At 70.2% G+C, this 111,833-nt stretch carries 111 protein-coding genes, 1 pseudogene and 1 riboswitch (1 of these 113 only partly in view); of the genes and pseudogenes, 41 read left to right on the forward strand and 71 right to left on the reverse strand.

The annotated features are described in order from the left end of the window. Nucleotides 1-660, reverse strand: a 660-nt coding sequence (locus MCAG_RS03655; protein ID WP_036372205.1) for an acyltransferase domain-containing protein, incomplete at its 3' end; no start/stop codon positions are given. Between the two features lie 198 nt (nucleotides 661-858). On the opposite strand from MCAG_RS03655, the gene MCAG_RS03660 reads away from it, so the two are divergent. After that, a complete protein-coding gene (locus tag MCAG_RS03660) occupies nucleotides 859-1,896 on the forward strand; it encodes an endo-1,4-beta-xylanase (RefSeq protein WP_007071624.1) in 1,038 nt (345 codons plus the stop codon). 12 nt (nucleotides 1,897-1,908) lie between these two features. On the opposite strand, the gene MCAG_RS03665 is transcribed toward MCAG_RS03660, so the two are convergent. The 5 genes from MCAG_RS03665 to MCAG_RS03685 form a co-directional block, all read right to left on the reverse strand. Next, nucleotides 1,909-2,670: an META domain-containing protein gene (locus MCAG_RS03665; RefSeq protein WP_007071625.1), complete on the reverse strand. Its 762-nt coding sequence runs from the start codon at nucleotides 2,668-2,670 to the stop codon at nucleotides 1,909-1,911. 57 nt (nucleotides 2,671-2,727) lie between these two features. Then, entirely contained in the window at nucleotides 2,728-3,870 is a 1,143-nt protein-coding gene (locus MCAG_RS03670) for a CdaR family transcriptional regulator (RefSeq protein WP_007071626.1), read from the reverse strand. Next, a complete protein-coding gene (locus MCAG_RS03675) occupies nucleotides 3,857-4,645 on the reverse strand; it encodes an ABC transporter permease subunit (protein ID WP_007071627.1) in 789 nt (262 codons plus the stop codon). The genes MCAG_RS03670 and MCAG_RS03675 overlap by 14 nt, the downstream gene beginning before the upstream one ends. After that, the gene (locus tag MCAG_RS03680) at nucleotides 4,623-5,552 is read right to left on the reverse strand and encodes an ABC transporter ATP-binding protein (protein WP_036372211.1); all 930 of its coding nucleotides are present in this window, start codon (nucleotides 5,550-5,552) and stop codon (nucleotides 4,623-4,625) included. Before MCAG_RS03680 ends, MCAG_RS03675 begins: the two co-directional genes overlap by 23 nt. 175 nt (nucleotides 5,553-5,727) lie before the next feature. After that, the gene (locus MCAG_RS03685; protein WP_083802177.1) at nucleotides 5,728-6,546 is read right to left on the reverse strand and encodes an IclR family transcriptional regulator; all 819 of its coding nucleotides are present in this window, start codon (nucleotides 6,544-6,546) and stop codon (nucleotides 5,728-5,730) included. A gap of 135 nt (nucleotides 6,547-6,681) precedes the next feature. Between MCAG_RS03685 and MCAG_RS33370 the strand changes: the two genes are divergently transcribed. Genes MCAG_RS33370 through dmpG form a run of 3 tightly spaced genes read left to right on the forward strand, consistent with a single transcriptional unit; the run spans nucleotide 6,682 to nucleotide 8,839 of the window. Then, nucleotides 6,682-6,879: a hypothetical protein gene (locus tag MCAG_RS33370; RefSeq protein WP_036372214.1), complete on the forward strand. Its 198-nt coding sequence runs from the start codon at nucleotides 6,682-6,684 to the stop codon at nucleotides 6,877-6,879. A gap of 5 nt (nucleotides 6,880-6,884) precedes the next feature. Then, on the forward strand, nucleotides 6,885-7,820 hold the full coding sequence (locus tag MCAG_RS03695; RefSeq protein ID WP_007071630.1) for an acetaldehyde dehydrogenase (acetylating): 936 nt from the start codon (nucleotides 6,885-6,887) through the stop codon (nucleotides 7,818-7,820). After that, complete coding sequence (dmpG, locus tag MCAG_RS03700) at nucleotides 7,817-8,839, forward strand: 4-hydroxy-2-oxovalerate aldolase (protein ID WP_007071631.1); 1,023 nt, start codon at nucleotides 7,817-7,819, stop codon at nucleotides 8,837-8,839. The genes MCAG_RS03695 and dmpG overlap by 4 nt, the downstream gene beginning before the upstream one ends. A 28-nt stretch (nucleotides 8,840-8,867) precedes the next feature. On the opposite strand, the gene MCAG_RS03705 is transcribed toward dmpG, so the two are convergent. The 5 genes from MCAG_RS03705 to MCAG_RS03725 form a co-directional block, all read right to left on the reverse strand. Beyond that, the gene (locus tag MCAG_RS03705; RefSeq protein ID WP_007071632.1) at nucleotides 8,868-9,653 is read right to left on the reverse strand and encodes an RICIN domain-containing protein; all 786 of its coding nucleotides are present in this window, start codon (nucleotides 9,651-9,653) and stop codon (nucleotides 8,868-8,870) included. Next, a complete protein-coding gene (locus MCAG_RS03710; RefSeq protein WP_007071633.1) occupies nucleotides 9,650-10,159 on the reverse strand; it encodes a sigma-70 family RNA polymerase sigma factor in 510 nt (169 codons plus the stop codon). Before MCAG_RS03710 ends, MCAG_RS03705 begins: the two co-directional genes overlap by 4 nt. Before the next feature lie 101 nt (nucleotides 10,160-10,260). Beyond that, on the reverse strand, nucleotides 10,261-10,893 hold the full coding sequence (locus tag MCAG_RS03715; protein WP_232290064.1) for a hypothetical protein: 633 nt from the start codon (nucleotides 10,891-10,893) through the stop codon (nucleotides 10,261-10,263). Between the two features lie 670 nt (nucleotides 10,894-11,563). Further along, nucleotides 11,564-13,084 (reverse strand): non-reducing end alpha-L-arabinofuranosidase family hydrolase, encoded by a 1,521-nt coding sequence (locus tag MCAG_RS03720; protein ID WP_083802178.1) that lies wholly within the window; start codon nucleotides 13,082-13,084, stop codon nucleotides 11,564-11,566. 628 nt (nucleotides 13,085-13,712) lie between these two features. Further along, entirely contained in the window at nucleotides 13,713-14,537 is an 825-nt protein-coding gene (locus MCAG_RS03725; protein WP_007071636.1) for a PIG-L family deacetylase, read from the reverse strand. Between the two features lie 72 nt (nucleotides 14,538-14,609). Here MCAG_RS03725 and MCAG_RS03730 point away from each other — a divergent pair, with 72 nt between their 5' ends. After that, nucleotides 14,610-15,323, forward strand: a complete 714-nt coding sequence (locus MCAG_RS03730) for a hypothetical protein (protein ID WP_036372217.1) — start codon at nucleotides 14,610-14,612, stop codon at nucleotides 15,321-15,323. A gap of 30 nt (nucleotides 15,324-15,353) precedes the next feature. On the opposite strand, the gene MCAG_RS03735 is transcribed toward MCAG_RS03730, so the two are convergent. The 10 genes and pseudogenes from MCAG_RS03735 to MCAG_RS03780 form a co-directional block, all read right to left on the reverse strand. Next, the gene (locus tag MCAG_RS03735) at nucleotides 15,354-16,517 is read right to left on the reverse strand and encodes a Gfo/Idh/MocA family protein (RefSeq protein ID WP_232290065.1); all 1,164 of its coding nucleotides are present in this window, start codon (nucleotides 16,515-16,517) and stop codon (nucleotides 15,354-15,356) included. Further along, complete coding sequence (locus tag MCAG_RS03740; protein ID WP_007071638.1) at nucleotides 16,457-17,164, reverse strand: ThuA domain-containing protein; 708 nt, start codon at nucleotides 17,162-17,164, stop codon at nucleotides 16,457-16,459. Before MCAG_RS03740 ends, MCAG_RS03735 begins: the two co-directional genes overlap by 61 nt. Nucleotides 17,165-17,216: 52 nt before the next feature. After that, nucleotides 17,217-17,957: pseudogene (locus MCAG_RS03745) on the reverse strand (IclR family transcriptional regulator C-terminal domain-containing protein); the annotation flags it as partial. A gap of 39 nt (nucleotides 17,958-17,996) precedes the next feature. Further along, on the reverse strand, nucleotides 17,997-18,377 hold the full coding sequence (pcaC, locus tag MCAG_RS03750) for a 4-carboxymuconolactone decarboxylase (RefSeq protein WP_036372223.1): 381 nt from the start codon (nucleotides 18,375-18,377) through the stop codon (nucleotides 17,997-17,999). Further along, nucleotides 18,374-19,153: a 3-oxoadipate enol-lactonase gene (pcaD, locus tag MCAG_RS03755; RefSeq protein WP_036372226.1), complete on the reverse strand. Its 780-nt coding sequence runs from the start codon at nucleotides 19,151-19,153 to the stop codon at nucleotides 18,374-18,376. Before pcaD ends, pcaC begins: the two co-directional genes overlap by 4 nt. After that, nucleotides 19,150-20,490, reverse strand: coding sequence for a 3-carboxy-cis,cis-muconate cycloisomerase (pcaB, locus tag MCAG_RS03760; RefSeq protein ID WP_232290066.1), 1,341 nt, complete (start codon nucleotides 20,488-20,490; stop codon nucleotides 19,150-19,152). The genes pcaD and pcaB overlap by 4 nt, the downstream gene beginning before the upstream one ends. Further along, entirely contained in the window at nucleotides 20,465-21,037 is a 573-nt protein-coding gene (gene pcaG, locus MCAG_RS03765; RefSeq protein ID WP_007071642.1) for a protocatechuate 3,4-dioxygenase subunit alpha, read from the reverse strand. Before pcaG ends, pcaB begins: the two co-directional genes overlap by 26 nt. Next, nucleotides 21,030-21,779, reverse strand: coding sequence for a protocatechuate 3,4-dioxygenase subunit beta (pcaH, locus tag MCAG_RS03770; protein ID WP_036372228.1), 750 nt, complete (start codon nucleotides 21,777-21,779; stop codon nucleotides 21,030-21,032). Before pcaH ends, pcaG begins: the two co-directional genes overlap by 8 nt. Before the next feature lie 112 nt (nucleotides 21,780-21,891). Beyond that, a complete protein-coding gene (locus tag MCAG_RS03775) occupies nucleotides 21,892-22,680 on the reverse strand; it encodes a 3-oxoadipate--succinyl-CoA transferase (protein ID WP_036372231.1) in 789 nt (262 codons plus the stop codon). A gap of 53 nt (nucleotides 22,681-22,733) precedes the next feature. Then, the gene (locus tag MCAG_RS03780) at nucleotides 22,734-23,552 is read right to left on the reverse strand and encodes a CoA transferase subunit A (protein ID WP_007071645.1); all 819 of its coding nucleotides are present in this window, start codon (nucleotides 23,550-23,552) and stop codon (nucleotides 22,734-22,736) included. 376 nt (nucleotides 23,553-23,928) lie between these two features. Here MCAG_RS03780 and MCAG_RS03785 point away from each other — a divergent pair, with 376 nt between their 5' ends. From MCAG_RS03785 to MCAG_RS03810, 6 genes are all read left to right on the forward strand, one after another. After that, nucleotides 23,929-25,101, forward strand: a complete 1,173-nt coding sequence (locus MCAG_RS03785; protein ID WP_036376239.1) for a 4-hydroxybenzoate 3-monooxygenase — start codon at nucleotides 23,929-23,931, stop codon at nucleotides 25,099-25,101. A 288-nt stretch (nucleotides 25,102-25,389) separates the two neighbouring features. Continuing rightward, nucleotides 25,390-26,352: an ABC transporter substrate-binding protein gene (locus tag MCAG_RS03790; RefSeq protein WP_232290068.1), complete on the forward strand. Its 963-nt coding sequence runs from the start codon at nucleotides 25,390-25,392 to the stop codon at nucleotides 26,350-26,352. A 71-nt stretch (nucleotides 26,353-26,423) separates the two neighbouring features. Beyond that, nucleotides 26,424-27,224, forward strand: a complete 801-nt coding sequence (locus tag MCAG_RS03795) for an ABC transporter permease (RefSeq protein WP_085986101.1) — start codon at nucleotides 26,424-26,426, stop codon at nucleotides 27,222-27,224. Further along, entirely contained in the window at nucleotides 27,221-28,045 is an 825-nt protein-coding gene (locus tag MCAG_RS03800; RefSeq protein ID WP_050777846.1) for an ABC transporter permease, read from the forward strand. The genes MCAG_RS03795 and MCAG_RS03800 overlap by 4 nt, the downstream gene beginning before the upstream one ends. After that, nucleotides 28,038-28,850: an ABC transporter ATP-binding protein gene (locus MCAG_RS03805; protein WP_007071648.1), complete on the forward strand. Its 813-nt coding sequence runs from the start codon at nucleotides 28,038-28,040 to the stop codon at nucleotides 28,848-28,850. Before MCAG_RS03800 ends, MCAG_RS03805 begins: the two co-directional genes overlap by 8 nt. 38 nt (nucleotides 28,851-28,888) lie before the next feature. Next, nucleotides 28,889-29,776: a PaaX family transcriptional regulator C-terminal domain-containing protein gene (locus tag MCAG_RS03810; RefSeq protein ID WP_157547852.1), complete on the forward strand. Its 888-nt coding sequence runs from the start codon at nucleotides 28,889-28,891 to the stop codon at nucleotides 29,774-29,776. Here MCAG_RS03810 and MCAG_RS03815 read toward each other — a convergent pair. Genes MCAG_RS03815 through MCAG_RS03830 form a run of 4 tightly spaced genes read right to left on the reverse strand, consistent with a single transcriptional unit; the run spans nucleotide 29,700 to nucleotide 33,588 of the window. Next, nucleotides 29,700-31,226 (reverse strand): long-chain fatty acid--CoA ligase, encoded by a 1,527-nt coding sequence (locus MCAG_RS03815; protein ID WP_036376245.1) that lies wholly within the window; start codon nucleotides 31,224-31,226, stop codon nucleotides 29,700-29,702. The two genes, MCAG_RS03810 and MCAG_RS03815, sit on opposite strands and share 77 nt — an antisense overlap. Nucleotides 31,227-31,285: 59 nt before the next feature. Continuing rightward, nucleotides 31,286-31,738 carry a MaoC family dehydratase gene (locus MCAG_RS03820; RefSeq protein WP_007071651.1) on the reverse strand — a complete coding sequence of 151 codons (453 nt, stop codon included), beginning with the start codon at nucleotides 31,736-31,738 and terminating at the stop codon, nucleotides 31,286-31,288. A 17-nt stretch (nucleotides 31,739-31,755) separates the two neighbouring features. Continuing rightward, complete coding sequence (locus MCAG_RS03825) at nucleotides 31,756-32,637, reverse strand: 4-hydroxyphenyl-beta-ketoacyl-CoA hydrolase (protein ID WP_007071652.1); 882 nt, start codon at nucleotides 32,635-32,637, stop codon at nucleotides 31,756-31,758. Nucleotides 32,638-32,661: 24 nt separating this feature from the next. After that, nucleotides 32,662-33,588, reverse strand: coding sequence for an SDR family NAD(P)-dependent oxidoreductase (locus tag MCAG_RS03830; RefSeq protein ID WP_007071653.1), 927 nt, complete (start codon nucleotides 33,586-33,588; stop codon nucleotides 32,662-32,664). An 83-nt stretch (nucleotides 33,589-33,671) separates the two neighbouring features. On the opposite strand from MCAG_RS03830, the gene MCAG_RS03835 reads away from it, so the two are divergent. Next, complete coding sequence (locus MCAG_RS03835) at nucleotides 33,672-34,151, forward strand: MarR family winged helix-turn-helix transcriptional regulator (protein WP_007071654.1); 480 nt, start codon at nucleotides 33,672-33,674, stop codon at nucleotides 34,149-34,151. A gap of 107 nt (nucleotides 34,152-34,258) precedes the next feature. Here MCAG_RS03835 and MCAG_RS03840 read toward each other — a convergent pair whose 3' ends face one another. The 5 genes from MCAG_RS03840 to MCAG_RS03860 form a co-directional block, all read right to left on the reverse strand. Further along, entirely contained in the window at nucleotides 34,259-34,999 is a 741-nt protein-coding gene (locus MCAG_RS03840) for an IclR family transcriptional regulator (RefSeq protein WP_007071655.1), read from the reverse strand. 30 nt (nucleotides 35,000-35,029) lie between these two features. Further along, the gene (locus tag MCAG_RS03845) at nucleotides 35,030-35,983 is read right to left on the reverse strand and encodes a PDR/VanB family oxidoreductase (RefSeq protein ID WP_232290069.1); all 954 of its coding nucleotides are present in this window, start codon (nucleotides 35,981-35,983) and stop codon (nucleotides 35,030-35,032) included. Continuing rightward, a complete protein-coding gene (locus tag MCAG_RS03850) occupies nucleotides 35,980-36,198 on the reverse strand; it encodes a hypothetical protein (protein ID WP_036372242.1) in 219 nt (72 codons plus the stop codon). Before MCAG_RS03850 ends, MCAG_RS03845 begins: the two co-directional genes overlap by 4 nt. Continuing rightward, on the reverse strand, nucleotides 36,195-37,238 hold the full coding sequence (locus MCAG_RS03855) for an aromatic ring-hydroxylating dioxygenase subunit alpha (RefSeq protein ID WP_007071657.1): 1,044 nt from the start codon (nucleotides 37,236-37,238) through the stop codon (nucleotides 36,195-36,197). The genes MCAG_RS03850 and MCAG_RS03855 overlap by 4 nt, the downstream gene beginning before the upstream one ends. Nucleotides 37,239-37,526: 288 nt before the next feature. Beyond that, a complete protein-coding gene (locus MCAG_RS03860; RefSeq protein ID WP_036372244.1) occupies nucleotides 37,527-38,123 on the reverse strand; it encodes a helix-turn-helix domain-containing protein in 597 nt (198 codons plus the stop codon). 97 nt (nucleotides 38,124-38,220) lie between these two features. On the opposite strand from MCAG_RS03860, the gene MCAG_RS03865 reads away from it, so the two are divergent. Both MCAG_RS03865 and MCAG_RS03870 read left to right on the forward strand, forming a co-directional pair. Next, the gene (locus tag MCAG_RS03865; protein WP_036372247.1) at nucleotides 38,221-38,877 is read left to right on the forward strand and encodes a bifunctional 2-polyprenyl-6-hydroxyphenol methylase/3-demethylubiquinol 3-O-methyltransferase UbiG; all 657 of its coding nucleotides are present in this window, start codon (nucleotides 38,221-38,223) and stop codon (nucleotides 38,875-38,877) included. Nucleotides 38,878-38,949: 72 nt separating this feature from the next. Next, nucleotides 38,950-40,509: an MFS transporter gene (locus MCAG_RS03870; protein WP_007071660.1), complete on the forward strand. Its 1,560-nt coding sequence runs from the start codon at nucleotides 38,950-38,952 to the stop codon at nucleotides 40,507-40,509. 199 nt (nucleotides 40,510-40,708) lie between these two features. Here MCAG_RS03870 and MCAG_RS03875 read toward each other — a convergent pair whose 3' ends face one another. Beyond that, nucleotides 40,709-42,127, reverse strand: a complete 1,419-nt coding sequence (locus MCAG_RS03875; RefSeq protein WP_157547854.1) for an endo-1,4-beta-xylanase — start codon at nucleotides 42,125-42,127, stop codon at nucleotides 40,709-40,711. Between the two features lie 541 nt (nucleotides 42,128-42,668). Next, the gene (locus MCAG_RS03880) at nucleotides 42,669-43,478 is read right to left on the reverse strand and encodes a hypothetical protein (RefSeq protein WP_036372251.1); all 810 of its coding nucleotides are present in this window, start codon (nucleotides 43,476-43,478) and stop codon (nucleotides 42,669-42,671) included. A gap of 23 nt (nucleotides 43,479-43,501) precedes the next feature. On the opposite strand from MCAG_RS03880, the gene MCAG_RS03885 reads away from it, so the two are divergent. After that, complete coding sequence (locus tag MCAG_RS03885; protein ID WP_036372254.1) at nucleotides 43,502-43,969, forward strand: OsmC family protein; 468 nt, start codon at nucleotides 43,502-43,504, stop codon at nucleotides 43,967-43,969. 57 nt (nucleotides 43,970-44,026) lie between these two features. On the opposite strand, the gene MCAG_RS03890 is transcribed toward MCAG_RS03885, so the two are convergent. The 4 genes from MCAG_RS03890 to MCAG_RS03905 all read right to left on the reverse strand — a co-directional run bounded on the left by MCAG_RS03890 (nucleotide 44,027) and on the right by MCAG_RS03905 (nucleotide 47,158). Beyond that, entirely contained in the window at nucleotides 44,027-44,755 is a 729-nt protein-coding gene (locus MCAG_RS03890) for a trans-aconitate 2-methyltransferase (protein WP_036372257.1), read from the reverse strand. A gap of 11 nt (nucleotides 44,756-44,766) precedes the next feature. Continuing rightward, nucleotides 44,767-46,005 carry a GTP-binding protein gene (locus MCAG_RS03895; RefSeq protein ID WP_036372260.1) on the reverse strand — a complete coding sequence of 413 codons (1,239 nt, stop codon included), beginning with the start codon at nucleotides 46,003-46,005 and terminating at the stop codon, nucleotides 44,767-44,769. Further along, a complete protein-coding gene (gene rpmF, locus MCAG_RS03900) occupies nucleotides 46,002-46,181 on the reverse strand; it encodes a 50S ribosomal protein L32 (protein ID WP_036372263.1) in 180 nt (59 codons plus the stop codon). The genes MCAG_RS03895 and rpmF overlap by 4 nt, the downstream gene beginning before the upstream one ends. A 215-nt stretch (nucleotides 46,182-46,396) precedes the next feature. Next, nucleotides 46,397-47,158: a trans-aconitate 2-methyltransferase gene (locus tag MCAG_RS03905; RefSeq protein ID WP_157547856.1), complete on the reverse strand. Its 762-nt coding sequence runs from the start codon at nucleotides 47,156-47,158 to the stop codon at nucleotides 46,397-46,399. Between the two features lie 363 nt (nucleotides 47,159-47,521). Here MCAG_RS03905 and MCAG_RS03910 point away from each other — a divergent pair, with 363 nt between their 5' ends. Next, nucleotides 47,522-47,968: a hypothetical protein gene (locus tag MCAG_RS03910; RefSeq protein WP_036372266.1), complete on the forward strand. Its 447-nt coding sequence runs from the start codon at nucleotides 47,522-47,524 to the stop codon at nucleotides 47,966-47,968. 101 nt (nucleotides 47,969-48,069) lie between these two features. On the opposite strand, the gene MCAG_RS03915 is transcribed toward MCAG_RS03910, so the two are convergent. The 10 genes from MCAG_RS03915 to MCAG_RS03960 all read right to left on the reverse strand — a co-directional run bounded on the left by MCAG_RS03915 (nucleotide 48,070) and on the right by MCAG_RS03960 (nucleotide 59,231). After that, nucleotides 48,070-48,813: an ABC transporter ATP-binding protein gene (locus tag MCAG_RS03915; RefSeq protein WP_157547858.1), complete on the reverse strand. Its 744-nt coding sequence runs from the start codon at nucleotides 48,811-48,813 to the stop codon at nucleotides 48,070-48,072. Nucleotides 48,814-48,857: 44 nt separating this feature from the next. Further along, complete coding sequence (locus tag MCAG_RS03920; RefSeq protein WP_157547860.1) at nucleotides 48,858-49,871, reverse strand: iron ABC transporter permease; 1,014 nt, start codon at nucleotides 49,869-49,871, stop codon at nucleotides 48,858-48,860. A gap of 89 nt (nucleotides 49,872-49,960) precedes the next feature. Beyond that, nucleotides 49,961-51,133 (reverse strand): ABC transporter substrate-binding protein, encoded by a 1,173-nt coding sequence (locus MCAG_RS03925; protein ID WP_050777847.1) that lies wholly within the window; start codon nucleotides 51,131-51,133, stop codon nucleotides 49,961-49,963. A gap of 41 nt (nucleotides 51,134-51,174) precedes the next feature. After that, a complete protein-coding gene (locus MCAG_RS03930) occupies nucleotides 51,175-52,464 on the reverse strand; it encodes an MFS transporter (RefSeq protein WP_036372269.1) in 1,290 nt (429 codons plus the stop codon). Next, on the reverse strand, nucleotides 52,461-52,673 hold the full coding sequence (locus MCAG_RS03935; RefSeq protein ID WP_007071670.1) for a hypothetical protein: 213 nt from the start codon (nucleotides 52,671-52,673) through the stop codon (nucleotides 52,461-52,463). Before MCAG_RS03935 ends, MCAG_RS03930 begins: the two co-directional genes overlap by 4 nt. Beyond that, on the reverse strand, nucleotides 52,670-53,959 hold the full coding sequence (locus MCAG_RS03940) for an ATP-grasp domain-containing protein (RefSeq protein WP_007071671.1): 1,290 nt from the start codon (nucleotides 53,957-53,959) through the stop codon (nucleotides 52,670-52,672). Before MCAG_RS03940 ends, MCAG_RS03935 begins: the two co-directional genes overlap by 4 nt. 9 nt (nucleotides 53,960-53,968) lie before the next feature. Then, the gene (locus MCAG_RS03945; RefSeq protein ID WP_083802179.1) at nucleotides 53,969-55,288 is read right to left on the reverse strand and encodes an aminotransferase class V-fold PLP-dependent enzyme; all 1,320 of its coding nucleotides are present in this window, start codon (nucleotides 55,286-55,288) and stop codon (nucleotides 53,969-53,971) included. After that, nucleotides 55,288-56,634 (reverse strand): pyridoxal-phosphate dependent enzyme, encoded by a 1,347-nt coding sequence (locus tag MCAG_RS03950; RefSeq protein ID WP_007071673.1) that lies wholly within the window; start codon nucleotides 56,632-56,634, stop codon nucleotides 55,288-55,290. The genes MCAG_RS03945 and MCAG_RS03950 overlap by 1 nt, the downstream gene beginning before the upstream one ends. Further along, nucleotides 56,631-58,139 carry a diaminopimelate decarboxylase gene (locus MCAG_RS03955; protein ID WP_007071674.1) on the reverse strand — a complete coding sequence of 503 codons (1,509 nt, stop codon included), beginning with the start codon at nucleotides 58,137-58,139 and terminating at the stop codon, nucleotides 56,631-56,633. Before MCAG_RS03955 ends, MCAG_RS03950 begins: the two co-directional genes overlap by 4 nt. A 159-nt stretch (nucleotides 58,140-58,298) precedes the next feature. Beyond that, a complete protein-coding gene (locus MCAG_RS03960; RefSeq protein WP_232290347.1) occupies nucleotides 58,299-59,231 on the reverse strand; it encodes an ATP-binding protein in 933 nt (310 codons plus the stop codon). Here MCAG_RS03960 and MCAG_RS34390 point away from each other — a divergent pair. After that, a complete protein-coding gene (locus tag MCAG_RS34390; protein WP_232290434.1) occupies nucleotides 59,115-59,426 on the forward strand; it encodes a hypothetical protein in 312 nt (103 codons plus the stop codon). The two genes, MCAG_RS03960 and MCAG_RS34390, sit on opposite strands and share 117 nt — an antisense overlap. Nucleotides 59,427-59,809: 383 nt before the next feature. Here MCAG_RS34390 and MCAG_RS03965 read toward each other — a convergent pair whose 3' ends face one another. Beyond that, on the reverse strand, nucleotides 59,810-60,166 hold the full coding sequence (locus MCAG_RS03965; protein WP_007071676.1) for a hypothetical protein: 357 nt from the start codon (nucleotides 60,164-60,166) through the stop codon (nucleotides 59,810-59,812). A gap of 202 nt (nucleotides 60,167-60,368) precedes the next feature. Beyond that, nucleotides 60,369-61,415 carry an aldo/keto reductase gene (locus tag MCAG_RS03970; RefSeq protein ID WP_007071678.1) on the reverse strand — a complete coding sequence of 349 codons (1,047 nt, stop codon included), beginning with the start codon at nucleotides 61,413-61,415 and terminating at the stop codon, nucleotides 60,369-60,371. A gap of 92 nt (nucleotides 61,416-61,507) precedes the next feature. Between MCAG_RS03970 and MCAG_RS03975 the strand changes: the two genes are divergently transcribed. Beyond that, complete coding sequence (locus MCAG_RS03975; protein WP_007071679.1) at nucleotides 61,508-62,119, forward strand: TetR/AcrR family transcriptional regulator; 612 nt, start codon at nucleotides 61,508-61,510, stop codon at nucleotides 62,117-62,119. A gap of 158 nt (nucleotides 62,120-62,277) precedes the next feature. Here MCAG_RS03975 and MCAG_RS03980 read toward each other — a convergent pair whose 3' ends face one another. Beyond that, nucleotides 62,278-62,838: a GNAT family N-acetyltransferase gene (locus tag MCAG_RS03980; RefSeq protein ID WP_036372277.1), complete on the reverse strand. Its 561-nt coding sequence runs from the start codon at nucleotides 62,836-62,838 to the stop codon at nucleotides 62,278-62,280. Between the two features lie 1,571 nt (nucleotides 62,839-64,409). Between MCAG_RS03980 and MCAG_RS03985 the strand changes: the two genes are divergently transcribed. From MCAG_RS03985 to MCAG_RS03995, 3 genes are all read left to right on the forward strand, one after another. Beyond that, nucleotides 64,410-65,045, forward strand: a complete 636-nt coding sequence (locus MCAG_RS03985) for a YceI family protein (RefSeq protein WP_007071682.1) — start codon at nucleotides 64,410-64,412, stop codon at nucleotides 65,043-65,045. 203 nt (nucleotides 65,046-65,248) lie between these two features. Beyond that, nucleotides 65,249-65,785 carry an SDR family NAD(P)-dependent oxidoreductase gene (locus MCAG_RS03990; protein WP_157547862.1) on the forward strand — a complete coding sequence of 179 codons (537 nt, stop codon included), beginning with the start codon at nucleotides 65,249-65,251 and terminating at the stop codon, nucleotides 65,783-65,785. A 270-nt stretch (nucleotides 65,786-66,055) separates the two neighbouring features. Further along, complete coding sequence (locus tag MCAG_RS03995; RefSeq protein WP_007071684.1) at nucleotides 66,056-66,451, forward strand: VOC family protein; 396 nt, start codon at nucleotides 66,056-66,058, stop codon at nucleotides 66,449-66,451. Nucleotides 66,452-66,475: 24 nt separating this feature from the next. Here the strand turns inward: MCAG_RS03995 and MCAG_RS04000 are convergent, their stop codons facing one another. Further along, nucleotides 66,476-69,028, reverse strand: a complete 2,553-nt coding sequence (locus MCAG_RS04000; protein ID WP_007071685.1) for an ABC transporter permease — start codon at nucleotides 69,026-69,028, stop codon at nucleotides 66,476-66,478. 2 nt (nucleotides 69,029-69,030) lie between these two features. Then, nucleotides 69,031-69,837: an ABC transporter ATP-binding protein gene (locus tag MCAG_RS04005; RefSeq protein ID WP_007071686.1), complete on the reverse strand. Its 807-nt coding sequence runs from the start codon at nucleotides 69,835-69,837 to the stop codon at nucleotides 69,031-69,033. A gap of 128 nt (nucleotides 69,838-69,965) precedes the next feature. Here MCAG_RS04005 and MCAG_RS04010 point away from each other — a divergent pair, with 128 nt between their 5' ends. Beyond that, complete coding sequence (locus MCAG_RS04010) at nucleotides 69,966-71,246, forward strand: sensor domain-containing protein (RefSeq protein WP_232290071.1); 1,281 nt, start codon at nucleotides 69,966-69,968, stop codon at nucleotides 71,244-71,246. Then, nucleotides 71,234-71,881 carry a response regulator transcription factor gene (locus MCAG_RS04015; protein WP_007071688.1) on the forward strand — a complete coding sequence of 216 codons (648 nt, stop codon included), beginning with the start codon at nucleotides 71,234-71,236 and terminating at the stop codon, nucleotides 71,879-71,881. Before MCAG_RS04010 ends, MCAG_RS04015 begins: the two co-directional genes overlap by 13 nt. A 58-nt stretch (nucleotides 71,882-71,939) precedes the next feature. Here MCAG_RS04015 and MCAG_RS04020 read toward each other — a convergent pair whose 3' ends face one another. Further along, nucleotides 71,940-72,392, reverse strand: a complete 453-nt coding sequence (locus MCAG_RS04020) for a VOC family protein (RefSeq protein WP_007071689.1) — start codon at nucleotides 72,390-72,392, stop codon at nucleotides 71,940-71,942. 21 nt (nucleotides 72,393-72,413) lie between these two features. Between MCAG_RS04020 and MCAG_RS04025 the strand changes: the two genes are divergently transcribed. Next, nucleotides 72,414-73,016: an ABATE domain-containing protein gene (locus MCAG_RS04025; protein WP_007071690.1), complete on the forward strand. Its 603-nt coding sequence runs from the start codon at nucleotides 72,414-72,416 to the stop codon at nucleotides 73,014-73,016. A gap of 244 nt (nucleotides 73,017-73,260) precedes the next feature. Here the strand turns inward: MCAG_RS04025 and MCAG_RS04030 are convergent, their stop codons facing one another. The 5 genes from MCAG_RS04030 to MCAG_RS04050 form a co-directional block, all read right to left on the reverse strand. Beyond that, on the reverse strand, nucleotides 73,261-74,238 hold the full coding sequence (locus MCAG_RS04030; RefSeq protein ID WP_036376259.1) for a VOC family protein: 978 nt from the start codon (nucleotides 74,236-74,238) through the stop codon (nucleotides 73,261-73,263). 5 nt (nucleotides 74,239-74,243) lie between these two features. Next, on the reverse strand, nucleotides 74,244-74,963 hold the full coding sequence (locus tag MCAG_RS04035) for a TetR/AcrR family transcriptional regulator (RefSeq protein WP_007071692.1): 720 nt from the start codon (nucleotides 74,961-74,963) through the stop codon (nucleotides 74,244-74,246). Nucleotides 74,964-75,187: 224 nt separating this feature from the next. Further along, nucleotides 75,188-75,337 carry a hypothetical protein gene (locus MCAG_RS32145; protein ID WP_157547864.1) on the reverse strand — a complete coding sequence of 50 codons (150 nt, stop codon included), beginning with the start codon at nucleotides 75,335-75,337 and terminating at the stop codon, nucleotides 75,188-75,190. Nucleotides 75,338-75,482: 145 nt separating this feature from the next. Further along, nucleotides 75,483-76,364 carry a hypothetical protein gene (locus MCAG_RS04045; RefSeq protein ID WP_007071693.1) on the reverse strand — a complete coding sequence of 294 codons (882 nt, stop codon included), beginning with the start codon at nucleotides 76,362-76,364 and terminating at the stop codon, nucleotides 75,483-75,485. Between the two features lie 10 nt (nucleotides 76,365-76,374). Continuing rightward, complete coding sequence (locus MCAG_RS04050; RefSeq protein WP_007071695.1) at nucleotides 76,375-77,094, reverse strand: helix-turn-helix domain-containing protein; 720 nt, start codon at nucleotides 77,092-77,094, stop codon at nucleotides 76,375-76,377. A gap of 75 nt (nucleotides 77,095-77,169) precedes the next feature. On the opposite strand from MCAG_RS04050, the gene MCAG_RS04055 reads away from it, so the two are divergent. Continuing rightward, nucleotides 77,170-77,751 (forward strand): NAD(P)/FAD-dependent oxidoreductase, encoded by a 582-nt coding sequence (locus tag MCAG_RS04055; RefSeq protein WP_050777848.1) that lies wholly within the window; start codon nucleotides 77,170-77,172, stop codon nucleotides 77,749-77,751. Nucleotides 77,752-77,901: 150 nt separating this feature from the next. Here MCAG_RS04055 and MCAG_RS04060 read toward each other — a convergent pair whose 3' ends face one another. Next, nucleotides 77,902-78,489, reverse strand: coding sequence for a GIY-YIG nuclease family protein (locus MCAG_RS04060; protein WP_232290072.1), 588 nt, complete (start codon nucleotides 78,487-78,489; stop codon nucleotides 77,902-77,904). Between the two features lie 323 nt (nucleotides 78,490-78,812). On the opposite strand from MCAG_RS04060, the gene MCAG_RS04065 reads away from it, so the two are divergent. From MCAG_RS04065 to MCAG_RS04075, 3 genes are all read left to right on the forward strand, one after another. Further along, entirely contained in the window at nucleotides 78,813-79,124 is a 312-nt protein-coding gene (locus MCAG_RS04065) for a transposase (protein WP_007071078.1), read from the forward strand. Further along, nucleotides 79,121-80,047 carry an IS3 family transposase gene (locus MCAG_RS04070; RefSeq protein WP_007071079.1) on the forward strand — a complete coding sequence of 309 codons (927 nt, stop codon included), beginning with the start codon at nucleotides 79,121-79,123 and terminating at the stop codon, nucleotides 80,045-80,047. The genes MCAG_RS04065 and MCAG_RS04070 overlap by 4 nt, the downstream gene beginning before the upstream one ends. A 266-nt stretch (nucleotides 80,048-80,313) precedes the next feature. Then, nucleotides 80,314-81,510, forward strand: coding sequence for a low temperature requirement protein A (locus tag MCAG_RS04075; protein WP_007071697.1), 1,197 nt, complete (start codon nucleotides 80,314-80,316; stop codon nucleotides 81,508-81,510). A 424-nt stretch (nucleotides 81,511-81,934) separates the two neighbouring features. On the opposite strand, the gene MCAG_RS04080 is transcribed toward MCAG_RS04075, so the two are convergent. Continuing rightward, nucleotides 81,935-82,813, reverse strand: a complete 879-nt coding sequence (locus tag MCAG_RS04080) for an MBL fold metallo-hydrolase (RefSeq protein ID WP_007071698.1) — start codon at nucleotides 82,811-82,813, stop codon at nucleotides 81,935-81,937. A gap of 10 nt (nucleotides 82,814-82,823) precedes the next feature. Next, nucleotides 82,824-82,891: riboswitch (guanidine-III (ykkC-III) riboswitch) on the reverse strand. 807 nt (nucleotides 82,892-83,698) lie between these two features. Between MCAG_RS04080 and MCAG_RS30325 the strand changes: the two genes are divergently transcribed. The 8 genes from MCAG_RS30325 to istB all read left to right on the forward strand — a co-directional run bounded on the left by MCAG_RS30325 (nucleotide 83,699) and on the right by istB (nucleotide 91,213). Continuing rightward, the gene (locus tag MCAG_RS30325) at nucleotides 83,699-84,253 is read left to right on the forward strand and encodes a papain-like cysteine protease family protein (RefSeq protein WP_007071700.1); all 555 of its coding nucleotides are present in this window, start codon (nucleotides 83,699-83,701) and stop codon (nucleotides 84,251-84,253) included. A 23-nt stretch (nucleotides 84,254-84,276) separates the two neighbouring features. Further along, the gene (locus MCAG_RS04085; RefSeq protein ID WP_198141492.1) at nucleotides 84,277-84,864 is read left to right on the forward strand and encodes a hypothetical protein; all 588 of its coding nucleotides are present in this window, start codon (nucleotides 84,277-84,279) and stop codon (nucleotides 84,862-84,864) included. A 423-nt stretch (nucleotides 84,865-85,287) separates the two neighbouring features. Beyond that, nucleotides 85,288-85,971: a hypothetical protein gene (locus MCAG_RS04090; protein ID WP_232290073.1), complete on the forward strand. Its 684-nt coding sequence runs from the start codon at nucleotides 85,288-85,290 to the stop codon at nucleotides 85,969-85,971. 186 nt (nucleotides 85,972-86,157) lie between these two features. Then, a complete protein-coding gene (locus MCAG_RS04095; RefSeq protein ID WP_007071703.1) occupies nucleotides 86,158-86,631 on the forward strand; it encodes a hypothetical protein in 474 nt (157 codons plus the stop codon). Between the two features lie 390 nt (nucleotides 86,632-87,021). Next, the gene (locus MCAG_RS04105) at nucleotides 87,022-87,240 is read left to right on the forward strand and encodes a hypothetical protein (RefSeq protein WP_036372293.1); all 219 of its coding nucleotides are present in this window, start codon (nucleotides 87,022-87,024) and stop codon (nucleotides 87,238-87,240) included. Between the two features lie 243 nt (nucleotides 87,241-87,483). Further along, complete coding sequence (locus MCAG_RS04110) at nucleotides 87,484-88,368, forward strand: fructosamine kinase family protein (RefSeq protein ID WP_007071705.1); 885 nt, start codon at nucleotides 87,484-87,486, stop codon at nucleotides 88,366-88,368. 830 nt (nucleotides 88,369-89,198) lie between these two features. Next, the gene (gene istA, locus MCAG_RS04120) at nucleotides 89,199-90,425 is read left to right on the forward strand and encodes an IS21 family transposase (protein ID WP_007071708.1); all 1,227 of its coding nucleotides are present in this window, start codon (nucleotides 89,199-89,201) and stop codon (nucleotides 90,423-90,425) included. Next, nucleotides 90,425-91,213, forward strand: coding sequence for an IS21-like element helper ATPase IstB (gene istB / locus MCAG_RS04125; RefSeq protein ID WP_036372296.1), 789 nt, complete (start codon nucleotides 90,425-90,427; stop codon nucleotides 91,211-91,213). The genes istA and istB overlap by 1 nt, the downstream gene beginning before the upstream one ends. Before the next feature lie 139 nt (nucleotides 91,214-91,352). On the opposite strand, the gene MCAG_RS04130 is transcribed toward istB, so the two are convergent. Together MCAG_RS04130 and MCAG_RS04135 are read right to left on the reverse strand one after the other, a co-directional pair. Then, a complete protein-coding gene (locus MCAG_RS04130; RefSeq protein ID WP_007071710.1) occupies nucleotides 91,353-92,009 on the reverse strand; it encodes a response regulator transcription factor in 657 nt (218 codons plus the stop codon). Further along, nucleotides 92,006-93,154, reverse strand: a complete 1,149-nt coding sequence (locus MCAG_RS04135; protein WP_036372299.1) for a HAMP domain-containing sensor histidine kinase — start codon at nucleotides 93,152-93,154, stop codon at nucleotides 92,006-92,008. Before MCAG_RS04135 ends, MCAG_RS04130 begins: the two co-directional genes overlap by 4 nt. Nucleotides 93,155-93,240: 86 nt before the next feature. Here MCAG_RS04135 and MCAG_RS04140 point away from each other — a divergent pair, with 86 nt between their 5' ends. Next, nucleotides 93,241-94,728, forward strand: a complete 1,488-nt coding sequence (locus MCAG_RS04140) for a hypothetical protein (protein WP_007071712.1) — start codon at nucleotides 93,241-93,243, stop codon at nucleotides 94,726-94,728. Nucleotides 94,729-95,311: 583 nt separating this feature from the next. Here the strand turns inward: MCAG_RS04140 and MCAG_RS04145 are convergent. The 7 genes from MCAG_RS04145 to MCAG_RS04175 form a co-directional block, all read right to left on the reverse strand. Then, entirely contained in the window at nucleotides 95,312-97,147 is a 1,836-nt protein-coding gene (locus MCAG_RS04145) for an adenosylcobalamin-dependent ribonucleoside-diphosphate reductase (protein WP_007071714.1), read from the reverse strand. 320 nt (nucleotides 97,148-97,467) lie between these two features. Beyond that, the gene (locus tag MCAG_RS04150; RefSeq protein ID WP_369751298.1) at nucleotides 97,468-98,589 is read right to left on the reverse strand and encodes a hypothetical protein; all 1,122 of its coding nucleotides are present in this window, start codon (nucleotides 98,587-98,589) and stop codon (nucleotides 97,468-97,470) included. A 288-nt stretch (nucleotides 98,590-98,877) separates the two neighbouring features. Continuing rightward, complete coding sequence (locus tag MCAG_RS29480; protein WP_050777849.1) at nucleotides 98,878-99,543, reverse strand: hypothetical protein; 666 nt, start codon at nucleotides 99,541-99,543, stop codon at nucleotides 98,878-98,880. A gap of 904 nt (nucleotides 99,544-100,447) precedes the next feature. Further along, nucleotides 100,448-101,029: a hypothetical protein gene (locus MCAG_RS04160; protein WP_007071718.1), complete on the reverse strand. Its 582-nt coding sequence runs from the start codon at nucleotides 101,027-101,029 to the stop codon at nucleotides 100,448-100,450. 414 nt (nucleotides 101,030-101,443) lie between these two features. Beyond that, nucleotides 101,444-102,982 (reverse strand): alpha/beta hydrolase, encoded by a 1,539-nt coding sequence (locus tag MCAG_RS04165; RefSeq protein WP_007071719.1) that lies wholly within the window; start codon nucleotides 102,980-102,982, stop codon nucleotides 101,444-101,446. Nucleotides 102,983-103,018: 36 nt separating this feature from the next. Then, nucleotides 103,019-103,822 (reverse strand): ABC transporter protein, encoded by an 804-nt coding sequence (locus MCAG_RS04170; RefSeq protein WP_007071720.1) that lies wholly within the window; start codon nucleotides 103,820-103,822, stop codon nucleotides 103,019-103,021. Then, on the reverse strand, nucleotides 103,819-104,739 hold the full coding sequence (locus MCAG_RS04175; protein WP_007071721.1) for an ATP-binding cassette domain-containing protein: 921 nt from the start codon (nucleotides 104,737-104,739) through the stop codon (nucleotides 103,819-103,821). Before MCAG_RS04175 ends, MCAG_RS04170 begins: the two co-directional genes overlap by 4 nt. A 159-nt stretch (nucleotides 104,740-104,898) precedes the next feature. Between MCAG_RS04175 and MCAG_RS04180 the strand changes: the two genes are divergently transcribed. Together MCAG_RS04180 and MCAG_RS04185 are read left to right on the forward strand one after the other, a co-directional pair. Beyond that, nucleotides 104,899-106,191, forward strand: a complete 1,293-nt coding sequence (locus MCAG_RS04180; protein WP_036376283.1) for a sensor histidine kinase — start codon at nucleotides 104,899-104,901, stop codon at nucleotides 106,189-106,191. Beyond that, nucleotides 106,182-106,820 carry a response regulator transcription factor gene (locus tag MCAG_RS04185; RefSeq protein ID WP_007071723.1) on the forward strand — a complete coding sequence of 213 codons (639 nt, stop codon included), beginning with the start codon at nucleotides 106,182-106,184 and terminating at the stop codon, nucleotides 106,818-106,820. Before MCAG_RS04180 ends, MCAG_RS04185 begins: the two co-directional genes overlap by 10 nt. 106 nt (nucleotides 106,821-106,926) lie before the next feature. Here MCAG_RS04185 and MCAG_RS04190 read toward each other — a convergent pair whose 3' ends face one another. Next, the gene (locus MCAG_RS04190; RefSeq protein ID WP_007071724.1) at nucleotides 106,927-107,862 is read right to left on the reverse strand and encodes an AraC family transcriptional regulator; all 936 of its coding nucleotides are present in this window, start codon (nucleotides 107,860-107,862) and stop codon (nucleotides 106,927-106,929) included. Nucleotides 107,863-107,951: 89 nt separating this feature from the next. On the opposite strand from MCAG_RS04190, the gene MCAG_RS04195 reads away from it, so the two are divergent. Then, a complete protein-coding gene (locus tag MCAG_RS04195; RefSeq protein ID WP_007071725.1) occupies nucleotides 107,952-108,881 on the forward strand; it encodes an NADP-dependent oxidoreductase in 930 nt (309 codons plus the stop codon). 115 nt (nucleotides 108,882-108,996) lie between these two features. Here the strand turns inward: MCAG_RS04195 and MCAG_RS04200 are convergent, their stop codons facing one another. Further along, on the reverse strand, nucleotides 108,997-109,695 hold the full coding sequence (locus tag MCAG_RS04200) for a hypothetical protein (RefSeq protein WP_157547866.1): 699 nt from the start codon (nucleotides 109,693-109,695) through the stop codon (nucleotides 108,997-108,999). A 352-nt stretch (nucleotides 109,696-110,047) separates the two neighbouring features. Here MCAG_RS04200 and MCAG_RS04205 point away from each other — a divergent pair, with 352 nt between their 5' ends. Continuing rightward, the gene (locus MCAG_RS04205) at nucleotides 110,048-111,361 is read left to right on the forward strand and encodes an alpha/beta fold hydrolase (protein WP_050777850.1); all 1,314 of its coding nucleotides are present in this window, start codon (nucleotides 110,048-110,050) and stop codon (nucleotides 111,359-111,361) included. 184 nt (nucleotides 111,362-111,545) lie between these two features. Here MCAG_RS04205 and MCAG_RS04210 read toward each other — a convergent pair whose 3' ends face one another. Further along, on the reverse strand, nucleotides 111,546-111,833 hold the 3' portion of the coding sequence (locus MCAG_RS04210) for a DUF3618 domain-containing protein (protein ID WP_007071728.1). The gene runs 333 nt beyond the window's last position; the window shows 288 of its 621 coding nt (coding positions 334-621); the start codon falls outside the window, past its right edge; it ends in the stop codon at nucleotides 111,546-111,548.

A 111,833-nucleotide genomic window follows, 5' to 3' on the forward strand; every position in this document is an offset into this window, starting at 1 on the left:
CTCGTCGGGAAAGTGGCGCGGGAAGAACGCGCGGGCCTCGTCGAGCGACGCCGCGACCGCCTCCGGGGTCATCGGCCCCGAGTCGGGGATGTGCAGGTCGATGGCGCCGCCGCCACGGTGGTGCTGTAGCCGGCCCAGCTCGTAGATGCCGCCGCGCGCGTGCAGCGTCAGCCAGCTCTGCATGACCGGCCAGCCCTCGCGATGCATCCGTCGGTCGATCGCGAGGTTGCGGCCGAGGTCCGCGAGGGTCACCCATGACACGGCTTCGGCGATGCCGTGCTCGCGGTGGTAGCCCGTGACGACGCCGACCAGGGCCAGGTACGCGTACACGTAGAGATGCCGCCAGGCGGGGCCCCGTTCGCGCGGCAGCGCCGGCCCGGGTGACAACCAGCCGTAACCGCCGAGATCGGCGCGGACCAGGGCGATCGAGCGGTCGAGCAGCCAGCGCAGCTCCGGAGGCCACAGCGGGGAGCCGGGGTCGGGCCAGCCCGCCATGATCTCGGCGGCGTCGTCGGGCCGCACCGCGAGCCGGTCGAGGAGCGCGGGCGCGTCGGCCTTGGCGGGCAGCGGAGCCGACGGCAGGTCGCCGGCGAGCCGGTGCACGCGCTCGACGTCCTCGACGGGCACCCCGAGCCGGGCCGCGGTGTCGTTCAGATCCACGGGCACGACGCTACCGGCGGGTGGGTTCGCCGCAACAGGCCCGGCAGCCACGCCGCCGACGCCGGGAGATCGGGTTGCCGCAGGACGCGCACGATGTCGGCCGTGCACGCCCAAGGCGCCCCGAGTGGCACCGGACGGCCGACTATAGATTGATGTTTCTCGATACAATCAGGCCCCCTGTTCCGTCAGGAGGCTCTCATGCGGCACCACACCCACCAGCCCACCCGAGCCCTCGCGCTCGTCCTCGCCCTGACCCTCGGCCCGGCGATCGGTCCGGTCAGCGCGGCCCGAGCCGACCACACCGCCCGAGCCGGCCACACCGCGGCGAACACCCTCCGCGACAGCTTCGCGGCCCGGGGCCAACACATCGGCGCCGCCACGCTGGGAAACAAGCTCGGCGATCCCGCGTACACCGGCATCCTCGACCGGGAGTTCAACTCCGTCACGCCGGAAACCGAGCTGGAGTGGGACTCGGTCGAACCGCTCCAGGGACAGTTCGTCTTCACCCGTGCCGACCAGATCGTCGCGCACGCCAGGGCCAACGACATGGCGGTGCGCGGACGCAGCCTGATCGCGCCGTCGGGCGTCCACTCCGCCTGGTTCGCCAACCTGCGGAGCGCGACGAGCGTACGCGCGGCGATGAACCACCACATCACCAGCGTGCTGACCCACTACCGGGGGCAGATCCGCTCGTGGGGGGTGGTCACCGAGGCGTTCACCGAGACCGGCGCGGTGCGCCGCTCGCACTTCGAGACGTACCTGGGCCGCGACTTCATCGAGACGGCTTTCCGGACCGCGCGGGCCGCTGATCCCACCGCCACCCTCTGCTACAGCGACTTCACGATCGACGACTTCGACAAACCCAAGACCCAGGCCGTGTACGCGATGGTCCGGGACTTCAAGGCCCGCGGCGTGCCGATCGACTGCGTCGGTTTCCAGAGCCACTTCACCGCCACCTACCCGATGCCGGCCAACTACCAGCGCACGCTCGCCGAGTTCGCGGCGCTCGGCGTGGAGGTACAGGTCAGCGAGCTGGACGTGGCCGGCTCCGGCTACCCGCAGGCCGAGATCTACCGCAGGGTGGTGGTTGCCTGCCTCGCGACCTTGCGGTGCTCGGGGCTCACGGTCTGGGGCGTCCGGGACATCGACTCCTGGCGCAGCGGCGACACCCCGGTGCTGTTCGACGCGGCAGGCAACCCGAAGCCCGCCTACCACGCGGTGCTGTGCCCGATCTGACCGGCAAGCGGGTCAGAACGCGGCGCGCAGGTGCAACCTGTTGCCGTCGGCGTCGGCCAGCTCGAGCTGGTCGACGTCGAGGGCGAAGGCCACCTCGCCGTCCAGGACGTCGAAGAGGGCGATCTCCAGCCTGATGTCCGCCTCCGGGCACCTGCGTTTCGTGACACCCAGGCCGGTCACGAGGACGGTTCCCTCGCCCACCTCGGCCCCGCCGCCCAGCCAGTTGCAGGAGAGCCCGCCGGTCACCTCGCCACCGTGGAACACCAGGTGCGCGTGCACACCGGCGGGCACCGGTGCGGCACCCGGCCGGGAGGTCGACTCCAACAGCCAGTACGTGTCCGGCAGCGGCCGGTCGACTTCCGGCACGGCCACCAGCCGGATCTGCGTACCGTCGACCCGCAGCAGCAGTTCGTCACCGTCGCGGGTCCAGCCCGGGCCAGCGCCGAGGAACTGGCCCAGCCAGGTGTCCTGGGCACGCTGGTCAGGGCTGTACGGGAGATCGGTGGCGCGCTGGCCGGTGACGACCAGGCGGGCGCCCTCGACGCCGACCTGGCCGGAGATGAGGTTCCCACCGGCGTGGGCGCGCAGGCTGCCGTCGGCGATCCGCAGCCGAACCACCGTGCCGGGCAGCAGCGGGCGGGGCTGGCCGCCCTGGGTCACCGCCACCGACTGGAACGTGCGGCCCTCCTCGATCCCGGACCCGCCGCCGGGCAGCACTGCGGCGGCGCTGGCCGCCAACAGCCCCATTACAACGATGTTCGTCAATGTCGTCATGGCTCCATGATGCCTCGGACAGCGCCGTTGCGCCGGGCGGCAGCCCTTGCGCCGGGCCTACCCTGCTGCCCCCTCGGGCCAGCCGAGCAGCCGGGCGCCGAGCACGGCGGCGTGGAGCGTGAAACGTTGGGTGGGTTCGTTGGGGTGGTAGCCGGTCAGGTGGTGGATGCGGTCGAGGCGGTAGGTGACCGCGCGTACGGAGAGATGCATCTGCCGCGCGGTGGCGGTGTGGTTGCCCTGGTTGTCGAAGAGCACGGTGAGGGTGTCCAGGTAGGGCTGGGCTCCCCCGCGGGCGCCGGTGAGCGGGCCGAGGACGGTGGTGACCAAATCGGTGATGGCGTCTCGGTCGCGCAGTAGGACGGGGAAGACCAGCAGGTCGGCGGCGTTGAGCACGGGTGCGGTGAAGCCGAGTTTGCCAGCGTGGTCAAGGGCGTTGCGGGCCTCGTCGAGCGAGGCGACGAGGCCGTGCACGCCGGGGTGGGGGCGACCGACGGCCACCTGCCAGCCGTCGGGGCCGAGCTCGGTGAGGAGCAGGTGCGCCAGTTCCGCCCCGATGCCCCGTAGGCCCCCGGCGCTGATGCACACCAGGTCACCGTCGCGCAGGGTGGTGAGGGTGTTTCCCTCGCCGAACCGGGCAGCGAGCGCCACGTCGACGCGGTGGACGATGTCGGCGGTGAGGCGGGGCGCCCGGGCGGCCAGGACGGTGTGGGTGGCCGACAGGCGGATGCCGTAGCGGTGGGCGCGTTCGGCCAGCCTGCCGGGTTCCGCCCGGCCGGTGAGCAGGTCGTTGACGAATGCGGCCCGTTCGGTGCGGTGTCGAACCAGGTCGGCACGGGCTCGCTCGAGGTACCCGTCGAGGGCTGCCACCAACGCCGAATGCGCGGCGTCCAGGAGTGTCGCCGCGCGGGCGTGGACGGCGGTCGGGGTGTCGACGGGTTCGGGGGGCGACGTGCTCCAGCAGCGGCCGACGGCTCCGAACACGCCGTTGACGAGGTCGTGGGGATACAGGTCCTCGTCGGCGGCGCGGGCGCCCAGCCGGGCGGCAGCCTCGCCTCGCTGGTCGCCGGCCGGGGCACGCAGGAGTTCTTCGCAGCCTTGGGTCAGCCAGGCGCGATCGGCTCCGGGCTGTTCCTGCGGGGCGTGGTGGCGGCCGTGCCACGGGGGTCGACGGCCACCACCGGCTGCTTCAGACACCGACATCGCGGCGGTCGAACAGGAACACCCCGATGGCCGCGGTCACGGCGCCGACAGCCACGAGGGTGAGCAGTTGGGCCGGATGCCAGCCGGTGCGCAGCGGGTCGGTGCCGATGAAGTAGTGAAACGGCGAGAGCCAGCGCAGCCACTGCCAACCGTCGGACATGCCGCCGATGGCGTTGGCCAGGTAGGTGGTCACGGCGAGCACACCGGTGACCGCCATAACGGTGCCACGCGCTCCGGAGGCCGCGCCGGCGAGGAAGGTGATACCGGTGAAGCACCAGACCAGGGCGATCAGGCCGACTCCGGCTGCCGCGACATGGGACAGCGAAATGGCCATGCCCACGCGGGGGACAACGATCATCAGGAGAATCAGCGGAATGGCCGCGACGACCGTGATGGCGCTACCGGTCGCCGCGAGGCGCTGGGCGGCGAAGGCCACCCGCGACAACGGGTTGGCCAGCAGCAGCTCCATGCTCCCGTCCTCCTCCGGCCGGGCGATCGTGCGTGCGGTCAGCGTGATCGCGCACATGAGGACCAGCAGCGGCCCGGTCAGGCTGAAGATCGTCGCCTGTAGGTAGCCGGCTGGCGAGAGCATGTCGGCGATGCCGAGGAAGTCCAGCATTCCCTGAGGCAGGGCGGCCTGCTTCAGCTCCGCGGCGCCCTGGAACTGGCTGTAGAAGGAGGTGTAGATGACGGTGAAGAGGGCCACGCCGGTGGCCCAACCGATCAGCGCACGGCGGTCGTCGCGCCAGGTCTTACGCACCAGTGCGGGAAACATCGCCGGCTCCTTCTTCGCAGTGGTAGTAGAACGACAGGAACGTCTCTTCCAGGTCGGGCTCGGCCGACAGCATGTCCACGACGTCGTGCCGCGCCGCGGCCTTGATCAGGGGGTCGAGGCGACCATCCACCGTGCACCTGAGCACCGGCCCGGACACCACCACGTCACCGACCCCGGGCAGGACGGTGAACTCCGCCGGATCCACGGGATCACCGAAGTGGATCTCCACCGACCGGACGGCCCGCTTGCCGAGGGACTCCACCCGCTCGACCGCGGCCAGCCTGCCGTCGCGGACGATGGCGACCCGGTCGGCGGCGTGCTGCACCTCGGCGAGGACGTGGCTGGACATGAACACGGTCTGGCCGGCGTCCCGCGCCTCGCGGACCATGGCCAGGAACTCCTGCTGCATGAGCGGGTCCAAGCCGCTGGTCGGTTCGTCCAGGATCAGCAGGGCCGGTTGGTGCATGAACGCCTGCACCAAACCGACCTTCTGCTTGTTGCCCTTGCTCATGGTGCGTACCGGGCGGGACAGGTCCAGGTCGAGCCGCTCGGCCAGGTCGGTCACCCGCGACCACGCCACCCCACCCCGGGCATCGGCGAAAAAGCGCAGCAGGTCCTCGGCCTTCTCCCGACCGGGAAACGCCAGTTCGCCGGGGAGGTAGCCGATCTGCCGGTGCAGGACGGCCTTGTCCCGACGCGGGTCGAGCCCGAGCACGGTCGCACGCCCCCTCGTCGGCCGCAGGAAGTCCAGCAGCAGCCGGATGGTGGTCGTCTTCCCGGCGCCGTTGGGGCCGAGGAAGCCCATCACCTCCCCGGCGCGGACCTCGACGGTGAGACCCTCGATGCCGCGGCGTCGGCCGTAGAACTTCGTCAAGTCCTCGGCGAGCAGGGCGATGTCGCTTGTCATGGCCACATCGTGACGCTCACGCCGGCCCACCATCCAGAGCGGCACCCGGCCGAGTTCGGGCAGTATGCCCTGCCGAAACCCGGCAATCGCGGCCCCCGCCCGTCGACCGGGCCCCGGTCACCGAACGGGGCGGGCCTCGTGCCGATGAGCCAGGACAACGACCAGCTGTGCCCACTCAGTGGTTGTCGGGTGCCCGGGACAGGACGCGGGAAAGGGCGAGACTGGCGGTACGTACCGCCGGGGCGAGTCGCGCCGGCTGCAGCTGGTGCGCCGGCACCGAGATGGAGAGCGCGGCGACGATCTGGCCGTGCACCAGGACGGGTGAGGCCACGCAGGAGAGCCGTGGCGCCGCCTCCTGCCGGTCGTAGCCGACCCCGGAGTATCGGATCTGGGCCAGCTCGTCGGCGAGCCGCCCGGGGTCGGTGACCGAATGCGCGGTCAGTCGGGGCAGGGGCTGCGCCAGCACCTCGTCGATGAGGCCCTGCCCGGCGTACGCGAGCAGCACCTTGCCGACGCCGGTGCAGGTCAGGGGCAGGCGACCGCCCACCCGCGACGGCGTGTCGATGCCCGCGTGTCCGCGGATCTTGTCGGCGTAGATCACGTCGAGGCCGTCCCGAACGCCGAGGTGGATGGTCTCGTGGGTGGCCTCGTAGAGATCCTGCATGAACGGCAGCGCGGCCTCACGCAGTCGCAGCTTGACCGGCACGAGTTCGCCCAGCTCGAACAGCCCGATTCCGAGCAGGAACCCCGCCGGGGCGCGTTGCAGCAGCCCCAACGCGGTGAGTTGCTCGGCCAACCGGTGCACGGTGGCCTTCGGCAGGCCCGTACGCCGGGACAGCTCGGTCAGGCGCAGGGCCCCCTCCGACGGACGGAACGCGCGCAGCAGCCGCACGCCCCGGTCGAGAACGTTGCCGCGCGTGGGGCCCGGTCGGCCCGGCGGCACGGTCGTCGAGCGGTCGGCGTCAGCGTTTCCTGCACCGTTGTTCCGCTGCATGGAACACAAGGTTGCCAGCCGGCGGGCGCGGCGTCTACACCTGGTGACGTGACTCCCGGACTCCGGCTCGCTCCTCGACGACGTGGCCGTCCCGCCCAACGGAACGGTCGCGCCGGGCCGCCTCCCCATGCGGAGGTGGCGCTCGTCCCCGGCGCGGAACTGGACGGCCCACCGGAGTCGGTAACGGAGCTGCGGGAGACCGCCGCGGGTGTCGGTCAGATCGTGCTCAGCGGCGCCCTCGATCCGATGGTCCCGGTGGCACCCGGCGACCCGGTCGCCGCCGAGCCCTCCGGGCTGGGCGCGGTAGCCGTTCCGTTCCAGGCCAAGGAGTAGGAGACATGCCCAAGACGAAGGTCGCCATCATCGGCTCCGGGAACATCGGCACCGATCTGATGATCAAGATTCTGCGTGGGTCGGAGGCGATGGAGGTGGGTGCCTTCGTCGGCATCGACCCGAACTCCGACGGCCTGGCGCGGGCGGCGCGGCTCGGCGTGCCGGTCGTCTCGACCGGGGTGCGGGGGCTCGTCGACCACCCCGACTTCGGCGACATCCGGATCGTGTTCGACGCGACGTCGGCGCACGCCCACCTGGCCAACGACGCCGCCCTGCGGGCGGCCGACCTCACGCTCGTCGACCTGACACCGGCGGCCCTCGGCCCGTACGTGGTCCCGCCGGTCAACCTCGACGAGCACCTCGGCGCACGAAACCTCAACATGGTGACCTGCGGCGGCCAGGCGACCATCCCGATGGTCGCGGCGATCTCCTCGGTCGCCACCACGCACTACGCCGAGATCGTCGCGTCGATCTCGTCGCGCTCGGCCGGGCCCGGCACCCGGGCGAACATCGACGAGTTCACCGAGACCACCTCGCGGGCGATCGAGCAGGTCGGCAAGGTCCGGCGCGGCAAGGCGATCATCGTGTTGAATCCCGCCGAACCGCCGCTGGTCATGCGCAACACGGTGTTCTGCGTCGTCGACGACTGCGACCGCGACGCGGTCACGGCGGCCGTGCTTGCCATGGCCGAGCAGGTCAGGGCGTACGTGCCCGGGTACCGGCTCAAGCAGGACGTCCAGTTCCGGAGAATCACCGCGACCAGCCCGGAGTCCGATCTCGTCCCGCACGCCCCACCCGGGGACCGCTGGGTGGTGAGCGTGTTCCTGGAGGTGGAGGGGGCGGGGCACTACCTGCCCACGTACGCGGGCAACCTGGACATCATGACCTCCGCCGCGCGGCAGGTCGGCGAGCGACTGGCGACGGCGGTGACGGCCCGATGAGCACGGGGATCTACGTACAGGACGTCACCCTCCGCGACGGCATGCACGCCGTCCGGCACCGCTACACCCTCGACCACGTCCGGACCATCGCCGCGGCGCTGGACGCCGCCGGCGTGACCGCGATCGAGATCTCGCACGGCGACGGGCTGGCCGGCAGCAGCCTCAACTACGGCCCCGGGGCACACACCGACTGGGAGTGGATCGGGGCCGCCGCCGAGGTGGTGAAGCGGGCCACCCTCACCGGCCTCCTGCTGCCTGGCATCGGCACCGTGCACGAGCTGAGGAGGGCCTGGGACCACGGCATCCGCTCGATCCGCATCGCCACCCACTGCACCGAGGCCGACATCGCCAACCAGCACATCGCCGCCGCGCGGGAACTGGGCATGGACGTCTCGGGCTTCCTGATGATGTCGCACATGGCGCCGCCGAAGGTGCTCGCCGAGCAGGCGAGGATCATGGAGGCGGCGGGCGCGCACTGCGTCTACGTCACCGATTCCGGTGGCCGGTTGACCATGGACGGCGTCCGGGAACGCGTGCGCGCGTACCGCGACGTGCTCGCACCGGAGACCCAGATCGGCATCCACGCCCACCACAACCTGGGTCTCGGCGTGGCCAACTCGGTCGTCGCCGTGGAGGAGGGGGTGTGCCGGGTCGACGCGTCCCTGGCCGGCCAGGGCGCCGGCGCCGGGAACTGCCCGATCGAGGCGTTCGTCGCCGTCGCCGACCTCAACGGCTGGGCACACGGCTGCGATCTGTTCGCGCTCATGGACGCGGCCGACGACATCGTCCGTCCCCTGCAGGACCGCCCGGTACGCGTCGACCGCGAGACGCTGACCCTGGGGTACGCCGGCGTCTACTCCAGCTTCCTGCGCCACGCCGAGACCGCCGCCGCCGAGTACGGCCTCGACACCCGCAGCATCCTCGTCGAGGTGGGTCGCCGGCAGTTGGTCGGCGGCCAGGAGGACATGATCGTCGACATCGCGCTCGACCTGCGACGGCAACGGCCCGCGCAGTCGTAGCGCCGGAACCCATCCTCACCTCAGCCGCTCAGCTTGGCGCGGGTCCGTTGTCGACCAGCCGGAACCGGGCGGTCACGACCGCGTCGCCGGCCTCCTCGAGGATCAGCCCGCGGGTCCGTGAGTTCTGCAGGTACGCCGAGTGGCTGCTGATCGCGTACGCCGACCCGCCGTCGCGGACGACGGTGAACTGCTGCCTCGGTTCGTCCTGCGCGCAGGGGGCCGCCTCGACCCGCAGCGGCTGGCTGCCCGACGACCGGACCTCCCAGCAGGTGTCGGTCAGGCCGGCGCCGGGCTCGGCGGTGCGGATCTGGTACGTGTCGGGCCCCTGGGGCGCAAACACGAACAGCTGGCGTCCCTCGTCGCCGTCGACCTCCGCCAGCCGGCCGTCGTCGAGCAACGACAGCCCGCCTGCCGAAGCCGCCACCCGCACGACGGTGACCTGACGCCGCCCGGACAGCAGCGGATCGCCGCTCGGAGGGCCGGCGGACGGGCTGGACGATCCGGTGGGCGGATTGGACGTGCCGCCGGTCAAGCCGGGTGATGGGCGCGTTGGCCCGGGTGACGCGACCAGGCCGGAGGTCGGGCCCGCCGGGCCGACCGGGATGGTGTGCGGCGTACCGCCGACGCGGGCCAGCGCGACACCCGCGCCGAGCGCGACGACAGCGAGGGCAGCAAGCGAGACCGAGGCCGCCCGTCGACGCCGGCGTCGGGCATCGCCGCGTCGCCGGACGTCGGCGGCGGAAGGGATTCTCCCCTGCCCGCCCTGCCCCGCCAGCGCCCGCAGGGCGTCGCCGAGTTGGTTGTCAGAACTCATGACCGCGCCCTTTCGTCCACGCCGTGGTAATCCGATTCGGTCAGGCGCGCGGCGAGGGCCCGACGGCCCCGGGCCAACCGCGTCTTGACGGTGTTCTCGTTGGTGCCGACCTCCGCCGCGATCTCGGCCACGCTCAGCCCGACCAGGTGGTGCAGCACCACGGCTCGGCGTTGCTCGGTGGAGATGTGCCGCAGCGCGGCCACGATCGCGACATGGTCGACCGAAATGGCGTCGACGCGCTGTTCGGTCGCCTCCTGGCGGTGGGCACGCATCCGGTTGACGGTCTTGCGCCACGCACTCACCGCCACCCGGTACGCCACCCGGCGTACCCACGCCTCCGGGCTGTCGAGTCCCCGCACCGCGGCCCAGCGGTCCCATGCCCGGGCGTACGCCTCCGCCACCGCGTCCTCGGCCTCGGCCCGGTTGCCGACCATCGCGTACAGATGTCCCAGCACCCGGTGGGCGGACGCGGAGTAGAAGGCGTCGAACTCCGCAGCGTCACGCATCGGTCAAAGTCTCCACCCGACTCCGTCGATTCTGAGAATTGCGTTCTTCAGCGCAACGCCGACGGCCCGGCCGGGATCTGCCGGCCGGGCCCTCGACGGGGTCACCTGCGGCGCGGGGCCGGTCCGGCGTCGTTGAACCGGAAGCTGCTGACCGGCGGGGCGTCGCCCAGTTCCTCCAGGATCAGCCCGGAACGCGCGGAGTCGCGCAGGTACGCCCACCGGTTGCTGATCAGATACTCGCGGGGACCTCCGGCGGGAACGGCCGCGACCACGAACCGCTGAGCCGGGTCGTCCGCCCGGCAGGCGGCGCCGCGCACGAACAACGGCTGGCTGTCTCCCGGGTTGTGCGCCTGCCAGCAGACGGGCTTCCCGGTGCCGCCGCCGTAGTAGGCCTTGATCAGGTATTCCCCCGAGCCCAGTGGGGTCGGCACGAACACCTGCCGGCCACGGTCGTCGTCCACCTCGGTCAGCCGCCCGCCGTCGAGCAGCGACAGCCCCGACTCGAACGAACCCACCCGTACGATCGTGATCCGGCGCTTGCCCGACAGGACCGGGTCCGCGCTCGACTTCGCCGGGTGGTCATCCGCCGCCGTGGCACCGGACGACCGCACCTCGGCCACCGGCGCCGTCTCGCCCGCCGCGGCTTCACCTGCGGACGCCGACGGCACTCCGTAGACCACCGCGGCGGCACCGATCAGCGCCACCAGACCCGCCCCAGTCAGCCACCTACGCACCAACACAATTCCTCCCAGCCGCTCGACGTCGATGCCGAGGCCAGCAGCCTTGCCGGCTGGCGGTCCTCGGTCGACTCATCCTCATGACGCACGAGGTGGGCAGGTGGTTTCAGCACATCGCGACTCATTCGACGGCCATCCCGGCTCAACTCTTCTCCCCACATCAGCGGCGGGCCACCAATGCCGGCTCGAAGACGAGTTCGACCGGCTCCGCGGGACGCGCGTGTCGATCAGCCGGTGACGCGTCGGCCGTCGCGGGCCACGATCCTGCCGCCGATCATGACGATCCGTACCCGGGTCAGACCGCCGACAGCCCGCACCACGGCCCCCTGCCGTCCACACCCCAGGCGGACCCGGTCCGGGGCCAGCGAGTAGCCCTGGTAGCGCTTGTAGCCGTTGACGGTCGCGTGGTGAACGCCGCCGCCGCGCCGGCACGGCGCAGGAGACCCTCCAGGTAGGCCCGGCCGGCGACCGACAGGGGACCTACGTCGTCCGCCGTGGTGGCCCGCTGGTTCACGCGCCGACCACAAGCTCGTCGGCAGGCCCCGCGAGGCGGGACCTGCCGATCGATAGTGTTGAACGATGTGCTGAGCTGCGGGGCTTGGACTGACGTCGGGCCAGGCCGTTTCGCGAATGTCGCGACACCCGGGCTGGCCCTACGTCACGCCTTCTAGCGTCGCAGGGTCAGCAGGCCCGGTCGGTACGGCCAGTGGCCGTAGTCGCCGCCGGAGTTGGGGGAACGCCCCTGGTAGAGCAGTTGGAGGTTGCAGGGGTCGACGGTCATGGTCTGGTCGGCGCTGGTACGCAGCAGTTCACCGTGGCTGATGTCGTTGGTCCAGGTGGCGCCGCTGTTGGCCTTGCCGGCGAAGGGGTTGCTCTCCGTCGCGGCCTGCGGGGTCCACGAGCCGTCCAGGCTGGTGGCCGTGAACGAGCGGAAGTAGCGGCCCTGCGCGCCGCGCGCCTCGACGATCATCAGGTACCGGTTCTGGCCCTGGAGCTTGTAGACCTGAGGCGCCTCGAACAGGTTGTCCGCCGTGTCACTCATGATGGTGGTGTACGACGAGCCGAAGCTGCCCGGGAAGTTCCCGATGGGCATGCTGGCCCGGTAGATCTTGCCGTTGTCCCCGGCGAAGAACAGGTACATGTTCCGGTCGTCACCGATGACGGCCTGGTCGATGGGGCCCGTGCTGGAGCCGGTGATGCTGCCGGAGAACAGCGTCTGCGGCGCGGACCACCCGTTGGGGTTGGTGGGGTCGTTCGACGTGCGGTAGGAGAACGCGGGCCCGCCCCACTGGTAGGCGAGCACCCAGATGCCCTTCGGGGCGTGGTAGAACAGCGACGGCGCGACCGCGCGGGAGGACATCGCGTTCTGGCTGGCCGTGGCCATCTCCGACCAGTTCGTGAACAGACCGAAGTTCATCGACCCCCAGGTCGTCCCGGTGTCGTGGGTCGTCGCGTACACCAGCTGCTTGCCGTTGTAGGGAGCGACCGTGAAGTCCTTGAGCGACACCCAGCCCGGCTTCGGTTGCGCCAGCACACCCGTGGACGACCACCGGTACGTCGACGGAAGGTTGCACGAGCCCGGCGGCGGGGTCGTGGGATTGGTTCCACCGACCCGGACCAACTGCCACTGCTGGTTCGTGCCGTTCCAGTCGGCGTACTGGACGATGTTGGCACCGTCGGTGGTAGCGGCACCCTGGACCTCGATGGCCTTACCGCTGTTGCGGTTGATCAGCTGAATGTAGCCGTCGATGTCCTGGATGCTGAACTGCTGGTTGGCGGCGTTGAGGTCGGTCCACTGCACGATCGACCCACCGTCGGCGGTCGACCAGTTGTGGACGTCGAGGACCTTCCCGGACAGCCTCGACTTCAGCCGGTAGTAGCCGCCGCCGGAGTCGACGAACTGCCACTGCTGCTGAGTCCCGTCGTTACGGGTCCACTGGGTGATCCGGGCTCCATCGCTGGTGGCCAGGTTGTACACGTCGAGCGCTTTGCCGCTGTTGCGGTTGACCAGCACATACGAGGCACTGGTGTCGATAGTGGCCGCAGCGGCCTCCGTCGCGGTGGCCGCGACCACGATGCCGCCGCCCAGAGCCGTCAAGATCGCGGTGGCGGCCGGCAGCAGCCATCGGCGACGCCGGCGGGCGGGATGGCGAGGAGCCGGGGCAGGGTTGTCACCCGGGAGATGCATGGGGGTGCTCCTTATAAGGACGGGTGGAGGTTCTCAGGGAGTGGTCCCTGCGAGGTGCAGTGCGGTGAGGGTGATGGGTGGTGGTGGATGGTGGTGGTGCCGCCGAGGGCCTCGGTGGCATAGACGACAGGCCTGATGTCGACCCCGGCTCTGTTGACCCCGGCTCGCCGGGCTATGTGAGCGTTAACATAACTAGGCTCACGTCGGGCACTTTTCACAGCAGGCAAGGTGAGGTGGTGAATAATATTCAGGTTCGGCGATGTTACCAAAACGTTTCGGGGGGATCAAGGGGCTCCTCGCCCGCCGCCCGGGACGCGCTGCCGGGCAGGCCGGGGCCGACGTGCCAACTCGACCCGCTTCCACACCGAGTCGGCAGGGGAACCAGTCGCCACCCGCCGTGATCAGCGACTCGCGGGACGGCCGCCTCGCCCGCTTCTCAAGCCCTTCGCCGCGAAGCGCGAGGCGGAAACGCCAACATCAAGGGCTGGCCAGGGCCCAGTTTCCTTCCGGCCGCCGTCCCGCCAAAGCACAACGAGCGGTCCATCGGATGCTCGCGAACACGGCCCGCGACGGCCCTCGCTGGTGGAGCTTTCTCATCGACGGCGGCGCGGAGGCCGGGCGCGCTCGGTCAGCGCAGCCCGGCGAACAGGTCGTCCTCGGGTGTCGGCGCATCGGTGATGTCGCGGACCCGGACGAAGGTCTCCACGCCCATCAGCTCGGTGAACCGTTCCCGGCCAAGTTGGAGGAAGAAGATGCTCTCGGCCTGGCTGGCGTGCGTAGCCAACGATTCGAACTTCTGCGCGCCGTAGCCTCTCGTGTCCACCCAGGTGGTGACCTCCTCGTCGGGCAGGCCGAGCTGCGGCATCTCCTGCCCGCCCGGCTCGGGAAACTCGACGCCGATCTCCTGCATGACGCGGCCCAACTCCTGGAACGCGCTGTGCGGCACGGTGGTCCAGTACACCTTTGCGGGAATGTTCGTCTGCTCGACGGCGGCCATGGTGATGCGGTGCGCCTGGATGTGGTCCGGATGGCCGTAGAAGCCGTTCTCGTCGTACGTGACGACGACGTCGGGCCGATACCGCCGGATCAACTCGGCCAGCCGGTCGGCCGCCTCCGCCACCGGCGTGTTCCAGAACGCGGTGGGCGCGTCGTTGGTCGCCCAGCCCATCATGCCCGAGTCGGCATAGTCGAGCGTCTCCAGGTGCGTGACCCGCAACGCCTCGCAACTGGCCGCCAACTCGGCCCGGCGCATCGCTGCCACGGCCTGCGGATCGTGCCCCGGGGCGCCCGGCTTGACCCCGCCGGGCCCGTCGCCGCACCCACCGTCCGTGCAGGTCACGAGCACCGTCGTGATCCCCTCCGCCGCGTACCGGGCGAGGATGCCGCCGGTGCTGATCGCCTCGTCGTCGGGGTGCGCGTGCACCACCATCAAGGTCAGAGATCGCTCAGCCACCCCACCACAATACGGGGACGTTCGGCCCACTAGCATTGCCGCGGTCCTGGACGGCTGCTGAAACGAGGCGAGATGCGTTGGCTGCGGCAGTTGCTGAGTAGCAGGCGGGTCCAACTCGATCCGGGGCGGCAGCAGGCGCTGCTGCGGGACCTCCGGCACCGGTACGGCGCGGACTCGCGGGCCCGGTTTCCCGAACAGGTCGAGGCGATAACCCGGATGCTGAACGACGACGACGGCCTGGTGGTGGCGGCCCGGATCGTGAGCGAGACCGCCGACGAGGCCCACGCGGACCTACAGGCCCAGGCTCACGACGTACACCGACGCACGGGCCGGCGACTCCTGGTGCACCGCCGAAACTACCGGCCGCTGTGGAAGGAGGCCGGACCGGCGCTGCGGTGGCCGCTGTTCGCGCTGCCGAGCGGCCTGCACCCCTACGCGCAGCTGACCGCAGCCGTCGCGGTGGTCGGCAGCCGGGCGTCCAGGCTCGGCCGGGCGACCGACCCGTACCCGCTCCTGACCCGCGTGTTCGAGGTGCTCGACCTCACCACCGCCGGCTGGGAGTACGGCCGGGTGCGGGTGGACACCGATGCCGCCGCCCTGGCCGATCGACTGATCTCGGCCGCCGGGCAGATCCTCGCGACCGTCGACGACCCGCCCCGGCTGCCGCCACCGGTGCGCGAGCTGATGCGCCGCAACAACACTCTCGACGTTCACGATCCGACCGGTCCAACGGTGGTCAGCGCGATCAATCTGGGCGCGAGAATGCGGGAGTCTTTCCTGGTCTGAGCCACCGCGGCGGGCCTGACCAACGTCCCGTCACGGACGACGGACCTTCCGGGTACCGTGGTGTGCCTTCCACTCCTCGACCGGGGTGAGCGGGACGAGCTCGGGCCGCTCCACCACCGTGGTCAGCTCGATCCGCCGGCCCTCGGCTGCCGCACGGAGCAGGGTGGTCATCGTGTCGAGCACGTGCAGCCCGACGTCGCCGCCCGCGCGCGGGGGACGCTGACCGTCGCCGGTGACGTCGTCGATCAGACCGATACCCCGGGAACCGTCCACGTAGCCCGCCCGCGGTGCGACAACGCGCCATCCGTTGCCGCCGAGCGCGAACAGGCGAACCTCACCGTCGAAGTAGTTCGGATCGGGTACGGCGAGTGTCCCGGTCTCCCCGTGTACCTCGATCGGCGCGGCCGTCGTCGCGACGCCGTCGAAGGTCGTCGTGATGGTGGAGAGGGCGCCGCTGGCGTGCTCGAGCACGCCGGTCACGTGGGTGTCCACCTGCACCGGGATCCGGTGGCCCAGGCGCGGGCCCGAGCCGATGACGCGCTCGGCGCGCAGCCGGCTGGCGGATCCGCTCACCGCACGCACCGGCCCGAGCAGGTGGATGAGCGCCGAGATGTAGTACGGCCCCATGTCCAGCAACGGGCCACCGCCCGGGGCGTAGTAGAAGTCGGGGTGGGGATGCCAGCGCTCGTGCCCTGGGGTGACCATGACGGCCGAGGCGGACAGCGGACGCCCGATCAGCCCACCGTCGATCGCCGCCCGCGCCGTCTGCGTACCCGTACCCAGGACGGTGTCCGGCGCGCACCCCACGCGGACGCCGGCCGATGCGGCCCGATCGATGATCGAACGGCCGTCCGGGAACGCCACGGCGAGCGGCTTCTCGACGTATACGCTCTTACCCGCGTCGATCGCGCCGAGTGAGATCTCGGCGTGCGCCGCAGGGATCGTCAGGTTGAGCACCGTCTGCACGTCTGGGCGGTCGAACAGGTGCTCGACGCTCAACGCCTCGGCACCGGGAATCATGGCGGCGACCGCAGCAGACCGGGAGGCGTCGAGGTCGGCCACTGCCACGATGCTCACCGCAGGGTGGTTCGCGAGCGTATCCAGGTACGCGCGGGAGATGACCCCGAGACCTACTACGCCGACGCGGTGCGGGTCGCCCACATCATCCCCCTCTCGATGACGGTACGGACGCATGGGTGCTCCAACACGTCAAGACTGTGCCCCGGAGTCGTCACGACAACGCGCCCGGCACCCCATTGTCGGGTCCAGATCGCCGGCGAGGTGACCGGCCGGTGCCATGGCTGCCAGGCCCGGGTGGGGTGGGTGGTGGTGGCCAGAACGTCGATCAGGTCGTCGTGCAGCACCCAGTACTGCTCGGTGACCAGCTCGATGTCCGCGATTCCCGCAGTGATCGGATGCTCCCGGCCGAGGTCGGTGATGGTTATCGTGTGTGGCAGGAAGTTGTCCTCCGCCCCACCGCTACGCTCGCACGGCTCCCGACCCGGATGGGTCGCGAACTGGCCGCCCACCAGGTGCAGGTAGTCGGATGACGCGCGGAACGAGTCCACGATGCCGCCGTGCCAGCCGGTGAAGCCCGTCCCGGCGACGACCGCCGCGCTGAGGCCCGCCGCCTGCTCCGAAGTGATCTGCGACATCGTCACGCACTGCACGACGAGGTCGGTCTCGGCCATTTCGACGGCATCGGCGTAGATCTCCGTCGACTCCTCGATCCGTACCGCGTAGCCGTTGCGTTCGAGAAACGGGATGAACAACTCCGTCGCCTGGACCGGCTGGTGTCCCTCCCACCCGCCCCGAACCACCAATGCTCTCCGCTGCGCCACACTCGCTCCCTTCCCCGGTCTGGTAAATCGGTGCCCGCCGCCAGTGTCCGGCTCAGACCGCCCGGATGTCCTCCTCGATCCGCTTCGCGGCAGCCAGCAGCGGCGAGAGCAGATCCCGACGGATCATCTCGAAGGACCCTCGGGTGGCGTGCGCGGAGACGTTCACCGCCGCGATCACCGACCCGTTCTCGCCGTGGATCGGCGCGGCCAGGGAACGCAGCCCCTCCTCCAACTCCTGGTCCACGATCGCGTACCCCTGGGCGGCGACCTTCGTCAGGATGGTGCGCAGCTTCGCCGGGTCGGTGACGGTGCGCCGGGTCAACGGCCGCAGCTCCGCCTTGGCGAGGTAGCCGTCCAACCAGTCCGCTGGTTGCGCGGCGAGCAGCACCCGTCCCATGGACGTGGCGTACGCGGGGAACCGGGTGCCGACGCTGATCCCCACCGTCATGATCCGTTTGGTGGGAACACGGGCGACGTAGACCACCTCGCCGCCGTCGAGCACCGACACCGAGCAGGACTCGTGCACCTGCGCGACCAGCGCCTCCATGTGCCGCTGCGCGACCTCGGGCAGGCTCAGGCCCGACAGGTACGCGTAGCCGAGCTCAAGAATCCGCGCCCGCAGCGAGAAGAGCCGGCCGTCGGTGTGCACGTAGCCCAGCTCGACCAGGGTGAGCAGGAACCGGCGGGCCGCGGCCCGGCTCAGCCCGGTCCTCCTGGCCACCTCACTGAGTGTGAGCTGCGGATGTTCGGCGTCGAACGCCCGGATCACCGCGAGTCCGCGCTCCAGCGACTGAACGAACTCCGGCGACCTCGCCGCCCTCCTCGCTCGCGCTCACCCAGCCTCCTGCCGCAGGGCCTCCCGGGCCACCTTGAACGCCCGGTTAGCCGCCGGTACGCCAGCGTAGACGCCGACCTGGAGCAGGACCTCCGCCACCTCCTGCGGGCTCAGTCCGTTGCGCAGCGCGGCTCGGGCATGCATCGCCAACTCCTCGTCGTGGTGCAGGGTGGCGAGCACGGCGAGGGTCACGCAACTACGGGTGCGCCGGTCGAGGCCCGGCCGGCTCCACACCTCCCCCCACGCGTAGCGGGTGATGAAGTCCTGGAAGTCGGCGGTGAACTCGTCCGTGCCGGCGATCGCGCGTTCGACGTGCGCCTCCCCCAGCACCTGCCGGCGTACCGTCATGCCCGCGTCGTGCCGCTCGCGGTCGTTCATCCGTCACCCGGTTCCTCGTCGAAGTGTTCCCGCAGGAGTCGGCACACCCGCTCGGGTTGCTCGACGTTGGCCAGGTGCGCCGCCGCACCGACCACGGCCAGCCGGGCCCCGGGGATCCGCCCGGCGATCTGGCGGGCGTGCTCCACCGGGGTGGCCGGGTCGTCCGCTCCCGCGACGACCAGCGTGGGCGCGCCGACCCGGCCGAGGTCGCCGCGGAGGTCCATCGCGGCGATCGCCTCGCAGCACCCGGCGTAGCCGGCCGGAGACGTCGCGGTCAGCATGGCGCGGTAGCCGGCGACCACGTCCGGCCGGGTCGCGGCGAAGGCCGGAGTGAACCAGCGGGCCACCACCGCGTCGGCGATCGCCGGCAGGCCGGCGGCCCGTACGGTCGCCGCCCGCTCCCGCCACTGCTCGGGCGGGCCGAGCGACGCCGACGTGCAGAGCAGCGCCAGCCGCCGCACCCGGTCGGGCGCGTGCGCGGCGAGCCACATACCGACCATGCCGCCGAGGGACAGCCCCGCGTAGTGGACCCACGGCAGGTCGAGGGCGTCCAGCGTCCGCAGCAGCTCCCGGCCCAGCAGATCCAGCGTGTACGGCCCGGCCGGCACCGCCGAGCGGCCGTGGCCCAGGTGGTCGTACCGGATGACGCGGAACCGTTCCGCGAGCGCCGGGACCTGGGGCTCCCACATCGCGCAGGAGGTGCCGAGGGAGCTGCCGAGCAGCAGCACCGGCGCGTCGGCCGGGCCGTCGACGGCGAGATGCAACCGGGTGGTCACCCGCCCGCTCCCCGGACGGAGGCCAGGGCGCGGTCGACGAACCGGCCGGCCGAGCCGAGCCAGCGGTACGGGTCGAGCGCCTCGTCGATCTCCGCCTCGGACAGGTGGGCGCGGATCTCGGGGTCGGCGAGCAGGGCGGCGCGGAACGAGGGTTCGGCGACGGCACGGGTGACCAGGTCGTGTGCGGTGCCGCGACCGACGGCGGGCGCCAACCGCGCGGCGACGGCCTCGGCGAGCACGAGGCCGCCGGTCGCGTCGAGGTTCTCCCGCATCCGCTCCGGACGGACCTGCAACCCGGCCAGCATCCGGGCGCACCGGGCGGCGGCGCCGCCGGCCAGGTGCAGCAGGTCGAGCAGGGGCTCCCACTCGGCATGCCAGGCGCCTGCGGCCCGCTCGTGCTCCTGCACGGCCGCGGCGAACAGGGTGGCGACGAGACCCGGACCGCGTCGCGCCGCAGCGCCGATCAGGATCGAGTCCACCGGGTTGCGCTTGTGCGGCATGGCCGAGGAGTCGCCCCGCCCGGTGCCGCCCTCGGCGACCTCGCCGATCTCGGTCTGGGCGAGCAGCCCGACGTCGAGCGCGACCTTGCCGGCAGCCGCGAGAAGCCCACCGAGGGCTGCGGCCAGATCGAGCCGGGGTTGCCGGCGGGTGTGCCAGGGCAGCGGACTGGCGGGCAGGCCCAGGTGCGCCGCGAACCGCTCGGCGACCTCCGGGCCGGTCGGGCCGAACGCGGCCAGGGTGCCGACCGCGCCGCCGAGTTGCGCGGGCTGCGCGGCGCCCGCCTGCCGCAGCCGGTGGCGGGCCTCGACCAGGCCGATCAGCCAGCCTGCCGCCTTGAGCCCGAACGTGGTGGGTGCCGCCTGCTGCCCGAGGGTCCGGGCGACCAGCACCGTGTTCCGGTGGGCGTCGGCGAGCCGGGCGGCGGCATCGACGGCGGCGTCGAGGTGACGCAGCAGCGGCCCGGACGCCCGCACGGCCACCAGGACCAGCGCGGTGTCCAGGATGTCCTGGCTGGTCGCTCCGACATGCACCCAGGGCCGGGCGTGCTCCGGCACGGCGGCGGTCAGCTCACGCACGAGTGGGACGACCGGGTTGCCGGCGGCGTCGGCCGCCCGGCCGAGCGCCGCCGGGTCGTACCGCTCGGCGTGGCACTGCGCGACGATCGCGGCGGCCGCCGGTGCGGGCAGGACGCCGGCGTCCGCCGCGGCCTGGGCGAGCGCGGCCTCCACGTCGAGCATCGCCCGCAGCAGGGCCGGGTCGCCGAGTTCCGCGTCGACGTCCGGGACGCCGGAGAGGCCGCCGAGCAGGCCGTCAGACGGCGAAGAAGACAGTCTCACGGTCACCCTGCAGGCGGATGTCGAAGTGGAGCCCGTCCGGCGCGGGACTCGCCAGCAGCGTGTCGCGACGATCGGCGTTGACGCCGCACAGCACGGGGTCGACGGCGTTCGCCTCCTGCTCGTCGGGGAAGTAGAGCCGGGTGACCAGGCGGTGCAGCAGCCCCCGCCCGAAGACCGACAGGGTCAGGTGGGGGGCCTCGGTGCCGCCGTCCGGGTCGGGCAGCGAACCCGGCTTGACGGTCAGCAGCCGGTAGCACCCCTGCCCGTCGGTCTCGCTGCGCCCGAAGCCGCGAAAACCCGCGAGCGCGGGCGGCCGGGCCCCGCGCGGGTCGTCCGGATGGTCGAACCGGCCGTCCGGGTCGGCCTGCCAGCTCTCCACGATCGCGTCGACCACCGGCGCTCCGGTGCCGTCGACGATCCGGCCGCGGATCCAGAACGCGCCCGGCGTGCCCTCGGGTACGACGTACGGGCCGTCGGGCCAGCGCAGGCCGATGTGCAGGTACGGCCCGACCGTCTGCGCGGGGGTGACGCCCAGCGGCTCACTCATCGTCGTCCTCGTCCTCGAAGGGAGTGCTCTCCCGGCCCCGCAGCACGATGTCGAACTCGTACGCCAGCGCCCACTCCGGCACCGTATTGGCGTGGTCGTACCGGGCGATCAACCGCTGCCGGGCGTTCGGGTCGCGGACCGACTGGAAGATCGGGTCCTGGACGAAGAGCGGGTCACCGGGAAAGTACATCTGCGTCACCAGCCGCTGGGTGAACGCGCGGCCGAAGAGGGAGAAGTGGATGTGCGCCGGCCGCCAGGCGTTGTCGTGGTTGCGCCAGGGGTAGGCGCCGGGCTGCACGGTGATGAACCGGTAACGCCCATGGTCGTCGGTGAGCACCCGGCCCACCCCGTCGAAGTGGGGGTCGAGCGGCGCGGCCCAGGTGTCGCTCGCGTGGCGGTATCGTCCGGCGGCGTTGGCCTGCCAGATCTCGACCAGCGTGCGGGGTACCGGTCGGCCGTCGCCGTCACGGACCCGGCCGTGCACGATGATCCGCTGTCCCTGCGGTTCCCCGTCGTGTTGGCGGGTCAGGTCGTGGTCGAGGTCGCCGAGCCGCCCCTCACCCAGCAGCGGCCCGGTGATCTCGGTCAGCCGCTGCGGCAGGTGGGTCAGCGGTTGCTGCGGCGCCCGCGCCACGGTCGACCGGTAGCCGGGACTGAGCAGGGGTGGGTGGGCGTCGACGTCGTCGCGCCGGTACCGCGGCAGGATCAGGCCGCTGCCGGCCTGGTGGACGTCCTGGGTCATGGTCGCCTCCCGTCAGGCTTTCGGCACACCGCCGGCCACCGGCCGACCGGGGTGCGGATCGCGGCGGGCCCTCGCGCGCCGCCGGGGGCGGTGCGGCCCGCTCCGGACCGTGTCAGGGAGGTGGCCGTCGCGGCTCACCGCGGCCCCCGTGCTTCGTGGCCTCCAGCGCCCGCAGCACCGCGAGTTCCCGGGCCGTCGGCGGCTCACCCGTGGTCAGCCGCTCGGCGACGGCGAGGTCCCAGGCGGTGGCCGCCCGTGCCTGCTCCGGCGTCACGCCGGGGTGCAGGCGGGTCAGCGTTAGTTCACAGGTGACCGGATCGGGTTCGAGGACCCCGAGGTCGGTGATCACCAGTCGGGGACCTCCACCCCGCAGGCCGAGCCGCTCCCGCTCGCCGGGACCCGACCCGTACCCGACCGAGGTGACGAAGTCGACCCGTTCGGTGAACGTCCGGGGATTCTGTCGGACGATCACCACGACCTCGCCGCAGGAGGCGGCGATCTCCGGGGCGCCACCGGCGCCGGGCAGCCGTACCTTCGGCGCGTCGTAGTCGCCTCCGACGACCGTGGTGTTGATGTTGCCGTACCGGTCGAGCTGCGCGGCGCCGAGGAAGCCCACGTCGATCCGGCCGGGTTGGAGCCAGTAGTTGAACACCTCGGGCACCGACACCACCGCGTCGGCCGTGTCGGCGAGGATCCCGTCCCCGATGGACAGCGGAAGCCGGTCCGGCTTCGCGCCGAGGCAGCCGGACTCGTAGATGAGCACCAGGTTCGGGGCGTGGGTGGCCCGGGCGAGGTTCGCCGCGGTGCTGGGCAACCCGATCCCGACGAAGCAGGCGACGCCGTCGCGCAGTTGCCGCGCGGCGGCGACGGTCATCATCTCGTCCGCGGTCCAGTCCGCCATCGCGTTCGTCTCGCTCACGCCGCGGTGCCTGATGGTTCGCTCACTGCGCTCGCTCACGCCACCGCTCCGGCCCGGTACACGTGCTGGTCCAGCCAGGCACGGAAGGTGTCGCGGTGCCGGCTCACGGCGTCCCAGGCCCGGTAGAAGTCGTTGTCCCGGACCGAGTAGCCCTGGGCATAGGAGGGGTGCGCGCCACCGGGCACCTCGGCCACCGCGCTGACCGCCCATCCGGGCAGGACGACCTGCCCGGGTACCGGCTCCAGCTCGTCCACGATCTCCTCGACGGTGACCAGTGACCGGTGCGCGGCGAGCACCGCCTCCTTCTGCACCCCGGTGATACCCCATATCTGCACATTACCGGCCCGGTCGGCGCGTTGCGCGTGCACCACGGTCACGTCGGGACGCAGGGCGGGAACGGCGGTGAGGGTCTCTCCGGTGAAGGGGCAGGTGATGGGCCGGATGTTGGTGGTGTGCCGGGGCAGGTCGGTGCCGGTGTAGCCGCGCAGGACGGCGAACGGCAGCCCGGACGCCCCGGCCACATAGCGGTTCGCCATGCCCGCGTGGCTGTGCTCCTCCAGTTCGAGCGGACGCGGCCAGGCGTGCTGCACGGCGTCCCGGAAGCGGTGCAGCGACCCCACACCCGGGTTGCCGCCCCAGGAGAAGACCAGGCGACGGGCACATCCCGCGCCGATGAGCTGGTCGTAGACGACATCTGGCGTCATCCGCACCAGGGTCAGCTCCTGTCGTCGCTGACGGATGATCTCGTGACCGGCGGCGAACGGGATGAGGTGAGTGAACCCTTCCAGGGCCACCACGTCACCGTCATGGACCAGGTCCGCCACGCCGTCGGCCAGCGAGACGAGCTTCGCCATGAGCCTCCCCGCCTGCTACGCCAACCTCTGACCTCGCCGGCCGTTCGCCATGCGGACCGCCGTACACATTTCGAACGTACGACCGGAGGGCGGCATCCGTCAACGACGACGGGTTCGTCCGGCCCGACGCGCGGCGTCCGGCGCCTGCAAAGGTGCGGGCCATGCGTTGACGCGAGCCGGACTACGTGCCAACGTTCAACAAGAGAACATCCGTTCGGTCAGCGAACAGTCCGGAGATCCTTTCCGAGCGGAAGCCCGCCACGCCCGGTCCCCCGGGAACACCCCCGCCGTCCCCCCGCTTGCAGCGCGGCACGGCGTACAAGACCGCGCGAACGGTCCCACCGGAGGCGGGAGGAGACGAGGAGGGATGCCGGAGATGCGTACCCAGGTCGGCATCGTCGGCGCCGGGCCGGCGGGACTCATGCTGTCGCACCTGCTGCACCTGCGCGGAATCGAGTCCGTGGTGCTGGAGAGCCGCAGCCGCGACCACGTCGAGCACCGGGTCCGGGCCGGGGTCCTCGAACAGGGCTCGGTCGACCTGCTCTGCCGCACCGGCCTCGGCGGGCGGCTGCGACGGGAGGGACTGCGGCACGAGGGCATCGAGCTGCGCTTCGCCGGGGAGTCGTACCGAGTGCCGATGACGGAGCTGACGGGGCGGGCGATCACCGTCTACGGGCAGCAGGAGGTGGTCAAGGACCTGATCGCCGCCCGGATCGCGGCCGGCGGCTCCATCCTCTTCGAGGCCGACGTCGTACGGCTGGACAATCTCGACTCGGACTCGCCGGTCGTCCACTTTCGACGCGACGGACACGAAGAGAAGCTGCACTGCGACTTCGTGGCCGGCTGCGACGGGTTCCACGGGGTGAGCCGAGGCGCGGTGCCCGAGGGGGTGCTGACCACCTACGAGCGGACGTACCCCTTCGCCTGGCTGGGCGTCCTCGCCGCCGCCGCGCCGGCAGTGGAGGAACTCGTCTACGCCCACCACGACCGGGGCTTCGCCCTCCACAGCATGCGATCGCCCGAGGTCTCCCGGCTGTATCTACAGGTCGCGCCCGACGAGGACATCGGCACGTGGCCGGACGAGCGGATCTGGGCGGAGCTGCGGACGCGGCTGGAGACGGTGCCGGGCTGGTCGCTCAACGAGGGGCCGGTCCTGGAGAAGTCCATCACCCCGATGCGCAGCTTCGTGGTCGAGCCGATGCGGTGGGAGCGGCTGTTCCTGGCCGGGGACGCCGTGCACATCGTCCCGCCCACCGGCGCGAAGGGCATGAACCTGGCCCTCGCCGACGTCGCGCTGCTCGGGGACGCCTTCGCCGCGTGGTACGGCCGGGGGTGCCCCGACCTGCTGGAGAGTTACTCGGCCAAGGCACTGCGCCGGGTCTGGCGGGCCCAGCACTTCTCCTGGTGGATGACCTCGATGCTGCACCGGTTGGAGCGCAACGACCCGTACGAGACGAAGCTGCAGACCGCGACGCTGAGGTACGTCGCCACCTCCCGTGCCTACGCCACGAGCCTGGCCGAGAACTACGTGGGCCTGCCCGAGATCTGACCGCCCGGACACGCCTCGCGAGAACGCGGCCACCGATGTGGACGCCGCGCGGTGCCCTCGCCTGCCCGGGTGCGGGCGGGAGCGACGCCGCGACAGCGGAGCGTTGTTCAACCTATTCATGACGGGCGTCAGATATTATTGACTTTCGATGCCTGGGTGACTGACCATGGCCACCACAGGGGCGTGCGCCCCCCACGCAGCGGTAGTTCACCTGCAGATCCGAGCATCCGCCGGCTTCCGACGCACCACCACCCCTGCTCAGGAAGGGCCTCGTCAATGAAGAAGGTCATGGCTCTCGGGCTGATCGCCGCCACCGCGATCGCCCTCACCGGATGTACCGACTCCGACGCGTCCACCCCGTCCGAGAAGACCTCGGGCGAGTTGCGCAAGGTCCGGGTCGCGGCGCTGCCCATCACCGAGACCGCCGCGCTGTGGGGCGGCATCAAGGCGGGCATCTTCGCCGAGCGCGGGCTCCAGGTCGAGGTGTTGCCCGCCCAGGGTGGCGCGCAGGCCATTCCCGCCCTGCTGAACGGCGACATCGACTTCGCGATCGGCCAGCCCTTCGGCCCCATCCGGGCCGACCTGCGCAACCTCGGCGTCGTCATCATCGGCAACTACGCCTCCTCGTACGCCGACGGCGACGACATCAACGCCGTGGTGGCCTCGGCGAAGTCCGGCATCAAGCGGCCGGCCGACCTCGCGGGCAAGCGGGTCTCGGTCAACAGCCTGGGCGCCGCCGGCGACGTGACGATCATGGCAACGGTCGAGAAGGACGGCGGCGACCCGTCCACGATCAAGTTCGTCGAGGTCGCCTTCCCGGACGCCCCGGCCCAACTCGAGGCGGGCAACATCGACGCCGCCTGGGTGCCGGAGCCCTTCGTCACGCAACTGAAGAGCCGTGGCGACACCTTCGTCGTCGCGCCCTACCAGGCGGTCGTGCCCGGCCTGACCACCCTGACCACGATCACCACCAGGGAACGCACGGAAAAGGACGCCACCTTGGTGGCGGACTTCTCGGCAGCGATGAGAAAGACGCTGGAGTGGGCCAAGGACCCCGCCAACGAAACAGCCGTCCGGCAGGCGATCAAGGACAATCTCCAGCTGCCCGCGCCGGTGGCGGAGTCGGTGAAGCTCCCGGCGTTCGGTTGGCAGGTCGACCGGTCGAGCCTACAGACGCTCGCCGAACTCGCGCGCAAGTACAAGGTGCTCGACCAGCAGCCCAACTTCGACCGTCTCATCCACCAGCAGTAGCCGCCGCGATCCCGCCCTCCCCGGCCCCCGGACCGGGGAGCGCCTCGCGCCCGCGCGAGTACGGAGGTGACATGAGCGTCCTTACTACCCGACGTCTACGGCCGTTGCGCAAGACGTTGCTGGGCGTCGTCGGCCTAGCCGGGTTCCTCGTCGTCTGGCAGTCGATCCCGACACTGGGCCTGATCAACCCGCAGTACCTGCCGTACGTGACGGACGTGCTGGCGCGGCTGTTCGAACAACTCGTCGACCTCGCGTTCTGGCGGCGGCTGCGCAGCACCATGACGTCCTGGGCGATCGGCCTGACGGTGGCGACGTGCGCCGCCGTCGTCCTCGGCACGGTCGTCGGCCTGGTGCCGTTCCTGCGGCGCGCGACCCACACGATTGTCGAGTTCCTGCGACCGATCCCGTCGGTCGCCCTCATCCCGCTCGCCGTGCTGATGTTCGGCATCCAGATGCAGGCCGCCCTCGTCATCATCGTCTACGCGTCGTTCTGGCAGGTGTTCGTGCAGGTGATCTACGGCGTCGCCGATGTCGACGCGGTCGCTCGCGACACCGCTCGCAGTTTCGGTCTGCGTCGCCGCGAGCAGTTGACGCATCTCGTCCTGCCGACCACCCTGCCGTACCTCATGACGGGCCTGCGGCTCGCGGCGGCGGTCGCGCTCATCCTCGCCGTCACCGCGGAGATGGTGATCGGCAACCCCGGCCTCGGACGCATGATCGAGCTGTCCCGATCCGCCGGAGACGCCGCCGGCCTGTACGCCCTCGTCGTGGTCACCGGCCTGCTCGGGCTGACGGTCAACCTCGTCTTCCGGTTCATCGAGCGTCGGGTGCTGTCGTGGCACCAGTCCGTACGAGGGGAGGAGGTCCGGTGACCGCGGACACCGGCCGCACCGCGAGCACGCCGCGCCAGCGGGGTGTCGGATCCCGCATCGCGGCGAGCTTCCGCTACGCGCTGGGGCTGCCGATGCTGCTCCTGGTGGTCTGGGGCCTGGTGGGCACGAACGAGACGAGCGGATTCTTCCCCGACCCGTTGACGATCTCCGAAGCCTTCGTGGACACCTGGGTCGGGCCCGCGTTCGTCGAGGACGTACTGCCGAGCCTCTACCGCCTGGGCCTCGGTGTCGCCGCGTCGATCGTGCTCGGCATCGCCGCCGGCACCGTCATCGGCCTGGCCCACTGGCTGCGCGAACTTCTCGAGCCGCTGCTGGAGTTCCTCCGGGCGATCCCGCCGCCGGTGCTGATCCCGGTGGTCATGCTCCTGCTCGGCATCACGGACACCATGAAGGTGGTCGTGATCGTCTCCGGCGCGGTCTGGCCGATCCTGTTGAACACGATCGAGGGCGTGCGGGCGACCGACAGCGTCATGACGGAGACCGCCCATTCGTTCCGGGTCTCCTGGTGGGAGCGACTCTGGTTCCTCGTGCTTCCCGCCGCCAGCCCACGGATCATGGCCGGAGTCCGGCAGGCCCTCTCGGTCGCGCTCATCCTGATGGTCATCTCCGAGATGTTCGCCTCGTCGGCCGGGCTCGGCTATCGGATCGCCTACTTCCAGCGCAACTACCTCATCGCCGAGATGTGGAGCGGCATCCTCCTGCTCGGTCTCGTCGGCGTCTTCCTCGCCGTAGCCTTCGGTTTCGTCGAGCGACGCGTCCTGCGCTGGTACCACGGAATCAAGGAGGTCAACCGTGCCTGACCGGAGCACCCTGCTGCGGGTGGAGCACCTGCGCAAGGTCTACGAGCCCACGACGGGCAGCGTCGAGGCGATCGGGGACGTCACCTTCACGATGGACGCCGGCGAACTCGTCTGCATCGTCGGGCCGTCGGGGTGCGGCAAGACCACCCTCCTGAAGTGCCTCGCCGGTCTGCTGCGGCCCACCAGCGGCGTGGTCGAGATGGACGGCGCGAAGGTGACCGGACCGAGTCCCGCCATGGCCGTCGTGTTCCAGGAGTACGGTCGCAGCCTCTATCCGTGGCTGACGGTGCGCGGCAACGTCGAGCTTCCGCTGCGGCACAAGAAGCTCTCCCGCGCGGACCGCGACCGGCTGGTCGCCGACGCTCTTGAGACGGTGGGCCTGGCGCACGCCGCGCGCAGCCACCCGTGGCAGCTCTCCGGAGGGATGCAGCAGCGCGTGGCGATCGCGCGGGCCATCGCCTACCAACCCGAGGTCCTGATCATGGACGAACCGTTCGCCGCGGTGGACGCGCAGACCCGGGCGGACCTGGAGGACCTGGTCCGCGAGCTGCACACCAGCCGCAAGATATCGGTCCTCTTCGTCACCCATGACATCGACGAGTCGGTGTATCTGGGCCAGCGGGTTTTAGTATTGTCCGCATCGCCGACCTGGGTCCAGGAGGACCTCGCGATCGACCTTCCGCCGGAGCGCGATCAGATCACCACCCGCGCCCTGCCCCGCTTCACGCAGCTACGGACGCACGTCTACGGCGAGATCCAGCGAGCCAAGCGCGGGCAGGCTGCCGCCCCTCGGTCCGCGCCGTGATCGACGCCAGGACAACGGGTTCCGCGAAAGGAAGGGCCGTGGGTAGACGCCAGCCGAAGCAACTGTTGCTCGCCTTCTTCGGCGAGCATGTTGTCGACGACGCCACGGGGCCGATCCGGGCGAGCGCCCTGATCCATGTGCTGGAGGGTGCGGGCGTCGCCGCGCCGGCGACGCGTGCGACCCTCGATCGCCTCGTGCGCAGCGGCATCCTCGCGCGCAGCAGGAGCGGTCGGGAGACCCTGTTCTCGCTGACCGAACACGGGATGGCGGTGCTGTGCGAAGCGACCTACCGCGTTCGGGGGCCGCGGCCGTTCGACCCCCAGGGCAGCGGATGGACCCTGGTCACCTTCTCGATCCCGGAGGGTCAGCGGATGCTGCGGCACCGGCTGCGCTCGACCCTCACCTGGGAGGGCTTCGCGCCGATCCGGGACGGGCTGTGGCTGGCGCCCGGCGAGGTCGACCTCGCCGGGTCGTTGGAGCCGCTGCGGCAGGACCTCCCGCCCAACGCCGTGGTCGCCTTCCATGCCCGCGAACTCGCCGGGTTCCCGATCGGCGAGAGCGTCCGCGCCGCGTGGGACATCGAGGCGATCCGGAGCGCGCACCTCGCGTTCATCGACGTGTGGAGCGACCCGGCCGCGACGACGATGGCGCCGAGCGCCCTGACCGTGCGGACGATGCTGGTGGCGGACTGGCTCGCGCTGCTGCGGGCCGACCCGAGGCTGCCGGCCGAGTTCATGGACGCGCAGTGGCCGGCCACCCAGTCGGCGGAAACCTACCGCCGGATACACAAGAAGCTGGCCGAGGCGTCCACGGCGGAGTTCGCCGAACTCGTCGCGGCCCGGCCCGCGGTCAGGCGCCGAAGCGGGCCCTCAGGTCGGCCTTCCGCACCTTCCCCGACGCGGTCCGTGGCAGTTCGTCCACGATGACGACATTCTTCGGCAGCTTGTAGCGCGCGATCCTGCCGTCGAGGTACGCCCGCACGGCGTCGGTGTCCACGGACGCCCCCTCCCGTACGGTCACGATCGCCCACGGCACCTCCCCCCAGCGCTCGTCCGGTACGCCGATGACCGCCGCCGAGGTCACCCCGTCGATCTCACTGAGCAACTGCTCGACCTCGGCCGGGTAGATGTTCTCGCCCCCCGAAATGATCATGTCCTTGAGCCGGCCGGAGATGTAGAGGTACCCGTCGGCGTCCAGGTAGCCCAGGTCGCCGGAGCGGAACCACCCGTCGTCCGTGAACGCCTCGGCGGTCGCCTCCGGAAGCCCGTGGTAGCCGGAGAAGACGTTGGGCCCGGCCACCTCGATCTCACCGACGTCGCCGGTGGACGCCGGTTGCCCGGTCGCGTCGGTGACCCGCACGTCGGTGAAGAAGTGCGGCAGACCGACGCTGCCCTGCTTGACACGGGTCATCGCCGACGGCAGCGCGGTCGCGCCCGGAGAAGCCTCGGTCATGCCGTACCCCTGCGAGAACGACAGGCCCCGCGTCTCGTACGCGTTGAGGATGCGGGCCGGCACGGCCGAACCGCCGCAGGTGAGCTTCGCCAGCGTCGACAGGTCGGTCGAGGCCCAGGCGGGATGGTCGGCCATCAACTGGTAGGTGGTCGGCACGCCGCTGAGCATGGTGACCCCGTGCCGCTCGATCTGCGCGAGCGCGCGGCCCGGCTCGAAGCCCTTCTCGATGACCATGGTGGCACCCTTGAGGATGACGGGCAGGGCACCCATCCCGAGCGAGGCGACGTGGAACAGCGGCGAGATCATGAGCGCCACATCGGTCGAGACGACGTCGTAGTCGACCACGCAGTTGAGCGCGACCCAGGTGAGGTTCCCGTGGGTCAGCACAGCGCCCTTGGCCCGGCCGGTCGTGCCCGAGGTGTAGACGATCGCCGCCGGATCCCGGTGGACGGTGTCGGCATGACCGGTGAACCCGGCGTCGGCGGCCCGCGCCAGGTGGGCTAGGCCCGGCCCGTCCGTGGTGCCCTCGCCGGTGACGATGACGTGCGGGGTCCGGGCGGCCGGCAGGGCGGAGGCCACCGGCACCGCGAAGTCCGGGTCGTGGATCAGCACGCGCGCGCCGCAGTCCGCGAGGACGTAGGCGATCTCGGGTGGCGCGAGCCGGGTGTTGACCGGCACGAAGACGGCCCCGACCTGAGCCGCCCCGAACATCACCTGGAGGAACTCCGGGCTGTTCTCACCCAGGTAGGCGACGGCGTCACCCTTGCCGACGCCCCGCTGGCGCAGCACCGCCGAGGTCCGGTCGGCGGCGTCGGCGAACTGTCCGTACGTCATGGTTGACCCCTCGCCGTGGATGAGGGCGACCTTGTCCGGGGACTTCAGCCGGCGCTTGGCCACCCAGGCGCCGATTCCGTGCTGATGCATCATCAGTCTCCTGGTGGTGGAGGCGGCGTGCTCGTCCGGCTCGGCGGACTCCCCCGGCCTCAGGCGTAGAAGCGGTACAGCCCGCGCGCGACGACCGCCGGCTTGGTACCGCCTGCGATCTCGATCGTCTGGTCGACGACGAGTTGGTAGCCGCCGTCGACCTCGACGACATCGACGACGGTGGCCCGCATGCGCACCCGCGACCCGACCACGACCGGCGCGGGGAAGCGCACCTTGTCGAGGCCGTAGTTCACCTTCGTGGACACCCCCTTGACCTCCAGCAGCTCGGTCCAGAAGGGAACAGCCAGCGAGAGGGTGAGGAAGCCGTGCGCGATCGGCGCGCCGAAGGGACCGCTCCTCGCCCGCTCGGGATCGACGTGGATCCACTGGTGGTCGTCGGTGGCGTCCGCGAACAGGTTCACCTGGTCCTGGCTGACCGTCCGGTAGCCGGTGTACCCCAGATCGGTGCCGGCGAGGTCGGCGAGCCGCTCGTAGGTGATGGTCGTCGTCATGGCGCTTCCTCTCGTCGTCACCGGGCGAAGCCCAGCAGCCGGGCCGCGTTGTCCTTCAGGATTCCCGGGAGCACGTCCGGCTTGAGATCGGTGGCCGCCACGTCGCGCAGCCAGCGATCGGGGGTGAGCAGTGGGTAGTCCGTGCCGAAGAGCACCCGTCGTTTCAGCACCGAGTTGGCGTAGCGCACCAGCTCGGCCGGAAAGTACTTCGGGCTCCAGCCGGACAGGTCGATCCAGGTGTTGTGCTTGTGCGTGCCACCGACAGCGCCTCGTCCTGCCAGGGCACCGACGGGTGAGGCCATGACGATCTGCAGGTCGGGGAAGTCGGCGGCGACCGGGTCGAGCAGCATCGGATTGGACAGGCCGAGCCGCAGGCCGTAGCCGCCCGGCGTACCCGCGCCGATGCCGGTCTGCCCGGTGTGGAAGATCGCCGGGACGCCGGCCCGCTCGATCAGGCCCCACAGCGGCGCGTACTCGTCGTGGCTGGGGTCGAATCCCTGCACGGTGGGATGGAACTTGAAGCCGCGTACGCCCTCCTGCTCGATCAGCCGGGCGGCGAGTTCGAGGGCCGCTTCGCCGGTGCGCGGGTCGACCGATCCGAAGGGGATGAGCACGTCGGCGTGCTCGGCCGCCGCGCGGGCGATGTCGGTGCTGGACAGCGGCCGGTGCTTCAGCTGCGTACGCGCGTCCACGGTGAAGACGACGGCAGCCATGTCGCGCTCGCGGTAGTACTGCGCCACCGCCCCGACCGCGGGCCGTGGCCCGTCCGTCCTGAAGTAGGTCGACACCGCCGCCACGAGCGGCTCGGGCAGCGAGGCGTGACCATGGTCGTCGACCTCGATGTGCACGTGCATGTCGATCGCCGTGATGGCGTCGAGATCGATCGCGGGCTGGTACATGGGGCCAACCTTCGTCGGGGCGGGTCAGGAGGTCGCGGGCTGGAACTCCTCGGGGAGTTCCGGGAAGCGTTCGCCGACGCTCTGCGTGGCCCCGGCGAAGGTGGTCGGCCAGGCTTCCCGCAGCGCGTCGTAGGTCCAACCGCCCTCGCGGTGCACGGTCAGCGCAGCCTCCGGGTGGGTCCAGATCTGGAGGCGGTCACCGCCCACTCCGATCACCTGACCGGTCACCGAGGCCGCCGCGTCGGAGCCGAGGAACGCGACGAGCCCGGCCACGTCGTCGGCCGTGCCGAACCCGAGATCGTGCCGGAAGAACGCCGGCATCGGCTCGCCGTTCGCTTCGGCCCGCACCGCTGCGGCGAAGTAGGGGACGGTGGCGGTCATCGCGGTCGCGGCGACCGGAACGACGGTGTTGGCGGTGATGGCGGCCCGCCTGAGCTCGAGCGCCCAGGTACGCACCATACCCACGATGCCCGCCTTGGCGGCCGCGTAGTTGGTCTGGCCGAAGTTGCCCCGCTGCCCGGTGGGTGACCCGATGCAGATGATCCTGCCGCCCTCGCCGGCCTGCCGCATGTGCTGCACCGCCTCCCGGGCGGTGGTGAACGTGCCGCGCAGGTGCACGTTGATGACGGTGTCGAAGTCGTCGTCGCTCATCTTCCACAGCACGGTGTCGCGCAGGACTCCGGCGTTGGTGACGAGGATGTCCAACCGCCCGAAGTGCTCGACCGCCGCGCTGACGAGTTCCTTCGCGGTCTCGGTCGGGCCGACCGGTGCGACCACCGCGACGGCCCGGCCACCGGACGCCTGGATCGCCGCGACGGCGTCGGCCGTGGCCTCGGCATCGACGTCGTTGACCACGACGGACGCGCCCCGCCGCGCCAGCTCCCGTGCGTAGGCGAGACCGAGGCCCCGCCCTGATCCGGTGACGATGGCGACTTTGCCGTCCAGTGACATGGATGCTCCTTCGCGTCGATGCCGATCTGAGCACGATCCATTGAAGAAGTCAATTATTGACAAGGCTTGCTATCATCGGCAGCATGTCGCCAACTGAGAAGACCCGGCCGACCGGACACGACCGGCTGCGGGGCAGCGTGCTCGCCGGCGACCTGAGCTTCCTGCTGGCCCGCGCCAACGCGCTCACGCTCGCGGCGGCGAACGCAGCCCTCGCCGAGCACGGGCTGAAGGCGCGCTCCTATTCGGTGCTCGCCCTGGCCGCCGACGACGTCCGCCCCACCCAGCGGGAGCTCGCCGAGTTCCTCCGCCTCGATCCGAGCCAGGTCGTCGCCCTCATCGACGGGCTGGAGCGGCGTCAGCTGGTCGAGCGGCGCACCGACCCCGCCGACCGCCGCGCGAACGTCCTCGTCGCCACCGACGTCGGCCGGGCCCTGTTCATCCGCGCCCAGGAGTCCGCGCGGGCCGTGGAGCTGGGCCTGCTGGCCACCGTGCCGCCCGAGGACCACGAGCGGCTGGCCCACCTGCTGCGGACGGCCGCCGGCCTCTCCCGACCGTTGCCGTGACCGGCCGACGCCGTCATGGTGCCGCCCGACCCCGGGCAGCGGTGGTGGCTGCCACGGCCAGCACCGGACTCCGGTGAGCGGTGCCGGGGCCGACCAACGCTTCGCGATCAGACCAGCGCCCGGGAGAGCACCCGGCCCGCGGCCCGGACCAGTGGGGCCAGCGCCACCGGGTCCGCCCGCTCGTGGGCCACTACCAACGAGATCGCCGCCACCACACCCTCCGGTGCGCGGATCGGCGCGGCCACCGAGAGGGCGTCCATGGTGACCTGACGGTCGCTGATCGCGTACCCGACCCGGCGCACGTCGGCGAGGCAGCGGCGCAGCCTCCCCGGGTCGGTGATGGTCAGTTCGGTGTACCGCTCCAGCGGCGCGGCCAGCACCTGCTCCTGCACCTCGACGGGCGCGTGGGCGAGCAGGACCAGCCCGACGCCGGTGGCGTGCAGCGCGAAGCGGCCACCCACCCGGGTGAGCACCGGCACCGCGTGCCGCCCGGCGATCCGTTCGATGAAGACGAGTTCGAGGTCCTGCCGGACGGCGAGCTGGACGTTCTCGTGAGTCACCTCGTACAGGTCCTCCATGACCGGAAGGGCCATCTCCCGTAGCCCCAGACCCCTCGGAGCGAGCGAGCCCACCTCCCACAGCCGCAGGCCGATCCGGTACCGCCCGTCGTCGCCGCGCTCCAGCGCACCCCACGCGACCAGTTCCGCGGCCCGCCGGTGCACGGTGGGCAACGGCAGCCCAGCACGCCGGGCCAGCTCGCTCAGGGTCAACGCCGGGCTGGCCGGACTGAACGCGTCGAGCAGCGCCAGCACCCTGCTCGTCACCGACCGCCCCGGTTGCCCGCGCATCCCGCCATCATCCCCGCCCGCGCCAGCCGGTCACAGCTTCAGGACGAGCCGGGGCGTACGGGCCCGGGAAACGCAGATCATCATGGCGTCCCCAGCGGCCCGCTCCTGCTCGGTGAGCAGGGCGTCACGATGCTCCGGCACACCGGCGAGCACCGGGGTCTCGCAGGTGCCGCAGGTGCCCTCCCGGCAGGACGAGAGGACCTGCACGCCGGCCTGCTCCACCGCCTCCAGGATCGACGTACCCGGCGGCACGGTCACCGTTCTCCCGGAGAGCGCGAGTTCGACCTCGAACGCCGCCTCCTGCCCGCCGGTGCCGGCCGGCGGGGTGAAGCGCTCGACGTGCAGGCAGCCGGGCGGCCAGCCACGACAGTGCTCCTCCACCGCCTTGACCAGCGGCTCCGGGCCGCAGCAGTAGACGAGCCCGACGCCGGGCCCGCCCAGCAAGCCGGCCAGGTCGAGCAACCCGGTCTCGTCCTGCGGGTGCAGGCTCACCCGGTCGCCGTACCTCTTCCGCAGGGTTGCGGCGAAGGCCATGGTGGCGCGGCTGCGTCCGCCGTACACCAGCCGCCAGTCGGCGCCCTCGGCGTCGGCGGCGGCCACCATCGGCACGATCGGGGTGATGCCGATGCCGCCGGCGACGAAAAGATAGCGCCGTGCCGCGACTAGCCGGAAGTTGTTGCGGGGGCCGCGCACCCGGACGGTGGCGCCGACGGTGAGCCGCTCGTGTACCAACCGGGAGCCGCCGCGCCCGCCCGGTTCGCGCTGCACCGCGATCCGCAGGGCGGACCGGTCCGCCGGGTCGCCGCAGAGGGAGTACTGGCGCACCAGCCCAGGGCCCAACTCCAGGTCGACGTGCGCGCCCGGCGTCCACTCCGGCAGGTCACCGCCGCCCGGGCGGCACAGGCTGATCGCGACGGCCTCCGCCGCCACCTGGTCCCGGCCCGCCACCACTAGCTCCGCACCGGTCAGCTCGTCCCCGGTCACGCCCGCACCGCCGGCCGCCTCGCCGGGCCGGGTGCCGGCACGGCCGCGGCCCGGTGGCCCTGAGGGTGGGCGAGCAGCCACTGCCACAACTCGACCGGCTCCTCGGCGACGCGCTCGGCGCCGCAGTGGCAGACCCCGCGCAGGGTGTCGGTGCCCGGCAGCCAGTGGATCCGGTACACCCGCTGCCCGGTGAGCACGCCGGCTCGGGAACTCACCGCGCCGCTCCCACCGTCCCCGACCCGACCATCCGGGCCAGCAGCCGCCGGGCGGCCAGACCACCGGTGTCGATGTTGATGCTCAGCTCCTGGTACCGGTCCGGCTCGGCCGCGATCACCTGCTCCAGGATGTTGAGCGCCGTCACGTCCTGCATGACCACGGTGTGGTTGCTGTGGTGGAGGTACTCGCTGACCGACTCGTCGTCGATCGCGAAGTCACGCGCCACCGCCCAGAAGTCGTAGGTGGTGTGCTCGGTCGACGGGGTGATGGCGTACACGATTTCGGCGTGGAAGGCTGCGCTGTCCTCACCCTCGGCCGGCGGATGGACGCCCCGCGGTGCGATCCGGCTGTGCAGGAGATAGAGGCAGGGCGGGTGGTACTCGATATCCTGCCACCGGGTGATCCGGCCCTGGATCCCGGTCGAGCGCGCGTAGAACGGTGGGCACTCGGCGTCGTCCATGTGCCGGCTGACGTAGACGATGCCCCGGTCCTCGTCCACCTCGGTGGTGATGGGGGTGTTCGCCACCTCTGGCGTGCCGATGTAGCCACCGTGCAGATAGGTCTCGTGGGACAGGTCCATGAGGTTGTCCACCAGCAGGCCGTACCGCGCGTTCAGCGGCGCCATGCCGCGCACCACCGCGTACCCTGGGTCGGCCAGCCACGGCGCGCGGGGAATCGTGGCCGGGTCGGCCCGGTCCCGGTCGCCGATCCACACCCAGATGAAGGAGTCCTGCTCCACCACGGGGTACGAGGTGACCCGCGCGGTACGCGGGATGCGCTGCTGACCCGGTACGAAGACACACGCGCCGGTGGGGTCGTAGGTGAAGCCGTGGTACCCGCAGACGATCGTGTCTCCGTCGAGCCGGCTCTCCGACAGCGGGTAGCGCCGGTGCACGCACCGGTCGGCGAGCGCCACCGCCGCCCCGGCACCGGTGCGGTACAGCACCAGCGGCTCACCGAGAACCGTTCGGGCGAGCAGCCCCCGCCCGACCTCACTGCCGTAGGCCGCCACATACCACTGGTCACGGGCGAACGCCATGCGACCGGCCTCCCCTTGAACGAACGGCGATAGAGCCGAATCGTCCCGTGCGGTGTCCACGGCGGGAACCGGAGCTTTCACTGAGTGGAAGCCGGTGCTTGCCGCCTTCCCGGTGATCGTCCGCGAACGACGACCGGGAACACTGGTCAGCTGGCCTTGCGCGTTTCGAAGTTATGCGCATCGATGCAACGATCCATCGAGGGACTTCTGTGTCAACCACGCGAAACGGATCTAGATATCGGCCCCACCAACAGTGGTAGCCCCCCGCATCTCCTCGGATACCCCCAGCTAATTGGGCTGCCGGCCCCTGGATGCTGTGCGGACGTGCACCCGTTCGCCTTGCCTGCCGATGAGGCTGAGGTACTCGACGGGGCCGGCGCTGGTGGCACCGAACCAGTGCGGGGTGCGGGTGTCGAACTCGGCGGCCTCGCCGGGTTTGAGGATGAGGTCGTGCTCGCCCAGGACCAGCCGCAGCGTGCCGTTGAGGACGTAGGCCCAGTCGTAGCCCTCATGGGTGCGCAGGTCGGGCTCGGCGTCGTCGTCTCCGCGCGGCAGGACGAACTTGTATGCCTGGATGCCTCCGGGCCTGCGCGTCAGCGGCAGGATCGTTGATCCGTCGCCGCACGCGATCGGACGCAGGTTGATGCGAGGGTTGCCGGTGGCCGGTGCGTCGACGAGCTCGTCGAGGCTCACGCCGTAGGCGCGGGCGAGCGGCAGGAGTTGCTCGAGCGTGGGCCGCCGCAGGCCGGCCTCGAGTCGGGAGAGCGTGCTGGTGGAGATGCCCGTCTCGTCGGCCAGGTCGGCCAGGGTGATCTCGCGCCGTTGCCGTAGCTGCTTGAGCCTCGGCCCGACGGCATCGAGCGTGCGCTCCACGGTGTCGTCCATGCCGTCCAGTTTGCCATTTGGCAACAGGCTTTGCCGACATGCCTTCCCGGTCGTCACCATCGCTGGACCTGGTGAGACGGACGCGGAAGGACGACAGATGACGCACGAGTTCGACAAGGAGTACTGGGAACAGCACTGGCGGCGAGGAAGCGGCGACGGTCCCGGATCCATGGGCGGAAACCCGCCGAACCCGTATCTTGCTCGTGAGACAAGCGGGCTGGCGCCGGGCACGGCGTTGGACGCGGGGTGCGGTGCCGGCGCCGAGGCGATCTGGCTCGCCTCACGCGGGTGGCAGGTGACCGCCGTCGACATCTCGGCCGAGGCACTCGCCCGCGCCGCGCAGCGGGCGACGGCGAGCGGCGCGTCCGAGCGCCTGCGGTGGATCGAGGCGGACGCGAGCGTCTGGGACCCGGGCACGCGGTTCGACCTGGTCACAACCCACTACGCGCACCCTGCGATGCCGCAGCTGCAGTTCTACGACCGCGTCGCCGGCTGGGTGGCATCCGGCGGCACCCTGCTGATCGTCGCTCACCTGCACACGCACGAGACCAGCGGCGGCGGCCAGCACAGCCACGGGACGGGACACCATCCGCCCGCCGAGGCGTCGGCCACCGCCGCGGCCATCACTGCGCGTCTGGACGAGACCGCCTGGCAGGTCGTCACCGCCGAGGAGACCCACCGGACGCTCATCGGTCACGGCGGCGCGGAGGTCTCCCTCCACGACGTCGTCGTGCGGGCCACCCGGCGCCGCTAGCCACCCCATCCGCCACGGGCGCAGGGCTCCTGCTCCGGTGCCCTGTCCCCTGCCCCCTGGAAAGGAAACCCGATGAGCACGAACCTGCCTTCGCAGGTGGGCGACACCAATCCGATCATCCAGGACCCGCGCCGACGTCGCGCGATCCTGATCGCGGTCTGCATCGCCCTCATGGCGGTCATCGCCTCGGTGTCCGGCCTGAACGTCGCCCAGCCGCAGCTCGCTGTCGAGTTCGACGCCCCGCAGGGCACCGTGCTGTGGATCATCAACATCTACACGATCAGCCTCGCCGCACTGCTGCTCCCGCTCGGCGCGGTCGGTGACCGGTGGGGCCGCAAGCCGGTACTCCTCGCCGGCCTCGCGGTCTTCGGGGTGGCAAGCGCGGCCGCGGGCCTGGCCCCGTCCTCCGGGTTCATGCTCGCCGCGCGCCTTCTCAGCGGCGCGGGCGCGGCGATGATCATGCCAGTCACACTCGCCGTCATCACCTCGACCTTTCCCGACGACGAGCGCTCCAAGGCGATCGGCGTCTGGACCGGCGTCGCCGGCGGTGGCGGAATCCTAGGGATGTACCTGTCGGCCCTCCTGGTCGACCTGGCCAGCTGGCGATGGCTGTTCGTCCTGCCGGTCGTGCTCGTCCTCGCCGCCACCGCCATGGCGCTCCGCTCGGTCCCGAACTCTCGCGAGCGCTCGGAGCACCGGTTCGACACCATCGGCTCGCTGACCTCCGTGATCGCCGTGCTGGGATTCATCTTCGTCCTCCACGAAGGCCCCGCGCGGGGCTGGACCGCGGCCGTGACGCTGTTGAGCCTGCTCGTCGGAGCCGTCGCCGCCATGGGCTTCGTGGCGTGGGAGCTGCGCCAGCCGGCGCCCCTCCTCGACGTCCGGCTCTTCCGCCAGCGCGGTCTGGCCAGCGGCTCGGTGTCGCTGCTGGCGGTGTTCGGTGTGCAGGCCGGCATCTTCGTCGTGCTCTTTCCGTACTTCCAGGCCGTCCTCGGCTGGTCCGGCCTGCGCTCCACACTGGCGCTGATGCCGATGGCGCTGCTGATGATGTTCGCCTCCGGCCTCGCGCCGCGGATCGCGGCACGCGTCGGCAGCCGGCAGACGATGGCCTCCGGCATCTTCCTCAGCGGCGCCGGCCTTGCTCTGATGACGGTACGTGTCTCCGTCGACGGCGGATACCTCTCGGTGCTGCCCGGCATGCTCGCCATGGGGCTGGGTATGGGCCTGTCGATGACCCCGTCCACCGAGGCCATCACCAGCGCGCTGCCACGCAGGCACCAAGGCGTCGCGTCCGCGCTCAACGACGTGACCCGCGAATTGGGCACCGCACTCGGCGTCGCCCTGCTCGGCGCGGTGCTGTCGGCCGGCTACCGCGACGCCATCGACGCCAAGCTCGACGCGGTCCCCGCCGGGGCCGCTGAAGCCGCCCGGGGCGGCGTCGCCAACGCCCTCGAAGCCGCCGACACAGCCGGGCCCCAGGCGCACCAACTCGTCCGCGCCGCCCAAGAATCCTTTGTCGACGGCTGGCAGGAGGCGATGTGGGCAGGCACCACCGTCATGGCGGTCCTGTTCGTCTACGTCCTCGCCCGGGGCCCCGACCCAGCGCAACGCCGGCGCTCGAAACCGCGGTGACCGACGACACCGCTACCCCGGACCACAGCCGACGCGATCTGACGTCACGGGAGGTGACGAGGGTGCGCCGGTCACGGCCCGCACCGGTACGTGATCGTCGTCCACGCACTCGACCAACGAGTCCGCGACGTTCCACCTCGAAAGCCCCGTCTCGCCTGCCCTGGACGGGCGCAAGCCGCCCGTCCAGGACAGGTGCCGCTCAGGAGGCGGTGCACACCGGGGTCAGGCCGGTGGCGGCCCCGGTGCCCTGGAAGCCGAACTCGGTGTACTGGCCGGCGTTCACCGAGCCGTTGTAGCTGACGTTGCTGAACTGCACGGTGCCACTGGTGCCGCTGCGGTTGGCGCTCCAGACGTTGGTCAACGTGGCCCCGGGCGGCAGGGTGAGCTGGACGCTCCACCCGTTGATCGGCGAGGTGCCGGCGGTGACCCGCACGGTGGCGACGAAGCCACCGGTCCACGAGTTCAGCGAAACCGTGGCCGAGCAGCCGGTGGTCGGGTTCGGCGGCGTGGTCGGCGGAGCGGACGTCACCGGCGGGGTCGTCGGCGGCAGAGTGGTCGGGCCGACCGGTGGCGTGGTCGGCGGCGGGGTGGAGTTACGGCCCTTGTTCAGCTCATCGAGGACCGCGTGGTAGGCGGCCTTCTTCTGGTAGCTCCCGTTGCCGCCGGTGAACAGCAGGCCCCGCTCGGAGGAGCGCCACGACTCGCTGTCGGAAATGCCCCAAACGGTGATGCCGGTGCACTTCGTGACGTTCAGGCAGGCCCGGACGACCTTGCGGTAGTTCTCCGCCTGACCGGCGCCGATGTCGTTGTTGCTCAGGTCGTCGTCGATGTCCACCTCGGAGAGGTGCACCTCGACGCCGAGGTCGGCGAAGCGCTGGATGTTGGCCTGCAGGTCGTTGGTGATGATGCTGTTCGGGTTGTCGTTAAAGTGCCCCTGGAACCCGACGCAGTCGATGTACTGCCGGTAGTTGCGGACAATGTCGTACAGCGCGTTGGCCTTGCGGTTCTGGGTACCGCCCTGGACCGTCAGGCCCTCGACGTCGTAGTCGTTAATGCAGAGCTTGGTGGTCAGCCCGCCGGCCTGCACGACCTGCTTGGCCCGGATGAACGAGTCCCGAATGACGTCGGTGTCGCCGGCGTCGAAGAAGTCGCCGTCGCCGTTCGCGTCCCGGTTCATGGTGTGCGGCCACTGGGTCCGGCGCCGGCCGGTGTTGTTGTCCTCCAGCGCCTCGTTGACGACGTCCCAGTAGGCGATCCTGCTGCCCCAGCGGTTTATGGCGTTGCCGATGAAGGTGTTCAGCGTCGCCTGGCTGGCACCCTGCAGCGCGCCGGCCTGCGAGTGCCACACCAACGTGTGGCCCCGGACCAGCATGTTGTTGCTCTGGGCGTGGTTGACCAGGGTGTCCGCGCCGCCGGTGTTCTGCAGCCCACCGCTCGACGTGGCGATCCTGTCCGGCTTCATGTCGTTCTCGGGAGTCAGTTGGTTGAATTCCTGACCGACGATCGGGTAGAGCCGGTTGGGCGAGGCGGCGACGCCGAAAAACAGCCCGGCCTTGGCGGCCGCGGCCCGCAGCGTGGTCTCGGCTGCGGCGGCCGGGTCGATGGACTGAACCGTCACAGCGCCGCTCACCAGCAACAACACCGCCGTCGGCAAAGCTATTCTAGTAACTTTCTTACGCTGCCTCAGGCTGCCGTTCACGGGCCCTCCTTAACACATGACGCCAATGATCGATACTTATGCATGTCTTTCAAAAGGTCAGTATCGATACCGGCTGGTCACACTGTCAACAACTTCCGGAAATGTTTCGGAAACCCCCAAGAGGTTGAGGAGCCGGCGGAAGCACGTTCGCGCAGGTGGGGAGAGCAGCGCGACCAGGCCGCCGGACTTAGCCAAGAGGACGACGCTCGATCGGGCCCATCGTCGACGCCACAGGTACCGAAACATTCGAAGCGTGGCTTCCGCGGGATGTCGCCCGTGACCCTGCGCTACGCACCCAGTGCCGGGCCGTGACCGCCGACGAGTCGGCCACGGCCGACCGGCAGCGGCCGAAGGGTCACGCGGTCGACCGCTCACCACGGCTGCGGGCGGTGGTCGAGGAGTTGCTGGAGAGTGGTTGGTCGCGGGCCGGCGCGGAAGTCCTCGATCGGCGGGCCCGCGCTCAGCCGGCCATCATCGCGTCGCGCATTGTGCGCAACCGGGTGGCGAAGGGCGGCTTGGCGCGGTCGGCGAGGATCCGCACCGTGGCGATCGCCTCGGAACGGCGTTCAGGTGGCAAGAGCCGGAGCGCCGAGGTCAGGACGCCGGCGACGTCCCCGCCGAGGTAGGGCAGGTCCTCGTCGACGAGGTCCGACCCGCCAAGCCGGCGAGCGGAGGCCAGCACCGCGTCGACCGCCCAGTCGGTGCCTCCGGCGCAGAGCGCGGCGACCGCCTCGGCCCAGCCGCCGGGCCCGACGGTGCGGTCGCCGAGCAGCCCGCGGGCGATCGTGACGGTCGTGGTGGGACGGCTGGCCCGCACCGCCGGCAGGGTCTGTGCGGCCAGCGCGGGAAACCACGACACCAGCCACGCCGCCGTCGCGGCCGTCCGCGGGTCGGCGTGGGCGAGCAGCGGCAGCAGGGCCGGCACCTCCGCGCGCACCGCCTGGTACGCCGCCACCGCGTCGGGATCCATCGCGCCGTCCGCCTCCGGCGGGCGCGGGAACGCGTACGCGTCGTCGTCGCCGATCGCCAGGAAGCCCAGCAGCATCAGCGGTGGCACTTCGCCCGTGTCGAGCGCGATCCCGGCGAGGTAAGGGACCGCGGCCGCGCTCGCCGAGAAGCGGGTGCCCTGGTGGCACAGCGCCGCGACGAGCTCCCCCACGGCGTCCTCGTCGTCCAGCGAGCGGAGCAGGTCCGGTACGTCGCCGGCGTCCCCGTAGGCGTGATCCAGCCGCTGCCAGTCGACCCGGTCGAGCTCGTCCAACCCGCGCACGCGGCGATACTACGCTGGCCGGCATGGGACGGACGCACACGTACGACGTCGTGGTCACCTGGACCGGCAACCGGGGTACCGGTACCAGCGGATACCGCGACTACGCCCGCGACCACGGGATCGAGGCGGACGGGCGGGAGCCGATCGAGGGCAGTTCGGACCCGGCGTTCCGGGGGGACAAGACGCGGTGGAACCCCGAGCAGCTCCTCGTCGCCGCGCTGTCGCAGTGCCACATGCTGTCGTACCTGCACATGTGCGCGGTCGCCGGCGTCGTGGTGACCGGGTACGTCGACCGCGCGCACGGCACGATGGAGCAGTCCGGCGACGGCGGCCACTTCACCGAGGTGGTGCTGCGGCCGGAGGTGACCGTTGCAGCGCCCGAGATGGTGGACGCCGCCGAGCGGCTGCACGCCGACGCGCACCGCAGCTGCTTCATCGCCAGCTCGGTCAACTTCCCGGTCCGCCACGCCCCGATCGTCCGCACCGCCTGATGCCAAGGCGAGGAATCCCTCGGGGAACACCGTGGCCGGTACCGTGACCTGTCGAGCTCATCGGACAGCGCGCAGCACGTCCAGCGGGCCCGCCGTGACGGTGAAGCCCGCCTCGGCCAGCTCGTCGCTCAGCGCCGCAACCGACACGACGTGCCACCGGTACGTCACGCGCAGGTCGCGTACCGTCCGGCCCTGGTCGTCGGTGATCTGGTAGCGCATGTGCCAAGCGACCTCGCCGTCACTCACCGGCTCGGCGGAGCCGCTGCCGCGGTACGTGTGGCGGCCGACCCGCACGGCCGCGAACTCCGACTCCGGCACCGTCACCGCCTCGGCGGGCGGCTGCGCGTTCACCACCAGCGGCGCGCCCGCCGCCAGCCGATCGGCGAGACGGTGCCACAGCGCCCGGCGCGCATCCGGCGCGAGGTGGCCGATCATGTTGATCGCCAGAGCGGCGCCCAGCCGCTCCGGCAGCTCAGCGGTCTGCGCGTCCGCGGCGACGACCGTGACGCACTGGCGCAGCTCCCGGTCGGTGCCCACCCGGGCCAGCAGGGCCGCACGCTGCACGATGGACGGCTCGACGGCAACGATCTCGGCGCCGGGCAGGGCACGGGCGGCAACGAGCACGCCGAGGCCGCTGCCCGCGCCGAGGTCGGCGATCGGCAGCTCGCGCGGTGCGCCCTGCAGGGCTGCGCGCACCGGGCCGCCCAGGTGCTCCCAGGCGTCGAGGCTCAGCACGTCGAGGAACTCGCCGCTGCGGTAGTAGGCGTCGGACGTGGTCTCCGTCATCCGGTCACCTTTCAGTGTCGATGGGTGGGGCGCTCGGCCGTGTCGCCGAGCTCCCAGGCGGGGAACGGGTCTGGCAGCCGGCGCCACGCGTCCTCGCCCGCCGCCTGCTCGTCCGGCGTGAGCAGGCAGCGCCGCAATCCGTCGCGGAGATCCTCGGCCGGCAGGTCTGCGCCGATGAAGACCAGTTCCTGACGGCGGTCGCCGTACACGGGATCCCAGTGCCGCTGGAGGTCGGCCCGCTCGGCCGGGTCGTCCGGCCACTCGCCGGAGACCGCGACCGGGATGCCGACCGGGTCGCACTGGGCGTTCGGGCCGGCCTGCGACCACAGCGCCACCACACCGGGGCGGGTCGCCAGCCACAGGAAGCCCTTGGAGCGCAGCACACCGTACCGGGCGACCGCCGTCTCCAGCAGATCCCAGAGCCGCTGCGGGTGGAACGGTTCCGTCGCGCGGAACAGCAGGCTGCTGATGCCGTACTCGATGGTCTCGGGAATGTGCTCGCCGTTGAGCTCGGCGACCCACCCGGGCGCGGTCTCGGCGGCGGCCATGTCGAACCGGCCGGTGTGCATCAGCTCCGCCGGGGCCACCCGGCCGAATGTCGAGCGGATCTGCCGTGCCCCGGGGTTGAGCCGCGTGACGAGCGCCTCGACGCGCGCCAGCTCCGCCTCCGCGACAAGATCGGTCTTGTTGACGACGACCACGTCGGCGAACTCGATCTGGTCGACGAGCAGGTCGGCGACCGTCCGGGCGTCGTCCTCGTACGCGGACAGGCCGCGCTGCTCCAGGGTCTCGCCGGCGGTGATCATGGCGATGAGGTGGGGCGCGTCGACGACGGTCACCATGGTGTCGAGGCGGGCGACGTCGGCGAGCACCCGATCCTCCCCGTCGAGGCCGAACGCGAAGGTGGCGGCGACCGGCATCGGTTCGGAGATGCCGCTGGACTCGATCAGCAGGTAGTCGAACCGCCCCTGGTCCGCGAGGCGGGCCACCTCCTCGAGCAGGTCGTCGCGCAGGGTGCAGCAGATGCACCCGTTGGTCATCTCGACCAGGCGCTCCTCGGTGCGCGAAAGCTGCCCACCGCCGCGGACCAGGGTCGCGTCGATATTGATCTCGCTCATGTCGTTGACGATGACGGCGACGTGCAGCCCGTCCCGGTTGTTCAGGATGTGGTTGAGCAGCGTGGTCTTGCCCGCGCCGAGGAAGCCCGACAGAACCGTGACCGGCAGTGTGGTCGAGGCCGCCGCAGTCATCGCGGCTCGGTGATCTGGCGGTCGCGGTAGAGGCCGCAGTGGGTGCAGGCCCGGTGCGGGATCACCTTCTCGCGGCGGGGGCACGGACAGTCGGCCAGGGTGGGGGCGGCGGCCTTCCATTGCGCGCGCCGGTGGCGGGTGTTGGCACGCGACGTACGCCGCTTGGGAACAGCCATGGATTTCCTTGTCGGATCGGCGGCGGGACGACAGCACATTATTGGAAATGAGTTTCATTGTAAAGTTGTGCTGCCCGTACGGCTGCGGCAGCGCGCAGAAGGCGAAGGGCGGTCGACTCGGCCAGACCGGCGGCGAAGCGTCAGGTCGTGAGGACGGCCGTGACCGCCGCGAGCACCACCACGGTGGTCACCGGGTCTTGCGGACGGTGCCGGTGTCAGGCCACGGCGGCGAGGGCGGCGTGGCGCCCACAGCGCCAGAGGAGCCCCGCTTCGGCGAATCCGGCCGCACGGGCGGCGGTGACGTGCCACGACGCCGAGGCAGTGAACCCGGCCGGCGGACGGGCCTGGAACATCGCGGCGCGCTCGGCGAACAAGGGCCGCAGGGACGCCGCTTCGGCAACGTCGCTCCACCACTGCGCCCAGGCGAGTTCGGCGGCGGCCTCACCGTCGGCAGGATCGAGGGCGTTCATCACGGAGGCCACGCCGTCGTCCGGCATGAGGTCAGCGACCACGAGCAGGCCACCCGGCGACAACACCCGGCGCGCGTCGTCGTAGAAGGCGCGAGCCTGCGGCGGCGCAAGGTAGTGCAGGGTCATGACGGCAGTGACGACGTCGTAGCCCTCCCCCGCGCGGGTCGCCCAGGCGGGGGACGACAGGTCGCCGTCGAGGCTGCGCACGAGATCCGGAACGGCGCCGCGGGTGAGGGCGAGCAGCACCGGGTCGATGTCCATGACGGTGACGGCGGCGCCGGGCCACCGGTTGGCCATCCGTTCGGCCAGCACGCCGGGTCCGCCGCCGAGGTCGAGGACCCGACTCGGCATCCGGCCGCGCACCGTCTCGGCGGCGCGGCACACGATCTCCTCCAGGGTGGCCAGGCCGGGCACGAAACCGCCCATCACCTCGGCCCACGCGGCGCGCCACCGGACGACCTGGTCGCGGTCGAGCGCGGTGCCGGACGCGCTGGTGGTGGGTGCCATGGAGTGCTCCGGAGGACAGACGGACAGGAACGTCACAAGTTAACGGGAATCATTTCCGATCGGACGGACGGCGCGCCCGCACAACTGGCATATCCCCCGTACGTGTCGGTTCAGCAAGCGTGACCAGGAGGCAAGGAGCGACGCCCGTGGGTCCACCTCATCGACCGCATTGTGGGCGTGCAGGCCGGCTCGTGCCGATGCGACCCTTTCGCCCCAATCGGACTGCGCAACGCGACGGTGAGCCGGGCACCGAGCGCCGTGACCCAGCGGGCGGTCCGGCCCATGCCTCACATGTGCACCCATACTAATATGCGGAGAGATGCATGCTAGATTGGCGCATACCCCGAATCAGATGGAGAAGCCATGATCGACACGCTGCACGAAGTTCATGACGCCCACGCCCATGTCCACGGCGAGGGGTGCGGGCACTTGGCCTCGATGCATGCCGGCCATGTGGACTACGTCCACGACGGCCACCGGCACCACGCCCACGACGGCCACTACGACGAGTGCGCTGCGGCCACCCACGCGCCAGCCGAGGAGCACAGCCACCGGCACGGCGACGCCTGCGGTCACGTCGCCGTGCAGCACGAGGGGCACGTTGACTACCTGCACGACGGCCACGTGCACGTCGACCACGACGGCCACTACGACGAGTGCCACTCGGAGGCGCACGTCACGGCGGAGGCGCACGAGCACGTACACGGCGAGGGCTGCGGCCACGCCGCAGTGGTGCACGGCGATCACGTCGACTACGTGCACGACGGGCATCGCCACACGCCCCACCAGGGCCACTACGACGAACACTGAGGCTGGTCGCCAGGGACTCGAACGGCGGGGCCGCCCCCTCGGCTACCCGGCGCAGTTCGTCACGGCCGGGGAGGTCGGCCCTCCAGCATCGTCTCCCAGCTCTACCCCGACGCGGACTGCTGCGTCGGAAGAACATCCACCGGCGCGACCACGCTTGCCCCGGTCATGCTGACGGCGCCCACCGTGGGGTACAGCGTGCGGACGAGTTCGGTTGTGATGACCTCACTGGGCACGCCGTCGGCCAGCAGCCGGCCGGCTCGGCCCAGGGCCAGCACCCGGTCGCAGAACCACAGCACGTGGTTCGGTTCATGGGTGCAGACCAGCACGGCACGGCCCTGCCGCGCCAGGTCGCGGACGGTGCGCCAGACAAACATCTGATTGCCGAAATCCAGGCTGGCGGTCGGTTCATCGAGCAGGAGCACCTGGCAGTCCTGAGCGAGCGCCCGGGCGATCAGCACGAGTTGCCGCTGGCCGCCGCTGAGGGTGTGGTAAAGCTGATCGCGCTCAGCCGCCAGGCCGACCTGCGCCAGCACCCGCTCGCACGCCTGGACGTCGCTGCGGCGGGGCCCGAACACGCCGCCGAGGTGGGGCGTGCGGCCCATCAGGACCATGTCCAGCACGGTGAACGGGAACGCGTTGGTGTGCTGCTGCGGCACGTACGACACGCGCCGGGCCACCTGGGCCGGGCGCAGGCCGGACAGGTCTTCGCCGTCCAGGGTCACGGTGCCGCCGTGGCGCAGGTGCCCGAGGATGCAGCGGTAGAGCGTCGACTTACCCGTGCCGTTGGGACCGAACAGGGCGCACAGCTCACCCGGGCGCAGATCCAGGCCGATCCGGTCGAGCACCGGATGTGCGCCGTACGCGAAGCTCAGCCCGCGCACTTGCAGGGTCATGACGACGCTCCGAGGTGGGTGGCGCGGGTACGCAGCAGGTAGACGAGGTAGGGCGCGCCGAGGATGGACGTGATGATGCTGATCGGCACCTCGCCCGTGTGGATGGTGCGCGCGAGGACGTCGCAGGCCATGACGAAGACCGCGCCCAGGGTGGCCGACAGTGGGATGACGAAGCGGTGGTCGGGGCCGACCATCATCCGGGCGGCGTGTGGCACGAGCAGCCCGACCCACGCGATGATGCCCGAGACCGACACGGCCAGGGCGGTCAACGCGGTCGCCAGGACGATGACCCAGCGGCGCAGCGGCTCCGGGTCCACGCCCAGCGACCGGGCCTCGTCGTCGCCCAGGCTGAGCACGTTGAGCCGCCAGCCGAAACGCCACAGCAGCAGGCACCCGATCACGGTGGCGGGTACGACGACCGCCACGTCGTTCCAGGTGGCGCGGTAAAAGCCACCCATGACCCAGAAGACGAGGCGGCGTAGCTGCTCGTCCGTGCCGGCGTACTGGAACAACGAGAAGACGGCGGAGAAGAAGGAGCCCACGACAACGCCGGCCAGGATGAGCGTGACGGTGGGCCGCTCGCCGCGCACCCGGGAGAGCGTATAGGTGAGCCAGACCGCCAGCATGCCGAAGATGAACGCCATGACCTGCATCGAGAGCGGCACGTCGACCATGACCGCCAGTCCCGCCCCGCAGGCCGCCCCGGCCGACACACCGAGGATGAACGGCTCGACCAGCGGGTTGCGAAAGGTTCCCTGATACGCCGCACCACTGCAGGCGAGGGCGGCGCCGACGGCTCCGGCGAGCAGGACCCGGGTGAGGCGCATGTCCCAGACCACCGAGGCGTTGAGGCTGTTCGTGCTGTCGGTCAGCCCGGTCTTGGCGGCGAGTACCTTGAGGACGTCCCCGACGGGAATGACGTAGGCGCCGACCGTGATCGACACCACGGCGACGACCAGCACCAGCGCTGCGGTCACGACGAGCAGGACGGCGCGCCGCCGGTTGCTCACCGGCGCGGAGACGACGCACGCGCACCGAGTTTCATCCCCGCGACCCGCCGTGGGGCGGGTCGCGGGGATGGAACTCGGTGCGGGTGGCGTCACTTCACCTCCAACTCACCGACGTACTTCTGCGCCTCGATAGCGGCCTTGGCCTGCGCCTCGTCCAGGCCGTAGACGTCGCGGTAGAACGCGATCTCCTCGGCCACGATGTCGACGTCGGCGAACCGGTCGGGGTAGGCCAGCTTGGCGATCTTCAGCAGCGCGATGGGCGTCTCGACGGTGGCCCGCCACTCGTCGTAGCCCAACGCGACCAGACGCTTGGTCTTGATCGCGCGCATGTCCTTCAGGTTGGCCCAGTTGAGGCCGGCGTGCTTGCCCCCGTAGATCAGTGAGGTGTCCAGGTAGCCCTCGTGACCGGCGACGACCATGGCGTCCGGGTCGAGGGCGAGCAGCTTCTCCTCGGAGATGGTCACGAACGTTCCCGGACCGGCGACGTTACGGGCCCCGACCACGTCGGTGAGCAGGTACGACTGGATGCTCTTCGTACCCATGACGTTGTTGATCGTGGCGAAGTACGCCACCTTGGTGCGCTCGGCGTCCGGGATGTCCTTCGTCCGCGACGTCACCTTGTCCAGCCCGGCGTTCAGCCGCTCGACGAGCCGGGTCGCCTCAGCCTGCTTGCCGAAGACCTGGCCGGTGATGGTGATGTGCTCCCAAGCGGTCCTGATGTTCGGCTGCTCGAAGTTGGACGGGGAGATCAGGACGACGACCGGGACGCCCAGTGATTCGATCTTGTCGATGACCTCCTGGTGCATCGCCCGGTTCTCCTGGCTGGCCACCCAGGCCTCCAGGAAGACGACGTCGGGCTTGAGGCCCGCCAGCTGCTCGTAGTTGACCCCGCTCCACGGCGAGCCGAGTGCGACGGCCTTGGCGATGCTCGGGATGACCGCTGCCCGGTGTCCCATCTTCTTGGTGGCCGAGTCGACACCGACCAGGGTGTTGTCGACACCGAAGATCTTCATGGACTTGGTGATCAGGCCCTCCCACTCGAGGACCACGACGCGCTGGGGATTGGCCGGCACCTGGACGGTGCGCTCCCAGTGGTCCTTGATCGCCACCGGGGCGGCCGAGGCGGCTGCGCCGGAGCCGGCCGCCTGGTCGCCGCCGCCACAGGCCGCCGTACCGGCGGCGACGGCCACGACAACGGTGGTGAGGCCGACTGCCCGCACGAAGCGGCGCAGGCAGTGACGGACCATGCCGTACGGGTTCATGGTTGCCTTTCCAATGCGGGTTCTCGGCGAGGTGTGCCTGTTCACGGCACCCTCGCCGGGTCGGGTGGCACCGGCGTGGCGACGCTGCGGGGCGCCAGGACGCCCGGCCAGGCGGCGATCACGGTGGCGAGAGCGGCCGCGACAGCACAGAGGACGAATCCGCCGATCGCGCCGGTCGGCCCGTCGACGATCACGCCGGCCACCGCGGAGCCGGCCGCAGCCATCGTCAGGTTGACGGTCGTCAGCCAGGTGTAGGCCTCGGTCAGCATCGACGCCGGGGCGATCCGGGCCATCAGGTTCGCCTGCACGGTCATGGCCGGCGCGATGACGGCGCCGGTGACCAGCAGCACCGCGCCGAGGGCGATGCTGTTGGGCATGGCCGCCCAGGCGGCGTATCCCACCGCCAGACCGGCCAGCAGCACGGTCAGCTGCCGAGAAAGCGCGGTGTCCCAGTTTCGTGCGCCGTACCAGAGGCCGGCCGCCGCGCTGCCGAGGCTCCAGATGGCGATCAGCACCCCGGTCACGGCCTGTGCTTGGTCGCCGTCGTGGGTGGTCGCGAACGCGGCGACGGCGACCGGCGAGGCGCCGAACGAGAATGCCACCCCGGCGGCGCACAGCAGCAGGGCGGGCATCCGCGGTGCCCGCAGCGGTCCCAGGCCTCGAGTTGGCGCATGGCCCTGCGGCTCGAGCCGGCGCATGGCCTGGCCTCGGGCGAGTATGGCCGTGCCGCCGGCGGCGCAGGCGGCGGCCAGCACGATGGCGGCGGCCGGGCCCGCGACGCCCGGGCGGGCACCGGTCAACCCGGCGAGTGGCCCGGCCACGAGCATCGCCGCCGACAGCAGCAGCGGCCCGACAATGAACACCAGCTCGAACAGCGTCGACTCGGCCGCCATCGCCGCGGTCCGGATCCGCTCGCGACCGGTGCCGTCGGCGGTGAGCACCGTCCAGGCCGCGCGCAGGGCCGGGCTGGTGGCCGGGAACAGTGCTCCGGACAGCGCGGCCAGCGCGCAGAGCAGGACCAGGGGCTGCCCGGTGAGGGTGGCTGCCAGCAGGCTCAGCTGGGCGGCGGCGTAGGCAGCCCCGTACCAGGGCAGCACCCGGGCGGCACCGAAACGGTCGGCGAGCCGGCCGCCGACGGGTGCCGCCGCGGCCGTAGCCAGCGAGGTCGCCGCGGCGACCAGCGAGGCGTCGACGAAGGACCCGGTTGTCTCCCGGACGAGAAGGATCCAGGCGAGGACGGTCACGCCCTGCCCGAGCCGGGCCACCACCCCGCCGGTCAGTAGCAGCGGCGCGCCCGGGACGCGCCAGAGTTCGACGTAGCGGGCCGTCACCGGAGGCCTCCGGCGACCGAGGCGGCGCAGGCCCGACCCGTGACCCGGGCATCGCGGGCGGTGGCCTGCCCGGCGGCCGGTACACCGGCCACGCCGACCTCGGTGGTGAGGTAGCTGACGGTGCACCGGTCGTGGTCGAGGTACCGGTCGTGGTGCGCGTAGCGGCCCCGCCGCTGGTGCAGCACGACCACATGGGGCCGCCGGCTCATACCGTGTCTCCTGCTGGTTCGACGTCGTAGAACCCGTACCCGTCGAGCCAGCCCACGGTGGCAAGGTCACGGTCGACGAGCTCCGGGCTCGAATGGGCGAGGACGATCATCATGGGTTCGGTGGTGTCGTCGACCGTCAGCGGCAGCCAACCGCCGGGCTCCACCCCGATCTGGATCTCGTGGCAGCTCTCCAGCGCACGCACCTGGTCCAAGAGCGGGTAGCTGCGCAGGATCCCGGTGACGGGCGACGTCAGGAACGCCATCGCCGCGTGCCGGCGCACCGTCTGCGGCCGGTCCACCTCCGCGAGAAAGGCCGCCGGGTCCAGATACGCCTGGACGGTCCGTTCCACCTGCGACTCGCCGAGCGCCAGCAGCGCCTGGGCGGCGGTGTCGGCCCCACACAGGCGCACACCGACCTCGACCAGGCAGGGGCCCTCCGCGGTGAGCATGATCTCGTGGTGCGCCGGCCCGTGCCGAACCTGGAGGGCATCGAGCACCTCGCGGGCATACCCGACGAGTTCCGCCCATTGCGGTGCCGTCGGCGGCACGAGGACGGCACCGCTGATCCGGTCGCGGACGCCGTTCGCGGAGATCTTCGTGTAGCGCCACACGTCGGTGGCCCGGTGCCGGCCGTCCCGGCTCACCGTGTTGACGACGTACTCGGTGCCGACCAGGTACTCCTGCGCCACCACGCCGTCGTTGCGCAGCGAAAAGATGTTGCGGGCCCCCGCCACGCTCCGGTAGGCGGCGACCGCCTCCTCTGGCGTGTCGCAGAAGGCCACCCCGTCATTGCCGGCGCTGCGCACCGGCTTCACGACGATCCGGCCGCCGAGGTCCGCGTGCCAGCGGGCCAGCTCCTCGGCGTCGGTGACGGCGAGCTGCTTCGCCGCGCGCAGCCCGGCGGCGCGCACCGTCTCGATCTGCACGTACTTGTCCCGGCGGGCGATGCTGAGCGCCGTGCCGTTGCTGGTCAGCCCGAGCGCCTCGCTGAGTCGGTCGGCCAGCTCCACGCCGAGCTCCCCGCCGGTGATCACGGCGACCGGCGCGTGTTCGGCCACGGCCTTCAGTGTCAGCTCGATGTCACCGTGGTGCACGATCGTGTCGGCGAAGAAGCTGTCACCGTCGTCGCCGCCGTGGGCCCGGTAGACCTGCGGCACCTCCTCGGTGCTGCGCAGCCGGACGACCGCGCAGCCCGCGTCGGCGAACGCTCTCGCGAGCCGCATCGTCGGGGCGTACACGTCGACCATCACCACCGTACGGTCGGAGGTCTGTCCGAGTGATGTCACGATGACTCCTCAGCGGTAGGAGGTGGCGTCGGTCAGGGAGTCGTCGAGCTGAGCCAGTACGGCCAGGAGCCGGTCAACCTCGTCGACGGTGTTGTAGGCGTGCAGGCTGACCCGCACCGAGCTCTCGCGTTCACCCGCCGGGCCCTGGCAGTGGGCGTTGGCGCGCACCATGAGGCCGTGCTCGGCGAGCACGAACCCCAGGTCCGCGGAGCTGATCCCGGGGTGCCGGAAGGTGACCAGGCCATGCCGGCGCTGCACGGTCGAGTCGAGGGCGAGGCTGTGCTGACAACCCAGGACCTGGATGGACGGCAGCCGGTACAGGCCGTCGGTCAGGCGAGCACCGAGGGCGACCGTCCAGCGCGCGATCCGGTCCAGGCCGGTGACGTCGAACCAGTCGACGGCCGCCTGCAGGCTCACCAGGCCCGCCGTGTTGGGCGTACCCTCCCAGCCGCGGTGCACGTACCGCGGTCCACGGGTGTTCCGTGCCCACAACACGCCGATGCCGGGCAGCGCCATCGCCTTGTGCCCGGAGAACGCCACGAAGTCGACATCCAGGTCGGCGACCGAGACCGGCAGGTGGCCCACGCTCTGCGCAGCGTCCAGGCAGATCACCACGTCGTCGCCGACGAGCCGGCGGATGCGGTGCACGTTCATGTCGGCGCCGTACACGTGGTGCAGGTGGGTGACCGCCACGAAGCGGGTGTGTTCGCCGACGAGGCCCGCCAGCGCCGCGATGTCGTAGTCACCCGACGGCTCGTACGGCATCTCCACGAGGCGCACGGTGACGCCGCGCCGGGCCAGGACCTCCCGAGCTTCCTGCCACGGGCTGACGTTGGCGAGATGGTCCGCCGCCGGGACAACGATCTCGTCGCCGTCGGCGAGGGTGTCGACGAGCCAGTCCAGGGCCACCCGGCGCAGTGCCTCGGTGGTGCCGCTGGTGAAGTGGACGCCGGAACGCTCCGGGTCGGGATCGGCGAGCAGGTCGCGTACCCGGCCGCGGCAGCGCTCCACCAGCGCCGATGTCTCGTTGGCCCACCGGTACGTGCCGCGTCCGGCGTTGGCGTTCGCCGTCGTCAGGTACCGGTGCACGGCGTCGAGCACGGCCTGCGGTTTCTGCGCGGTGGCGGCGCTGTCCAGATAGGCCTCGCCGGCGGCCTCCGCGAAGATGGGGAACTGGGACCGTACCTCGCGCTGCCACGAGCCCAGTTCGGCGAGCACGCGGTCCGGGTGCTGCGCGGAGTCGGCCGGTCCGGCGCCGGGCACAGGACATGCCTCGGCCGATCCGGCCGCGAAACCGGGCACGCCGAGGGCCGACCGTGGCGCGGCCATCAGCCGCGCACCAGCGGGGCGCCGGCGTCGCGCCAGGCGACGACGCCCCCGTCAAGGCTGCGGGCGTCGGCGTGCCCCATCCTGCTCAGCAGAGCGGCGTAGCGACGCGATTTTTCTCCCACCGGGCAGGCCAGCAGCACCGGACGGCGCCGATCCACGGGCAGCCCACCGCGCAGCAGGTCGTCGAAGATCTCGTCGACGATGTTGACCGAACCCTCGATGTGGGCGGTCGCGAAGGCGAACGTGCCGCGCAGGTCGATGATCAACGGCTGAGTCTGCTCGATCCACTGCCGCGCCGCGGACACGTCCATCGACTGCGCCGCATCGGCTTCCGCATCGGTGACCGTGGAGACGGCACCGGCCCGGGCCGGCTGGTTCAACAGCTCCGGCCGGCGACGGCGGATGTAGCTGAGGTAGCTCTCCACCCGGTCGCACACGATGAACACCGCGCTGCGCCGGCCCGGGTCCTCGCCTGCCGCCGCCTGGGCGGCGAGGTCGGCGTCCACCTGGCGCAGGTAGCGCACGGCGCCCGTGTAGGCGCCCCCACCGGTGGGACCCGCCAGGATCCCGCACCGGCGGACCAGCGCCAGCAGACCGTCGATGGCCTCGTCGGCGGAGACGGCCTCGATGGTGTCGTACGTGCCCGGATCGAACAGGCCGACCTCGTGCACCTCGTCGATGTTGCGGATGCCGGGGATGAAGTCGGACTTTGCGGCGACCAGCCCGACCACAGTGACCGCCGGATCGTGCTCGCGCAGCACGCGGGCGACGCCGGTGGAGGACCCGGCGGTCCCGACACAGGCGATGAAGTAGTCGGGGGCCCTGCCGTCGAGATCCTTGACGATCTCGGGCCCGGTGCCCTCGATGTGGGCGGCGGTGTTGCGCGGGTTGTAGTACTGGTCGGTGTGCAGGTACCGCGACCCCGACTCGCTGATGGTGCGGTGGATCCGGGTCAGCGGGTCGTCGGTGTTCGTGGGGTCGAGGCATTCCGCCTGACCGGGCAGCTCCTCGATGGTGGCGCCGAGCAGCAGCAGGAGGTCCTTGATCTCCGGGACCTTCATCCGGTTCGTGATGCTGGTGAACGGCAGCCCGTGCATGCCGGCGATGACGGCGAGCGCCTTGGCGGTGTTGCCGCTGGACAGCTCGACCACCGTGGCGCCGGACTCCTGGGCTTCGGCGAGCCGGGGTGCGGCCATGTTCCACGCCGCTCGATCCTTCACCGAACCGAAAGGGTTGAGTAACTCCAGCTTGGCGTACAGGTCGATGTGCTCCAGGCCGTGCAGGGTCGGATCGATCCGCACTAGCGGGGTGTTGCCGATTGCGTCCGTGATGGAGTCGTACCTCATGCAAGAACCTCCTGCGGCTGCGCGGCGGTGGCCGTGGTTTCGGTGGTGGTACCGGCCGTTTCCAGCGGCCAGTACTGCTCGTCCAGGCACCACCGCCAGCGGGCGCCGTCCTGCCAGGCCGCGACGGTGCGGGCGACCGGCTGGTGCAGCGCGTGGTCCGCGCTGAAGTCCATGAAGTAGCCGGCCGTATTGGCGAAGGCGAGCAGGTCGCCGACCCGGGGCAGGGTGGGCAGGTACACCATGCGCCGGGTGATGAGGTCGGCCTCAAGGCAGAGGTTGCCCAGCAGGTAGACGGGATTCCCCTCGGCCGGCGACGGCGCGGCGGCGGGCGTGGCGGGCAGGAGGATGGGGTCCATCATCACGCCGTGCTCCTCGAGGCTGACATCGCGGGCGTTGAGGTCGAGGCGCACCAGATGCGGTCCCGCTGCCGTCGGACGAACCTCGAGGACCCGGGCCAGCACAGCGCCGCACTGGTCGAGCAGGGCGCGCCCCGGCTCGATCCACAGGTCGTACAGATGCTCCTGCAGCAGCGTCGCCAGGCTGCGCTCGCCCATCCCGGCGGAGGCCGTGCCGAGCAGTTCGGCGAGGTACCGGGGACCGGACAGCGGCCGGTGCGCCGGGTAGAGGCCGAGCGCGCCACGCAGCGACCCGGCCTCGGCCCGCCAGCCGTAGCCGTGGCCACCCCAGGTCAGCTCCGGTCGGCGCCCCAGCACCGCCAGGGCGAGTTCGCTGGTCCAGCGGTCCCACTGGTCGCCCTCGGCAAGGTAGTCGACGCCGAAGCCACCACCGATGTCGACGATCCGCGGGTGCAGCCCGTGCCGGTGGCAGCCCGCGAGTACGGTCAGGCAGCCCTCCAGTGCGGTCGCCTTCTCCGCCAGACCGATGGTGTCCAGGTGGTACGCGACGCCGATCAGCTCGACGGCGTCGCGGGCGCCGGCGATCCGCGCCAGGAGGGCGTCCACCTCGGCGACCGGCGTACCGAAGCGGCTCGGCCGGGAGAGGATCGTGGAACCGGCGGAGGTGAACGACGACAGCCGGAGCAACACCCGGACAGGTCGCAGCGCGTGGCGGCGGACCAGCGACACCAACTCGTCCAGCTCGGCCGGCGAGTCCAGGTTCACCGTGATCCCGCAGCGCGCGGCGAGCCAGAGGAACTCGGCGGTCTTGGGGCCGGTGGCCATCACCCGGTCCGGGGCGAAGCCCGCACCCAGCGCGTGCTGCAACTCGCCCAGGCTGGCCACGTCGATGGCGGCGGGCGTCGCCGCCAACCGGCGGACGAATGCCGCTGAGCGGTTCGCCTTGTGCGCGAAGAACACCTCGCCGCGCAGGTGATGTCCGGTGTAGACGGATTGAAATGCCGCGGCGTTGTCGGCAATCTGGTTGGGAAGCACCACGTTCAGCGGCGACCCGAGAGCTCGGACGAGGTCGTGCAGCAACGCGGGCTGCGTCAGCAGCTCACGCAGCCGACCCTCCACCCTTGGTTGCAAGTACAGCGGGAGGTCCATCGATCGTCCCCTTCGGTCCCAGTCCGCGGAAACGATAGTCGTTTGCATTACACAGGGAAAGGGGTCCGTCGGCCGCGGCCGGTCGCCGGCATCCACGCCAGGACACCGGACCCGGCCGCGGCGGGCGCCGGCTGATGCAGGTCGGCCGGTGGGAGGCCCTCAGGCGAGCACAGGACCGAGCTGACCGGTCACGTCCCCGTAGGCGTTACGGACCCAGGACTGTTCCGCCAGCCTGAGGTGGAGGTCACGCAGCAGGGCCGCACGCCGTTGGGGTGTCATGGGTCCGTTCTGCGCCCGTTCCACCAGACGGCTCAGTGGCGCGACATCGTCGAGATCCTGCGGCGTCGGGCAGACACCGGCCTGCCGGGCACGGCGGAGCCCTGCCTGCATGGACACCACGGCAAACGGCCCGCCCGACAGTTCGTTCGTCAGGTAGGCGAGGTCCACGTCGTCACCCACCTTGTTGCCCACCATGACGACGACATCGCCGACCCCGGCTGCCGTCGCGAGATCGCGATAGCGGCGCGCCACCGAGACCGACTCCGGCGTCGGCTCCACCACCACGACGATCAGGTCGAACTGGGCGTGCAGCGAATTGGCGAACGCGTCGGTGCCGGCCACCATGTCGCAAACCACCCAGTCGCCGGCACCGAGATGCAGGTGCGACAGCAGGTTCTCCAGGATGGCGAGATGGCCGTGGTAGCAGCCAGCGCCGATGTCCTCCCGCTCGTACGTGCCGACGTGCAACACGTGGGTGCCGGGATCGAGCGCCGTAGCGTGCCCGGCGAGCACAGGATCAGCCGGGTCGAGCGTGACCAGCCGGGATCCCGGACCCGGCGGCGTGGTGGGCACGAACTGCTCCACTGCGGACACTCGCGGGTTCGTGCCGAGCAGGTGCCGGCGGATCGAGGCGGCGTTCTGCGGCTGCGACATGGCCGACGCCGGGGTGGCGGTTACACCCAGCAATGGAGCCAGGTGGACGTTGACGTCCGCGTCGATGGCGAGGACACGGTGGCCGGCGGATCGCAGGAATCCGACGAAGAGGGCGGCGAGCGTGCTCTTGCCGCTACCACCCTTACCGGTGAAAGCGATTCTCATACCCCCATTTTAACCTATCGAAAACGACAACCAGTATCGCTATGCTCGACCGAGGGCCGCCCTCGTGCGACCTCCAAGGACACGACGCGCCGGCAGGCCGGAGAACCGGTGACCGGGACGCCTCGGTTCCCCCGGACCACCCGGCAAGGCACCGAGATCGCCGCGCTGCTGCACGAGACCCACGGGTAGCGACCCGCACTGACCCCACCTTCGGTGACGAGCGCTTCGCGGCAGATCCGGATGCCACCCACCAACCTGCAAGTGCGATACGGGACCAGCAGGCAGCTTGTTGCCTTGCCCGGCGGTGGGCAGGCGGCGATACGTGGCAAGAGCGGTCCCAGGCGGCCACCGCATTGGGGACAACAAGGCTCGCCGGCGGTGGGGCGACCTCCATGAGCTGTGTCCGGACGAACTACTCGATGAGCCGACCGGTGACCGCGACCATGCCAAGGCCACCGCGTTGCTCCAGAAGTGTCGGGGGCAGGGGCGGTAGCAGCCGGTATCGCCCCCGCGTGGTCAGCGGCAGATGTGTGCGCCTCGCTGGTCGGTCAATCCGCCACGATGACCGCCCGCTACCTCCGGTCGGCGTCGCCAGGGCGGCCGGCGAACTGCCTGGCGATGGCACGGTACTGGTCCGCGGCTCGAGCCACCTGGCCACTGTCGAGACTCGTGCCCGGCATGCGGCCGAGCCGTTCGACCTCGTCGGCCAGGCGGAGGTGTTCACGATGCGCATATTCGCGGCAGGCCAGGCAGGTCACGCGCTCGGGGTACAAGGAGGTCATCGCGTACCCCGCGCGCACCCCGCAGCCGGTCGTGACCGAGGTCGGTAGGTCAGCGGCGAGGCCGAACGTCGACGCCAGGAGGTTGCGCGTGGCGGCGCTGGCGCCGAGGGTCGCCACGACGTGGATGTGCGGATCGAGGTCGCTCACCCCTACTGCCTACCGCAACTGGCAAGACTGAACCAGCGGCAATGGCGGCAGGCAGATTCGACGGGCTACGAGCCGAGCGCCCTGTGCCCCGGGTTCGCGCCGGCGCCAACTTCGACCTGCTCCAGCAGGGCGAATACTCCTCACCTGCGAGCGGGGAGATCCAACGCGGGTATCCGCTTCTGCCGATGGGCGGAATCACCGCTCAGGCGATGCTCGCGACCGGCGACGGGTTGAGCCTGGCGAAGCCTTCCTGCCGGTGATAGGGGAAGTATGGATAGGGTGCGGTGCGGCTGCTGGCAGTGTCGAGCCGGGCTGTCTGTTCGGGTGTGAGCGACCAGCCGACAGCGCCGATGTTCTGCCGCAGTTGCGCCTCGTCGCGTGCGCCAATGATGACGGTGGCTACCGTGGGTCGTCGTAGTAGCCAGTTGACCGCGATCTGCGGCACTGCTCGACCGGTCTCGTGGGACAGTTCTTCGAGGACGTCCACGACGCGGAACAAGTGCTCGTCGTCGACCGGTGGGCCGAAGGCTGCGGTCGCGTGGAGCCTGCTTGTGGGCGGTGGCGGTGTGCCGCGGCGGATCTTGCCGGTGAGTCGTCCCCAGCCGAGCGGGCTCCACACTACGGCTCCGACGCCTTGGTCGAGGCCCAAGGGCAACAGTTCCCACTCATAGTCCCGACCAACAAGTGAGTAGTAGACCTGGTGTGCCACGTACCGGCGGCGGCGGTCCCGGTCGGCTGCGGCGAGGGACTTCATTAACTGCCAGCCGGAGAAGTTGGAGACGCCGAGATAGCGAATCTTGCCCTCCCGTACCAGGTCGTCCAGTGTCGCCACGACCTCTTCGATGGGCGTTGCGGCGTCGAATGCGTGTAGCTGGAACAGGTCGATGTAGTCGGTGCCGAGTCGGCGCAGCGCCCCGTCGACCGATCGGATGAGCCGGGCGCGCGAGGTTCCCGCGTCGTTCGGTCCGTCGCCGGTCGGCAGGCCGGCCTTGGTCGAGATCAGGACAGCGTCGCGTCGGCCTTTGATCGCTTGTCCCAGCATCTCCTCGGACGCGCCGTCGGAGTACACATCCGCGGTGTCGAACATGCTTATCCCGGCGTCCAGGCAGATGTCCACGAGGCGCCTCGCCTCGCGCGCGTCCGTGTTGCCCCAAGCGCCGAAAAGCGGTCCGGAGCCGCCGAAGGTGCCGGCGCCGAAGCTGAGGGCGGGCACGGTGAGGCCGGATGCCCCAAGCCGTCGGTACTCCACGATGACAACCTTCCCTTAACGGAACTACAGTTTCATTAACTACGTGAGCTAGGGTAGCAGCCAGCCGCAGTTAAGGGAACTGGAGACCTGTTATGGCCGTCGGTGCGATTCGGCCCGGAGGGCGGACCGCCCGGGTCCGCGCCGCCGTACTCCGAGCTGCCGGTGACGCGCTCGCAGAGCACGGCTTCGACCGTCTCGACCTCGCCGACGTGGCACGCCGCGCCGAGGTGGGCAAGACAACGGTCTACCGCCGCTGGGGTACGGTCGCCGGCCTCGTCGCCGACCTGCTGACGGACATGGCGGAGCATTCGCTGCCGCGAGCAGACACCGGATCGCTGATCGAGGACCTGCGTGCCAATGCCCGGCTCGTGCAGCGCACCCTGGTCGATCCGCGTCAGGGTGCACTGTTCCGCGCGGTCATCGTCGCCGCGACCTGCGACCCCCGTGCCGCCGAGGCGCTGCACCGCTTCTACGCCGTCCGTATCGCCGAGTGGGCCCCCTGCGTAGAGCAGGCCGTACGGCGGGCGGAACTGCCCCCGGGCACGGACGCGGCCGAGGTCATCCGCGCCGTCTCGGCACCGCTGTACTACCGCTTGCTCGTCAGCGGAGACCCTATCGACGAAACCACGGCAGACCGGGCCGCCGAAGCGGCAGCGGCAGCCGCCCACGCCGGCGTCTACACGTCCCCCAGCGGTCTCACCTGACGACACCGCCATCCGCACCTGCTGCCGATCGTGTGCGCCGCCGACAGCCGCATCTTGATCAGGTGCGCGCTCGTGCCGCTGACCGGGTGCCGTGTTCAGTCACGGTCGTCAGGGCGTACGCCATGTGCGAGTAGCCGAGAGGGTCACCATCGCAGGCCCTACGGCGCCGTCCCTTGACGCCATGTCTCTGCGAGCAGGGCATACGTGTAGCCGTCCAGCCAGCCCAGCTCGGCGTGCCAGGAGTCGCCGACGCCGTGCTGCTCACGACGCATGCCGACCTTCTCGAGGATCCGCACCGAGGGGAGGTTGTCCGCGAAGCAGCCAGCGGTGATCCTTCGCACGCCCAGCCGGTCGAAGGCGTGCGCCACCATCGCGGTGACGGCCTCCGTCGCGTAGCCCTGGCCGCCGTACGCCGGGTCGAAGATGTAACCGAGTTGCGCCTCTGTCCGCGGCGGCATGCCGGGCTGGCCCATGCCGTCGAGCAGTTCGAGCGAGACGGTTCCGATCACCACGCTGTCCAGGGTCACGGCCACGCTGTGGTCGTCGGGATCCTCAGCAGCGCGCCGCCACCTCGCTCGGAAGGACGCAGGGTCGACCTCGGTGCGCAGCAGCCAGCGAGTGACCTCCGGAAGGTTGCGGTACTCCAGGATCCGGTCGACATCCTCGTCACGCACCGGGCGAAGTTCGAGGCGTTCGGTGCGTAAGTTAGTGCTTTCCACGAGGTGAGACGTTAGTGGGTGCACCACGGCGACACGTCCGATTATCCTGCCGCCGCCGGACCCGGTTCACCTAGCAGGAGGCTCGCCCACCACACGCACTGCCATGGCACGGACCGCGCGTCTCGCAGTGCGGCCGACTGTCCTACGGGTGGCGGCGCACCGAGGTTGATGTGCGGTCCGCGGTCGTCGGGCGCAGTGGCGATCGCCGGTGGTGTCCGGGGGCGGCTGGTAGGCCGCGTAGAAGTGGTCCGGTGGTGTCGTCCGGTAGCAGGAGCCACCCGGCGGCGAGGTCTATGCGGGGTCGCCGGCGCGGAGGTCACCGAAGTCGATCACGCCGCAGAGGGTGCCGTCGGCGGTAGAACGTTGGCCGGGTGCAGGTCGGCATGGAGGCATGGCGCCGGGCCGGTCCATCCGGGCGCGGTGACCGCGTCAGCCGGCGCGGACGGCGTCCGGGTCGTTGCTCAGCCCCGCTCGGTGGCGCAGGCGAGCCCTTGGGTGAACTGGACGGCCTAATCGGCCAGTGGCCCGTGCTCAGGGTGGGTGGCCGCAAGCCGGCCGCGGGTCCCGCCCACTCCTCGGGCGGAACCGCGTCAGTCGCAGTGTCGCCAGAAACCGCGCCCGGTCGACCGCGAATTGCGTCAGGTCGCCGAAGTTTCGCGTTGCTCGCGGGCTCGCCGTCGAGCCATTGGGCCACCAAGCAGGGAGCGAAGAACTTTCGTCGGGCCCGCCCATCGCGAGCGGAAACCGGCACGGGCCGGTAGCCGCGACGCGAGGGCCGGAAGCCACCGGTGTTACTTCTCGACCGCCAGCGGGTACGGCGAAGCGCTGGGCAGGCGCACCGACATCAGGGCCCCGAGGTCAAACGTCCAATAATCCCCGCCCTGGTTCGCACTCGAATCGGCAGGTCAGCCCCGGGCGGGAACTGCGTGGCCAGCAATCGCCGGACGAGGCTGGCATCAATGCGCCGACGATCCGTCACGGGCCCACCGACACCGCCGCGGCCTCTGCCGGCGAGCGATTTGTCGCCACCCGACGGCGTCCGCCGCGCCGCCGGAAACGCGGTCGCGCAATTGGCTCCTGGCAGCGTGCGCCGATCAATGCCGAAGCCCTGGGCGCACCGCCCGGCAGTCTTTCGGCGGAGCGCGCCGGCAGGCTCGGCGCACCCACGAGAGGCAGCGCCGGGCGGGCGGCGACGGGCCCGCGCCGCCGGCCGCTTCCGGGCCAGACGGGTGAGGTTGCTCACAACCAGCCGGCGGGGCGCGGCGGGGGCCGTCGCCGGCGCTCGACCGGAATCGTTCGGTGGGCGGGGCGCGTCCGCTCGCCTTTCTTTTCGGTACGGGAATGACCGAATTGTGTACCGGTGCCGGGGGGTGCCTACCGGAAGAGACGGAACCTCGACATGGTTCTGGTGGCTGAGATGTGGTGGAGTGTTCCCTATGCTGGGCCCCGGGGGGACGAGTGTTCCAGCTGGTCCGCGGACCACGCCGCGGTTGCAAACTTGGAAAGACCCTGGAAAGGGTGAGGGGGAAAGCACGCCGATGACCGGTTTAGCTACACGATCCTGGGATGGCATGACCATTCCAGCCGCCGGTACATATCTTCTCGATCCGGCACACAAGCGGATCGGTTTCCTCGCCCGGCACATGATGGTGAGTCCGGTGCGCGGTGAGTTCGGCGAGGCCACCGCCCGGATTGTCGTGGCGGAGGACCCGTTGGCCTCGTCGGTCACCGCAACGATCCAAACGGCGAGCGTCAGCACGGGCAATACCGACCGGGACACGCATCTGAGCAGCGCCGATTTTCTCGACGTGGAGAGTTACCCCACGCTGGAGTATCGCAGCACGGGAATCAAATGGCAGTCGGTCGACGACCCAATTTTCTATTGGGCGCGGTTGCGCAACAGCGGGCTCAGCCGGAGATCGGTGTCGGGCAAGATTCCCAATCCACAGAATCGTACGAGTGGCAGATTCGTGCTCACCGGCGATTTGACCGTCAAGGGGATCACCCGGCCGATCGACCTTCATGTGGAATTCGGTGGTGCTCGCCGAGATCCGTATGGGCAGGACATCTTTGGCTTCAGCGCGACGGCCGAAATCGATCGTGAGGACTACGGTCTGCTCTGGAACGTCGTTCTGGAAAGCGGTGGCGTCCTGGTCGGAAAGAAGGTCCAGATCGAAATCGCCGGCGAGGCTATTCGTCAGCCCTGAGCAGCGGAACGTGCCGTAAGAGCGCACCGCGCAGGTCGAGCCAGGCGCCGACCGGGCCACGGACCAGGCCCGCAGCACCACCTCTTCGCAGCGCGGGCAGCGGGCCACCAGGCCGGGCGCGTGGTCGTACACCCCGTAGGACCGCCACCGGCCCGGTCCGCCGGCATCCGGCAGTCTCGCACGAGGCCGGCGCCCGGCAGGACGTGACCGATCCGGTGTCGGTGTCCGCGGTGGCGGCGCGGGAGTACGGGCGGCTGGACATTCTGGTCAACAACGCGGGCATCCTGCTCGAACGCGGCCAGAAGCCCAGCGCGACGCAGGTCGAGCTGCTGGAACGGACTTACGCCACCAATGTGTACGCCGTGGTGCGGGTGACCAACGGCCTGCTGCCGCTGATCCGGCAGGCGCCCGCGGGGCGCATCGTCAACGTCTCCAGCGGGCTGGGTTCACTCGCGCTGACCAGCGACCCGAACGGACCGTACGCACCGTTCCCGCTGCTGGCGTACAACTCGTCGAAGAGCGCGCTCAACGCGGTCACCGTCTCCTACGCCAACGAGCTGCGGGAAACGGCGATCAAGGTGAACGCCGCCGATCCCGGGTACTGCGCGACCGATCTCAACGGACACGCCGGGTCGCGGACCCCGGCACAGGGCGCCGCCGTCGCTGTACGGCTCGCGACCCTGCCCGACGACGGCCCGACCGCTGGCTTCTTCAGCGAGGACGGCTCCGAGCCCTGGTAGGGCAGGGACTCGGCACGCGCATCCGACGCCGGGGGTCGTCATGGAACCTTGACTTCGGATCTGCCTCGTCGGCCAGATAGGGGTGCGTACGGACTGGGGCGCGAACCAGGGAACCGTACGCACCCGCCTGCTCCGCCGGTGCAGGCAGGCAGTTCGTAGGAGTCATGCAATGCAGGTAGGCCCTGAGATGGGAAGGTGTCTGAAGAGGAGCGAGTCCGACGGGCGGCCTAGCCAATACGCTGAGCCCCGTCCGCACTATCTGGGAGAGTCATGACAAGTAGGTTCACCGAGTTGACCATTGACTGCCACGACCCGGAGAGACTCGCGGCCTTCTGGTGTCAGGTCCTGGACTTCAAGGTGATCGACCGGAGCGAGGGCAAGGTCGAGATCGGCTCGTGGGTGCCAACCGTCGAGGATGTTCGGGCCCGTCAGATGCCGCCCACCCTGCTGTTCGTCCAGGTACCTGAGGGCAAGACCGTGAAGAACCGGCTTCACCTCGACGTCAGCCCGATCGACGGCAGCACCGAGGACGAGGTGACCAGATTACTCGGCCTCGGCGCCACCAAGACGGATGTGGGCCAGGGCTCAGACCGAAACTGGGTGGTCATGGCAGACCCCGAGGGCAACGAGTTCGACGTCCTACGCACCCTGGCACCGCAGACTTAGTCCACCGCTGGCGTGGACTTCGAGTTACTCGTGCGCGATTGCGTTCAGTACGTTGACCCGCGCCGCCCGGATCGCCGGCAGGGTGGCGGCGAACGCGCCGACGATCACGGCGAGTATCAGGTATGTCCCCATCTGCTCCCAGGGGAGTGCCACTTCGGTGAAGCCCTCCTCCTTCAACGCGCGCACGACGGCCGCGCCCAGCCCGCTGCCGACCGCGAGGCCGAGCAGCGCGCCGAACACCGAGATCACCACAGCCTCGACGGTGATCATGCGCATCGCCTGCGCCCGGCGCAGTCCGATCGCCCGGAGCAGGCCGAGCTCGCGGGTGCGTTCGAGGACCGACAGTGCGAGGGTGTTGACGATGCCCAGGACGGCGATGAGGATCGCCAGCGCCAGCAGGAGCTGGATCATGGCCAGAATGGTGTCGAACTGGCTGCTCTGCTGGGCGATGAACGCGCTACGGTCGCCGACGGTGACCTCGGGGCTGTCGGCCAGGAGTGCGTCGATCTGCTTGCGGATCTCGGCGGCGTTGGCGCCCTCGGCGAGGCGCAGGTACCCGAACGAGGGCTGGGCCACCCGGAAGTCGTGTACCGCTTCGGCGGGCAGGATCCACCCGCCGACCCGGTACACGTCGTCGTCGGCGTAGATGCCGGCCACGGTCATGGTGCGGACGTCCCCACGGGCAAGCCGAACCTGCAAGGTGCTGCCGGCGCGCAGCCCCAGTTCCGTGGCGCGCTCGGCGTCGACGACCACGTGATCGGCCGGCAACGTCGCGAGCGTCCCCTCGATCGTCCGCAACGGCAACATGCGGGTCATGGCCGCCAGGTCGGTGACCACGTTGACCCGGCTCGGCCTGCCGTTGATCATCGCAATGTCACCGTACTCGCCGACGATCTCGCGTACCCCGCCGATCTGGCGTGCGCGGTCCAGCACCGCAGGGTCGAAGGTCGGCATCGAGTCGCCCCCGGGCTCACCGGCAATGATCAGATCGGCCTTGACCCGCGTGTCGACCATCTTGGTGAAGCTGGCCGTCGCAGATTCGAGGACGACGTGCACCCCGGTGATCAGCGCTAGGCCGACCATGAGGGCGGCGGCGGTGATCGCGGTGCGCTGTGGGTTGCGGGCGGAGTTGAGCCGGCCCAGCCTGCCCGGTACCGACCAGGAGAACAACAGGCCCAGCACCGACACGATCGGCCGGGCGATCATCGGCGTCAGCAGCGCGATGCCGGTGAAGGTGACCAGCACGCCGCCGAGGAGCAGCAACAGCGTGGCCTCGCCGCCCTGGCCTGTTAGTCCGATCCCGAGCGCGGTAACGCCGATCGCGGTGATCAGGGCGCCGGCGACGGTGAGGCGGGTCAGCGGACGGTCCGGCGCCGCGACCTCCCGCAGCGCCGCGACCGGCGGGATACGCGCTGCGCGCAGCGCTGGCAGCAGCGCCGCCACCAGCGTCACCAGCGTGCCCACCGCGAACGCACTGATGACGGCCGAGGCCGGAATCTCGATCGATTCCACAGGAAGGTCGGCGTTGCCGACGTGCCTGAACACGTACGCCAGCAGCGCCCCCACGCCGATGCCCGCACCCAGCCCGAGTACCGAGGCGACGACACCGATGGCCAGCGCCTCGACCAGCACCGACCCGATCATCTGCCACCGGCTGGCACCGATGGCCCGCATCAGTGCCAGCTCCTCGACGCGCTGCGCTACGAGGATCGAGAACGTGTTGAGGATCAGGAACGTCCCGACGAACAGCGCCACTCCGGCGAAGCCGAGCAGCACGTTGTTGAAGAAGCTCAGCGCCTCGCGGAAGCTTTCGGCGGCGGCGTCCTGCAGTTGCTTGCCGGTCTTGACGTCGTAGGTGTCGCCCAGCGTGGCGGAGAGCCGGTCGCGCAGCACCTCCGGCGCGACGCCTGGCGCGGCCTTGACGACGATGGCGGAGTACACGCCCGTCTTGCCGAGCATCAGCTCCTGTGCGACCGGCTCGATGAACGACACCTCCTGGGCGCCTCCGATGGTGTCGCGGTTGCCGCTGTAGCCGAAGATCCCGACCAGGGCGAACGTTTTCTTCGGCTGCAGGGTCAGCACGCCCACCCGGTCACCGACCTCGACCCCGGCGGCCGCGGCCAGGCTCGCGTTGACCGCGATCTCGTCGGCGGCCCGCGGCGCGCGCCCGGCGCGCAGCTGGCGCAGGTCCGCCGTGCCGCTCCAGCTGGTACCAAGGCGCGACGGCCCCGACGTGGTGACGACCTTGCCGTTGGAGCCGATGACGCGCGCGCCGCTGACGCTGACAACACCCGTGGCCTTCTCGACGCCGGGGATTGCGCGGACGTTGCCGACGAGCTCCGCCGGCACGGTGGCGGAGTTCTCGTCGGGCTCGCCGCCCGCCACCGGCGCCTTGCCGCTGACGGCGACGTCGGTGCCTGAGTACACGCTGGCGGAGAGGTTGTCGAACGACGCGGCGAGCGTGCTGGTGAGGACGAACGCGCCGGAGACGAACATGACGCCGAGGACGACGGCCATGCCCGACAGGATCAGCCTCAGCTTTCTGGAGCGCAGGCTCTTGAGGGTCGCGAGCAGCACGGTCAGGCCCTCACTGTCTGGCTGGTGTCGACCGGGTCGGTGTCGAGGCGCCTCATGGTGTTCAGGACGGCGTCGGCGGTCGGCGCGTAGAGCTCGGCCCGGACCTGCCCGTCGGCGAGGAAGACGACCCGGTCGGCGTAGGAGGCGGCGTTGGGGTCGTGGGTCACCATCACGATCGTCTGGCAGTAGTCGCGCACGGAGCGGCGCAGGAAGCCCAGCACCTCGGCGCCCGACCGCGAGTCGAGGTTGCCGGTGGGCTCGTCCGCGAAGATCACATCAGGGCGGGCGACAAGGGCGCGGGCACAGGCGACGCGCTGCTGCTGGCCGCCGGAGAGCTGGCTCGGCCGGTGCGACAGCCGGTCGCCGAGGCCCACGGTCTCGATGACCTGGGCGAACCAGTCCCGGTCGGGCTTGCGGCCGGCGATCGACAACGGCAGCAGGATGTTCTCCTGCGCCGTCAGGGTCGGCAGCAGGTTGAACTGCTGGAAGATGAACCCGACCTGGTCGCGGCGCAGCCGGGTCAGCTTGGCGTCGCCGAGTCCGGTGACGAGCATGTCGCCGATGTACACCTCGCCACGGGTGACGGTGTCGAGACCGGCCAGGCAATGCATCAGCGTCGACTTGCCCGACCCGGACGGTCCCATGATCGCTGTGAACTGGCCGCGGCCAAGATCGACACTGACGCCCCGTAACGCCGCCACCTGGGCCTCGCCGCTGCCATAGACCTTCCACACGTCGACGGCTCGCGCCGCGACCGTGGCGTCCTGGCGAACCTCCGCGCCGGGTGGCCCAGTTGTCGTGGTTGGCACGATTCCTCCTCATGCGGCATTGAACGGTCTGTTGACCCGCCTCATCCAAGCGCTGCCAGCGGCCAGGCACATTGGCCCGTACCCGAAGCTTTGGGGTAGGGCCAGCACTACGACGTACAGTGCTGGCCGTGACGACGACCGGGACGGCTGCGACTGGCAGAAAGGCCCGCGCCAGCACCGCGTGGGAGGCGATGCGGACCCAACCACTACGCATCGCGTTCTCGCCATGGCCGCTGCGGGCGTTGGCCTACCTCGCGTCCGGGGCCGTGGTCGGCGCCTTCACCCTGGTCTGGCTGCCCCTTGCGTTGCTGGCCGGCGCGGGAGTCCTGACGCCACTGGCGATGCAGCCGCTGGTGGCCCTCGAGCGGCGGCGGATCATGCTGCTCGGCGGGCCGGCGCTGCCCGACCCGCATCGGCCACCGGACCGGCCCGGTCTCGTCGCGTGGCTACGCCTTCGCCACAGCGAGGCGGCGACGTGGCGGGAACTGGCGTATTCGGTTCTGCACGGAACCGTTCTGCTGGCCTTCGACCTGGTGGCCACGCTGCTCGCCCTGAGCCCGGGACTGGTCCTCATCCTGGTGCTGAAACCCGACGACCCGCCACCGTCGCCGCCGGGCGACGGCGAGGCGCCGGCCGGGCTGTCGGACGTCGTCGCCCCCGCACTGCTCCTGGCGTTCGGAATGATCGTCGCCGTCTTCGCCATCTGCTACGCGGTGGTTCTCGCCGCGATCGCCCACGCCGCGCTGGCTCACCTCCTGCTGGCCCCCGGCGAGGAGGCGAAGGTCCGGACGTTGACCCGGTCGCGGGCGCGGCTGATTGACGCGTTCGAGGTCGAGCGCCGGCGCATCGAACGGGACCTGCACGACGGCGCCCAGCAACGCCTCCTGCGTCTGGCCATTACCCTCGGGATGGCCCGGCTGGAGGTACGTGACAACCCCGAAGCAGCCCAGGCCCTCGTCGACCAGGCCGCCGAGCAGGCCAAGGCCGCCCTGGCCGAGCTTCGCGAGCTGGTACGCGGCGTCCACCCGCAGATCCTCACCGAGCGGGGCCTGCCGGCGGCGCTCACCGAGCTGGCCGATAGCGCCGCCGTACCGTTGACGATCGCGCTCGACGTACCTCACCGACTACCGTCCATGGTGGAGTCCACGGCGTATTTCGTGGTCGCGGAGGCGTTGACCAACGCCGTCAAACACGCGAAGGCGCGCCAGATCTGGGTGACCGGCTGCCTCGACGGGACCGCCCTCGTCGTCGAGGTGCGCGACAACGGCGTCGGCGGCGCGGACCCCGACAGCGGCACCGGCCTGGCCGGCCTCGCCGACCGCGTCGACGCCCTTGCCGGCACGCTTGTCCTGTCCAGCCCGCCCGGTGGCCCGACCGTCCTCAGAGCGGAGCTGCCATGCTCCGGGTAGCACTCGCCGACGACTCGGTGCTCCTGCGCGAGGGGCTTGTCGGCATCCTCGCCCGCTTCGGCCACGAGGTCGTCGCTGCGGTCGGCGGCGCCCCGGCGCTGGCCGATGCTGTCGTCGCCGACCGCCCCGACGTGGTGGTGACCGACGTACGGATGCCACCCACATACACCGACGAGGGACTGCACGCAGCCCTCGCCCTGCGCCGCAACCACCCCGGCCTGCCGATCCTGGTACTCAGCCAGTACATCGCCACGACCTACGCCAGCGAACTGCTGGAATCCTCGGGCAGTGGCGGTGTCGGATACCTCCTCAAGGACCGGGTCGCCGACGTGACCGAGTTCGTCGACGCCGTCGAACGGGTCGCCGGCGGCGGCTGCGTGATCGACCCACAGGTGGTCAGCAAGCTCCTCGCGCTGCGCCGCGACCCGCTCACCAGGCTGACCCCGCGCGAACGGGAGGTCCTGGCGCTGATGGCCGAGGGACGATCGAACGCAGCGATCTCACGGATGTTGACGGTGACCGATGCCGCGGTCGGCAAGCACATCGCCGCCATCTTCGCCAAGCTCAACCTGCCCGTAAGCAGCGAAGACGACCATCGGCGAGTACGCGCGGTGCTCGCCTACCTTCAGGGCTGACTCCCACCCGCCGTACCGCCGTGGCCGGCTCGTTGGTGACCGACCCAATCCGTCCGACCTACGCCACGCAGAACTCGTTGCCTTCCGGGTCCTGCATGATCCACCAGTGCCCGGCAGGCCCCTTGTTGACCTCACGGACTCGTGCTGCCCCCAGGTCTTCCAGCCGGGTCACCAACTTGTCCATGCCGTCGGGCTCGCTGTGCAGGTCGATGTGTAGGCGGTTCTTGCCGGACTTGCCCTCAGGCACGTCCTGAAAGAGCAGCCGCCGGCCCCGGCCGACACCGCTGGTCTCGTCGAACGGGTCCTCGGGATGCCGGATTGCGGCGTAGCCGCGAAAGGTCTTGCGGCCCCGATGCTCGACGACTGCCTCGTCGCCGATGTGGCCGGCGGCCAGCAACTGCTCGACGAGCGCACTGGGGTCTTCCACCTCGTAGTCCAGGGCCGCAGCCCAGAAGTCCGCGAGGGCGGGTGCGTTCGTGCTGTCGACAACCAACTTCCAGCTCAATGTCATGTAACCAGTTATAGTGGTTACATGGCTTCCTCCGCAACCAAGGGGATGACGCTGCGCTCCCATACCGGCGTCGCATACCAGTTCGACCCCGGCGCGCTGTGCCTGGAGCTGCTGACCACCGGCGGTCCCGGCCCATACCGCCGGTACGAGGTCCTGCACGAACCCGCCGACCTAGCCGCCTGGACAAGCCGGTCGCGGCTGACGCCGACGCCCGCGCTGGAGATCTCCCAAGCCGAGGTGGTGGACGCGCGAAGGCTCCGCGACGCGCTGTTTCGGGTGGTCCTCGCCCACACGCGCGGCGAGCCACACCCGCCCGCTGATCGACAGACCATCAACGAGGCAGCCGCCCGTTCGGCTCTGGCGCCGGCCATCGCGCCGTCCGGGAAGCGGCAGTGGACCGGGCCCCTGAGTGGCACGCACCTGCTGGCCACCGTCGCACGGGACGCCGTCGAGTTGCTGACTGGCCCGTTCACGGACCGCATCCGCACGTGCGCTGCCGAGGACTGCCATCTCATCTACGTCGACACCTCACGCCCCGGTCGCCGCCGGTGGTGCTCCATGGAGCACTGCGGCAACCGTCACAAGGTCAGGGCGCTGCGCACTCGCCAGTCCGAGGAAGAATGACGGCGATGCCTACTGGGCTCACCAAGGACACGGGCGGGCAGACCGGCGATCCTGCGCCGACATCATGGGCCGGAACCCGCGCCGCCGCAAACGCACCACCATCGCGGACCCGGCCACCCCGCCGGCTGGTCGGCCACCACCCACATGCGCACAAGCCCGGTCATCGACGCTCTGCACCCGACGGGCACGGCCCGCGGCGGCCGGGCCGACAAGGTGGTCTTCCACTCCCCCCGCGGCCAAGAAATCAGTCGGCGCTGGGCTGGAAGATCACAGCGACGCCGAGAGCTTCGCTGGCTGGTACGACGATCTCACCCGCGTGTCCCTTGGCATATGTCACCGCCGCGGCCCGCAAGTGGTGCTCTGTCTGGACGATGTCGTGCACCGAAATTGTGTATCCGACGAAGGCGGGCAGGGCTGGCGGACACTCGCCGGGCAGGACGTTGGGCAGGGCGGAGGCGGCGACGAGAGTGACGGTGGTGTCGTCGAGTTCGAAGGTCCGCGTGGAGCCGTGACGTACCTCGGTGGCGCCACCGAGGTACGTCGCGTAGCGGTGCTCGACGTCGGCCAATGCCTCGTCGGGGACGCACAGCATGCATCCAACTAGGTCAATCGCGCTGTTGGCGTGCTCCGGCCGCTGCTGCCCGGCGACGGGCGTGTTCTCGGCGACGCCAACCCTGCCCTCGGGCAACAGGCCGCGTGGCGCGTTCGGGTCGTCGCTGTTGATCTCCAGGTAGCGGGCGGGAACCATCCGGGTACCGTCGGCGGTTTCGATCGGGCGCTGCACCGCGTGCACGCCACCGTGGCCAACGCCAGCGGTGTCCAGCCGGGCAGCGGCGCAATCGATGTCCGGCGAATCGAAGATAAGGATGTGCATGCCTTGGAACCGGTCCAGGCAGGCGGTGAGGTTCGCGGCGGCGCCGCGCACGGCGGCCAGCAGCGCAGGCAGTTTGTCGGCCGGAACCTTGAGGGGAACCACGTGGGCTTCGTCCGGGATCGGCTGGCCATCCCTGATGACGGTCACGAGCTCGACGAAATTGCGGCGCAGGTAGATGTGGGTGTTCGCCGCGCCGACCGGGCGGGCGGGCGCTCCTGGGGCGGTGGACAGCGTCGGATAGGCCGGCGGTGGCAGGGTGAAACCCAGCCGTCGGTAGGTGCTGATGGCCGCGGTCATGTCTTCCACAACCAGGCCTACATGATGCAGGCCACCAAGGTCGTTGCCCATGCTGGTCACCTTTTGTCGATGGGTGCGCCGTAGGCGGCGCGGCGGTAGTCGTCGGCGTGCCTGTCGAAGATGGCGATGACCTGGGGCGCGGCGGCGGTGAACCGCGTCGACGGTGGCGGCTTCGCCGGCTCGAACGCGTGGCGCAGGGTGTCGGAGAGTTGATCGGCCTTCGCCTGAAGAGTCAGTTCCACTTCTGAGGGAAGGAACGGGTCGATGCCGAAGAAGCCGAACATGACCGCGGGCAGGGTGTAGTCCAGATCCTCGGGGCGCAGTCCGACCCGCAGCAGGCCGTTGTCGGCGAGTACGCCGAGGTATTCGCGGGAGGCAAGCAGCTTGCCGCTCTGCAGCGGTCGACGGGCTGGGCTGGCCAGAAACTGGCCCATGACGTCGGCGTCCCGGGTGAAGATCGCGCGCAGCACCGGCCGTGCCATCGCTTCCAGGAAGAAGTGGCGCATGTACCGGTGCAGGGCGACCTGCTGCGGATCGTCGCGCATGGCAGCCACCACCGCGTCGAGCATCGTCACGGCCTCCCGCGCGCCGACCGCGAAGAACAACTGTTCACGGCTGCGCCAGTGCAGGTATACGGTCCCCTTCCCGACGCCAGCGCGCCGGGCGATTTCGTCGATGGTCGTCCGCCGGTATCCCCAGCGCAGCAGCAACTCCTTCGCCGCATCGAGGATCCGGCCCGCGCGGTCGATGTGGCTGGTCGGCTGTGACTCCGTCATGGCACCCCCTCGTGACCGATGACCAGAGTAGCATTCTGGTCATCGGTCACTGGAGTCGACTTTCACACGTACGCGTAAGCGCCTTCAGTTCCCCTGTACACAGCGATGGGGCGACCGAAGGATTCAGGGCCAGCTACAGCGGCTTGGCCACCGCATCGGGGCCGGCACGATCCGACGAACCCTGACCCGCCGACGTGTCGGCCCGCCGCCCGCCAGCACTCCACCTACTTGGCATCACCGCGCACCCCACCGGCCGATGAACGACCCAGCAGGCCCGTAACCTCACCATGGACCTCGGCGAGCACACCGACCAGTTCCGGTTCCTCATCCGCGATCGCGATGGCGTCCAGAAGCACACGGATCCACGCGATCACTTCCAACGGCTTGCCACGAAGACCCAAAGATCGCCGGGCACGCTGAGTACCAGCAGCGATGAGCTGGAGACGAGATACCGCCAGCTACGTCAGCACTGCGCCAGGTTACCGAGCACGCGTACTTCCTGAGCCGTGACGCGGGTGGTCAGCTCGACGAGCGCAGACGTGATCGTCCAGCGCGCCCATGTGCCGCGAGGGTGGCGAGGGCGCGCAGTGTCACGCAGCCGCGCCACTCCACGCGCTGCCCCGGGGACCAGTCGAGCCAGTCGAACATCCAGCCGCCGTCCTCGAGCTGTTCCTCCTCGAGCTTGTCCAGCTCTGCCTGGATATGTTCCTCGGTGAACAAGGTCCGGCTGCTCAGGCCCGGGCGTGGTGAGAGCACGAGGGCGGTGAGGCGCTCATCCTCGGTGCCACCAGGGACGCAAATTGTGCCGTCGGGCCCGATCTTGGGTCGGAGCGACTCGATCGCCGCGCAGGCGCGGTCCTCGTCCGATTCGTGGTCGAGGAAATCAAGGGCGAACTTGACCCAGTAGGCGTCGAGCTCGTCAGGGCCATCGATTCGAGACCAGCACCAGGATCTCGCGGCATCGAGCCAGGAGGTCTGGACGCCGGCCCGGGTCAGGACGGATACGACCCCGAACGTGATGAACGAACCGTCCGGGTCGGGCGTCATCCACGGTGCGTGCGGATGGTTGGCTGCACTGGGCAGGACGAAGGGCAAGGCCCCGTCGGCACGGGCATTCCGGGCCGCCCAACTCGCAGCTTGGGTGACCATGGGGTCGCCCAACGCGCCGACTTCAGCGAGCACCTCGAGTGCGTGCAGCGTGGCAGTCGGCTGGCTCGCGGGGTCCCGGACGTCGGGTTCCAGGGCATGACCGAAGCCGTGGTCGGGGTTCTGATAGGCACGCAATGCCGTGAGGACCGGTTCCACCGAAGCGTCGTGGAGTAGCACCGCGAGTCGGTGCCTGTCCAGAAGGCGAGCGGTGTTGTGGATGAACTGCTCGGCAGCAGCGATGTCGACGGGCACGGTGCCCACGCTAGGCAAAGGCGCCGCCGACTGCTTCCAGAAATCGGACGGGGGTCATGCCGGTGAGCCGCCGCACCTCGTCGTTCATGTGTGCCTGGCTGGCGTAGCCCGCCAAGAACGCCCTACCCGCCAGGTCAGGGGCGTGCAGGTGCGTGAACCGGCGCAGCCGGCCGACACGCGCCAGCATCTTGGGTCCGTACCCCACCGCCGCCACCGCCCGCCGATGCAGCTGTCGTTCGCTAACGCCCAGCTCTGCTGCCACCGCCGCGACCCGAGCGCGCGGACGAGCCAGCCGCAATGTCGCTGCCTGGACCAACGGATCGGGTGTAGCGCCGCGAGAGGACACCGCCTTGAGCAGGTGACGACCTTGACAATTGGCGGGTACCACGGCGAGCGTCTCGGCGAGCCGCAATGCCTCCTGGCCCCACAGGTCGGCGGCATCGACCTGGCGGTCGCGCAGCTCCGCAGCGTGCCAGCCCAGCACCGCACCCGCAGCTCCGGGACGCAGCCGGACACCGGCCACCTCGGCGTTCGCCGGCAGCTCGACCAGCCGCGGGCCCGTATCAGCACCCGCGACCACCAACTTCCCGTTGCCGAGCCAGATCAGGTCGAGACAGCCGTCGGGCACTACCAGTTGGGCATGCCGATGGCTGACGCGCTGCTCCCACACGCACGCCACGAGTGAGGCCGCCGACCCAGGAACCACGTCCTCCCGGTACTGCGAGGTCACAACCTCACCCTACGGAATCGGCCGCCGGGTCTCGCCGAACAGCATGGCGAATGGCAGCTAACGTCCGGATCTGACATGACCTTCGCCCGCAACGACGCATTCATCCATCTGGCCGCCGGCGATGGCGAGGTGTGGTGGCAGGCGCAGATCGCCGAGCCGGTCCAGCCGGATCGCGCTGGCGTGAGCGAGGCGCAGTGGTTGCGCCGCACCGCCGAGTTCTACCGGACGGAGACGCCGTCAGCGGTCATCGCGGCAACGACCCGGCTGCACCCCACCGTGGTCTTTCACGCCGTCGACCCGGTAGCGACCTGGCACCGCGACCGCATCGTCCTCATCGGCGACGCGGCCCACCCGGTCGGCGCCGGGCAGGGCGCCTCGATGGCGATCGAAGACGCCCTCGTCCTGGCCGCGGCGCTGCGGGCGGAGCCGACAATCGCCGCCGCGTTGAAGGCATACGACGCCGAACGCCGCCCGCGGATCGTCAAACTGCTCGACGCGGCCGAGGACAACCGCGGCACCAAGAAGGCAGGACCCGTCAAGCGGCGCCTACAAGCGCTGATCATGCGCCTGTTCGTACCTCTCTTCTACGAGAAGGCCACCGCCTGGCTCTACGAATGCACCCCCGGGCTGGCCGGCAACGCGAATGCGCGGCCGTAGTGGACTGCCCTCCGGTCATCATCCGGGCCACGGCGACCGGCTACACGACGGTCGCGGCAGGGCTTACTCCGGTGCAGGGCATGGCAGCACGCCCCCCGCGCTGAGCGGCATGAGCGCGCATCGGTGCCCGTGCGCGTGCCGGGCAACCGCTTACGGCGTTCGCGAGGGTTCGACCGGGCGGCTGCTGGCGTTGTATGAGTTCTTGGCGGATACCACGGCCGCCTGGAGGTGCTCGGGGTCGACGCCGTGTACGTTGAGCGGCGGGTGCGTACGCCGGACAAGTTCGGCCTCGATGGTCGCCGGCTCCGCGTCCTCCGCCCAGGTCAAGCGCAGGTGCGCGTACATCCACGTGGTCAGCCGCGCCTCATCCTCAGGAACCAGGACAACCCGATCGGTCCAGGTCGTTCGGTATCCCTCGGACACAAGAAGCCCGGCCAACGTACGGCGCAGAGTCGAGCTGCCCGAACGCCTCAGATGGTTGCGCAGGATTCGGCCCCGCAGGCTGGTTGCCCGTCCGAGATACAGCAGCCGTAGCGACGGATTGCTTTCATTCGGCGGCCCGGGGAGATCGGGAAAGATCGAAGGATCAGCCCACCAGGCGTAGACACCGCTGCCACGGCCGAGCCGCTTGACGGCGACATCGAGTCCGACCGGCACGCCGGACAGCAGCCGCAGGGCCTCTTCGACCCGGGCTCCGTCGGTTGGGACGTCGTCGGGTCGCGTTTCGGGAGTGGTCATCGAGGCCATGCTAGACGTTCCAGACGGATCGTGGCCTGGACCGCAGGGACACCGGGTTCTCCACGCAAGATTCGGCAGCGCCGCAATTGGCGGGGGCATCGTCGTAGGTTCTGAACGAAGGCGTGGCCGGTGATGATTGTCCGGGCGCTGTGGTCGGTGCGGAGTCCACGCATCGAGCCCTGGTACTCGTGTGGGCACCCGACGGGCTACGGCCAGGGCGAGAGCCGGCTGCCGCCACGACTCGAGTTGAAGAACATCTTGAGGTTCCCCCGGTAGCTCGGAGGCTTTCGATCATGCTCTGATGGAGCTGAAGGGAGTCATCCGTGGCAGCACCGAAGAAGTATCCCGATGAGCTGCGCGAACGTGCGGTGCGCTTGTATCGGGAGTCGGACCCGAAGCCCGTGATCCGCCAGCTGGCCCGCCAGCTTGGGGTGCATCACGAGGCGTTGCGCAACTGGATCCGCCAGGACGAGGCCGACCGTGGCCTGCGGGGCGACCGGCCGACGACCTCGGAGGTGGAGGAGTTGCGTCGGTTGCGGCGGGAGAACGCGGAGCTGAAGCGGGCCAATGAGATCCTGAAAGCCGCCTCGGCTTTTTTCGCCTCGGAACTCGACCCGACCCGGCGACGGTCGTGACGCTCGTCGACGAGCTACGCGACCGCTTCGGGGTCGAGCCCGTCCTCCGGGTCCTCAACGTCGCCGTCTCCACCTACTACGGCTGGCTCACCCAAGCCGCCAACCCCTCCGCTCGCCGACGTGAGGACGCGGATCTGGCGGTGGAGATCGCGGAGATCCACGATGTGTCGGGCGGCACCTACGGCAGCCCGCGAGTGCACGCCATGCTGCGCCGCCAAGGCCGCCAGCTGAGTCGCAGGCGGGTCGAGCGGTTGATGCGGACCGCCGGCCTGCAAGGGGCGTTCCTGCGCAAGAAGTGGCGCATCCCGTCCACCCGGTCGAACCCGAAGGCGACGCCCGCTCCGGACTTGGTCAACCGGCAGTTCACCGCTGCGGCGCCCAACCGGCTGTGGGTCGCCGACGCGACCCGCATCCCCTGCGGGCAGGGCGTGTTCTGGCTGGCCGCGGTGCGGGATGTCTTCTCCAACCGCATCGTGGGCTGGCGGTGCTCCGACCGATGCGACACCGACCTGATCCTCGGCGCCCTCGAATACGGCATCTGGTCCCGCGACGTCCGCGACGGCCAACTGATCCACCACAGCGACCGCGGGTCGAACTACACGTCGTTCCGCTTCGCCCAGCGCCTGGCCGACAACGGCATTCTGCCCTCGATGGGCTCCGTCGGCGACTCGTTCGACAACGCCCTCATGGAGAACTTCTGGTCAACGTTGAAGATCGAACTGGTCTACCGAAACTCCTGGCGGACCCGCGACGAAGCCGAGAACGCGATCTTCGCCTACATCGACGGGTGGTACAACACCCGCCGCATCCAGAAAGACCTCGGCTGGCGCTCCCCAGACGAGTACGAAGCCGCCTGGCACGCCCACCAGGCCCGACCAGACGAGACGACTATCGTTCAGCCTGAGCCCACCGGCGCCAGGTAACCAACCCTCCGGCAAACCGGGGGAACCTCATCTTTAACAGCCACTGGCGAGGCCGCACGTCCGCCCTGTGGCTTGGCTCGTTGGACGTAGCTGGCAAGTCGGTCCGGACGAGGGGTCAGGGTGATGGCCATTACCTGCTGCGACCATGCGGCGATACGGTCTGCCTTGGAGGCGATCACCGGTGACGGCCACCGCCGGTATCCGCTATCCGGATGTGCCGGCATCGGCGCGGCGGGCGGCCTCGGCTGCGGCTCAGCCGGCGGTAGGTGACCATTCCGATGCCGCACAACTTCGAGCGCTACCTCCGGGCTCCCGACTATCCGCAGCAGGCAACCTACCTGGAACTCTTCTTCGACCTGGCGTTCATCTTCGCGTTCACCCGGATCTCGCGGCGCCTCAGCGACAGCCTCGACCTGATCAATGCCGCGCAGACGCTGGTGCTGCTGCTCGCGATCTTTTGGGTCTGGACCTTCACCGCGTGGTCAACCAACTTCTTCAATCCAGAGCGGGTCCAGATCCAGCTCCTCGTCATCGCGAGCATGTTCGGCAGCGTCGTGCTGACGATCGCGGTGCCCGGCGCGTTCGAGGCGCGGGGCCTGCTGTTCGCGGGCAGCTATCTGCTCATCCACCTCGGCCGCTCGCTCACCCTGCGATACCTGCTGCTCGGCCACGAGCTGCAGCACGTTCCCTACCTGGTGCTCTGCTGGTTCGGCCTCTCCTCCGTGCCCTGGATCCTCGGCGCGTTCGCGCCGAGCCCGGTCCGCCTGGCGCTGTGGGCGCTGGCGATCGCCATCGACTACCTGGGCGGGATCCTGCTCTGGCCGACCCCCAAACTGGGCCGGATGCTGGAATCGCAGTGGGCGTTCGCCCCGGAGCATCTAGCCGAGCGGTACCGACAGTTTTTCAACGTCTCACTCGGCGAAACGATCCTGATCCTCGGCGCCACCTTCATCGCCGAAAAATCGACGTTCCTCCGGACCGCCGCCCTGGTAGTCGCCTTCGCCACCTCGGCTCTGCTCTGGCGCATCTACTTCTACAAGGCGGCACTCACGCTGGCCGACACCCTCAAATCGTCGAACCAACCGAACCGGCTCGGCCGAGCGGCGGCGAACGCCCACCTGGTGATGGTGGCCGGAGTCGTCGTCACCTCGGTCGGCTACCAGGCCTTCATCGGCCAACCGACCGGGCACACGCCACTTGCGTGGCTCCTGGTCATCCTCGGCGGCCCGGCACTGTTCCTCGCCGGCCGCGCCCGCTTCGAGTACACCGTGTACGCCGGTGTGTCTCCGACCCGGCTGATCGGGGTGCTGGTGCTGGCAGCTCTCCTGGCACCACTGCTCCTCGCGCCGCCGCTGGTGGCCGCCGCTTCGGTGGTCGTCACGCTGACCTGCATCGCGCTGGCCGACGCGCTGCGCGTCCGGCATCGGCCACCCGCCCAACCCTCCCCGCCTTACACCCCGTGAAGCAGACGACCCGTGGCGGAAAGGGTGGCCCGTGTGCCCGCCGTCGAAGAACAGTTCCAGGACGGTCGTCGCGCTTCACCTCCGGGCTTGGCGAATCCGCCTCTCCGAACGCCCCCACTCCGCCCGCAGCGCCAGCAGCCGGTCGTAGTCGAGCTGGTCAAGCCGCTCGCGGAGCCGGTCGAGCTGACCATGTCGAATCGGCGCGGGCCAGCGCCCGCTGCCGACATCGTCAGGACCCGAACGGCACCCGTGAAGCCGTACGCGCAGGCACCGAGCACGCGTCCCGAGCCGGCCACGTCGCCACCCAGCACGACAGCGAAGGGGTTGCCGCGTCGCCCGCCGGGTCGTCAGCGTCGACGAAGGCCGAGCCCACGGCCAGTACGGCGGTCTCCGGCAAACGGCTGCGGCTCCCCAGCCGGGGTACTCACTGCGGCCCGTAACAGATGACGAAGTCGGCGAACACGTGCCGGCCTGTGCGGCCGCCGACCTGCTCGACCGCGGCCCGGACGTCGTGTAGCTGCAGCGGGCTCAGCTGCAGCGGCGGCTCATCCGGCTGGTAGACGGTGCGGATCGGATAGTCGACGCCCGGCTCGGTGGTCATCTCGATGTGGCAGCCGAGGACGTGGCTGACCGGCCGCGACTCGGCGAACCGGACGAGCCGCTCGATGGTGTCGCGAAACGCCGGCCAGTCCTGCACGTAGAGCCGCCCCCGGTAGACGGTGTCGCCGGTGAACAGCAGGCCGGTGTACGGGTCATAGAACGTGACGGCCGACTCGTGGTGCCCGGGCGTGGCCAGGCACTGCAGCACGCGCCCGCCGAGGTCGACCGGCGCCACGCGGCCCAGATCGGCGGCGTCGAGGCCGAGGTACCCCCACGCGGCGGCCCGGTCCGCGCCAACCACCACGGTGTCGGGCCGGCCGGCGAACTGCCCGTCACCGGCGACGTGATCGCCGTGGGCGTGGGTGTGCAGCACCAACAGCCCATAGCCCGTCCGCGGGTGCGCGGTCAGCCACCGTCGCATCAGCTCGTCGACAGTGCGCCGGAGCGGGAAGCACTCCGGGCTGGCGGTAGCGCCGGTGTCCAGCAGCACGGCACGTTCGTTGCCGAACAAAAGGAACAGAAACGGCGCCTCGTAGTCGACAGCCATGTTCTGCCGCAGGATGAAGGTGTGCTCGTCGTAGGCGTGCACCTGAATGTCGGGGTCGGTGTTGTGCTTCGCCGACGGCGATCCGTGGATCCACGCGACGTCCAGCGTGCCGGGCCTGGCCGGACAGGTGAAGTCGACGAATTGTGCGACCGTCATGCTGCTCCCGTGAGCGTCGTCTTGCAGACCGGGTACGGCGCACATCTCGTCCGGGGTAGGCGATCATCATGCCTCCGCCGCCAAACGTAGCCAACAGCCGCGGACCGTGTCCAGCCTCCCCCACCGTTCGGCGGGTCGCGGTCATTGCCCGCCGACGTCCGGTGCGCCTTCCTGCTCCGGTCGGAGTCGTACACCGTGGCTACGTCTTCACCCACGCCCGGGGCCCGACCGATCTCGGACCTGCACCACCATCGGACTGCAGAAGCCGGACCTGTCACGACACTGGGATCTGCGCTTCTACCTCCACATCGAGGTGGCGGACGTTCTTCACCGCGGGATCCGCGACCAGGTGTAGATGGACTCGGCCGAGGCGGCGGCTGAGCGGTACCGCAAGTACTGCATCCCCGGCGAGGAGCGTGGCCGGCCGGGTCGGTTCGGGTAGGTCCAGCGGCGTCGCACCAGCCGGCGGGCGGTGCCAGGCCAGCGAAGTCGCCGGTGTGACGATCCGATGTTCCCGCATCCGACGCGGCAGCAGGCGAGCCGGGGCGGACACGACCATCCGGTCCGGCCAGGACAACCCGCCGGCCTCGGACCTGCCGCCGTTGTGCCGCCTCGCATTCCTGCACGTCGAACCCGATCGCGCCACCTGATCAGTCAGCGACACGAACCGTCACGCCGAAAGGCTCATTGTTCGCCCGGGCTACAACAATTGAACAATGATGTTCACAAGTGCCATGTGCATATCCAACGAACCGGAACAAAGCGCCCCACCCTACGGCTATCGAGTGATGATTTTGGATTGCCCAGCCCTCCATGTGGCATACTTCGAGATACGTCACCTGGGGTGCGTCGTCGGTGCCGACCGACATAGCGAAAGGACGTCGGATGACCCAATTCCAGGCACTCGCTGGCTATGTGGGCCAATTGCAGCAGAAAAACAATTGGTGCTGGAACGCGACTACCGTCAGCGTCGCCCATCACTACAACAAGATGACCGATTGGACTCAGTGCACTCTCGCCACCGCAGTGCTCAACGATAAGTACAGTGGGTGGTTCGCGCAGAACCCCGGCCAGCCAAAGTTCGATTGCTGCGGACCCAATGGGGGGCCTTGGAACTGCAACGAGGGTTGGTGGCCGGATGAAGGGCCGCTGCAAAAAGTCGGGCATAAGGCCGACGGCCCGAGGCTCGGAGTGCTACCGAAGCAAGAAATCGCGCAAGAAGTAACCGGCAACCGGCCGATTCTCGTGAATATTGCGTGGGCCGGCGGTGGTGGCCACATAGTAAACATCTTCGGATATCATCACCTCGCAGATGGCACCGTGACAGATGTCTGGGTGCATGACCCGTGGGACGGCATGTACATCATCCCGTACGAGGAGTTGCGGGACAAGTACAAAACCAATGGCACCTGGACCGCTTCCATGAAATCTCGGCCCTAAGGGGGTTCGCAATGCCGTTGAATATGCCTGAGCCGCCGGGGCGGATGCGGGAGGAAACACGCGCCAAGCTCGGCCGCGTGGCTGGAATGCGAGGCATGGGCCTGCCTGCGCTGGGTGCGGCTGCCCCCGAGGACGTGGAGGTGTCCACCCCACACCAGGTGTTCACCATGGGACTCGACGATGTCGAGGCCGGTGGCGGCCTGGAGCGGGCGCGCCCGGGGGGCTGGCGCTTCCTGCTCGAGTCCGGTGGCGAGGTAATCGCCAGCGCCGAGACCGCGGAAACACCGGAAGGCGCTCGTCCACCATCATTCAACGAAGGTCCGTACGTGGGAGCCACCGCGACCGCGGTGAAGGCCGCACGGGCGCTGCCGCAGCTCGCGACAGCCGGTTTCGAATTACGGCTGCTGCGGATCCCCGCGCTGTACCTGATGGCCCTGTGGCTGCACGCACCCAACACCGACCTGCTGATACCGCTGGCGCCCTCACCGATCGGAAGCGAGGGCAAGGTCGTACCACCACCGGTGTTCTTCCGGGAACTCGCCGACCACGCCCGCGACCGGGGAGCCAGTGGACCCGGCCAGGGAGCAGGCCAACCGCGGCCCAACCGCTAGAAGGAACCAGGGAGCACCGGCCCCCTAACCGGGCACCCGAACGAGGACGACCTTGGAATGGTGTGGGTGGCCTGTCACAGCAGGTCATCCACACACCGCCAGTGGCGATCGCCGTTCACCGCGATCGCCGTTCACCGCGATCGCCGTTCACCGCGATCGCCGTTCACCGCGATCGCCGTTCACCGCGGGCGCATCGCCGACGCCTACGAAGATGACATCACGAACAACATCTCCTACCCGGCAGTCACCCGCGCACGCGGGACCTACGGATCTTCTGGACACCAGAAACCCAGCACGCACCCAGCAGCCGTTGCGGGGCATGGATAGGCTTTGTCGTCACGGGCGACCGGCGAAGCATCCGGTGGTGGGGAGGACCCGATGACACCTCGACCATGTACGGACGGCACGTTGCGGCATCTGTCCGTGGATCTCGACGACGTGGCCGGCGGGGACGGCGGGGAGACGGGTCTCACGCTGTGTTCGGCTCCGGAGCGTCCGGTATGGGGCAGTGATCAGTGGGCGATCAACATTGCGTACGACATGCATTTCAGTGACAACTGCGTCGACATCGCCGCGTTGCCGCCGTGTGTGGAGTGCCTGCGGGTGGCGGAATTGCTGGCCGACCCCGACACGGCGCCGCCGCTGCACCGGAGGACTCCTCGGCCGGACTTCGCCTCAGGGTTCACCGGTGATGAGATTCGGGGCGTCCTACGCACCGACATCGCCACCGGCGCCTCGCTCGGCCGGCGGGCCGCCGTGCATCTGCTGACCTTCACCGCGGTTCCGGACCAGCCGGGCTTCGGTGACCTCGTGGGGATCCTGGACCTGGTGTGGGACATGGGTGACACCGTGCGGATGGGGCAGGTCACCGATTGGGCAGCGGTGGTCGGCTTCGCGGCGGCCGCCGACGTGCCAGACCGTGACCGGCAGATGACCGCCGTGGCCGCAAGCCTCGCCGGTGGGCCGCCGGTCGACCTCGAAGCCGCCGTCAGCTTCGTCGATGATCCCGCGGCGGCCCGGCGGGTGATCGAGGCGATCGCCATCGCCACGGGTCACGGCGACCGGTGGGAGCTCACCGAGAGGCCGAACCCGAGCGCCCACACCTGACCGCGGTCAGGGCTGCCCTGGCCCACCGCGCATCTACGTCCGGGGAGCAGGCGGCCGGGGGCGTATGAGCGCCCGGTTGGCGCTGTCCGGTGGCCGCTTGACCATCCGGAGGTAGATTAGTCATGTCGGCAAGCCGACCCCACGAGCCCGTAGCCGGGTACGGGCACGACGGCCGAAGATGGCGCGATGACGATCGGGAAGAAGAAGGTCCTCCTGCAAGGGCTGCTGATCGTCGGCGGGCTGATACTGGTCGGGCTGGGTGGGTTCTTCGGCGGGACCCGATTGGATGACGCCGACAAGTGGGGCAGCGTGGTGAGCGCGTTGGCTGCCCTGATCGGGTTGCCGATGACCGGGTACGGAATCGTGTTGGCCCGCCGCGGATCTCCCTCCCCTGCCGCTGGTCAACAGGCGGTGCCGGGTGGACAGTCGGTGGCTGGCTCCACGGTCGGCGGCCAGTACGTACAGGCCCGCAACCTGGCCGGCAAACTCCGGATCGGACCCTCGCCTGCCGCCGCCGCGCCGCTGGCAGGCCCGGGCCCGACCCCGGTCTCGCCGGCACCACCGCCAACGCCTGGTGGACAGTCGATCACCGGGTCGCATATCGCCGGGTCGGTGTACCAGATTGACGGAGTCGGCGACGACGTCGACATCGACCGGTGAGGCTGTGGCGCCGGCAGCAGGCCGGCCCCGACATGCCGGCGGGTCAGGTAGTCCCCGGCAGTCTGGTGTTCGGCGATGTGATCCAGATCAGCCGCGTCACGGGCAACATCACGATCCACGCTCGGATGCCACCGCCGTACCGGGTCGAACCGCTCCCCGTCGACGCGGAACCGCTGCCGCAGCCGTTGGCCCAGGCGCAGCCGAGCCGGCTGCTGCTGCCCCGCCACCGGGCCGTGCCATTCATTCTCTGCGACTGGCCGAGGCTGGCCTACACACCGCAGCCCTGCCCGTCGCCGAGCAAGCTACCGGCAGCTGGCCGCAGCGAACCCAGACGCCCACCTGCCCGAACTCGCCACGTCGTTGGCGGCGTACGCCTGGGTGTGTGTGAACGTGAATGCCAATCTGCCAAGGGCGTCGGAAGCGATCACCGAGGCCATCGACCTATACAAGCGACTGGTCGAGCAGTTGCCGCAGATGTTCGCCAGACAGCTGTTGTCGGCGTACTGGACCCTCGTCGGAGTGCTCGACCGGCTCGGCCGGGTGGAAGAAGCGGCGGATCTGCGCCGGCAGCTCGACGATGCCGTCGGTGAAGGGCAGCACGAGACGTGACGGTTGCCTTCAGGGAAGGGACCTTCTGTGAAGGCATCCGGCAGCCTGGCGGCATGACCAGGCAAGTGACCGACATCGAGCCGCGTCCGGATGGCACCACATCAACATCAACATCCACTACACTCACGCAAGCCGCATGATCCCGGTGTCCAAAATCCGGGGCAAGCCCCCGTCCTCGGAGGTAGTCAACTGTTGGTCGCACAAGACCTTGCGACCATGCGCCCGAAGTAGGAGGAGCTCGTCGTGATCCGCTCGGCAACGTTCTTGCTGGAATGTTTGCGCCGGGCCGGGATGCGCGATGTCGTCACAGTGGAGCCGGCGGCGGGCGGGCTGGCGGCGCTCGCGGGCATAGCCACCCGTCGAGACGCGCCGCCGGTGTTCGTCAAGGCCTTCGCCGACGCGCCGGCCGACGATGTCTTCGTCACGGAGGCCGAAGGGCTGGCCGCCCTGCGCGAACTTGGCGACGTGGCGACACCCGAGGTGATCCTGGCGGACCGGGAACTGCTTGTGTTGTCGGTGCTGCGGCCCAGGCCGCACAGCGAGACCTTCTGGGAGCAGCTCGCGCACATGCTCGCCCACCTGCACACGAGCACGGCCCATCCTCGCTTCGGATGGCACCGCGACAACTGGCTGGGCCGCCGCCGCCAGATCAATACCTGGCACGACGACGGCTTCGCGTTCTTCGCACAGCACCGGCTGCTTCGGTGGCTCGGGCAGCCCCGCGTCGAGGCGGCACTGGACCGCGCAGACCGGGCGGCGCTGGAACGGCTGTGTCACAGGCTGCCCGACCTGCTGCCGGAGCGGCCGGCATGCCTGACGCACGGCGACCTGTGGGCACAGAACGTCCTGGCCACTTCGAACGGGCAGCCCGCGCTGATCGATCCAGCTGTGTCCTATATGTGGGCTGAAGTCGACCTCGCCCATGTGTGGTCCACCTCGCCCCCGCCCGAGGCGCAACGGTTCTTCGAGGTCTATGCAGAGCTGACCTGCCTCGACAGCGACTGGCGCGCCCGCATGCCGATCGTCCAGCTGCGACAACATTTGGCCGTGCTGGCCCAGTTCGACGACGACTGGGGCGCGGGCGACCAAATCCGAGCCACCCTCGCCCCGTTCCGGACGCGAACCTGACCACAGGCCCGCAGTGGACGGCGTACAGCGCCGCCACCGGCGTGGCGAGGCTGACGCTTATCCAAGGGCTGGGCGTTGAGGGGTACGGTGGCCTCTACCAGCGGCTCACGATCGCGGTCGGCTGGGGTTGGCTCGCTGCACTCGCATGGTGGCTCCGCGGCCCAGTAATCCGCGTCCTCGTGACAAGCGATGTCCAAGCCGACGATCCAGACACGTGGGATGCGGTCCGGCGGATCGGCTTGTGACCATTGCCGGTTGACGCGTGCCACCGCCTCGCTGCGGGAAATGCCGTAGCCACGCACCATCGCGTCAACGATCTCCCTCGCAGAAGGCCAGAGCCTCGTTGTCGCCGGCACAGGGAAATTGGCCGTGCGGGCGGAGGACCGGTTCGTGCACCAGATACTCCTGTGGGCGAACCTCCCCCGACGTCCATCGGGCATGCCTGCGTACCCGAATCCGATCTCCCAGCTGCTCTTCGCGGAGGTGATACTCCGCCAGGAGGCGATCGAGGTACCACCTTGGCCCAACCGCCTCATAGGGGTCGTCGCGTTCTTCCGCCGCGGCCATCCTCACATCATGGCGTGGAGTCCATGCCGGGCGCATCCAAGGGACTCTGCAGCTCGAGCGCGATAGCGCCTGTTTGCGCATCGGCCCAGGATCGGACGACAGACCCGAGTTCGCTCTCGTACGGCTCATTGGCCGGCTGATCCCGATGCAGCATGCCGAGAACCTATTCATACCGTCGTCCTGTCATGACACCTGTCGGCGACGCGTGAAATCGGACCCCGGGTCGGCGGGTGAATCTGGACCCCTCTTCGAGGATCGGAGGGGTGTTGAGCATGGAGAACTGGGCGGAGATCCGTCGTCTTCATCGGGCTGAGGGGATGCCGATCAAGGTGATCGCCCGCACGCTTGGGGTGGGTCGTAACACGGTGCGGCGGGCGTTGGCCGCGCAGGGGCCGCCGAAGTACCAGCGGCCGGCGAAGGGTTCGATCGTGGACGCGGTGGAGCCGCAGATCCGGGCGTTGCTGCGGGAGTGGCCGTCGATGCCGGCCACGGTGATCGCGGAGAGGATCGGTTGGACGCGGTCGTTGACCGTGCTCAAGGAGCGGGTGCGCCTGTTGCGGCCGTTGTTCATGGCGCCGGACCCGGCGCAGCGCACGGAGTATCTGCCGGGCGAGTTGGCGCAGTGTGATCTGTGGTTCCCGCCGGCGGATGTGCCGTTGGGGTTCGGGCAGGTGGGTCGGCCGCCGGTGTTGGTGATGGTGTCCGGCTATTCGCGGTGGCTGTCGGCGGTGATGATCCCGTCGCGGCAGTCACCGGACCTGCTGGTCGGACACTGGACGTTGATCTCCGGCTGGGGACGGGTGCCCAAGGCGTTGGTGTGGGACAACGAGTCCGCCATCGGTCAGTGGCGGGCCGGCAGGCCGCAGCTGACGGAGGCGATGAACGCCTTCCGCGGCACCCTCGGCATCAAGGTGATCCAGTGCCGGCCGGCGGACCCGGAGTCCAAGGGCCTGGTGGAGCGGGCCAACGGCTATCTGGAGACCTCGTTTCTGCCCGGACGCCGCTTCTCCTCGCCGGCCGACTTCAACGCCCAACTCACTGAGTGGTTGGTGCGGGCGAACAACCGCCAGCACCGGACGCTGGGCTGCCGGCCGGTGCAGCGGTGGGACGCCGACCGGCAGGTGATGTTGCCGTTGCCACCGGTCGCGCCGGTGGTCGGCTGGCGGCAGACCACCCGCCTTCCTCGTGATCATTACGTGCGCTTGGACGGCAACGACTATTCGGTGCACCCGTCGGTGGTCGGCCGCCGCGTCGAGGTCACCGCCGATGTCGATCGGGTGGAGGTGTTCTGTGATGGTCGGGCGGTGGCCCGGCACGATCGTTGCTGGGCCAAGCATCAGAGCATCACCGATCCCGTCCACCGCCGGGCCGCCGCGGATTTGCGTATCGCCGCGCAACACAAGCCGGCGGCCGCCGTCGACGGCCAGGTCGAACGGCGGCCGTTGAGTGACTACGACCGCCTGTTCGGCCTGGATGAGGTGGCTGCGTGATGGCCGCCAAGACCAGCCGCAACGTCGTCTCGGAGATCGCGTTCCTCACCCGTGCCCTGAAGGCGCCGTCCCTCGCGGCGTCGGTCGAGAGGCTGGCGGAGCGGGCCCGGGCGGAGTCGTGGACGCATGAGGAGTTCCTCGCCGCCTGCCTGCAACGCGAGGTCGCTGCCCGTGAGGCTCATGGCGGTGAGGGCCGCATCCGGGCGGCGAGGTTCCCGGCCCGCAAGAGCCTGGAGGAGTTCGACTTCGACCACCAACGGTCGTTGAAGCGGGAGACGATCGCCCACCTCGGCACCCTCGACTTCGTGGCGTCGAAGGAGAACGTGGTGTTCCTCGGCCCGCCTGGCACGGGCAAGACCCACCTGTCCATCGGCCTGGGGATCCGGGCCTGCCAGGCCGGACACCGGGTCGCGTTCGCCACCGCCGCCCAGTGGGTGTCCCGCCTCGCCGATGCCCACCACGCCGGCCGTCTCCAGGACGAGCTGGTCAAGCTCGGCCGGATCCCGCTGCTGATCGTCGACGAGGTCGGCTACATCCCCTTCGAAGCCGAAGCCGCGAACCTGTTCTTCCAACTCGTGTCCAACCGCTACGAACGAGCCTCGCTGATAGTCACGTCCAACAAGCCCTTCGGCCGGTGGGGCGAAGTGTTCGGCGACGACGTCGTCGCCGCAGCCATGATCGACCGCCTCGTCCACCACGCCGAAGTCATCTCGATGAAGGGCGACAGCTACCGACTCAAAGACCGCGACCTCGGCCGCGTTCCTGCGGCTACCAAGACCAACGACTGAGTAAGGTCATACCCAGGCAAAGGGGTCCGATTTCAGACGTCGCAGCAGGGTCCGATTTCACGCGCCGACGACAACACCTGCGCCCAGCTCGGGTGCCACGCTCGAATCCCTCGCCTGCGTGCCGCTGCGGCTCGGTGGATCAGGCGATCCGGTAACCGATTCCTGGTGTCGTGGCGATGACCGGGGGGCCGCCGAGCTTGCGCCGCAACCGGCCCACCGTCACCGTGACGGTGTTGGTGAATCGGTCGGCGTTTTCGTCCCAGACCCCCTCGAGCAGGGCCTCAGCGCTCAGGAAGCCCGGGCTCGCCCGCAGCAGTGCCTCCAGCACGGCGAACTCTTTCACCGAGAGGTTGAGCTGCCGCCCGTCACGAACGGCGGTCCGGCGTACCGGGTCGAGCTCGATCCCGGCCGCGCGCAGCGTCCGGGGCCGCACGTCCGGCTTGCGGCGGGCCAGTGCCTGGATGCGCAGGATCATTTCCGGGAAGTGGAAGGGCTTCGCGAGGTAGTCGTCCGCGCCCAGGGTCAGCCCGCTGACCCGGTCGCCGGGCGCGCTCGCCGCGGTCAGCATCAGCACCATCGGCCGGTCCGCTCGTTCGGTGATCATCTGGCACAGCGTGTCGCCGTGGAGGCTGGGCAGGTCCCGGTCCAGGACCACCACGTCGTAAGCGGTGAGGTCGAGCTTGGCTGCGGCGGCCAGCCCGTCGTACGCGAGGTCGACGGCCATTCCCTGATCGCACAGCCCTTCCGCGACGACCTCGGCGAGGGAGTAATCGTCTTCGACGACGAGGATTCTCACGCCGCCACCGGCACCTTCGCGACCGGAAGCGTGATCGACACGCGCAGGCCACCTTCCGGCCGGGCGAGCAGGGCGAGCCGGCCGCTGTGGGCGGCGGCGACGGCGGCCACAATGGACAGACCTAACCCCGAGGAACCGGTACGCTCGCGGCCGAGCCGCTCGAAGGGCCGCGTCAGCCGGTCAACCTCCCGCTGGTCGAGGACTCGCCCGCCGGTCTCGACCACCAGCACCGTCTCCTGTTCGCTCACCGACCCGGTGATCCCTATCCATCCGCCGCTCTCGTTGTGCGTCACGGCGTTGTCGACGATGTTGCCCACCAACCGCGCCAACAGCGCCGGGCTGCCATGCGTCGCCATCCCCGGCGGCACGTCGACCATCACACTCAGCCCCTTCGTCTCCACCTCTGCGGACATCTCGCGCAGCGCCTGGTCGGTGAGCTCGCCGAGGTCGACCGGGGCGGCGTCGGCCAGCGCGCCGTGCTGCGCCCGGGCCAGCACGAGGAACCCGTCGAGCAGGTGATCGACCCGGTCCAGTTGGGTACGCAGACGGTCCGCGAGCCCCACCGTCGAGGCGGCCGGGTCCGGCTTGGCGACCGCGACGTCCAGCGACGCCCGCATCGTCGTCAGCGGCGTACGCAGCTCATGGGAGGCGTTGGCAACGAAGCGGCGCTGCGCGGCAAACGACACCTCGAGTCGTTCGAGCAACTCATCGATGGTGTCGGCAAGGTCCTTCACCTCGTCGGCGGGGCCGGTGACGGCCAGCCGCCGATCCAGGCTGTCGGCGGAGATACGCCGCGTCGCGCTCGTAATGAGCCGCAGCGGCCGCAGTACACGTTTGGCCAGCACCCGGCCGAGCAGCAGTGAGACGACCGCCATCACGATCAGTGCCACCAGCGATCCGGCCAGCAGTTGGCGTGCCTGCTGCGTGTGCACCTCGGCCAGCTGGTCTTCCAGCTCCCGGATGCGCTGCTGCGCCGCGGTGAACCCGCCTTGGCCGGGGGGATTCCCGGCGGGCGCGACGTTGCTCATGCTGCCGCCGGACAGGAGAAAGGTCAGGCCTAGCAACCCGATGCCAGACACGAGGAACACGACGGCATACAAGATCGTGAAACGTACTCCCACGGTACCGCTGCGCAGCCTGATCATGCCTCTAGCATGCCCGGGAGGACCTAACAACAGCATGACAAAGCCGGTTCGGGCCGTGTTACCCGTCGATCTGTAGAACCAACCGCATGTCGAGCATCGAACTCCTCCGGCGGCAATGGACCTCGTTCCGCCGCCCGGGCCGCCTGATCGCCCTGGTCGCCGCTGCCCTCATCGTCATCGCGCTGGGCCTGCTGTTCACCTTCGGCAGCAACTCGTCCTGCGACGGCCCCTGCTCTGCCGCTCCTGCCGCCAGCGACGGCTCCATCGTCAGCGACAAGTTCTGGTTCCTGCATCGTGACCTCGGCCGCGAGGGCAGCATCACGGTCCGGATGACGTCGATGACCGGAACCATCACCTATCCCCCGCCGGACCACGACGAGATCGTGCCCGGGCTGGTGCCGTGGGCGAAGGCCGGAATCATCGTCAAGGACGGCGTACGGCAGGGCTCGCAGTACGCGGCGCTCATGATGACCGGCAGCCACGGCGTGCGCTTCCAGTACGACTACAAGCACGACGTCGCCGGAGGCACAGGCGGCGTCTCGGAGCAGTCTCCGCGCTGGCTGCGCCTGACCCGCTCGGGCGACACCATCGCAGGCTTCGAGTCGGCCGACGGCGAGCAGTGGCACACCGTCGGCACGGCACGACTCAACGGGCTGCCGGACACCGTGCAGGTCGGCCTCTTCGCCGCCTCCCCCGGCGACCTCACGCTCCGGAAGATCGCCCTCGGCGGAGCGATCGAGCAGGTCCGGTTCACCCAGGCCGTCGGCGCCTTCGACAACGTCGTCGTCGATGGCGGCGCCACCGGCGCGTGGGACAGCGAGTCGGTTGGCGAGATGAACCACACCGACTGGGAGAAGTACCACCACGCGTCGGGAGCGGTGGAGAAGGACGGCGTCATCACGGTCAGCGGGACCGGCGACATAGGGCCGCGCAGTGAGGAGGGCATGCGTACCGTCGAGAAGACCCTGCCCGGCGTGGCGTTCGCACTGGTCATCGTGCTCGTCGTCGGCGCCCGCTACGGTGCCCGTACGGCTCGCGAGACGGCCTCCCGGCGGGTGATCACCGCCGGGGCGGCCGTCGTCGGGGCGGCCGGCTTCGTCACCGGTCTCGTCGCCGTCGGCATCGTCCTCCCGGTAGGCATCGCGGCCCTGAAGGGCCACGGCATCCCGGTGCAGCCCGTGCCGCTGCTGACCGGCGCCCGGGTGATCGTCGGCGTCGCCGCGGTGCTCGCGCTCTGCACTGTCCTCGCGTACGGGATCGGCGTGTGGCTGCGCCGCGGGTGGGCGGCGATCCTCATCGGGCTGTCGCTGGTCGCCGTGCCCTACGTCGTCACGGCGCTCCCGCTGTTCCCCGATACGGTCTGCGAGTGGCTACTGCGGCTCACCCCGTCCGCAGGCTTCGCCGTCAAGCAAACGATGGTGGAGTACCCGCAGGTGACCGCGCATTACGCGCCGTCAGCCGGATACTTCCCACTCCCCGGGTGGGCCGGGCTCGCCCTACTCTGCGCGTACACGGTGGTCGTGGCGCTGATCGCCGTCGGCCGCAAGCCGGCTGCAGACACCGATTGGCGATAGCGAGCAGGATGACGCCGTCGGCGTCGGCGAGGTGCTCCGAATCGAGCGGGAGCTGACCGCAAGGCAGCGGGGAGGCTAGGACAGGGTCGCCAAGGTCCTGACTGCCGTACTCGAACACGACCCGGACCTGCTCAGCGCCCGTCCCGGCCTACTGATCATCGCGGACAAGGGCCATGTCTCCGCCCAACTGGACCGCTGGCTGGCCGAACGCGGAGTGCGGCTGCCTGCGACCGTCATACCGCAGCCGCGCCCCACGCCCCGACGAACAACTCCTCAAACCGATCCGGCAGCTCATCGAGTCGGTCAACGACACCCTCAAAGGCCAACTCGACCTGGAACTGCACGGCGGCCGCAGTATCGAAGGCGTCGGCGCCCGCATCGCCCAGCGCATCCGCCCGGGCGCACCCCGACGGCGTGATAGGCGGTGTGCAGCCCGCAGCGTGTCGCCGTAGGCGTAGTCGGACAGGATCCCGGCGTCGATCAGCGCGTCGACCCGGGCCCGGGCCGGTGGCGACAACCCACGGCCACGGGCGCGGGTGGGCGGTGCGGACCGCTGCCGGCCCACCCCGCACGGCGAGTTCGTTCACAGTGCACCTTCTGTGGCGGCGAGCAACGCCCGGCTCTGCGGCACCGCACCGGTACCGGTGTCGATTCCCGTGCCGGCGTCGCCGGCCAGGGGCGTGGGCCGGTCGGTCCCGGTGCGGGCGCCGGCGACCTCCTGCAGGTCCTGCTCGCGGGAGCCCTGCCGGTACACCGACACGCCCTTGCAGCCCAGCCGCCAGCTGGCGGTCAGCACCTCGGCCACGTCGTCGACGGAGCAGTCGCGGGGCAGGTTGACGGTCTTGGACACGGCGTTGTCGATGTGGCGCTGCCACTGCGCGGCGATGCGCACGTGCCACTCGCCGGGCACGTCGTGCGCGTACCGGTACCTGTCGCGTACCGGCTCCGGCATTGGCAGCTCGGTGACCGGCCGCTCGCGGATCAGCCGCCGGGCCTGCTCCGGGTCGACGCCGCCGTGCGCACACACGTCTGCGGCGAGGTCCTCGTCCACGTAGGACACGCCGCCGTCGACCAGCACGTTCTTGCGCCAGATTGGGGCGAAGCGCGGCTCGATGCCGCTGGAGCAGCCGGCGACCATGGAGATGGTCCCGGTCGGCGCGATCGTGGTGACCGCGCAGTTGCGGACCGGGGCGTCGAAGCGGGCCGGATCGAAGTTCGGGAACGTGCCGCGCTCGGCGGCCAGCCGTCGGGTGGTGGCTTCGGCGACCGCCCGGATCCGCCCGCCGACCTCGTCCACCACGGCCAGCGCGCGCGTCGAGTCGTAGCGCACGCCGAGCGCGATCAGCAGGTCGGCGAAGCCCATCACGCCCAGTCCGAGCCGCCGGTTGCCCCGGGCCATGGCGGTGATCCGCGGGTCGGGGTAGTGACTGGCATCGATGGAATTGTCGAGCAGCCGGACCGCGTCCTCGACCGTACGCTCCAGCCTGGCCGTGTCCAGCCGGCCGTCCGGACCTGTCATGGCGCGCAGGTTGACCGAGCCCAGCGTGCTCGGCTCGTACGGGTACAGGGTCTGCTCGCCGCACGGGTTGGTGGTGCGGATCGGGCCGAGCCTGTCCAGCAGGGGGTTGGCCCGGTTGATCATGTCGGTGAAGAGCAGGCCGGGGTCGCCGGTACGCCACGCCTGGGCGCTGATCCGCCGCCAGATCTCGGCCGCGGGCACCCGCCGGCGTGGCCGGCCGCCCACCGGGCTGACCAGGTCGATCTCGCCGCCGTCGATGAGCGTGCGCATGAACGCGTCGTCCACGGTGACGGACAGGTTGAAGTTGGCCAGCCGGCCGACGACCGCCTTGGCGTCGATGAACTCGAACACGTCCGGGTGGCGCACCGACAGCGACGCGAGGTTGGCACCGCGCATCTTGCCGCCCTGCATCACCACCCCGGTCTCCGCGTCGAACAGGTGCAGCCAGGAGACCGGTCCGCTGGAGCCGGCCGCCTCGGCCGTACTGATCGGCGCGCCGCGCTCGCGCAGCGGGGTCAGGTCGAAGCCGGTGCCGCCGCCGGTACGATGGCAGGACGCGGCCAGCTTGAGGGTGTCGAAGATGGCGCCGAGGTCGTCCTCGACAGGCAGGACGAAGCAGGAGGCGAGCTGCCCCTGGCGGGTACCGCAGTTGTTCAGGATCCGCCCCGACGGCCAGAACCTGTTCTCCGCCATCAACGCCCGGAACCGCGCCGCCCAGACCCGCGCGGTGGACTCGTCCGCGCCGTACTCCCGCTCCACCGCGCCCAGCCCGGTGGCGACCCGGTCGAGCAGATCGTCCACGGACTCGATGCGGACCGCGCCGTCCGGCCCGGTGACCCGCCTACCCAGCTTGGCCCGCAGCACGTCCGGCGCTCCCGGCACCGTCGCCCCGTCCGACATCGTCGATCACCACCTTCCCTTTCCTTCCTTCCGGACGGGCCGAGCATGTCAGCGATCCGTGGCGACGAATGGGCCAGTTCGGCACCGGTACCGGCGGACCACTTCGGACACGACCTGCTCGGTGCGCGTCCGTCCGCTCCCCGCGTTCCGGGCCTGCGCGGCGTCACGTTCGCCTGGCGCGGGCGGGGGGAGCGCACCCCGACCAGGGCAGGGCCCTACCTGGGGTGCGCTCGCCGCGTGCGTGCGTCAGCTGGTTCCGGTCGCCCTGCCCTGTGCAGCTACGCGAGGTCGGCGGGAGGACGACGCGGCATCGAGAAGGATCAAGGGCAGGCCATCCCGTCGAACTGTCCGGCGGATCTGCGCGCACGATCGGCGGCAGATCCGCGCACCTGATCAGGCGGGTCTTGCGACCGTGATCCAGTGGCCGTCCAGCGGGTCGGGATGCTCGGCACGTCGTCGCGCTGTCTCTCGGCGGTGGGCGGCTCGGATCTCCGACGCGCGGCGATGATCACTACGACCGCCGTCACAAGGGTGAGTACCGTTACGCCGGCGAAGGCGGTCAGTGTCTGTCGGTCGGGGTGGATCACTGACTGGCCTCGCTTGGCCTGCCAGCTGAGCACTGTGAACACGCCGGTGTAGCCAAGTCCAGCGACGCCGACCAGCCGGGCACGGACCCGTTGGTCGCAGAGCCAGCCGCGGCCGGTCGCGAGTACCCGCAGGACGGCCGTGAGAAGCAGCAGCACGTGGATGGCGTGCAGGCCGATGAAGTGCGGTACACGCAGGTCGCCGCCGGTCGTGCTCCAGTTGGTCACGGGCATTCCGTGACCGTCGGGGTCGCCGATGCCGTGGCCACCGGCCATGGATACCGGGTGGCCGTTGGCGTCGGTCACCGTGCGGGGGGATTCGCCTGAGGGACCGCTGAGCCACAGGGCCACGGCCATGCTGGCGACGGCCAGCCCGAGTCCGGCGCGCAAGGCACGGGTCGCGGCGAGGTCGCCTGTGTGTTGGATCAGGGCCAGGATCGCGATGACCAGGGTGGTCAGCAGCAGCGGCATGACGCCGATCGAGAACACCGTCTGCACCGTCCGGGCGACGGGGTCGGTGTTGTCGTTGAAGTGGCTGAAGGTGCCGTGCGCGGCGGCGTAGGCAACGGCTGCGACGTCCATCAGACCGGCCACCGCGAAGACGGTGCCCAGCCACCAGCCGATGCGTCTGCCCTTGTTCAGCTTGCTGAGCAGCCACGCCAGCGTCAGGCCGTACACCCCCATGGCGAAGCCAAACTTCATCGGCTTCATCCAGACCGACTCGCCCATGAGGAGGCGATCGTCGACGAACAGACCGACGGCGGACACCGCAGCCAGGGCGAACATGAGCGTCGCATGCGCCATCAGCGGGCGATGCCAGCCACGCGTCGCGCTGAGCGACATGGTGCCGATGGTCATGTGGCGCTCCCGAAGATGAGGATCCGCAGCCGTCCGTCTTGATGCCGTGTGCCATCAGCCTCGACGATTACGCTCCGGCATCACCATCCCGCAGACCCCCGGACTTGCCCGGGGGTCAACCCCACCAATGCCCATGGGTGAACGGCTCGACAACGGCGCCGCCCAGGCGGTCCGGCCGTGATCACCGCGACCCGCGAGGCCCGCCTCAAGGATGTCCACGCGGATAAGGGACGCGGTCCGTCCGCACATTCCTGGTCGCCCGCTGCCCCTGTCGTCCAGATGAGCCCGTCACTTCCGATAGCGCTCGAGGTATTCGGCCGCCCCCTCGGGCAGCGGCGTCCCGTCGACATCGGCGAAGAAGATCTCGTTCTCCAGCCAGTACCGGCAGATGAACGCCTCGAACGACTCGGCACAGAACCTGATGTCGTTCGGTGCCTCTGTCTCCGGGTCGGAAGGTCCGCGGTCCTGCGGGTCGTAGAATTCCATGGTGGAAAGGACTGCGTGGTCGGCACCGTCCTCGGTCAGATACAGATACCAGTAGAGGCAGCCCTGCTGGTCGGCGAGGAACCGGATCAACCAGCCCTTGCCGGTCGGTGACGGCATCGGCGCGCCGGCCAGGTCCAGGAAACAGGCGGTGCTGGAGCGCACCCGGCCCGGCAGCTCCGGCGACTGCAGGAAGGTGACGAAGTCCGCCGGTAGCGGCAGGCCGGCGGCGGCGCAGGCCGTCAGCAGTGCGGACAGGTCGCCCTCGCCGTCAGCGTTGATCGCCCACTCGTCGTGCTGGACCTGCCGGCGCAGCCAGTCGTAGCTGCCGTTCAGCTCGAACGGCAGCGCAGGCAGGTCGCTGAACGTGTAGCGCCCATAGGTGCCGACGTCAGGACGGGTGTCGACACCGGCACTCGCGAGTCCGATGCCCCACCAGGAGGAGGGGAACGGCGATTCCTCAGACTTCATGGCTGCCACAATGCCGCAGGGGTGTGACTACATGCCACGTGGTGACGCGCGCATTGCCAGCTGTGTCCAGCCCGAGAACCGCATTGCTCTGCTGGAGCTGTCGGCGATCTCTCGCGGGAAGTGTCGTATGCGCCGTCTAGCGTCGTGCGCGTCGACAGGCGACGGGAGGGGGTCATCACGGGCTGGGATGGAGTGCCGTTGTGGGGCGGCGGCGAGGATGAGGTGCGGGCTCGTCTGGCAGCGGGAGCCGACCCCTGCATGCCGCTCGGGCACGACACGGCCCTGCACGTCGCGGCGGAGCACTACATCGTTCCGGACGTCGTCACACCGTTTCGCTGGCCCAGTAGTTCCGGTCGGGCAGTAGAACCAATTGGTCGGCGGGCCGGTGATGCATCGGGCGTCGACAGGGCACAGGCCTACGAACGCGCATGCGTATGCGGGGGCCTGCACGCGGAAGGATCGGGCGGTGCACGGGAACGGGGAGACGCGCCTGCGGGTGACGCTGTTCGGCACCCTCGAGGTGCGCCGCGGCAACGCCGTGGTGGCCGTTCCCGGCGCCCGGCTCCGGGCCTGATCGCGCGGCTGGCACTGGCCGGCGGCCGGCCGGTCGAACCGGGCGTCCTGGTCGATGCGCTGTGGCCGCGGAAACTCCCGAACAACCCAGCGAATGCGCTGTAGTCGCTGGCCTCCCGGATGCGCCGGGTGCTCGGCGAGGCCGGCGCGCGATCACCCAGTCCGAGGGCGGCTACCGCCTCGGCGTCACCGAGGACGACGTTGACGCGCTGCGATTCGAGCGGCTGACCGCGCTCGGCCGTGACCGGCTCCGGGCCGGCGATCCCCGGGCGGCGGCCGAGCTGCTGGGTGAGTCGGAGCGTGGAGACCTACATCCGGCCGTCCAGCATGGTCAGATCCCGGCTGCGGCGTCGTACCGGCGGCGCAGGTCGGCCATCTCCGATTCGGCCAGCGCCTCCTTGAGCGCCAACTCCTCGTACTTGTCCGGGAACATCTCCCGCAGCCGGTCGACGAACCTGGTGTCGGCGGTCGCCTCGACCACCTGGATGCCCGGGGGCTCGCTGGACATGTCGATGATCACCGGGCCGGCCAGCTTGACTGCCACGTCCCAGGGGCGCTTCTGCTCGGCGACGCCGCAGAGGTGGAAGCCGTAGACCGTCCGCACGTCAGCGAGCGTGGTGACCTCGGCCGGCTCGTAGCCGTAGACGCGGACCCCGCAGATCACCGCCGGTTTCTCCTTCCCGGTCGCCGCCTGCTGGCCACCGTGTCCGGCGTGGTTGTGCTGCCCCGGGTCCGCCTGTTCGAGCGTGGCCCGCATCCGGGTCATGACCTGCGCGTGCACATCCGCCGGCTCCGCCTCCGGGCCGGCCCGGTTGACCAGTACGACCGTGCCGGCCAACGTCGCCAGCAGGATCACCGCCACCCACACCAGGCGGTGCCGGTACCACCCCGCGAAACTCCTCTGAGCAATCATGATTGCTTCTCACCTCGTCGCCGGTTCTGGTGCGTTGGCAGACCGCATCGGACTCCCCCGACGTGTCAGACGTCGAACGCGTCGGCCACCCGGGGGGAGGTACTGGGAGTACGTACGGCGGGCGAGGATGCCCTGCCCGGCAGACGCCCGTCGTCGTAGCGATGGCCCGGCAGTGCGGCACGCGAGCTTCTGGCGTAGCTGCGTGCTGCGGGCACTGCGATGCTCCCGTCTTGGCCGTTCCCAGCACGGTTGCCCCCGCGCTGCGGCGATGGGAGCCATTCCATCACGCCCCGATCCACTCCCACAACATCGACGATCCTCAGTGCTGGTCGGGCCTGGCCGACACCCGGATCGGCCACTGTGATCGATTCACAGGCACAGGAGCCGGGCTTCGGCGCGGTGCGGGAACCGGGGCTACTGGAGGCAGGTCAGATCGGCCGCGGGCAGATTGCCCGTGTCGAGGTAGGCGTTCACGGCCGCGTCGACGCATCCGGAGCCTCGGAACAGGTAGACGCCGTGGCCACGGGCGCCGGCCAGGGTGATCATGCGGGAACCGTTGAGGGCGCGGTGCATGGCCTGGCCCATCTCCAGGATCGCGCTGACGTCACCGGCGGCCTGGACGACCAGGGCCGGTACCCCGTTGCGGATCCGGATCGGGCGTTCCCGCGGCGGGTTGGGCCAGAACGCGCACGGCGTGATGTTGCTGCCCAGCGGGCCGAACAGGGGTGCCTCGGTGCGTACCGCCTGAATGTCGCGCCAGTACGCCTGGACGTTGCGCGATACCGGCGCGTCGCCGCACTGTATGGCGGTCGCTGCGCTGCGCTGCGCGGAGTCGCGGCCGGTCAGTTGCCCCGCCAGCGCGGTCGCGAGGGTCTCCGTCGGCTCGGCGTTGCCGGTGTCGGCCGCCTGTACCAGCACCTGCACGGTGGCCGCGAGTTCGAGGGCGCCCTCCTCGCTGTCGTCGACCAGTAGATCGACGATCAGTCCGGGAATGACGGTGTCGTCCACCAGGTACTGGCCCACCCGTAGTGGCGTGCGCGCGGCGGCCCGGTAGACCCGGTCCACCGTGCCCAGCACCTGCCCGGTCGTCGTGCCGAGGTTGAGCTGGTCCTCGTGCGCCGCGACCAGTGCGGCCCACTCCCGCAGCGCCGCCTCGCGCCGTACCGCCACCGTGCGGTCCGGGAACGAGGTGACGCCGGGGCGATCCGGGTCGATGGCGCTGTCGAGCACCATCCGCCCGGCTCGCTGGCCGAACCGCTGCATGTACTGCGCGCCCAGGTAGCTGCCCTGCGAGTAGCCGAGGAACGACAGCTTCGGCGCGCCGAGCGCGGCCCGGATGACGTCCATGTCGCGGGCGGCGTTGGCCGTGGACGCGTATGGCAGCACGTCGGCGTTGGTCCGGGCGCACCGGCGGGCCAGATCCTTCGACAGCGTGACCATCCGGTTGAAGCTCTCCCGGCCGGCACCGGCGGAGCGCGGCAGCCAGCTGACCGGCCAGCCGCAGTCGATCGGCGTGCTGCGCCCGGAGAAGCGGATGTCCATGCCGATGATGTCGAACTTGGCACCGGCCGCGCCCAGCCCTTCCCTGGCGAGCGGCACGGTGGAGAGCACCGGGTTGGCCGGGCCGCCCAGGTTGAAGATCAATGGCCCGGCGTAGTGGGCCGTGTCGGTGGCCTTGCTGCGGGCGATCGCGACCGTGATGGTGCGCCCGCGGGGCCGGCGGTAGTCCAGCGGCACGCGGATGTCGGCGCACTGCACGCCGGCTTCGTCGAGCGCGCGGCCGTCGGTGTCGTCGGCGCCGCGCTGGCACGACTTCCAGTTGACGTGTTGATGGTGGTACCGGGCGAGCCCGGCGTCCCGCGTCGTGCCGGCATAAGCGGCGGGTACCGCGACGAGTCCCGCGGTCGTGGCCAGCACCGCGACAAGCAGTGTGCGCCGTCGTGGTCGGTTCATCGGATTTCTCCTGATCGGGATGTGGAGGTGGACGGCTCAGGCGTCCCGGCGGCGCAGTTGCCACGCGGCGAGCCCGAGCACGATTGCGGTGTAGAGGCAGAACAAGGCGAACCCGGCCCATGGGCCGAGCGCGAGCGGGTCCTGGTGGACAGAGCTGACGGCCGCGCCGGCCGGGGTCGGCAGATACCGGTACGCCGCGTCGGACACTGACTCCGGCAGCAGCCCGAGCACGAGCTGCGGCGCGAACAGCAGCCCGAACAGAGCCGAGATCCCGCCGGCGGTGTTGCGCAGCAGGGCACCAAGACCGAGGCCGAGCAAGCCCACCGCGGTCAGGAACAGCGCGCTGCCGAGCACGGCCCGCACCACACCGGGCTCACCGAGTCCGATATCCAGGTCCTTGGCGGACAGGATCGACTGGCCGGCGACGAACGACGCCAGCACTGCCGGGACGGAGACCACGACGGTGGTGAGTCCGAACGCGACCGCCTTGCCCCACAACATCGGCAGGCGGCCGGGCACCGCCGCCAGGCTCACCCGGATCGACGCGGTGGTGTACTCGCCGGTGATGAACAGCATGCCCAGGACGCCGATCGCGAACTGCGCCAGTTGCACGCCGGCGAGGCTGACCGAGACGGCGTCGAACGTGGTCGGATCCGCGGGCGGGCGGGCGACGCGCAGCGTGGTGTACGCCAGCCCGACGCCGACCACGAGCACGACCGTGGTCAGCAGGCACCAGATCGTGGACGGCAGGGAGCGCAGTTTGGTCCATTCCGAGCGGATTACGCGCACCTGGCTGAGGTGCTGCTCGCCGCGGTACGGGGGAAGGATGACGTTGGTCATGACGTCGCTCCGACGGTGTTCGCGCGGTACTCGGCCGCGTCGCGGGTCAGGTTGATGAAGACTTCTTCCAGCGAGGCCTGCTGTGCGGTGAGCTCGAGCAGCGTGATACCGGCCGCCCCGGCGGCCATGCCGATCTGGTCGGTCGTCAACCCCGACACCGTCAGCGTCTCGTCCCGGTCGAACGAGACCTCGACGTCGGGCCCGGACAATCGGGCGGCGAGCGCGTCCGGGTGGGTGGTGCGCACCCGAACCACGCTGCGGCTACCTGCCCGGACGAACTCCGCCACACCGGTATCGGCGATCAGGCGGCCCTTGCCGATGACGATGAGATGCTGGGCGGTGAGCGCCATCTCGCTCATCAGGTGCGAGGAGACGAAGACCGTTCGGCCTTCGGCGGCGAGGCTCTGCAACAGCGCGCGCACCCAACGGATGCCGTCGGTGTCGAGTCCGTTGAGCGGTTCGTCGAGGATGACCGTGCGCGGGTCGCCCAGCAAGGCCGTGGCGATGCCGAGCCGCTGCCCCATGCCGAGCGAGAACTTGCCGGCCCGCCGCCGCGCCACGCCGGACAAGCCGACCGCCTCGATCACCTCGTCGACCCGAGAGCGGTGGATGCCGCTCGTGCGGGCCAGCGCCAACAGGTGGTTGTACGCGCTGCGGCCCGGGTGGATCGAGCGGGCCTCCAGCAACGCGCCGACCTCGCGCAGCGGCGCGGTGTGCGCCCGGTACGGCTTGCCGTTCACCAGCACCGAACCGCTCGTCGGCGCGTCCAGCCCGAGGATCATCCGCATCGTGGTGGACTTGCCGGCGCCGTTCGGTCCGAGGAAACCGGTCACCGTTGCCGGGCTGACGGTGAATGTCAGCCCGTCGACGGCGAGCTTGTCGCCGTACCGCTTCGTCAGTTCCCGCGCCTCGATCATCGCTTTTGCTCCCTCACCTCGTCCGGCTGACGTTTACGCTGCCAGCGCATGTTGGCGCGGTAAGTGGGGCAGCCAGCCGGACCGCCTTGAGGTTTTCCCCACCCTTGACGGTGGGTTTGCCCGATGGCCGGCCGGCGCCGGGATACCTACCGTGAACACATGACCTCAGCGGGAGCGAAAGCGATGACGCACGAGCGGGCCACCGGCCCGCTCGCCGTGCTGCGGCCGCTGTCGTCGCCGCGCACCTGGCAGGCGACCTTCCACGTGGTGGCTGGGATGTTCCTCGCAGCCACCACGGCCACGGTGATCTGGCTCGTGGGCGTGCTGTGGTGGGCCGCCGTGACCAGCCTCGTCGAAGGCCCGACCGGCCACCGGCTGCTCCCGGTGCTGTACGTGGTCGTCGCCGTCCTGGGCCCGCTGGCGCTGCCACCGTGCGCGCGGTTCTTCAGCGCGCTGCAACGGGAGCGGTTCCGGGCGCTGCTCGGTGTCGAGATCGCCGCGCCGAAGCACGACCCGGGCACCGGCTGGCACCGGATCTTCCAGCCGTGGGCCGCCGGAACCACCTGGCGCCAGTTCGCCTACCATCTGCTCGCCCCACTGTTGGGCGGCCTCGGCGGGGTGGTCGTCGTGTTCTGCTGGTCGGCGCTCTTCCTCGCCGCCCTGTCAGGCGACCGCGTGTCCGGGGCGGGGTACGGCCTGTGGTTCGGCGGCGCCACAGCCCTGCTGCTCGCCGCGCCGTGGGTCGCGCGCGGCATCGCCGGGGCCGACACGGCCGCGGCCCGGCGCCTACTCGGCCGCAGCCACGCCGAGGAACTTGCCGAGCGGGTCGAGTCGCTGGCGCGCAGCCGGGCCGACCTGGTCGAGGCCGCCGACACCGAACGGCGCCGGATCGAGCGGGACCTGCACGACGGTGTGCAACAGCGCCTCGTCTCCCTGGCGATGAACCTGGGCATGGCCCGCGCCTCCTTCGCCGACCGGTCGCCGGAGATTCTGGAGGTCGTCGCCGCGGCCCACGACGAGGCCACCGCCGCGCTGGCCGAACTGCGCGACTTCGTTCGTGGCCTGCATCCGGCCGTCCTCGACGACCGGGGACTCGACGCGGCGCTTTCGGGCATTGTCGCGCGGGCACCGCTGCCGGTGAAACTGCGCGTGGACGTCGCGCCGCGCTGCTCGCCGAGCGTCGAAGCGATCGCGTACTTCGCCGTGTCCGAAGCCCTGACGAACGTTGCCAAACACGCGAACGCGAGCCGGGCCGAGGTCGTGGCGAAGCGCGTCGGCGACCGGTTGATCATCACGATCACCGACGACGGCCGCGGCGGCGCGTCGGTCGACGGCGCCGGCACCGGCCTGCGCGGCCTGGCGCAGCGGGCAGCGGCCCTCGACGGCAGTCTGACCGTGGTGAGTCCGCCCAGCGGGCCCACAACCGTTACCGTGTATGTCCGATGCGAGTAGTGCTAGCCGAAGACTCCGTCCTGCTGCGGGCCGGCCTCATCAGGCTACTCACCGAAGGTGGCTTCGAGGTCGTCGCCGCGGTGCCCGACGCCGGCCAATTGCTGGCCGCTGTCGACGCACACCGACCCGACGTCGTGGTGGTCGACGTGCGGATGCCCCCGACCCACACCGACGAGGGCATCCGGGCCGCGCTCGTCATCCGGCGGCAACACCCGAAGATCGCGGTGTGCGTGCTCTCGCAGTACGTGGAGGAACGGTACGCCACCGACCTTCTCTCGGTCGAGACCAGCGGCATCGGATACCTGCTGAAAGACCGGGTGGCGCAGGTGTCGGACTTCCTCGACGCGCTGCGCCGGGTGGCCGCCGGCGGCACCGCGCTGGACCCCGAAGTTGTCGCCCAACTGCTGGTGCGCCGCAACGACCCGATGCGGCGCCTGACACCACGCGAGCAGGACGTGCTGCGGCTGATGGCGGAGGGCCGCTCCAACACCGGCATCACGGAGGCATTGAAGGTCAGCCACAGCGCGGTCGAGAAGTACGTGAGCAACATCTTCGCCAAACTCGACCTACCGCCCACCGACACGGACCACCGCCGGGTGCTGGCCGTGCTCAAGTACCTCGGCACCTGACCCAAGGTCAGGGGCGTGTCTCAGTAACCGGCTACCCGCTGTCGGAGTGCATTCGGATGTACCCAGTCACGTGCAGCTGAGCGTGCCCAGGATGCCTGCACTGGATTCAGTTCCGCCGTCTGAACGTGCCGGGGGCTGTCCCGTACGTGCGCTTGAACGCGTTGGCGAAGGCGAACTCGGAGGCGTAGCCCACCTGGGCGGCGACGGATTTCAATGGTGCGTCCGATGCCCGCAGCAGGCGCGCGGCCGTGGTCATCCGCCACCAGGTCAGGTAGCTGAGGGGTGGTTGGCCGATCAGCGTGGCGAAGCGCCTGGCGAACGGTGCGCGGGAGAGCCCCGCTTCCGCGGCGAGCTTCGCCACTGTCCACGGTGCCGCCGGGGCCCGGTGGATGGCGTGGAGGGCGGCGGTTACCGGCGGGTCGTTGAGCGCGGCGGCCCAGCCGGTGGTGTTGCCCCGGGCGGGCTGTTCGTTGAACCAGATGCGCAGGATGTACAGCAGCAATGTGTCCAGGAGCGCGGGGACGGCCGCGTCCGTGCCGAGGCGCGGGTGCTCCAGTTCGGCGGCCAGTAGCCCCACGGCCGAGCGCAGTTCCGGGTGGCGAGCCGGGTGCGCGGGGAGGTGGATCCGGTCAGGCAGGTCACGCAGCAGCGGGTGGGTGCGGGACGGGTCGAGCTGGTAGGTCCCACAGAGCACGACGGTGACCGGACCGTAGTCTCCGGTCCGGTCGACGCTGTCCGACCTGTAGGGCTCGGCAAATCGGGGGTCGTCGGGGTCGCAAGCGGGGGCCGTCGCCAAGGTTTCGGGGCTGTCGGCCAGGGTGTGCCCACTGCCGTGGGGCAGGAACACCACGTCGCCCACGCCCAGCGGGACGGGCTCTGCGTCTGGAGGGCGTAGCCAGCAGGAGCCCTGCAGGATCACCTGAAAGCCCGCCGACCCCGGTACGGAGGCGAACTCCTGACCCCACGGGGCATGCCACCGCACGTGCGCCGACCGAGGCCGCCCGGTCCGCATCACCGCGATGACGTCACTGAGCACATCCATGCGGTGAGACTACGCGGGCGAGACGTACGCGTATGAACTGGGCACTCTGCCGCATGGATCGTCTCCGTATGGAGTCGTAGATTCGCGGCATGAAGATGAAGACCGCACGTATCCACGACTACGGTGACGCGTCCGTGATCCGCTACGACGACGTTGCGCGCCCTCAGCCTGCATCAGGTGAAGTGCTCATCCGTGTCGCCGCGACCTCGTTCAACCCCACCGAGGCCGCGTTGCGGGCCGGACTGCTGCGGGGGTCCTTTCCCTTGGACCTGCCCTACACGCTCGGATGGGACGTCGCCGGCACTATCGCCGAGATCGGCGCGGGTGCGGAGGGGTTCGCCGTCGGCGACCGGGTCATCGGGCGGCTTGACAGCGCGGGTGCGGCCGCCGAGTACGTACGGGCGCCCGTGGCCACGCTGGTCACGGCTCCCGCCTCCGTCCCTCTCGCAAACGCTGCGGCCCTTCCCGTGGCCGGCCTCACGGCGTGGCAGGCGGTGTTCGAGCACGGGAAGGTAGCCGCCGGTCAGCGGGTACTGGTCAACGGTGCGGGCGGAGGCGTCGGTGGCTTCGTGACGCAGCTCGCCAAGTACGCGGGAGCCGAGGTGATCGCCACGGCCAGCGCCCGCAGCGCCGAGGCGGTCGGGCGGCAGGGGGCGGACCAGGTGATCGACTACACCGCCACGCCGGTGGTTGCCGCGCTCGACGGCCCGGTGGACACGCTGCTCAACCTGGTCCCGCTGAACCCACCGGACGCCGCGGCCCTGGCGCCGCTGGTGCGGCCGGGCGGGCGGATCGTCTCGATCGCCACCCCGATCGAGCCGCCTGCCGATGCCGGGGTGACTGCGATGCACATTGTCGCCCGCAATGACGTGGAGCATCTGGCGGCGCTGGTGGAGCTCGTCGACGCGGGTGTGGTCACCATCGACATCAGCGAGTCGCGCCCACTGGCCGGCCTCGGCGCCATCCACCGCCTCAGCGAGGCCGGCCGGATCCGAGGCAAGGTCATCATCGTTCCTTGAGCGCTGGGTCCTGCAGAGCGTGACAGGCGCGCCGGGGGTTCGGTCGGCCTGACAGTCGGGATCTGTTCTCTCGCGCGCGTCGAGCGGCACCGGTCACCGGCGACTCCCGGGTGGCTCAACCGAAGCGGAACTCGCCGTCATCCCGTACGAAGATCTCCTCGTCCACCCAGCGCCGTTCGGTGTTCGACACCGTGCGGAGGTACTGGCACGAGTATCCGGTGCTCTTCCCCTTCTCGGCCAGCCAGATCTCCGGGAGCTTGTCGCACCGCACCTCGTCCGACATGTCTTCGTAGTACCGCCAGGCATGGTCGTACAGCAGTTTCGCGGTCAGTATGCGCTTACGGGGATGCACCGTGTAGTGGATTACACCATCCCCCGGCCGGTAGTCGGGCTCGATGACCACGTTCCAATCCACCCGCAGGCCGCGGAAGACGACCGTGCACCAGGTGCCCGCCATGGGCGCCAGCTTAATCTTGCCACCGGCACAGGTGGCGGCGGTGATCTTCCCCGGGACTCCTCCCATGTCGAGCGTCTTCTCCTGCAGTTCGGGCAGCACCTGTTCGGTGAACGAGACGCCCGGGCCCGACTTGCCCGGCACGGCCGCTTCGATCTGCTCCTGGGTCAGTAGACCGGCCTGCGGTCCGGTGATCTTTACAGGACGCTCCCGGCCGACCACGACCGGAGAGGGCGGCGGGCCGGCGGTGGCGGGACTTGTCGTCGCGCCCGCATCCGGGGTGCTCGGGTCGCAGGCGCTTGCGGCAGCTACGACCACCACGCCGAGCAGCACGCGTAGGAACGCTGATGGGCTCGCCATGGCACCGAGCGTATCCACCCTATCGATGGAATACGTACCATAACTGCCCACGGCGGCGCCGGGCCCGGCTTTCCAGCCGGCCGCCCAGCCGTTCTCGGAGCTCGCCGGCCGCCGGCAGCTCGAACGGCACACCGGCCGCCGCCCCTCCACCACGATCGAAGCGGCCCATGCAAGATCGAACCCCCGTGGCGACGCCCGTTAATGTATCTACATGAAGCTATTGACTTCACTGGCTGTCACGGCCGCTACCATCGTCGTGGTCAGCGCCGGGGCGCCGGCTGTCGCGGCACGGGCGGAACTGCAGTGGGGAGCGTGCCCCGGCGCGTCCCATCCGGACATACGCTGCACAAAGGTGAAGGTGCCCCTCGACTATCGCCGGCCGGGCGGCCGCAGCATCGACATCGCCGTGTCCCGTCTGCCCGCGACCGATCCCGCGCAGCGCCGCGGCGTTCTGTTGACCACCGGCGGCGGGCCGGGCGGCCCCGGCGTGCAGCTGCCCGAGGAACTGGCGGCCGTGCTGCCGCAGGAGGTGCGCGCCCGATACGACCTGATAGGTTTCGACATCCGCTTTGTCGAGCAGAGCACCCCGATCAGCTGCGGCCAGGCGGCCGAGGAGCCGGGCGGATTCTGGGTACGCGACCCCGGCAGCCTGGACCGGTTCGTGGCCCAGGTGTCCGAGGCGCGGCGGTATGCGCAGGCATGCGCCGACGTCAGCGGATGGGCGCTACCACACGCCACCACAGCCAACGCCGCACGGGACATGGACGAAATCCGCAAGGCGCTCGGCGAGCCGAAGATCTCATATCTCGGTGGCTCCTACGCGGGCATGCTCGGGGCGACCTACTCCACGCTGTTTCCCGAGCGCGTGGACCGGTTTGTGCTGGACAGCCCGATCAATGGTGACCTGATCTGGCGGCAGTTCGAACTGTCCCGCACGCCCGCCTTCGAGGCCGGGCTGGACGCGTTCGCGGCGTGGGTCGCTAAGAGCGGCGGGTACGGTTTCGGCAACACCGCGACCGAGGTCGAGGCGAACATCGAGGCGCTGCTCGACCTGGCGGCCACCACACCCATCAAGGTCGACGGGCACGCGTGGACGGCGGGCGAACTGGGCAACCTCGTCATCATCGCCATCTTCTTCGAGCAGTACTTCCCGTACGTCGCGGCCGATCTCGCGGCCATTCGGGACGGCTCGCCGCCGCCGGTGCCGTTCCCGCTCTACCCTTCCGCGCGGCCGGGCGTGCCCGGCGTACCGGCGGACAACCACACGGCGGTGAACATGGCCTACCGGTGCGGCGACAACGCCTGGCCGCGCGCCTTGCACACCTATGTGGCCGACGTGCGCCGGTATTCGGCCCAGTACCCAAGCTTCGGCCCGGCCAACGCGAACATCAACGCCTGTGCCTTCTGGCCGTCCGGTGCGGACAACCGGGTGCCGCTGGCCGGCAACCGTGCGCCGGGTGTGCTGGTGACGGCCGCGCTGCGGGACGTGTCCGTGCCCATCGCCAATTCACGCGCGGTCGCTGCGGCGGTCCACGGCTCTCGGCTGGTCACGATCGACGCGCAGACCCATGCGCCGTTCCCGCACTTCGGCAACGCCTGCCTCAACGGCGCCGTCGTCGACTACCTCGTCACCGGAGTGCTCCCGGCAAGCGACATAGCCTGTTGAGGGCTGACCACGAGGCTGCCCGAGCCATCTGCTGGGGCCTGATCAGAGCGCCCGCCGACGATCACGATCGTCGGCGGGCGCTCTGGCCACCTACGCGGCAGCAGTAGCGGTGAACACGCTCGCTCTTGGTGGCGGGACTGCGTAGAGATCGCCCCACTCCCCACGGCCTCGCAGGTTGCGCCCGTTACTGGCGGCGGATGTTCTCCTTGGTCTGTTCTGCCTGCCCGCGTAGTTCCCCGGCGGTGGCCTGTCCCTGTTCGCGCATTGTCGAGGCGCTCTTGGCTGCCTGGTCTTTGACTGCGCCGGCTGCTTCCTGTACGGGTTGACGTAGGTTGTCCTGCATCTGGTGGGCGGTGGTGCGCATCTGTTGCCTGATCTCCTCGGAGTGCTCGGTGACCTTGCCCTTCGCCTGACCGGCCGCCCGTCGTTCCGGTTCTGACGGGGGCAGCAGGGACGAGATGAGAGCACCGAG

The sequence above is a fragment of the Micromonospora sp. ATCC 39149 genome (assembly GCF_000158815.1).
GTDB lineage: Bacteria > Actinomycetota > Actinomycetes > Mycobacteriales > Micromonosporaceae > Micromonospora.

Bases quoted from the DNA above. Each gene is read 5' to 3' on its own strand.
- MCAG_RS03660 (WP_007071624.1), top strand. From the start codon at position 859: ATGCGGCACCACACCCACCAGCCCACCCGAGCCCTCGCGCTCGTCCTC.
- MCAG_RS03665 (WP_007071625.1), bottom strand. From the start codon at position 2,670: ATGACGACATTGACGAACATCGTTGTAATGGGGCTGTTGGCGGCCAGC.
- MCAG_RS03670 (WP_007071626.1), bottom strand. From the start codon at position 3,870: ATGTCGGTGTCTGAAGCAGCCGGTGGTGGCCGTCGACCCCCGTGGCAC.
- MCAG_RS03675 (WP_007071627.1), bottom strand. From the start codon at position 4,645: ATGTTTCCCGCACTGGTGCGTAAGACCTGGCGCGACGACCGCCGTGCG.
- MCAG_RS03680 (WP_036372211.1), bottom strand. From the start codon at position 5,552: ATGACAAGCGACATCGCCCTGCTCGCCGAGGACTTGACGAAGTTCTAC.
- MCAG_RS03685 (WP_083802177.1), bottom strand. From the start codon at position 6,546: ATGCAGCGGAACAACGGTGCAGGAAACGCTGACGCCGACCGCTCGACG.
- MCAG_RS03695 (WP_007071630.1), top strand. From the start codon at position 6,885: ATGCCCAAGACGAAGGTCGCCATCATCGGCTCCGGGAACATCGGCACC.
- dmpG (WP_007071631.1), top strand. From the start codon at position 7,817: ATGAGCACGGGGATCTACGTACAGGACGTCACCCTCCGCGACGGCATG.
- MCAG_RS03705 (WP_007071632.1), bottom strand. From the start codon at position 9,653: ATGAGTTCTGACAACCAACTCGGCGACGCCCTGCGGGCGCTGGCGGGG.
- MCAG_RS03710 (WP_007071633.1), bottom strand. From the start codon at position 10,159: ATGCGTGACGCTGCGGAGTTCGACGCCTTCTACTCCGCGTCCGCCCAC.
- MCAG_RS03720 (WP_083802178.1), bottom strand. From the start codon at position 13,084: ATGCATCTCCCGGGTGACAACCCTGCCCCGGCTCCTCGCCATCCCGCC.
- MCAG_RS03730 (WP_036372217.1), top strand. From the start codon at position 14,610: ATGCGTTGGCTGCGGCAGTTGCTGAGTAGCAGGCGGGTCCAACTCGAT.
- MCAG_RS03735 (WP_232290065.1), bottom strand. From the start codon at position 16,517: ATGCGTCCGTACCGTCATCGAGAGGGGGATGATGTGGGCGACCCGCAC.
- pcaC (WP_036372223.1), bottom strand. From the start codon at position 18,377: ATGAACGACCGCGAGCGGCACGACGCGGGCATGACGGTACGCCGGCAG.
- pcaG (WP_007071642.1), bottom strand. From the start codon at position 21,037: ATGAGTGAGCCGCTGGGCGTCACCCCCGCGCAGACGGTCGGGCCGTAC.
- pcaH (WP_036372228.1), bottom strand. From the start codon at position 21,779: ATGACCCAGGACGTCCACCAGGCCGGCAGCGGCCTGATCCTGCCGCGG.
- MCAG_RS03775 (WP_036372231.1), bottom strand. From the start codon at position 22,680: ATGGCGGACTGGACCGCGGACGAGATGATGACCGTCGCCGCCGCGCGG.
- MCAG_RS03780 (WP_007071645.1), bottom strand. From the start codon at position 23,552: ATGGCGAAGCTCGTCTCGCTGGCCGACGGCGTGGCGGACCTGGTCCAT.
- MCAG_RS03785 (WP_036376239.1), top strand. From the start codon at position 23,929: ATGCGTACCCAGGTCGGCATCGTCGGCGCCGGGCCGGCGGGACTCATG.
- MCAG_RS03790 (WP_232290068.1), top strand. From the start codon at position 25,390: ATGGCTCTCGGGCTGATCGCCGCCACCGCGATCGCCCTCACCGGATGT.
- MCAG_RS03795 (WP_085986101.1), top strand. From the start codon at position 26,424: ATGAGCGTCCTTACTACCCGACGTCTACGGCCGTTGCGCAAGACGTTG.
- MCAG_RS03815 (WP_036376245.1), bottom strand. From the start codon at position 31,226: ATGCATCAGCACGGAATCGGCGCCTGGGTGGCCAAGCGCCGGCTGAAG.
- MCAG_RS03820 (WP_007071651.1), bottom strand. From the start codon at position 31,738: ATGACGACGACCATCACCTACGAGCGGCTCGCCGACCTCGCCGGCACC.
- MCAG_RS03825 (WP_007071652.1), bottom strand. From the start codon at position 32,637: ATGTACCAGCCCGCGATCGATCTCGACGCCATCACGGCGATCGACATG.
- MCAG_RS03830 (WP_007071653.1), bottom strand. From the start codon at position 33,588: ATGTCACTGGACGGCAAAGTCGCCATCGTCACCGGATCAGGGCGGGGC.
- MCAG_RS03835 (WP_007071654.1), top strand. From the start codon at position 33,672: ATGTCGCCAACTGAGAAGACCCGGCCGACCGGACACGACCGGCTGCGG.
- MCAG_RS03840 (WP_007071655.1), bottom strand. From the start codon at position 34,999: ATGCGCGGGCAACCGGGGCGGTCGGTGACGAGCAGGGTGCTGGCGCTG.
- MCAG_RS03855 (WP_007071657.1), bottom strand. From the start codon at position 37,238: ATGGCGTTCGCCCGTGACCAGTGGTATGTGGCGGCCTACGGCAGTGAG.
- MCAG_RS03860 (WP_036372244.1), bottom strand. From the start codon at position 38,123: ATGGACGACACCGTGGAGCGCACGCTCGATGCCGTCGGGCCGAGGCTC.
- MCAG_RS03865 (WP_036372247.1), top strand. From the start codon at position 38,221: ATGACGCACGAGTTCGACAAGGAGTACTGGGAACAGCACTGGCGGCGA.
- MCAG_RS03870 (WP_007071660.1), top strand. From the start codon at position 38,950: ATGAGCACGAACCTGCCTTCGCAGGTGGGCGACACCAATCCGATCATC.
- MCAG_RS03885 (WP_036372254.1), top strand. From the start codon at position 43,502: ATGGGACGGACGCACACGTACGACGTCGTGGTCACCTGGACCGGCAAC.
- MCAG_RS03890 (WP_036372257.1), bottom strand. From the start codon at position 44,755: ATGACGGAGACCACGTCCGACGCCTACTACCGCAGCGGCGAGTTCCTC.
- MCAG_RS03895 (WP_036372260.1), bottom strand. From the start codon at position 46,005: ATGACTGCGGCGGCCTCGACCACACTGCCGGTCACGGTTCTGTCGGGC.
- rpmF (WP_036372263.1), bottom strand. From the start codon at position 46,181: ATGGCTGTTCCCAAGCGGCGTACGTCGCGTGCCAACACCCGCCACCGG.
- MCAG_RS03905 (WP_157547856.1), bottom strand. From the start codon at position 47,158: ATGGCACCCACCACCAGCGCGTCCGGCACCGCGCTCGACCGCGACCAG.
- MCAG_RS03910 (WP_036372266.1), top strand. From the start codon at position 47,522: ATGATCGACACGCTGCACGAAGTTCATGACGCCCACGCCCATGTCCAC.
- MCAG_RS03925 (WP_050777847.1), bottom strand. From the start codon at position 51,133: ATGAACCCGTACGGCATGGTCCGTCACTGCCTGCGCCGCTTCGTGCGG.
- MCAG_RS03935 (WP_007071670.1), bottom strand. From the start codon at position 52,673: ATGAGCCGGCGGCCCCATGTGGTCGTGCTGCACCAGCGGCGGGGCCGC.
- MCAG_RS03945 (WP_083802179.1), bottom strand. From the start codon at position 55,288: ATGGCCGCGCCACGGTCGGCCCTCGGCGTGCCCGGTTTCGCGGCCGGA.
- MCAG_RS03950 (WP_007071673.1), bottom strand. From the start codon at position 56,634: ATGAGGTACGACTCCATCACGGACGCAATCGGCAACACCCCGCTAGTG.
- MCAG_RS03955 (WP_007071674.1), bottom strand. From the start codon at position 58,139: ATGGACCTCCCGCTGTACTTGCAACCAAGGGTGGAGGGTCGGCTGCGT.
- MCAG_RS03975 (WP_007071679.1), top strand. From the start codon at position 61,508: ATGGCCGTCGGTGCGATTCGGCCCGGAGGGCGGACCGCCCGGGTCCGC.
- MCAG_RS03985 (WP_007071682.1), top strand. From the start codon at position 64,410: ATGACCATTCCAGCCGCCGGTACATATCTTCTCGATCCGGCACACAAG.
- MCAG_RS03995 (WP_007071684.1), top strand. From the start codon at position 66,056: ATGACAAGTAGGTTCACCGAGTTGACCATTGACTGCCACGACCCGGAG.
- MCAG_RS04015 (WP_007071688.1), top strand. From the start codon at position 71,234: ATGCTCCGGGTAGCACTCGCCGACGACTCGGTGCTCCTGCGCGAGGGG.
- MCAG_RS04020 (WP_007071689.1), bottom strand. From the start codon at position 72,392: ATGACATTGAGCTGGAAGTTGGTTGTCGACAGCACGAACGCACCCGCC.
- MCAG_RS04025 (WP_007071690.1), top strand. From the start codon at position 72,414: ATGGCTTCCTCCGCAACCAAGGGGATGACGCTGCGCTCCCATACCGGC.
- MCAG_RS04030 (WP_036376259.1), bottom strand. From the start codon at position 74,238: ATGGGCAACGACCTTGGTGGCCTGCATCATGTAGGCCTGGTTGTGGAA.
- MCAG_RS04035 (WP_007071692.1), bottom strand. From the start codon at position 74,963: ATGACGGAGTCACAGCCGACCAGCCACATCGACCGCGCGGGCCGGATC.
- MCAG_RS04055 (WP_050777848.1), top strand. From the start codon at position 77,170: ATGACCTTCGCCCGCAACGACGCATTCATCCATCTGGCCGCCGGCGAT.
- MCAG_RS04060 (WP_232290072.1), bottom strand. From the start codon at position 78,489: ATGACCACTCCCGAAACGCGACCCGACGACGTCCCAACCGACGGAGCC.
- MCAG_RS04080 (WP_007071698.1), bottom strand. From the start codon at position 82,813: ATGACGGTCGCACAATTCGTCGACTTCACCTGTCCGGCCAGGCCCGGC.
- MCAG_RS30325 (WP_007071700.1), top strand. From the start codon at position 83,699: ATGACCCAATTCCAGGCACTCGCTGGCTATGTGGGCCAATTGCAGCAG.
- MCAG_RS04085 (WP_198141492.1), top strand. From the start codon at position 84,277: ATGCCTGAGCCGCCGGGGCGGATGCGGGAGGAAACACGCGCCAAGCTC.
- MCAG_RS04095 (WP_007071703.1), top strand. From the start codon at position 86,158: ATGACGATCGGGAAGAAGAAGGTCCTCCTGCAAGGGCTGCTGATCGTC.
- istB (WP_036372296.1), top strand. From the start codon at position 90,425: ATGGCCGCCAAGACCAGCCGCAACGTCGTCTCGGAGATCGCGTTCCTC.
- MCAG_RS04135 (WP_036372299.1), bottom strand. From the start codon at position 93,154: ATGATCAGGCTGCGCAGCGGTACCGTGGGAGTACGTTTCACGATCTTG.
- MCAG_RS04140 (WP_007071712.1), top strand. From the start codon at position 93,241: ATGTCGAGCATCGAACTCCTCCGGCGGCAATGGACCTCGTTCCGCCGC.
- MCAG_RS04145 (WP_007071714.1), bottom strand. From the start codon at position 97,147: ATGTCGGACGGGGCGACGGTGCCGGGAGCGCCGGACGTGCTGCGGGCC.
- MCAG_RS04150 (WP_369751298.1), bottom strand. From the start codon at position 98,589: ATGACCATCGGCACCATGTCGCTCAGCGCGACGCGTGGCTGGCATCGC.
- MCAG_RS29480 (WP_050777849.1), bottom strand. From the start codon at position 99,543: ATGAAGTCTGAGGAATCGCCGTTCCCCTCCTCCTGGTGGGGCATCGGA.
- MCAG_RS04160 (WP_007071718.1), bottom strand. From the start codon at position 101,029: ATGATTGCTCAGAGGAGTTTCGCGGGGTGGTACCGGCACCGCCTGGTG.
- MCAG_RS04165 (WP_007071719.1), bottom strand. From the start codon at position 102,982: ATGAACCGACCACGACGGCGCACACTGCTTGTCGCGGTGCTGGCCACG.
- MCAG_RS04170 (WP_007071720.1), bottom strand. From the start codon at position 103,822: ATGACCAACGTCATCCTTCCCCCGTACCGCGGCGAGCAGCACCTCAGC.
- MCAG_RS04175 (WP_007071721.1), bottom strand. From the start codon at position 104,739: ATGATCGAGGCGCGGGAACTGACGAAGCGGTACGGCGACAAGCTCGCC.
- MCAG_RS04180 (WP_036376283.1), top strand. From the start codon at position 104,899: ATGACCTCAGCGGGAGCGAAAGCGATGACGCACGAGCGGGCCACCGGC.
- MCAG_RS04185 (WP_007071723.1), top strand. From the start codon at position 106,182: ATGCGAGTAGTGCTAGCCGAAGACTCCGTCCTGCTGCGGGCCGGCCTC.
- MCAG_RS04190 (WP_007071724.1), bottom strand. From the start codon at position 107,862: ATGGATGTGCTCAGTGACGTCATCGCGGTGATGCGGACCGGGCGGCCT.
- MCAG_RS04195 (WP_007071725.1), top strand. From the start codon at position 107,952: ATGAAGATGAAGACCGCACGTATCCACGACTACGGTGACGCGTCCGTG.
- MCAG_RS04200 (WP_157547866.1), bottom strand. From the start codon at position 109,695: ATGGCGAGCCCATCAGCGTTCCTACGCGTGCTGCTCGGCGTGGTGGTC.